Raw genomic sequence first — 115,343 nt, forward strand, 5'->3', positions numbered from 1 at the left:
CTGCTGACCACGAGCGTGGATGCCGGCTGGCGGCTTGCCTGTCATGACGCCGCCGGGCAGTTGCGTGATAGCTGGGACGGGCGCGACACCCATCGGCGCTTTACCTACGATGAACTGATGCGACCAGTGAATGTGTTCGAACACGAGCCGCCGCTGTGCGTGGAGCGTTTTACCTACGCGGGTGCCGACGAAGAAGACGCCCACCACAACCGCTGCGGGCAACTGCTTCGCCACGATGATCAGGCGGGCAGTCTGTGGCATGACGCATTTGCCCTCACCGGGCAGCCGCTGAGCGAAGCCCGGCGATTCTGCACTGCACTGACGCAGCCCCATTGGCCCGCATCTGAAGCTGATCTTGAAGACGCGGTTTACACCACACGCTGGCGTCACGATGCTTTGGGCACGGTCATCGAGCAAATCGATGCCCTTGGGCATGTGCAACGTTTTGAATTTGATGTGGCCGGGCAACCTTTTGCGTCCTGGCTGGACGACGTTGCCCTGCTCAAAAGCACGACCTACAACGTCTTTGGTCAGGTAGAAATTGAGCTGGCAGGCAACGGCGTCACTACCACGGCCTATTACTCGGCTCGGGACGGTCTGCTGTCCAACCTCAAGGCCAAAAGGTCAGACGGCAAGACGCTACAGGACCTGAACTACCAGTACGATCCGGTAGGCAACATCACCCGCATCGAAGACCTTGCCCAGTCAGTGCAATGGTTTGCCGGGCAGCGTATTCAGGCAGTCAGTACCTTCACCTATGACACGCTCTATCAACTGATCAGCGCCACCGGTCGCGAAAACGCCAGCCAAACCATCGGCCCGGGTCTGCCGGGGCTAGAGATCTTCGGCCCGGTAGATGACAGCCGTTGGCGCACTTACAGCCAGACCTACAGCTACGACAGTGGCGGCAACCTGACCCGGCTCAAGCACGCTGCCGGAGCTGGCAACAGCTGTACCCGCGAAATGGTCGTCGACGCACGCAGCAACCGCAGCCTGTTCAAGGACGGTTCGCCGATAGATTTTGCCAAGGCGTTTGATGCCAACGGCAATCAACAGGCTCTGGCACCGGGCCAACTTATGCAGTGGGACAGCCGCAACCAGTTGCAGCACGTAACGCAGGTGCAGCGCGAAGATCCCGATGGTCAGGACGACGATACGGAAACCTACATTTATGACGGCGGCGGCCAGCGCGTGCGTAAAGTGCGCCGCGCCAAAACCCTTGGCGGTGAACACATCAGCGAAGTGCGCTACTTGCCGGGGCTGGAGATCCGCAGCCGAACGACAGGCGAGCAATTGCACGTGGTGCTTGCCCAAGCGGGGCGTAATGCCGTGCGTTTGTTGAACCGTGATAATGGCCAGCATCAACACCGTTACAGCGTGAACGACCATTTGGGCAGCAGCACGCTGGAGCTGGATCAAAATGGCGAGTTGCTGAGTCAGGAAAGTTACTATCCCTACGGCGGTACGGCTTGGTGGGCGGCCAAAAATGCACTGGAAGCCCGCTACAAAGTGATTCGTTTTTCGGGTAAAGAACGGGATGCAACCGGGTTGTATTACTACGGGTTTAGATATTACGCGCCGTGGTTGCAGCGCTGGATTAATCCGGATCCGGCGGGGGATGTGGATGGATTGAACCACTATCGGTTTGTAGCAAACTCCCCAATACGTCTGACCGATAATGATGGACGAAACTTTGAAGACGCCATTGTCAAAACGCCTTATAGAAGAAAAGAATCTTCAGGACGCTTTTTAATTAGAACTTTGGGAGCACTCAACACTTCTCTAGCAGCAGAAGTTGCTTTTTCTGACGAGATCAACTTAACCGAAGTTCACCCTTTGGACATGTCGGAGTATGTTAATCGCTTTGATGCATTAAGCATGGATGAAAAAGCGGCCATTCGGGGATGGAGCAGTATTGGCGACGCATTTGAATACCATGATTTCATGGATAGCGATGATTACCCGGACGCTATAAGCTACGAACTCAATCAACATCTTGCCGAAAACAAGCCTCTGGATAATAAATTCCGAAAAGCCTATGTAAACTTACAGTCGAGCATTAGCAAACTCACCATTGACAAAGCGGTTCTACTGCGCACGGATGAATACGCACATAGCGATGATATACCGTGGGGCAAGACTATCAACAAAGGTGACATTGTCTCTAATCAAGCATTATTGATGGCGGTTTCGGAAAGTAATTCCTATGCTCAAACCTTGACGGACAGCCCAGAAAAAGAAACGACTACAACACTTGCGCATTATTTGATTAAGAACGCAGAGGCTGCCCCTCTTGTCTATGGAATAGCGTCTCCTGTACTTGAAGAGTATGAGCGACTAATAGCACCACACACCTATTTTGAGGTGGAAGATATAGCCTACGCAGAAAAAATCGACACACAGGGAAACGTAAATAACTCATTTATGAAAAGAATCGGCGTTGTGCTAAAACAACTAAAAAATTATAGCGGCCCGGCCAAAAACATACATACAGGTCGATAGCTTGACGTTTGTTCGATAAGTCATTCGTCTTGTCTATACACAGGATTGATTAAGGTGTTGACCTGATCGAAAGGCAGAGCGAACCTAAGCCTCGCCAAACAAGGCCGAAAACCGCGGGCAACCGGGGCGCATATCGCCTCATCCCACGCCTGCGACACTGCGTGATCACTTGGGATTGAAGCGTCCGGCCAACCGGGATGCAGGGTCTCTACCTTCTCAACACGAGACTTTTCGATGACTTATACCGCAGCCGAAAACCGCTATGAATCCATTCCTTATCGCCGCGTAGGCCGCAGCGGGCTGGTGCTGCCAGCCCTGTCCCTGGGGCTGTGGCACAACTTTGGCGACAGCACGCCCATCGACACCCAGCGCGCCTTGCTGCGCACCGCTTTCGACTTGGGCATCAACCACTTTGACCTCGCCAACAACTATGGCCCGCCGTATGGCAGTGCCGAGATCAATTTTGGCCGTTTGCTGCGCGAAGACTTCAAGCACTACCGCGATGAGTTGATCATCTCCAGCAAAGCAGGCTGGGACATGTGGCCCGGCCCTTACGGCCAGGGCGGCGGCTCACGCAAGTACGTGCTCGCCAGCCTTGACCAGAGCCTGCAGCGCCTGGGCCTGGACTACGTCGATATTTTCTACTCGCACCGCTTCGATCCGGACACCCCGCTGGAAGAAACCGCCAGCGCCCTGGCCACCGCGGTACAACAAGGCAAGGCGCTGTACATCGGGATTTCGTCGTACTCCGGGGTCAAAACCCGTGAAATCGCGGCGCTGCTCAAAGAGTGGAAAGTACCGCTGCTGATCCACCAACCGGCGTACAACCTGTTGAATCGCTGGGTGGAAAAGGACCTGCTGGACACCACCGAAGAACTCGGCACCGGGGTGATTGCTTTCACTCCGCTGGCGCAGGGTTTGTTGACGGACAAATACCTCAATGGCATTCCGGCTGATGCGCGGGTCAATCGCCCGGGTGGTGGTTCGTTGCAGAGCAAGCACTTGTCTGAAAGCAACATTGCCCATGTACGCGCGCTCAACGAGATCGCCAAACGCCGTGGTCAGAGCCTGGCCCAACTGGCACTGGCCTGGACCCTGCGTGACCCGCGCGTGACCTCGGCACTGATTGGCGCAAGCCGCCCTGAGCAAATTGTCGAAAACGTCGGTGCGTTGCAGAACCTGGCGTTCAGCGCAGAAGAACTGGCCGAAATCGACCGCTTTGCCCAGGAAGGCGGGATCAACCTATGGGAAAAACCGTCAACGGCTGAATAACCCACTCTTTTGACGGTGGGAGCGGGCTTGCTCGCGATACAGACAACGCGGTGTCATTGACGTCCGCGTGCGCCCTATCGCGAGCAAGCCCGCTCCCACCAAAAGAGTGAAGCCGTTACAACCCGCGTTCAGCCAACCGCGCAGCCAACGCCTTGGCCTGCAAGGCCACATCGGTCACGGCGGTACTTTCCCACCATTCGCCACGCAACGGCGGCCCCATGGCAAACAGGCGTTTCGCCGGTTCCGACTGTGCGTTGAGCACAGCCCCTGACGGATCAGCGGCGATACCCAGGCCCAGGTTGCCTGCACGAATCAAACCCCGCTCCAACAACTGACGCGGCAAGGCTTTATCGACCCGACGCCAGTCGTATTCAATGCCGGTGGAATTGATCAGGCCATCCCCTTCAACCACCCTCACCTGCGCCTGCCCACGATAGCGCAGGTGAACCCGTGGACGCCCGTCAGCGCTGACCTCCACGCCCTGCAGTGACGCGGCATTGATGGTCAAGCGCCCTTCCCCCAACAGTTGCTCCAACAAGGCATTACCCTGCGGCGGGGAACGGTGGTGATGGCTTTCCCACCACGGCCGCACATGGCGCACAAACTGGCGGCGCTGAACATCACTGGCCTGGCTCCACAACCGACCGATATGCACGCGCACGGTGTCCAGCGGTGCCTGCCAGTCAATGCCCGCCGCCTCGGCCAGCTCACACTGGCGACGCAACGCTCGGAGCAATTGCAACGGGCTGCGAATCTGCGGGTCCCGGGTCAAAAAGTCTTCCCAGGCCGGTGGCTGACGCCGTACGTGCGGCAACAGGCCGTGCCGTGAAAATACCTCGATGGAGCCTCGATGCCCGGCCCGATTCAACGACTCAAGCGCATCGACCATGGTCAGCCCGGAGCCAATGATCAGCACCCGTGCATCCACCGGCAAACCGCGCAATGCCTGAACATCCCAAGGGTCCAGCGCGGCCGCGTTCAGGCCGCTGGACTGGCGCTGCGCCGTACGCGCGGCCGGGAACATGCCGGTGGCCAACACGGCCACCGCCGCCTGCAACTGACGACCGTCCTTAAGGGTCACCTGAACCCGATTTTGCTCGGTTTGCAGGTCGATGGCTTCGTCACGCACATGGGTCAGGCTTGAGCCTTGCGCCGAACCGGTGGCCAATGCTTCGGCCAGCCGCTGCTGGGCATACTGGCCAAACAGCCCGCGTGGCGGGAACAGGTGCTCGACCGGCACGTCCTGCACCGCCGACTCAGGCCAGCCACCACTTGCAATATGCGCTTTGAGCCAACGCGTCAGATCGTCGGCATCGTCCGGGTCAATGCTCATGCGCGCCGCATTGCCGTTCAGGGTGTGCCCAAGTTCTGTGGCACTGTAAGCCTCGCCCCGCCCCAGTTCGACCCGCGGCTCGACCAGCACGATATTCCGGGCACCCGGCAAACGCAGCAATTGCATGGCCAGCAAGGTGCCGCTCAGGCCACCGCCAACAATCAACACATCGGCCTCGCGGATGGCAGGCGTTGCCTGTCCGCCTTGTGGCTCACTCATGGGTATTCTCTCTTTTGAAAACAGCTCATCACGCACGTTCTTTTTCACGCGCCCGGTTCAGTTCGCCGAGGTTACGGTAGCCGGCACCGGGGTGCCAATCCGCCAGTTTCGGGCCCTCGCCAAACAGTTTCTCGCGCAATGTACCCGGCGCATATTCCTTTTTGTACACCCCGCGCTTTTGCAACTCAGGTACCAGCAACTCCACCGCGTCGATAAAGGTTTCGTGGGTCACGGCATAAGCCAGGTTGAACCCGTCGACGTCGGTCTCGGCCACCCACTCTTCAAGCAGGTCGGCCACGGTTTCCGGGCCGCCGACAAACAACGGGCCAAAACCACCGATACCCACCCAGTCGGCCAGCGCATTTGGCGTCCAGATGGTGTTCGGGTCGGCAGTCGAGAAGGTTTCCACTGCCGATTGAATGGCGTTGGTGTGCACGTGCTTGAGCGGCTCGTCAGGCTTGAACTGGCTGAAGTCGATACCGGTCCAGCCTGAAATCAAGGCCATCGCCCCTTCGTAGCTGACGTAGCTTTTGTACTCTTCGAACTTGGCTTTGGCCTTGGCGTCGGTCTCACCGACGATCACCGTTTGCAGGTTGAAAATCAGGATTTTCGACGGGTCACGGCCCGCCTCGGCAGCACGACGGCGAATATCAGCCACGGTCTTTTTCAACAAGGCCTTGGACGGCGATGCCACAAACACGCACTCGGCATGTTCAGCGGCAAACTGCTTGCCACGGCTGGAGGCTCCGGCCTGGTACAACACCGGCGTACGCTGCGGCGATGGCTCACAGAGGTGAATGCCGGGCACCTGGAAGTGCTCGCCGACATGCTGGATCTCATGAATCTTGCTCGGATCACTGAACACCCGGCGCTCACGGTCACGCAGGATCGCGCCGTCTTCCCAGCTGCCCTCCCAGAGTTTGTAGCAAACTTCCAGGTATTCCTCGGCGAAGTCGTAGCGCGAGTCGTGGGCTGTCTGGGTTTTCTGCCCGAGATTCTTGGCGCCGCTTTCCAGGTATGAGGTCACGATGTTCCAGCCGGCACGGCCCTTGGTCAGGTGATCAAGCGTGGACAGACGACGGGCGAACGGGTACGGATGCTCAAACGACAACGACGCAGTCAGGCCAAACCCCAAATGCTCAGTGACCATCGCCATGGGTGGAATCAGTTGCAGCGGGTCATTGACCGGCACTTGCGCCGCCTGACGAATCGCCGCCTCGCCGTTGCCGCGATAAACATCGTAAATACCCAGCACGTCGGCGATAAACAAGCCGTCAAACTTGCCGCGCTCGAGGATTTTTGCCAGATCGGTCCAGTATTCCAGGTCCTTGTATTGCCACGAACGATCACGCGGGTGCGCCCACAGGCCGGGCGACTGGTGGCCCACACAGTTCATGTCGAAAGCGTTGAGACGAATTTCACGGGACATCTGTTTACTCCTGAAGCTGAGGCGGTATGACGCCGTTCAAACGGTAGTTACCAATAATCCGGGCCTGCCAGCGCAAGGGTTCGCGGCCTTCCAGAGAAGGCGACGGTGAACGGCTGCCAGTGAGTTCTTGCTGCACGTTGCCCACCGCCTGCAACGCTTCGGCGCTGGCGAGCACGGCTTCGGCCGTCGCCACCAGGGTCTCGGCAGCCGGGCCAACAAAGTGTTGCGCACGCAGATATAGGGCTTCGGCCACGTCGAGGCGAATATTCAGGTCGCCAAACTTGCCGATGATGTACGGGTCGTCCACGGCCTTGCTTAAGCCGCTGAGCGCCCACGGTTGGGCCTGTTCGCGAACGAATGTGAGGGTCTGCTCCAGGCCTTGTCGGGCCAGACGCAGGTCTTCGGCCGCTGCTGCAAGCTGGTTGGGCAAAGCGATTGCCGGGCTGTTCATGGTGGTGAGTCCTCTATCAGTTCCAGGCATGGCGTGGAGGCAGGATGCCGTTGAGCAGACGATTGCCGATCAGGTGGTATTTCCAGCGCGCCGGGTCATGCAGGGTGTGAGTTCGGGCGTTGCGCCAAAAGCGGTCGAGGTTGTGTTTGCCGAGCACCGAGCGCGTACCGGCCAGCTCGAACAGCTTGCTGCTGGCGAGCAAGGCGATCTCGGCTGAAAGCACTTTGGCCTGAGCCACAATCACCGAGGCTTCAGCCACGCTCTCTTCGCTGGGCGAGCGCAACGCGTGATCAATGGCCCGCCCGGCCTTGGCCAGAATCGCGTCGGTGCCGTGCAGACGCCATTGCAAATCGCCAATGGCGGCAATCGTGTAAGGGTCTTGCCAGCCGTGATCCAGCTGGCTGTCGACCCACGGGCGGGACAACCGCGCATGAATCAGCGCCTGTTCAAAGGCGCCATGGGCAATGCCGGTGTCCACTGCCGCCTGAATGATTTGCGAGATCGGACCGTCTGCCGTGGGCTCTTCAAAGGCTTTGTACGCCGGGATCACGGCACTCAATGGCACGCGCACGCCTGCCAGTACCGCACCACCACTGGCGGTGGTGCGTTGGCCGAAACCGTCCCAACTGTCAATGATGGTCAGCCCCGGATTGTCGCGCTCGACGAAGGCGATAAAGGGACGATTCTGTTCATCCACGCCCACCGCCGGGACGATATGGGCGAACAGTGCGCCAGTGCAGTAAAACTTCTCACCGTCGACCACGGCATGCTCGTCTTCAAAGCGGATTCGGGTCTGAAAGGCGCCGACATTCTTACTCTTGGATTCAGAAAACGCGTTGCCGAAACGCCAGCCCTCCAGGGCTTTGCCGTAGTAGTAACGCTTTTGCTCTTCGCTGCCGGTGTGCAGCAGGATATCCAGCACGCCCAAGTGGTTTTGCGGGATTTGCCCCAATGATGAGTCGGCAGCCGAAATGATCTTGATCACCTCAGCAACGGTGACATACGACACCCCGGCCCCACCGTAGGCCTTGGGCACCGTAATGCCCCACAGGCCACTGGCGGCAAACAGATCCAGCTCGGCCACCGGCAAACGCCGGTCACGGTCACGCACCGAGGCTTCTTCAGCAAAACGCACCGCCAGGGCTTTGGCGATCTCGATGGCCTCGGCATCAGAGGCGATCACATGGGCCTTGGCAGGGGGTGATACAGAAATGCTCATGGGCAGACTCCAATCCAGTGGAAAACACTGAAGTCCCCATTGCACAGGTCGTGCCGTTTTTAAATATCGTTATAAATCAGATAGTTATTAAATTTAACGTTGAACAGATAACAACAACTCACGTGCAATCTGTCCACTTGCTGTTGGCTAAGCAACAGTTGCCATAGCAACACATACCTGTAGGAGCGAGCTTGCCTCGCGATCTTTTGATCTTAAAAAAAAGATCGCAAGGCAAGCCCGGAGCGGTGCTGTTGGATTGGCGTACAACGTGTTAATCCACTGTTGCAACGCCAACAGTTGAGCTGACAAAAAAGCACCAAACGCCCGAATTATCGGCTTGCGATTTAACGGCACAGACTGTGCAACGGACATGCCAGTGACCTTTATTTATGCAGGAGCATTGTTATGAGTCAAAACCCTTTGTCCGTCGGCACCGACTACGAAACGCTGGCCAATCGTTTTCGCCCACTGTTCCGGCAAATCGCCGCCGGGACGGTGGAGCGCGAGCAGGCACGCGACCTGCCTTTTGAGCCAATCCGCTGGCTGAAAGAAGCCGGTTTTGGCGCCGTTCGGGTGCCCGTGGAGTTCGGCGGCGCGGGGGCTTCAATCAGCCAGTTGTTCCAGTTGCTGATTGAACTGGCTGAGGCCGACTCGAACATTGTGCAATCGCTGCGTGGCCATTTTGCCTTTGTCGAAGACCGCCTCAATGCTCCGCCAAGCCCGGCGCGGGATGCCTGGTTTGCGCGTTTTGTAGCGGGGGATCTGGTGGGTAACGGCTGGACCGAAATCGGCGCGGTTAAAATCGGCGAGGTCATCACCAAAGTGCGCCCGGCAGGCGAGAATTTTGTGCTCAACGGCGCCAAGTATTACAGCACCGGCAGCATTTTTGCCGACTGGGTGGACGTCTACGCGCAGCGCTCGGACAACGGCGCCGATGTGATTGCCATCGTCGACGCCCGTCACTCAGGCGTCAGCCACAGCGATGACTGGGACGGCTTTGGCCAGCGCACCACCGGCAGCGGCACGTCGCTGTATGTCGAGGTACCGCTGAGCGCCGAGCAGGTGATCCCGTTCGAAACCCGCTTCAAATACCAGACCGCGTTTTATCAGTTGGTCTTGCTGGCAGTACTGGCCGGGATTGGTCGTGCCGTGGAGCGCGATGTGGCCCATGAAGTGCGCACCCGCAAGCGCGTGTTCAGCCAGGGCTCTGCCGATACCACGCACGGCGACCCGCAAATACAGCAGGTGGTGGGGCAAATCTCGGCACAGATCTACGCCGCCGAAGCGGCCACCCTGCGCTCGGCCGAACCGCTGCAGCGCGCTTACCTTGCGCGTTTTGCCAACGATGCCGAAGCCGAACGCCAGGCCAATATCGACGCCGAAATTGAAACGTCCAAGGCTCAGGTCGTGGTCTCGGAACTGGTACTGCGGGCAACCACCGACCTGTTCAATGCACTAGGTGCCTCGGGGGTCAGCATCAACAAATCGCTGGACCGTCACTGGCGTAATGCCCGCACCGCCGCTTCGCATAACCCGTGGATCTTCAAGGCGCGGATCATCGGCGACTGGGTGGTCAACGGCATCGAACCCAAATACGTCTGGCAGATCGGCAACAGCGTAAAAAGCTAAAAGACGTAGTCGCTGACGAGGCACGAGGCTGCGATGCGGGCCGCAGGACCGCCTTCAGAGGGGTCGCTTCGCAACCCAACGCAGCCTCGTTTCTCGGCAGCGACTACAGGTTTTGCAAGGTTCAAACGTGGGTCAAATACCAGCGCCAGTCCTGCTCACCCACTTCAGCGTTGAACAGCCGGTACTCCTGCCACTTGATCGCCAGGTAGACCTTGATAAACCCCTCCCCCAACGCTTCCCGTGCCCAGCTTGAGCGCTCCAGTGCCAACAGCGCAGTGAGCCAGTCGGTGGGCAGAAAGTCAGTCGCCTGCTCATAGCCATTACCTACAATCGGCGCCCCCGGATCGATCTGCTGACGAATGCCGAGATGGATCCCTGCCAGCAACGCAGCCGCCGCCAGATACGGGTTGGCGTCGGCGCCGCAGATGCGATGTTCGATGTGCCGACTCTGCGCAGGGCCACCGGGTACGCGAAATGACACGGTGCGGTTGTTCACCCCCCAACTCTTGGCCAATGGCGCATAACTGCTGGCCTGAAAGCGCCGGTACGAGTTGGCATGAGGGCAAAAGATCGCCAGCGAGTCCGTCAGGGTGTGCATCATCCCGCCGATGGAGTGACGCAGCAGCGGCGTACCGTGCGGGTCATCACTGGCATAGAGGTTATGCCCCTGTTCATCGGCCAGACTCACGTGCAGGTGCAAACCGCTGCCCGCCTGATCGCTGAACGGCTTGGCCATAAAACAAGCCTGTAGCCCGTGCTTGTTGGCCACCCCTTTGACCAATCGTTTGTAGCGCACGCCTTCATCGATGGCCTGCAGTGCGTCGAAACGATGCTCAAGGGTGAGCTCGACCTGACCGGGCGCGTACTCGGAAATCGCCGTACGCACCGGCAAGCCTTGCGCTTCGCAGGCGGCATACAGGTCGTCCAGAAACGGCTGTAGCTGCTCCAGCTCGTAAATCCCGTACACCTGCGGCGCCTGCGGGCGCACGCCATTGGCTTGCAATGCAGGTTGCGGGCGGCCATTGGCGTCACGTTGGCGGTCGAGCAAATAAAATTCCAGCTCAACCGCCATCACCGGGTGGTAACCGTCGGCCTTGAGCCGGTCAATGGTCTGCGCAAGCACATGCCGGGGATCAGCCGGGGCCGCTGGCAAGCCCTGTTCGGGGTGCATGCTCACCTGCAACTGGCCGGTCGGCGTGGTGCGCCAGGGTTGCACGGTCAGGCTGCCGGGCAACGGGTATGTCCAGCAATCTGCGTCGGCCACGTCCCAGACCAGCCCGGTGCCTTCAACGTCTTCACCCAGAAGGGTCAACGCCAGAATCGAACTGGGCAGCGGTCGCCCGTTGTCGTAAATGGCCAGCAGCTCATCGCGGTGCAACAACTTGCCACGCGGCACGCCGTTGGCGTCGATCAGGAACAGCTCGATGCTGCGCACTTGCGGGTTCGCAGCCAAAAAGGCTTCAGCTTCTTTTCTATCGGCAAACTGCATATCAAACCTCCGGAGTGGCGACGCGGGCACCCGGCAGCGCCAGCAAGGTGCTAAGCGCCTGATCCAGTTCGCCAATTAAACGTGCGACATCCGCCGCGCTGGTGGACGGACAGCACAGGGTCATGTTGTGGAACGGCGTGATGAGGATCCCGCGGTTGATCAGGTACAGGTGAAGGGCCATTTGCAGGCTGTCATGAAACGCCGCCTCGGCTTGCGCGCCGGTTTTGGGGGGCGTGGCACAGAACTGGAACTCGCAGCGTGCGCCCAACTCCGTCACCGACCAGTGCAGGCCGTGCTGTTTAAACACGCCCCGCAGCCCTTGGGCCAGGTCGGCTGCCAACGGCAAGATGTGCCGGTAGGCCTGTTCGGTCATGACCTCCTGCAAATTGGCGCGCATGCAATGCATGGCCAGGGCATTGGCTGACAGGGTCGTGCCCATGCCGCTGTGGCCATGCCCGGTGCTTTGCTCAGCGTTTTGTTGTTGCACGGCCTGCATCCCCGTCGCGACTTCTTGGGTAAACCCGAATACCGCGCAGGGCACGCCCCCTGCAATCGGTTTGCCGACCACAAAAAAGTCCGGCTGCAAGTCCCACAGGCGGGTACAACCGCCCATGCCGGTGGAGATGGTGTGGGTTTCATCGATGATCAGCAGGCTGCCATAGCGGCGCGTCAGTTCACGGCACTTTTGCATAAAGCCGTCAGTGGGCAGGACCATGCCGATATTGGTCATCGCCGGTTCGCACAACAGCGCGCAAACATCGCCCTGCGCCAGCGCCGCCTCAAGGGCGTCGACGTCATTGAACGGGATCGAGCGGCTGAACTGGGTCAGGTCGTAGGCCTGGCCGACCAGCCCGGAACGATGCACCGTAGCGCCCTCGCGATGACGCACCATCACGTCATCCACGGTGCCGTGGTAGCAGCCGTCGAACACCAGCAGTGTCTTGCGTTGGGTGATGGCCCTCGCCCAGCGCACCACGTAGCGGTTGGCATCGGTGGCCGTCGCAGTCACCTGCCAATACGGCAAGCCAAAGCGCTCGGCTAGCAATTCGCCGCAGACCACCGCATCTTCGCCGGGGAGCATGGTGGTAAGGCCTCTGTTGGCTTGCTCGACCATGGCGCGGGCAATCGGCTCGGGGGAATGCCCGAACATGCTGCCGGTATCGCCCAGGCAAAAATCGACGTATTCATGACCGTCCACATCGGTGAAACGTGCGCCTTTGGCCTGCTGCACAAACAGCGGCGTGGGCATTGACCAGTCACTCATCCAGTGCATGGGCACGCCGTTATACAGGTTGGCCCGGGCCCGCTCTGCCAGCGCAATCGACTTGGGGTTGTTCTGGATAAAACGCTCGCGTTCGGCCGCTGCGAACGCTTCAACTGCTGCTTCGCTAATTCCACTGATCGACATGCTTAAGTCCTTTTTGCTGCGTGTTGTTGTTAGTTGCCAGCCGAGAGGCCGCAATCGATGGCCAGATCGGCGCCGGTGATCGAGCGCGCACCGGGCTGGCTCAAGAAAAACGCCAGTTCGGCTATTTCCTGCGCCTGAATAAAACGCGCACGCGCGCCCTGCGGGTACTTGTCCAGCAAGGCCCGGTAATAGCCTTGTGTATCGCCCTGGCCGTATTGATCGGCCTGAAACCTGAGCATCGGGGTCTCGATATCGCCGGGGGAAATCGCGTTGCAACGCACGCCAAAGGGCGCCAAGTCCAGCGCCAGAGTTTTGCTCAGCAACGTCACCCCGCCTTTACTGGCGCAATACGCGGCGGCGTTTTTATTGCCTTGGCGACCGGCATCGCTGGAAATATTCACGATGCTGCCTTCAGATTCTTTTAAATACGGGATGGCCGCAGCGCACATAAAAAAAGTGCCCTTGAGGTTCACATCCAGCACCAGATCAAAGTCTTCTTCGCTGCATTCCTCTACCGGGCCTTCACGCCAGACACCGGCGGCGTTGATCAGCACATCCAGACGCCCCATGGCCGCCACCGCAGCGGCAACCACCGCTTTACACGCTGCGGGGCGGCGAATATCGGCTTGGCAGTCAACCTCTAAAGCCGTGAGATCGGTGGCGAAGACCTTGCAGCCCTGCTTCCTAAAATGCTCAACCAGCGCCCGCCCGACGCCGCCTGCGGCACCGGTCACCAGCACTGAAATGGTGGACTCAGACATTCAGGGCGCCTTGTTTTCGATCAGACAATTACCGCCATCCACCACCAGCACTTCGCCGGTGATATAGCTGGCCTCGGATGACGCCAAAAACGCCACGGCGCTGGCCACTTCTCGCGGGTCGCCTGCACGGCCTATGGGCACGTAGCGTGCGGCTTCTGCTTCTTCGGGCGTGCTGGAGCCGGTGGCGATCCAGCCGGGGGCCACCGCATTGACGGTAATGCCGTGGCTGGCCACTTCCAGGGCCAGCCCCATGTTCATTCCGAGCATGCCGGCCTTGGCCGCGCTGTAAGCCGACTCGCCAGGGTTGCTGCCACGCGTGCCGGTGGTCGAGCTGATATTGACGATGCGCCCGTAGCCACGGGCTTTCATCCCCGGCAACACGGCGCGGGTGAGCAAAAAAGCGCTGGTCAGGTTACGCGCCAGCGACAGGTTCCAGGTGTACAAATCCATGCTCGCCAGTTCACTGAACGGTTCCGGGCTGCCTTGCATGGCCATGCCGGCGTTGTTCACCAGAATATCGATGCGCCCCCAGAGGCTTTCGGCCCATTGCCCCAGCTCACGCACCTGAGTTTCATCGGTCAGATCTGCGACCCGGCCGTGGGCGTCAAAGCCTTCTGCGCGCAGCTCTGCGACCCGCTCAGCAATGCGCGCGCTGCTGGCAGTAATGATCAGCTTGACCCCGGCCGCCCCCAGCCTGCGGGCAATGGCCATGCCGATACCCCGTTCGCTACCGGCGCCACTGACGAGCGCGACGCGCCCCTGATCATTCGCGTTGAACATGCTGCGCTCCACCTGCGGTTGTGATGGGACTGGAATTTAGGTTCATAAAGCTGATAAAAAAAGACGATTATCATCAACAAAACTGACAACCCATGGCCTTCACCAGCGAAACACTCAAGGTATTCCTTGCCGTCGTCGACAGCGGTTCGTTTTCTGCGGCAGCGCGTAAGCTCGGGCGCGTGCCCTCGGCGGTGAGCATGGCGGTGTCACAACTGGAGGCCGAACTGGACCTGCTGCTGTTCGACCGTTCGACCCGAAAAGCCATCCCCACACCCGCTGCCAGAGCATTGGAGCCGCAGGCCAGGCAGGTCGCCAGCCAATTGAACTTGCTCGATGCCCACGCATTGCAACTGCATCAAGGGCTGGAGCAACGCTTTATCGTGGCCATGGCCCCGGAGCTGCAAACCGGGGTCTGGAGTCGCCCGCTGGCGACGCTGGCCAAAGAATTTCCCACCCTGGAAATCGAGATCCGCTCGGCTTCGCAGTCCCAGGCCATCCGTATGCTGCACGAGGGCACGGTGCAACTGGCGCTGGTTTTTGAGCGTCCGGGTATTGATGAGCGCGAAACCTTTCTCGAGGCCGGCAGCCAGTTGCTGGTGGCCGTGGTGTCGCCAGACCACCCGGCGGGTGGCGAGCAGAAAAGCCCGCTGCGTGAAGAAGAGCTGGTCAACACCCGGCAGATTATCGTCGCCACCGACGAGCCCACCGGCTCCGACCCGCGGGTGGTGCTGTCACGCCGCGTGTGGCTGAGCGACAGCTACCTGGCGACCCTTGATCTGGTACAAGCCGGGGTTGGCTGGGCGTGGTTACCGCGACCGTTGGTGCAACCCTTGATTGCAACCGGAGCCCTGACCGAGGTGGTGTTTGACAACATGGCCAGCCAGATGCGCTTGTGGGTCGACATCGTCTGGGTCAAAAACCGCCCGCTGGGATTAGGCGCCAGCCGCTACCTGGCGCTGATGCGCGAGATGGTCAACAGCGAACCGCGCCGCTCGTAGCTCTGTAACACCTTCACCTATAGGAGCGAGCTGGCTCGCGATCTTTTGATCTAAGAGGCCCCGCTAAACCACGCTGGCCGAACGCAGGTGATGGTTTTACGGCTGAACGCAGCCGTTCGCAGCCTTCGTGCCTCGTCAGCGACTACAGTGGCCTGTTTGCTGCGCGGCAGCACGGTGTTGTAGACGAGCCCCTTAAGTGCCTCGTTCGAAAATCGCGCCTTCGATGCCCAGCACTTCGCGGGTATCGGCATAGATGCCCACGCCCTTCTCCCAGACTTTTTTGATCGCGCCATCCGCGCAGCGAATGCGATAGCTCAATTCAAACGGTTCGCAACGCGTCAGGGCGTATTGCACTTCGCGCCAGACGTAATCAGCGTCTTGCTCCAGGATCAAGCTGTTGTAGGTGAACTCATGGTTGTCCACCAGACGCTCTGGCGGGTAGCCGGTCACGCGCAAGCACCCGGCGCTGACAAATTCCATGGTCCAGTCGCGGTTGTTGCGCCCGCGATAGATCAACCCCGGCATGCTGTCGAGCAAGCTGGCACTGCTGCGCTGGCTGGCTTGCAGGGCAATCTCGCGGCGTTTGTGTGCGGTGACGTCGCCTGCCACCAGATAGAACCCGCCAGGCCCACGCTTGAGGCTCACCTCCAGCCAGCGCAATTCGCCTGAGGGATGAACAAAGCGCAAGCGCTGACTGAACGTGGTGGCCGGGCGCCGTTGCAACTCCAGAAGGGCCTGACGCCATAACGAGCGGTCTTCACGGTGTACGTAGTCGATCAGGTTGCGCTGCGCCGACGGCTGGTCCATCAACTCGACCCAGGCCCGGTTGAAATGAACGATTTGCCCGTTGTCGCGCAGCTCCAGCAGCGCCGCCGCAAAACCATCCATCAGCGTCCACGACGGCACCTGCGGCTGTGTTTCTCGTCGTTCCATCATTTAATGACGCTCCTCGGACCGGTTCGATGCACCGTTATGCACCCACGCCGCCAGTTCGAGGCGTGAGTGCAGGCTGAGCTTTTGCAGCAGGTTCTTCACGTAGATCTTCACCGTGCCGTCGCTGATCCCGAGTTTGCGGCCGATCTGTTTATTGCTCATGCCCGCCGCAATCAGCGCCAGAGTCTGGCCTTCGCGCTCGGTCAGGTGACTTGTGTCCAACGGATCGCACGCACTCACCGCCTCGTTTTGATCGGCAAGCAAAGCAATCAAGGTGGAATCCAGAACAATCGCGCCCTTGTTGCAATTGCGCATGTAGGCCAGCAAGGCATCGGGTTCGGTTTCCTTGAGCACATAACCGCTGGCGCCCAAGCGCAAGGCACTGAGCAACTCGCTACGGTCCATGGACGCAGTCAGCACCACGATCTGGCACTCGAGGCGCAACTGGCGCAGTTCGTCGAGCACTTGCAAGCCGCTCAGGCCGGGCATGTGCAAATCCAGCAGGACTTGCTGCGGCGCCAGACTGACGGCCAGGTTGATGCCCTCGCGCCCACTGGCAGCCTGCCCGACCACTTCGAAGTCGTCACTGGCACTGAACAGCTGCGCCAGGCCCTTGCGAAACAGCGGATGATCATCGATCAGCAATAAGGTGGTGCTCTGCATCGAAACTCCCCTCTGGCACGTCTGGATGGCCGACCAGCGCAAGGTGCACACGCACCCCGTGCGGGCGGTTGGCGTCGATGCTCAAACGTGCGCCAATGCTGGCCGCCCGCTCACGAATGATCGCCAGACCAAAATGGTTTTCTTCACCGGATGCAGGGCTCAGGCCGATGCCGTCGTCTTCGACTGACACCGATACCTCGCCGCCCTGGCTTTGCCGCAGTTCAATGCGCACATGCCGCGCGTGCGAGTGGCGCACTGCATTGGCCAGCGCCTCGCGGATGATCTGCAGCACCTGCAATTCGGTTTCCGCGCTCAAGGCGTTGTCGGCCAGCCGGTTATCCAGCTCGAAGACGATGATGCAACGCCGGGAAAACTCTGCCACCGAGTCTGCCAGGGCCTGGCGCAACGAGCGCCCGTCCATGGTCAGGCGGGCGCTGGTAATCAGTTCACGCACCTGGCGCTGTAACTGGCTCAAACCGCTGCGCAGTTCCTGGAGTACCGCGCCCGCCTGCTCAGGCGTGTTGATCTGCGCGTGCAGCACCCGCGCCTGAAACGACAGATAACCCAACTGCTGGGCCACGGAGTCGTGCAGCTCGCGGGCCAGGGCCGCGTGCTGCGAGGTGGCCTGCTTGCGCTGTTGCTCACGGCTGTAGCCGCGCACGCGCAGGGTGACGCTGAGCCCCTGGGCAACTTCGTTCAACAACTGGCGCCAACTGCCATCGGCCGCCCGCGGGGTGTCCAGCAACAGCCAGCCCGACGGCACATCGGCGGCGGCAGCCGTGGCACACAACAACCGCTGCACGCCACGCCGCCGACACGGGACGCAGGCATGCGCGGTGTCAGTTGCCGGGTGATCGAGCAAGGGGCAACCGGCCACTGCCGGGCAACGCTTGAGCACACCGCAGTGCGCAGTCTGCGGCCCCTCCTCGGCGAGCATCAGATCAAGCCTGGCCATCGGTAGCAGTGCTTCAAAACGGTCCAAAAAATCGCTCACGGCACTGTCCACGTGCAACTGACTCAAGGGCAGTTCGATCAGCAGCTTGCGCACGCTGCTTGCCTGTTCAGGGCGGACACGCCCCAACCAGAGCGGCCACCATCGCGATCGTGTTTGCACTCTCGTTAACTCCCTGTGAACCCACGCAAACACGAGCAACTTCCGTGCCCCGGAGGCCCGCCACGCTTGGCTTATCTCCAAAGAGGTAGCCCTTTGGCCAGATTGAGAAGATTTTCCCCTTAGGAAACTATCTTCCCCAACAGGAAACACAAAACGCCACTTTCGCCCTGTTACTCGGGGTGGATCAGCCAGGACAGCCCACATGACGGATAGCCTCAATGCCGCCCTCGAGCAACGCCACAGCCTGCCGCGCTATCAGGCGGCGCCCCTTGGCGCCAATGCCCGCCAGCACCTCGTGGTCATGCAAAGCACTGCAGCCAGTGCGCCCTTTGTCTGCGAGCTGGAGCCGGCTCAGGTGTTGAACGCCGAGCACCCGGACTTTGCCCGACGCCTGCAACAGCTTCTGGGCAGCGCCACGGTGGGCAGCCACCTCTACGTGATGGGCGACGAGGCGTTTATGTGGCGCATCCACGGTCTGGCCCGCGACGCCGGGCTCGAAGAACAGGAAATCGACCTCAGCCATACCCTCAGCGGCCCGCGCCAGGTGTATTGCGTGCATTGCGGCCTGCTCCAGGCCGCCTCGCCCACCGCGCAACTGGCGTGCCTGGGCTGTGACGTCGAGCTGGAAGTGCGCGAGCATTTTTCCCGGCGGCTGGGCGCCTACATCGGCGTGTGCCGCAACCCGGACCAGCCGTATGCAGGAGCGCACTCATGAGTCGCCCGCTCCAGGTACAGGTCAGCGCCACGCGGATGCTCACTCAAGCCGTGCGCGAGTTCACCTTCACGCCATGCTCGGGCCACTTGCCCGCGTTCTCCCCCGGCAGCCATGTGCAAGTCCATTTACCGTTGGCCACAGGCACGTTGCGCAATGCCTATTCGCTGACCAGCGATCCGGCCGACAACCGCCACTACCGGATTGCCGTGCGCCTGCAAGAACACTCACGCGGCGGCTCGCGTTTTCTGCACCGCGAGGTGCAGGTGGGCGACACCCTGCAACTGTCGGCCCCGGCCAACCTGTTTGCTCTGCACTCGACCGCCAGCCTGCACATATTGATTGCCGGAGGCATCGGCATCACCCCGTTCATGGCCTACATCGCGGCCCTGGAGCAGCGCCAGGCAAACTTCGAATTGCACTACGTGTATCGCCAGGGCCAGAGCGATGCCTATGTCGATGAGTTGCAACAGCGCCTTGGCACGCGCCTGCACACCTATCCCCAACGGCCCGACCTGAACCGCATCCTGCGCGAGCGACCGCTGGGCAGCCACGTTTACAGCTGCGGCCCGCAACCCTTGCTCGATGCCGTTCGCCAACAGGCTAACGCCCTCGGCTGGCCCGCACAGCGGGTGCACTGGGAGGCCTTCAGTGCAGCGCAGCCCGGCCAGCCGTTTGACCTGAACCTGCTGCGCAGCGCCCGGCAACTGCGGGTCGGCGCCGAGCAAAGCCTGCTCGAAGCCCTGGAAGCTGCCGGGCTCAACGTGCCCAACCTGTGCCGTGGCGGTGTGTGCGGCCAATGCAAGGTGCGCCACAGCGGTGGCGTCATCGAGCACCGCGACAGTTTTCTGAGTCCCGCCGAGCAAGCCGAATTCTTAATGCCCTGCGTCTCGCGCGGCCACCCTTGCGTCTCGCTGGATCTCTAGGAGGAGTCGACCATGATCACCCCATCAAGCCCCGTGCTCAGCTACCGCGACGACTTCAGCTTTCGCAATAGCCCGGCCGCCATTCGCCGCTTTCCTTTCCCGTTCACCGAAGACAGCTACCTGTACTCGGTGAACATCGAACCCGCCACCTCCCGTGACCCTGGTTCGATTTATCACTGCGCGTTCGACATCGACGAACACTACCGCTCGGAGATGGCCGAACGCGCCCAGGTGCTGGACAAAGACCCGCGCCGCTATCTGGTCCTGCCGCACATGCAGGTGGCCGCCTGGGATGCCCTGCAACTGCTGATGGAAAGCCTTGCTGGCGATTACCCGCAGTGGTTCGTGCTCAATCGCGACGGCGAGCGCTGGCACTGGCGCAACCTGTTGCTGGACATTGATCAGCACTTTGTTTTCGGTGACGCCAGCAGCTTGCCGTGCGAACCGCTGGAGTTTATCGGGCGCCAGGTGCAAGGCGACTTCGCCCTGCTCGATCAACGCGACAACGACTTGTTTATGGACGCCGGCATCGTCACCAGCCCGGCCGACTGGTCGCTGGCCTTTGACGCTGGCATGAGCTTCAAACAGTGGCATTCGCCGGTGCCGATGGCCCATCAAATGGGCATTTTCGAACGGGCCCTGAAATACCTGCTCAACCTGCAAACAGGCCAGCCGGTAAGGCGCCTGAACTGGACGCTGACGATCAAGCCGCGCCTGGATTCATCACCCGAGACCTTTCACGAATGGGGCGCCGACCGCGGCCGCATCACCGCTGACAACGTCGGCCAGGAGGTGCACCTGCGCGTCGAGCTGCAAGTGATGCTGCGCCTTCCGCGCAGCAACGCGGTGATGTTCAGCATTCGCACCTACCTGATCAGCCTGCAAGAACTGGTGACCCAGCCCGGCTGGGGTTGCCGCCTGCACCGGGTGCTGCGCGACCTGCCCGAGCCGATTGCTGACTACAAGGGCATGACCCGCTACCGCCAGACCCTGGTCGAGTGGCTGGCGCAATTCGATCCGCAGAGTTGACCTCTGCCTCCTGACCCCTTCCTCCAGACAAGGATTTTCACATGGCACATTCATGGCGTATTTCTGCACTGGCCGAGCGTCACCGCGCACTCGGCTCCCACCTCGAAGACTGGAACGGCATGGGCACTGCCTGGACCTATGCCAGCCCGCTGGCCGATCACCATGAGGCGATCCGCACCCGCGCAGGCTTGATGGACGTCTCGGGGCTGAAAAAAGTCCACTACGTCGGCCCGCATGCCGAGAGCCTGCTGCAATGGGCGACCACCCGCGACATCGCCAAGCTCTACCCCGGCAAGTCGGTGTACGCCTCGATGCTCGACGAAGAAGGCAAGTTCGTCGATGACTGCATCGTTTACCGCACCGGGCCCAACGCGTTCATGGTGGTGCACGGCGCAGGGACCGGCTACGAAATGCTCGTGCGTTCGGCGCAAGGTCGGCAAGTGGCGGTGCTGTTCGATGACGACCTGCACGACCTGTCGTTGCAAGGGCCGCTGGCGGTAGATTTTCTGGCGGAATACGTGCCGGGCATTCGCCAGCTGCCGTACTTCCACCACCTGCAAACCCGCCTGTTTGACCGCCCGGTGATGATTTCCCGGACCGGCTACACCGGCGAGCGCGGCTACGAGATCTTCTGCAAGGCCGCCGACGCACCGGCCATCTGGGACGCGATAGTCAAGCACGGCGCGGGCATGGGCATCATCCCGTGTGCCTTTACCGCGCTGGACTGGCTGCGGGTCGAAAGCGCACTGATGTTCTTCCCGTATGACAACTCGCAGATGTACCCCTTCGCCGACCAAAAGGCCGGGGACACGCTGTGGGAGATGGGCCTGGACTTCACCGTCTCCCCTGACAAACGCGAGTTTCGCGGCGCCGAAGAGCACTTTCGTTTACGCGGCAAAGAGCGCTTCAAGATCGCTGGCGTGCTGCTCGACGGCGAACGCCCCGCCGAGGCGGGCGACACCCTGTGGCAAGGCGACAAACAGGTCGGGGTCATCACCTGCGCCATGTACTCGCGCCTGAGCAAACGCTCGATGGCGATAGCCCGCCTGAGCGTCGACTGCGCTACCCCCGGCACGCCGTTGCAGGTGCGCGGCAGCCTCAATGCCAGCGCCGCCAGCCACGCCCTGCCCTTCGACGACCCGCAAAAAACCAAGCGCACGGCCAAAGGCTGATCCGCACATTTTTTTACCCTCGGAGCCTTTGATGAACACTTCGACCGAACATTACATCCTCAAGATCAACTGCCCGGCGACCTCCGGCATCGTTGCTGCGATCAGCGACTGCCTGGCCCGCCAGCAGTGCTACATCAGTGAACTGGCGCAGTTTGACGACGAGTTCACCGGGCAGTTTTTCATGCGTGCGGTGTTCCGTTTCAACAACGGCGTCACCGGTGACATAGACGCCTTGCGTGCCGGGCTGGGCGCTCTGGCCGGTGGTTTTGACATGCAGTGGCAACTGTTCTGCTCCAGTCAGCCCACCCGCGTGTTGCTGATGGTGAGCAAGTTCGACCATTGCCTGACCGACCTGCTGTACCGCCACCGCAAGGGCGAACTGGACATGCAGATCACCGCCGTAGTGTCCAACCACCTGGACCTGCGGGCCATGGCCGAACGCGAAGGCATTCGCTTCATTTACCTGCCGATCAGCAAAGACAACAAGGCCCGCCAGGAAGCCGAGCTGATGCGCATTGTCGACGAGACCGGAACTGACCTGGTGGTGCTCGCCCGCTACATGCAGATCCTGTCTGACACCTTGTGCCAGCAACTGTCAGGCCGGGCGATCAACATTCATCACTCGTTCCTCCCCGGTTTCAAAGGCGCCAAGCCCTATCACCAGGCGTACGACCGTGGCGTCAAGCTGATCGGCGCCACTGCCCACTACGTGACCAGCGACCTCGACGAAGGGCCGATCATCGAGCAGGAAATCCAGCGCGTTGATCACACCCACCTGCCCGACTCGCTGGTCGCTATCGGCCGCGACACCGAAACCGTGGCCCTTTCCAAAGCGCTGAAGTACCACCTGGAACACCGGGTGTTCATCAACCAGGACAAGACAGTGATCTTTCGCTGATTCCCCCTTTTACCCGAGGCACGATCATGACCTTACGCGTGGCAATCATCGGTGCCGGCCCTTGCGGCATGGCGCAACTTCGAGCCTTCCAGTCGGCCCGTGACAAGGGCGCCGAGATCCCCGAGCTGGTGTGTTACGAGAAGCAAAACGATTGGGGCGGCATGTGGAACTACACCTGGCGCACCGGCCTGGATGAAAACGGCGAGCCGGTGCACGGCAGCATGTACCGCTACCTGTGGTCGAACGGGCCGAAAGAGTGCCTGGAGTTCGCCGACTACACCTTCGAAGAGCATTTTGGTCGCCCCATCGCCTCGTACCCGCCCCGTGAAGTGCTGTGGGACTACATCAAGGGCCGGGTCGAAAAAGCCGGAGTGCGCGACTACATCCGCTTCAACAATGCGGTGCGCCAAGTGACTTTCGATGAGGCCAGCCAGCGCTTTACCGTGCAGGCCCACGACTACAACAGCGACACATTGACCAGCGAGCAGTTCGACTACGTGATCAACGCCTGCGGGCACTTTTCTACGCCCAAGGTCCCGTACTTCGAAGGCTTCGAGCAATTCGCCGGCCGCATCCTGCACGCCCATGATTTTCGCGAAGCGCTGGAGTTCAAGGGCAAGGACCTGCTGATTGTCGGCAGCAGCTACTCGGCCGAGGACATCGGTTCGCAATGCTACAAATACGGGGCACGGAGCATCACCAGTTGCTACCGCACCGCGCCCATGGGCTATGCCTGGCCGGACAACTGGGAAGAAAAACCGCAGCTGCAACGCCTGGAAAACAACCGCGCCTGGTTTGCCGATGGCAGCAGCAAGCACATCGATGCGGTGATTCTGTGCACCGGCTACAAGCATCATTTCCCGTTCCTGCCCGACGAATTGAGCCTCAAGACCGACAACCGCTTGTGGCCGATGAACCTCTACAAGGGCGTGTTCTGGGAACCCAACCCGCGCCTGATCTACCTCGGCATGCAAGATCAGTGGTACTCGTTCAACATGTTCGACGCCCAGGCCTGGTACGCCCGCGACGTGATTTTGGGGCGCATCCAGTTGCCCGACCACGCCCAGCGGACCGCCGACAGCCAGCAATGGCAGGCCCGTGAACAAACCCTGGAAACCAACCAGCAGATGTTCGAATTCCAGGGCGCGTATATCCAGGAGTTGGTTGATGCCACCGACTACCCGAGCTTCGACATCGCGGCGGTCAATCAAACCTTCCTGCACTGGAAGCATGACAAAGCCGAAAACATCATGGGTTATCGCGACAAGTCGTACCGCTCGCTGATGACCGGCACCCAATCGCCGCCTCACCACACGCCGTGGCTGCATGCGCTGGACGACTCCATGGCGGCGTATCTGGGCGAGCCGCCCACCACCATCAAGTCGGTCGGCTGACCCGGGAGCCTGTTAATGAATGCACCACGCATTTCCCGGCCCAACGAGCCCGGGTTGTTTGCCCGGGCGCCCAATCTGGAGCGCTACCGGGTGGTGGCGGGCGGCCTGACCCTGATCGCCTTGCAACCCGGTGACAGCCTGCAAGTGATCGACCTTGAAGGCCAGCAGCCGTGTGAGCTGCTGGCGCTCAATGCGCAAGGTGCCAGCGCGTTAAGCGATTGGGGGCTGAGCGCATCGGCCGCCAACACTTACCTGCGCACCCGACTGAGCCAGCCCACGCTGCAAGCCCGACGGATCACTCAAGCCCTGGGCAAACGCGCCATTGAGGCTAACAACCTGCCGCACCCGGCATTGCTCTGGGGCACCGACAGCCCGGCCGGACACCAGCAGCAGTGGGTTGCCGAGGCAGAACGGCTGGTGCTCATCGCCGCCCCCGCCGAACCCACCGCGGTTGACCGCCAGTACCGCCCCAGCGAACTGCGGGTGTTGGTGACCCGGGCCAATCCCTCGGCCCTGCTGCTGCCCGCGCTGCCCGAGCCGTTGGCTGAACTGGTCGACGAATTCACCCTGCGCCCCGGCACGGCGCACAGCTATACCGTCGCCAAGGGCCAGTACGTGCAGGTACTGGATGTGGCTGGCCGGCAATGCTCTGACTTTGTCGCGCTGGACCACAGGGCGCTGGATCGCGGCCTGGAGCTGGACCTCGACCAGACCGTGACCCGCACCCTGAACGGCAGCGCTTACCCGCTACCGGGCCTGTTTTCGAAGTTTTTCGACCGCCAGATGCAACCGATGCTCGAAGTGGTGCAAGACACCGTTGGCCGCCACGACTCCTTCGCCCTGGCCTGCGCGGCACGCTACTACGAAACCCATGGCTATTTTGGGCACGACAACTGCAGCGACAACCTGAGCCGGGTACTCGCCGCGCATGGCGTACAACCCCGCGCCGGTTGGCCGGCGATCAATTTCTTCTTTAACACCGGGATCGATGCCCACCAGCACCTGACCCTCGACGAGCCCTGGTCACGCCCCGGCGATTACGTGCTGCTGCGGGCCATGACCGACCTGGTGTGTGGCAGCACGTCGTGCCCGGACGACATCGACCCGGCAAACGGCTGGAACCCGACGGACATTCATGTCCGCATCTACAGCGAAAAGGAGCGTTTTTCCATCGCCATGAGCACTCGAGCAACGGCGGATGCCGACCCGATCCTGACCCGCGAAAGCGCATTCCACGGGCGTACCCGCGCCCTCACCAGCAGTTTTGTCGACTACCGCAACTGGTGGCTGCCACTGCGCTACGACGGCTACGGCGCCATCGAGGAATACCTCGGCTGCCGCGAGCGGGTGGCGGTGATGGACCTCACCGCCCTGCGCAAATTCGAAATCCTCGGGCCGGACGCCGAAGCCTTGTTGCAGTACTGCCTGACCCGCGACGTGCGGCGCCTGGCAATCGGCCAGGTGGTGTATTCAGCCATGTGCCACGAACACGGCGGCATGCTCGACGACGGCACTTTGCTGCGGCTGGGCCAGGACAATTTTCGCTGGATCTGCGGCGAGGACTACGCCGGGGTCTGGTTGCGTGAACAAGCACTAAAACTGGGCATGAAAGTCTGGATCAAGTCCGCCAGCGAGCAGATTCACAACCTCGCCGTACAAGGTCCGCGCAGCCGCGAGCTGCTGCAACAGATGGTCTGGACCCCGCCCGGCCAGCCAAGCATTGAAACCCTGGGCTGGTTCCGCTTTCTGGTGGGCCGCCTGGACGGTTACGACGGCTGCCCGCTGATGATTTCACGCACCGGCTACACCGGCGAACTGGGCTTTGAGGTCTGGTGCCAGCCCGAAGATTCCGAGCGCGTCTGGGACCGGATCTGGGCGCTGGGCCAACCCTTGGGCATCGTCCCGTTGGGCCTGGAAGCACTGGACATGCTGCGCATCGAAGCCGGTCTGATTTTTGCCGGGTATGAATTCAGCGATCAGACCGATCCGTTTGAAGCCGGGATCGGTTTTTCAGTGCCGCTTAAAAGCAAAACCGATGACTTTATCGGCCGCGACGCCCTGCTGCGCCGCAGCGCCCACCCCGCGCACAAGCTGGTGGGCCTGCACCTGAGCGGCAACGAAGGCGCACACCACGGCGACCCGGTCTACCGTGGCCGGGCCCAGGTCGGGGTGGTCACCAGCGCCTGCCGCTCACCGCTGCTGGGCAGCAACATTGCTTTGTGCCGGGTGGATGTGGCGTGCAGCGAAGCCGGTACTGAGCTGGAAGTTGGAAAAGTCGATGGCCTGCAGAAGCGCATCAGCGCCACGGTCAGCGCAGCGATCTTCTATGACCCGGACAAGAGCCGGGTCCGTAGCTGATCGACGAACGTCACCCACTTTGCCTGCCCCACTACCACGCAATACAGACATGGGATCAAGAAGATGGAAGCGACTACGTTCGAGGCCGTACCGCAGTCCGCCCGTTCAGTGGGCAGCCTGCAGCGAAAAATCGATTGGCGAGGGGCGTTTTGGGTCGCCAGCGGCGTGCCGGCGCTGGTGCTGTTCACCATCGGCGCCATTGCCGCAACAGTGGGCAAACCGGCCTGGATTGTGTGGATCGTGTCGATCCTGTTCGGGTTTATCCAGGCCTTCACTTACGCCGAAATTGCCGGGCTGTTCCCGCATAAATCCGGCGGCGCTTCGGTGTATGGCGCCGTGGCCTGGGTGCGCTACAGCAAGCTGATTGCCCCGGTGTCGGTGTGGTGCAACTGGCTGGCCTGGTCGCCGGTGCTGTCCATCGGCTCGGGGCTGGCCGCAGGTTACATCCTGACGGCGCTGTTTCCGGCCGATTCGCTGATCAACACCTGGCAACTGACCCTGCTCGATCTGGGCTGGGTCAAAAGCGGGCTGTCGTTGCGCATCAACGCCACCTTCGCCATCGGCCTGCTGATTCTGCTGACGGTGTTTGCCGTGCAGCACGGCGGCATTCTGCGCTCGGCACGCCTGACCCTGGTGCTGGGCATGACTTCGCTGATTCCGCTGCTGCTGGTCGGCGTGGTTCCGCTGTTTACCGGCGACACCCTGCAGGCCAATTTCTTCCCGCTCTACCCGCTGGCCCACGATGCGGCCGGGCAAGTGGTCGACGGCAGCTGGAACATGTCTGGCTGGACCCTGATGGCGGGCGGGCTGTTCATGGCCGCCTGGTCGACCTACGGTTTCGAAACGGCGGTGTGCTACACCCGCGAATTCAAGGACCCGAAACGCGACACCTTCAAGGCGATTTTTTACGCGGGCGTGCTGTGTATCTTCGTCTTCACCCTGGTCCCGCTGGCGTTTCAGGGCAGCCTCGGGCTGGGCCAACTGGTGACACCGGCGGTACTTGATGCCAGCGGTGCGGTGGTTACCCCGGCGGTCTACAGCGGTCTGTTGTCCCCTGCCATCTACAGCGGCATGGGCGTCGGCCAAGTGATGGCCGACAGCATCGGTGGCGGCAAGCTGGTGGCCAACATCGTGCTGATCATGCTGGTGCTCGCCACTTTGCTGGCGATCATGACCTCCATGTCAGGCTCGTCGCGCACCCTGTACCAGGCGTCGGTAGACGGCTGGCTGCCCAAATACCTGGGCCGCACCAATGAACATGGGGCGCCGACAGCGGCCATGTGGACCGACCTGGGTTTCAACCTGCTGCTGTTGTTGATGTCGGACTACGTGTTCGTGCTGGCGGCGTCCAACGTCAGCTACATCATCTTTAACTTCCTCAACCTCAATGCCGGCTGGATCCACCGCATGGACCGCCCGGACTGGGCCCGCCCGTACAAGGCGCCCACCCTGCTGCTGGCCGCCGGTGGCGTGCTGAGTTTCGTCAACCTGGCCTGCATGGGCCTGGGCGCCGACATTTGGGGCGCGGGCACACTGCTGACCGGGCTGCTGCTGGCGCTGCTGATCCTGCCGGTGTTTTGCTTCCGCCATTACCTGCAGGACAAAGGGCGCTTCCCCGAAGCCATGCTCAACGACCTCTATATCGAGGCCGACTCGGGTCAAAAACGCGCGGGCTGGTTGCCCTACGCCACGTTGATCGCGGGTGTGCTCGTGGTCTATGGCTGCCATCAACTGGCGGTGATCTGACGTTTACGGCTGGAGCATCAGGGCACGTCCCTGATGCTCCAGCCCTTTTTAAACCTCAAGACAACGGTGATTCGATTGACCCCTTCAGCCCAGACACACGCCCGCATCATCGACGGCAAAGCCCTGTCGGCGCAGGTTCTCGACGAGGTTCGCGAAGACGTCCGCGCCCTCGCCGCACAACAGATTTACCCGGCACTGGCGGTCCTGCTGATCGGCCAGGACCCCGCCAGCGAAGTCTACGTGCGCAACAAGTTGCTGCGCGCCAAAGACGTCGGCATCCGCTCGCTGGAGCACCGCCTGCCCGACAACGTCAGCCAGCAGCAGGTGCTGCAACTGATCCAGCGCCTCAACGCCGACCCGGGCGTGAACGGCATTCTGGTGCAACTGCCGTTACCTGCGCACATCAATGAACAAGCGGTGATCCAGGCCATTGCGCCGATCAAGGACGTAGACGGGTTTCATCGTGAAAACGTTGGCGGGCTGGTGCAAGGCGACGAGGTCCTCACACCCTGCACGCCCAGCGGTTGCATGCGCCTGCTGCACGAAACCCTCGGTGACCTGAGCGGCCTGCATGCCGTGGTGGTGGGTCGCTCCAATATTGTCGGAAAGCCCATGGCGACCTTGCTGTTGCAGGCCAATTGCAGCGTCAGTGTGGTGCATTCGCGCAGCGTCGATGCTGCGGCGCTGTGCCGTCTGGCGGATATCGTGGTCGCGGCCGTGGGCAGGCCGCAGATGATCGATGCCCGCTGGCTCAAGCCGGGCGCTGTGGTGATTGATGTCGGCATCAACCGCATCGACACCAGCAACGGGCCCCGACTGGTGGGCGACGTGGATTTTGAGAGCGCGAGTCGCGTGGCCAGCGCCATCACCCCGGTTCCGGGCGGTGTGGGGCCGATGACCATTGCCTATCTACTGAAAAACACCCTGATCGCCAGTGAACTGCAACGCTCAGAGCGCCCGATCAGCTACCCGGCTGTCGGCTAAAACACCCATTTGTAGTCGCTGCCGAAGGCTGCGATCGGCGACACAGTCGTCGTAAATCAGCCAACGCGCTCATCCAGACAGATTCGGGGGCACAGGTTTCGCGATCGCTGCGCAATCGATCGCAGCCTCGCGGTGCTCGTCAGCGACTACAACCCCGTGGGAGCCGCCTCTTATCACCCCAGTCGTTTAAATAAAGGGGTTGGTGGCGAAAAGGAGTACCCTGCCGTCCGGCTTTTATTTTCCGCCCCAGGACCCTCTATGTTTCCCAACGCTGAACGCTATAACCACTCCACTGAATACGCCAACAAGCTGGTGGACCGCATCGGCCAGACCCCGGCCTGGATTGCCCAGCGCATCGGTGTCACTGAAAAACGCATGCGCTACATTCTCGCCGGTTCGCGCACGATCAAAGGCGATACCACCGAGATCCTGATGAGTTACGCCGAGCAGTTTTGTCTGGAAAGTCTGGCCGCTGAAGCCAAAGCCGCAAAAGACCGTGCTCGCTCCAAAGCCGCGACGCCCGCCAGCGACGCTTAAAACAACCCCATTTGCCCGCCCACCAGCGCGCTGAAGTCATCGTCGACAAACACCAGAATCGCATCGGCCACGGGCTGCAACTGCCGGGTCAGGTAGTGATCGTAGTCGACCTCGGCGGTGCGGTTCTCCAGCGGCTGCGGCCCCGCCACAGTAATGACGTAGCTGATATAGCCGCCATTCTGGTATTGCCGGGGTCGGCCTTGCTGGTCGTTGTATTCGTCTGCCAGCCGCGCCGCGCGCACGTGCGGCGGGACGTTGCGCTCGTAGTCGCTCAACGGCCGGCGCAAGCGTTTGCGGTAGATCAGCCATTCGTCATGCTGGCCCGCCAGGGTGCGCTGCACAAAATCGCGCACGTAATCCTGGTACGGCTGGCGGTTGAAGATGCGCAGGTACAACGCCTGCTGAAACTGTTGCGCCAGCGGCGACCAGTCGCTGCGCACGGCTTCAAGGCCCTTGTAGACCATTTCTGCCTGCCCGTCAGGGCGCATCACCAGCCCGGCATAGCGCTTTTTACTGCCCTCTTCGGCCCCGCGAATGGTCGGCATCAAGAATCGGCGGTAGTGCGTTTCGAATTGCAGTTCCAGCGCGCTGACCAGCCCGTACTCATCGCGGACATGGGCTTGCCACCATTGGTTGACGTGCTGCACCAGTTCACGGCCGATGCGTGCGGCATCGGCTTCGCTGTGCTCGCTGCGCAGCCAGACAAAGGTCGAATCGGTGTCACCGTAGATCACGCTGTAACCCTGCGCTTCGATCAGGGCGCGGGTCTTGAGCATGATTTCATGGCCACGCAGGGTGATTGACGAGGCCAGCCGGGTGTCGAAAAAGCGGCAGCCACTGGAGCCCAGTACCCCATAAAACGAGTTCATGATGATTTTCAGCGCTTGTGACAGCGGTGCGTTTTTCTCGCGCTTGGCCACTTCCCGGCCATTGGCTATCTGCTCGATGATCGCGGGCAAACAATGCCGGGTACGGGAGAAACGCGCGCCACGAAAGCCCGGAACCGAGTGTTCATCGTCAGGCTCTCGCAGCCCTTCGATCAGTCCCAGCGGGTCGATCAAGAACGTGCGGATGATCGATGGATACAGGCTCTTGTAGTCCAGTACCAGCACCGACTCATACAAACCGGGCTGCGACTCCATGACAAAGCCGCCGGGGCTGGCCTGCGGCGGGTTATCGCCGAGGTTCGGGGCAACGTAGCCCTGGCGATGCATCAGCGGCATGTACAAGTGGTAGAACGCCGCCACCGAACCGCCGCTGCGGTCAGCTTCCAGCCCGGTGACCGAGGCACGCTCCAGCAAAAATGTCAGCAGCTCGGTCTTGTGGAAGATGCGCGTCACCAGCTCGCAGTCCTTGAGGTTGTAGCGCGCCAGTGCGGGCTTGTCCTCGGCAAACATGCGGTTGATTTCGTCCATGCGCTGGTAGGGGGTGCTGATGTCCTTGCCTTCACCCAACAAGGTTTGCGCGACGTTTTCCAGGCTGAACGAGGTGAACGACCATGTCGCCGAACGCAGCGATTCGATACCGTCGATGATCAAGCGCCCCGCCGCGCTGGCGAAGTAATGATTGTTGCGCGAGCCGTGCTCACGCCACTGCATTTCGCTGCCCCCACGCCCCAACAGCAACGGGATACCCAGGCGTCGGGCATGTTCGTGCAAGATGCGCATATCGAACTGCACCACGTTCCAGCCAATGATCGCGTCAGGGTCGTGCAGCGCCATCCAGTGGTTCAGGCGCAGCAACAGGTCGCCACGGGTGGCGCAAAACTCGAGGTCGAAATCCACCGGGGTGTCGGCGTCCGTCGCCTTGCCCAGCATGTACACCTGGCGCTGACCACAACCTTCGAGGGCAATCGAATACAGGTCGCCCTGGGCGCTGGTTTCAATGTCCAGCGAGACCAGTTTTAAACGCGGTCGGTAGTCCGGGTGCGGTTTCATCCGCGTATCCAGCAGCGGGCCATCCGTTTGGGGCTGGCCGCTAAAACTCACCGGGGCGGTGATAAAACGCTCCATCAAAAAGCGTTCAGGTGGCCGAATATCGGCCTCGAACACCTCAACCCCGGCGCGGCGCAGGCGCTGGGCGATGTCGATCAATTGCCCATGCTGCTGGCTGTAAAGGCCCAGCACCGGCCGCGAGTGGAAGTCGCGCAGGGCCAGCTCACGCAACTCAATATTGCGCTCATCCTGCACCAGCGCTTCGACCTGGCCACGTTGCGCCTGCGGCATAAACGCGACAGACGTCTGCACCGGCAGGCGCACGTGCTGCGGCCCGTCATCGGTGGCCAGCCAGAACTCCACTTCAACCCCTGACGGCGTATCGCGCCAATGCCGGGTCAGTACAAAGCCATGTCTCAGCACAACAAGGTGCGCCTTACAAACACGTGGCAACCATGGCCAAACGGCGCAACGCAGCGCTGTCGTTTGGCTGCTTGGCGTAATAGCTCAAGGCGGTGCCGGTGCCCTGCGGCTGCAGGTCGACAAACGATTCGGCGCCACGGGTATAGACCGTCAAACGACCGGATTTGTCTTTGTCGATATAGGCACTGGCATCCACCCCGAACACACCCTCGTCTTCCCAGGTGAACTTGATGCACTCGGCCACCTTCGGCGTCTCTTTGTCAGAGATCAGGGCCCGCGTGGGGGCCTGGTTGCGGGCTTCATTCATCGCCGGTGAGACACACCCCGCCAGCAAGGCCAGGCCTACAGCGCCAATCAGCATTCGCATTGAATATCCCCTCAAAAAAAGTCGCCCACGATAGCACGCGGGTACAACGGATTCATTGACTGACAGCCACACCACAACACATACGATGACTTGATAGCACTTTTTAAAACTGTGCGTTTCTCAACGGACTTACGCTGACGTAAAAATGGCGGCCCGCTTATAGAAATCACCGTTTCCGGGGATTTTTATAACTGATTGGTTTGATTGAGGCATTGCGAGGTGAAAACTCAAGTCATATGATGTCTGTCAACTTGATTCGCCCAGCCCTGACTCTAATTCTAATAAGGACCATGCCATGACTGCCGAACACCCTCATCACGCCAGCAAAACGCCCGTGGTCACCAGCCTCCAGGTCATTCCGGTGGCTGGCCACGACAGCATGTTGCTTAACCTCAGCGGTGCCCACGGGCCTTTCTTTACCCGCAACATCGTGATCCTCAAGGACAGCAGTGGCAATGTCGGCGTGGGTGAGGTGCCGGGCGGTGAACGCATCCGGGAAACCCTGGAGGACGCCCGCAGCCTGGTGGTCGGCCAGGCCATCGGCAACTACCAGCGGGTGCTCAACAGCATGCGCAGCACCTTCGCTGCCCGTGATGCCGGTGGCCGTGGCCTGCAAACCTTTGACCTGCGCATCACCATTCACGCCGTGACGGCCATGGAGTCTGCCCTGCTCGATCTGCTTGGCCAGTTCCTTGAGGTGCCGGTGGCGGCCTTGCTCGGCGAAGGCCAGCAGCGGGATGCAGTGAAGATGCTCGGCTACCTGTTTTACATCGGCGACCGCCAGCAAACCGATCTGGGATACCGCACTGAAGACAGCGCCGATGACTGGTTCCGCCTGCGCAATGAACACGCCATGACCCCCGAAGCCGTGGTGCGACTGGCTGAAGCCGCGCAGGCCAAATATGGCTTTAACGACTTCAAGCTCAAGGGTGGCGTGCTGCGCGGCGCTGAAGAAATCGAAGCCGTAACCGCCCTGGCCGAACGCTTCCCCAACGCGCGTATCACCCTTGACCCCAACGGCGCGTGGTCGCTCAAGGAGGCCATCGCCTTGTGCCGCGACCAGCATAAAGTGCTGGCATACGCCGAAGACCCGTGTGGCGCCGAAAACGGCTATTCCGGGCGCGAAGTGATGGCCGAGTTCCGCCGCGCCACCGGCCTGCCGACCGCCACCAACATGATCGCCACCGACTGGCGCGAAATGGGCCATGCGATCCAGTTGCAATCGGTCGACATCCCGCTGGCCGACCCGCATTTCTGGACCATGCAAGGCTCGGTGCGGGTCGCGCAAATGTGCCACGAATGGGGCCTGACCTGGGGCTCGCACTCCAACAACCACTTTGATATTTCACTGGCCATGTTCACCCAGGTCGCTGCTGCCGCGCCCGGCGAAATCACCGCTATTGATACCCACTGGATCTGGCAGGACGGCCAGCACCTGACCCGCGACCCGCTGCAAATCATTGACGGGGAGATTCAGGTGCCGGCCAGACCCGGCCTGGGCGTGGACATCGACATGGACGCCGTCGCCAAGGCCCACGAGCTGTACAAAGGCATGGGCCTCGGCGCACGGGACGACAGCATCGCCATGCAATACATGATTCCCGGCTGGAAATTCGATAACAAAAAACCGTGTCTGGTGCGCTGAGCCGCGCTGCCCGCACGCCTAATGAGTAAGGATTGAACACATGTCGACAGTTACAGGCCACAACTTTATCGCCGGTCGCCGCAGCGCCGCAGGCACCACCCTCCTTCAAAGCCTTGATGCGACCACGGGCGAAGCCCTGCCCTATCACTTTTATCAAGCCACCGCCGAAGAAGTCGACCTCGCCGCCCAGGCCGCCGATGAAGCCTTTGCGAGCTTCCGCCAACTGAGCCCCGAGCGCCGCGCCGAGTTCCTCGACGCCGTCGCCGATGAAATCGACCAGTTGGGTGACGATTTTGTCGCGCTGGTCTGCCGTGAAACTGCGCTGCCGGCCGGGCGCATTCAAGGGGAGCGTGGACGCACCAGCGGGCAGATGCGCCTGTTTGCCAAGGTTTTGCGGCGTGGTGACTTTTTAGGCGCACGCATTGATTTGCCGCTGCCGGATCGCAAGCCGCTGCCCCGCGTAGACCTGCGCCAATACCGGATTGGTGTAGGGCCGATTGCGGTGTTCGGCGCGAGCAACTTTCCGCTGGCGTTTTCAACGGCAGGTGGCGATACCGCCGCGGCCTTTGCCGCAGGCTGCCCGGTAGTGTTCAAGGCCCACAGCGGGCACATGGCGACGGCAGATCAGGTCGGCGGCGCGATTATCCGCGCCGCCGAAAAAACCGGCATGCCCAAAGGCGTGTTCAACATGATTTTTGGCGCAGGCGTCGGCGAGCCGCTGGTCAAGCACCCGGCTATCCAGGCCGTGGGCTTTACCGGATCGCTGCATGGCGGCAATGCCCTGAGCAAAATGGCCGCCGAGCGCGAGCAGCCGATCCCGGTGTTTGCCGAGATGTCGAGCATCAACCCGGTCATCCTCCTGCCTCAAGCCCTGGCAGCACGCGCGGCCAGCATCGCCAAAGACCTGGCCGCATCGGTGACCTTGGGCGGCGGCCAGTTCTGCACCAATCCGGGCTTGGTCATCGGCGTGCGCTCGCCTGAGTTCACCGGGTTTGTGCAACAACTGACCCAATACATGAGCGAACAGGCGCCGCACACCTTGCTCAATGCCGGGGGCCTGCGCAATTACGCCAAGGGCATCGAGCAGTTGCTCAACCACGCGGGCATCAGCCATCTGGCGGGGCACGCACAGAGCGGCACGCAAGCGCAGCCACAACTGTTCAAGGCCGATGTCAGCCTGCTGCTGAACAAGGACCCGCTGCTGCAAGAAGAAGTGTTTGGCCCGGCGACCTTGATCATCGAAGTGGCTGATGACGCGCAGCTAAAAGCTGCCTTGCTAGCCTTGCGCGGGCAACTGACTGCCACCCTGATTGGCGAACCGGGCGACCTGCAACACTATCAGTGGCTGGTACCGATCCTTGAACAAAAGGTCGGGCGTATTCTGGTCAACGGCTACCCGACCGGCGTCGAAGTGTGCGATGCCATGGTCCACGGCGGCCCTTACCCGGCCACTTCGGATGCTCGCGGTACGTCGGTGGGTTCGCTGGCGATTGATCGCTTCCTGCGCCCGGTGTGCTACCAGAACTACCCCGACGCCCTGCTTCCCGCAGCGTTGCAAAACAGCAACCCGCTGGGCTTGCAGCGCTTGGTCAATGGCGAGTGGAGTGCGCGAGTGATCGATTAAAAGATCGTCACTCTGTAGGAGCGAGCTTGCCTCGCGATCTTTTGATCTTTCAAAGATCGCGAGGCAAGCTCGCTCCTACAGTTTTGATGTACATGCCAAATTTCAGGCAAAAAAAAGCCCAAGTAGCTGATGGAAACTTGGGGCTTAAAAATGCATAAACCGTGGTAGGTGAACGCAGGGCGATAATACCCCAGTGTTACGACAGGTAACAAGAAATTTTGCGCGATTTTTCTACGGACGGTACTGACCCAAATCAATAAACGCTACTCGAACCCGAACAATGCCCGTGGCGCCTCGACCAGCAGTGCATGCCTGACCTCGGCCGAGCACTCCAGTGCGTCCAGCTGTTGGACCACCGAGGTGTAGCTGACACGCTCTTCGTGTTGCGTATGCGGCCAGTCGCTGCCCCACACCAACCGCTCTGGACCCAGGCTTTGCTGCAACAGGCACAACGCCGCCCTGGCGAAATCGAGGTTCTGCTGCTCAGTCCCGGCCAGTCGATAAATGCCCGAGACTTTCATCCACACCTGCCCGCCCTGCCCCAGCTCAAGCATCTGGCGAAAGCCCGGCTGTTCTAGCCCCAAACGCGCATCCGGGCGACCGAAGTGATCGATGACCACCTTGATCCCGAATGGCTTGAGTTGCCGGAGCAAACCCGGCAGGTCTTCAACCTGACGGTGCAGTTCGATGTGCCAGCCTAACGCCGCGATATTCCCCAGGAATGCCTTCCAGACCGGCTGGTTAAAATCAGGCAATGCACAGCCCATCAAGTTCAAGCGTGCGCCCACCACGCCCTGGCCAGCCAGTTCACGCATCTGCGCCCGTTCAGTGCCGGGGTCCAGCACCACAACCCCGCGCAACTGTTGCGGTGCTTGCTTGAGCGCCGCCAGCAGGTAGCGGTTGTCAGTGCCGAGAAAACTCGGCTGCACCAGCACGCCATGACTAAAGCCATTGGTCTGCAATTGGCTCTGGTACTGCGCCAGAGTGGCGTCGTAGCCCGGGGTATAGCGCCGTGCGGCCGCCAGACTCAGTTCGCGACTGAACACATGAGCGTGGGAGTCAATGCCGCTAATCGGCGTAAAGCGGGTATCAGGCATGTCGTTCATCTATCAAAAGTAATGGGTATCAGGCACGTGCGGTGTCGTTGCTGCTACCACTGGCCGGTTGCGCCTGGATGGGCGCTTCAAGGTTGCGGCCACGGGTTTCCGGCAGGCACAGGGCGGCAATCACTGCCACGCCATAGGCAATCCCGGCGTCGATACCAATCGCCGAGCCCAGGGACATGGATTCACTCATGTGACCGACCAAAAACGGGAACACCGCCGACAACACGCGCCCGAAGTTGTAGCAAAAGCCGACACCGGCGCCGCGCACATCCGCCGGGTACAGTTCGTTGAACAGCGCCCCGAGGCTGGCCGGAATCCCCGCCGCGAAAAAGCCCAGCGGAAAGCCGAGGAACAGCATTTGCGTATTGCTCAGGGGCAGGAATACATAGCACTGCACGGTGATCACGCAGCACAGGGCAAACAGGATGATATTTTTACGTCGCCCGATGCGGTCGATCAAAAAGCCGCTGACCACGCAGCCGCACCAGAAAGCGGCAATGATCACCGCCAGATAACCGCCCGAGTTCAACACCGACAGGTTGCGTTCGGTTTTCAGGAAGGTCGGCAGCCAGGTCATGACCGCGTGGTAACCGCCGTGGGCACCGAGGCCCAACAGCCCGCCAAACAAGGTCACGCGCAGCAGTTCAGGGCGGAAAATACCCGACAGCGATTTGAAGAAGCTTGGCGGGATAGCGTTTTCTTTTTGCAGACGCTGAAAGCTGTCGGGTTCTTGCACATTGCGCCGCACCCAGATGATCAGCAGCGACGGCAGCAACCCGACCAGGAACATTACCCGCCAGGCCATGTCTTGCGGCACCAGCGAATAGATCAGCGTAAACACCCCGACGGCCAGCCCCCAGCCGACGGCCCAGGCGCTTTGCACGGTGCCCATGACCTTGCCGCGATAGTTCGGGTTAATGGTTTCGGCCATCAGCACCGCGCCCGCGGCCCACTCGCCGCCGATCCCAAAGCCTTGCAGCGCCTTGACGATCAACAGTTGGTTGAAGTCGGTGACAAAAGCCGAGAGAAAGGTGAAGAACGAAAACCACAGGATCATCCACTGCAACGTGCGCACTCGCCCGTAGCGGTCGGACAACGTGCCGCCGACCCAGCCGCCGATGGCCGAAGTCACCAGGGTCACGCCGCTGATCAGGCCGGCGTCGCCCTTGGTCAAGGCGAAAGCGGCAATCAGTGCCGGAATCGCCAGACCAAACATTTGTACTTCCAAAGCGTCGAGCGACCAGCCACCGAAGCAGGCCCAGAACGTTTTGCGTTCCCGTGAAGTGATCTGACGATACCAACTGAACATGTTTTTTATCCTTATAAGTCAAACGCAAGGCGGCCGAATGCGGACCGTACCGCCGTCAGGCCAGTCAAAAGCAATACACAAAAAAGCCCCCGGTCCGCAGGCAGCGGGCCGAAGGCTTGGGGTTAGCGGATGTCCACGCTGTAACGGAAGTGCTCGGCATGCCCGCGCGAGCGCCGCCATTCCAGCGGCGTACCGGCGTAATCACGGGCCAGGCGCTCAATCACCACCACCGGGCTGTTGACCGGCACTTGCAGCAAGCGTGCATACACGTCATTGACCGATTCAGCGGTCAGGGTCTCTTCCGCACGGGCGACGACCTGAGCGCAGACATCTTCATAGATCGGATAGAGCAACGGCCCCTGCTGGCTCAAGTCGAGCTGCAGCAAGGGCGCAAACAGTGCGTGAGGCAGCCAGATTTCTTCGGCCAGCACCGGCTGCTCATCCAGCAAACGCACGCGCATGATACGAATGACCTGAGCATCGGCGGGCAAGCCCAAGGCGTGTGCCACGGCCGAAGGCGCGGCGACCGGTTCTACTGAAAGGATGCGACTCTGCGGCACCTGGCGCTCGCCGGCAGCGGTTTGAAAACGGAAAAAACGAAACAGCGACGACTGAAACTGTGGCCGCCGAATAAACGTCCCACGACCTTGCTGGCGCTCCAGAATGCCCTCGCTGACCAGCGCATCAATGGCTTTGCGCACGGTACCGGTTGAGAGCAGGTATTGCGCCGACAGCGCGGCTTCAGTCGGGATCGCCTCCCCCGGACGCCAGCGATTTTGCGCGATCTGCTCCGCCAAATGATCACGCAAGCGTTGGTACTGCGGCAGGCGGGTATCACCGGATAGAGAATTCATTGACCTTATTCACCTTGTTATCTAGTCATATATATGAATATTGGTGGCGAGTATTTCCCCGGACGGGTTGGCTGTCAAGCACCGAATAGCGGCGGGCGCTGTCAGGCACCCGCACGTTTGAAATAGGGCTTATTCGAACACGGGCCGGAAGAAGCTGCGCTCGTAGCTGAGGATGCAACGGTTGTCTTCGGCCAGCTTGAACGCGGCGATGCATTCGGCATCGGTCTTGGAGCGCTCACGGTAGTCTTCGTAAGCGGTCAGGCTGGGGAAGGTAAACATGGCCAGGGCGATATTGTTGGCCCCTTCCGAAGGCAGGAAATAACCGTGATGGGTGCCGCCGAATTTCTCCACCAGCGGGATCCAGATGCGTGCATACGCTTCGAATTCTGCCAGCTGGTAGGGGTCGATCACATAACGCAGGTAACACGTAACCATTTCATCGTTCCTTTGAAGGGTAGAGTCTATTCAGCACGCCCATCGTGATAACCACCGCAGGGATCATCAGCAGCACGGGGTTGAAGGGTATCGGGATAAACAGCGTGATCAGCCATGTGGTAAAAAAGCCTGCGGCGACCAGACCAAAAAGCCAGGTCGGGATCCGCTTTCCGAAGCGTTCACACGCCTGATTGAAGCGCTTAAACCATTGCATCTAAACAACATCCTTGTGAATCGGCCCGCAGAATACGACAAAAACTGACGCTATCTATATTGATCAATCACATAACACTGTGGGAGCGGGCTTGCTCGCGATGGCAACACCTCGGCTATGCGGGTACACCGCATCAATCCAATCGCGAGCAAGCCCGCTCCCACCCTGCCTCTATTTGTGAATGGAGACAATCGTCGCTTTGCTGCCTTCCATGCGGAAGCTGAACGCCACGTTGTCACCCACCGCCAGCCCGGCCAATTGCGCATCGGTCACGGCAAAGCCCATGGTCATGGGCGGCCATTGCAAAGCCGGGACCGGGCCGTGGGCCAGGGTCACGGTGTGCCTGGCCGGATCAATCGCCTTGATCACGCCTTCGGCACTGGCAGCCGGTGCTTGCTGGTGAGCCTGCATGCCGTCCATTGGCATGCCCGACATGTCTTCTGCATGGGCCGCAATACTGAACGCGGCAACAAGGCTGGCTACGACTACGAGAGGGAATTTCATAGGGGGGTTCCTTGAGAAGGTTGGGTTTCAACAGGTAAATGGCGACGGCGCATCACGCGGTACGCCGCCGGGATAACAAACAGGGAAAGCAACGGCGCGGTGAGCATGCCGCCGACCATGGGCGCCGCGATGCGGCTCATGATTTCACTGCCGGTGCCGCCGCCCAGCAAGATCGGCAACAGACCGGCAATGATCACGGCCACGGTCATCGCCTTGGGCCGCACACGTTGCACGGCGCCTTCGCGAATGGCGGCAACCAGCCCTGGCTCGCTGCCCTCGCCCGCCTGCTGACGCTCGGCCCAGGCGTTCTTCAGGTACAGCAGCATGATCACGCCGAACTCGGCAGACACCCCGGCCAGGGCGATAAACCCGACTCCGGTGGCCACCGACAAGTTGAAGCCCAGCAGGTACAAAAACCACACGCCCCCCGTGAGGGCAAAGGGCAAGGTCGCCATGATCAGCAGGGCTTCGTCGAAACGGCTGAAGGTCAGGTACAGCAGCACAAAGATGATCAGCAAGGTCGCAGGCACGACCAGCTTGAGCCGTGCGTTGGCCCGCTCAAGGTATTCAAACTGCCCCGAGTAATTCACGCTCATGCCCGGCTGCAAGTGCACCTGCTCGCTGATGGCCTGGCGCAAATCCCTCACCACCGATGCCAAATCGCGGTCGCGCACGTCGATATACACCCAGCCCGAAGGCCGCGCGTTTTCACTTTTGAGCATCGGCGGGCCCTCGCTGATGCGCACAGTGGCCACGGTGCCGAGGGTGATCTGGCTGCCCTGCGGGGTGTAGATCGGCAACTGTTGCAGAGCACTCAGAGAGTCCCGCCAGGCACGCGGGTACCTTACGTTGATGGGGAATCGCGCCCGCCCTTCGATGGTTTCACCAACGTTTTCACCGCCAATGGCCCCGGCCACAATCGCCTGTACATCGGCAATGTTGAGCCCGTAACGGGCCGCTGCCCCACGGTCGATATCGACGTCAATGTAACGCCCGCCCGTGAGCCGTTCAGCCAGCGCCGAGCTGACTCCCGGCACGCCCTTGGCCACGCGTTCTATGGCTTGGGCAACGCTGTCGATTGCGGCCAGATCACCGCCGTTGACCTTGACCCCGATCGGGCTCTTGATGCCGGTGGCGAGCATGTCGAGGCGGTTGCGGATCGGCGGCACCCACAGGTTGGTCAGCCCCGGCACCCGCACCACACGGTCCAGTTCCTCCACCAGCTTTTTCGGGGTCATACCGGGACGCCATTGCTCGCGGGGCTTGAACGCGATGGTGGTTTCAAACATCTCCAGCGGCGCCGGGTCGGTGGCGCTTTCGGCGCGACCGGCCTTGCCCGACACGTGGGCAACCTCCGGCACGGTCTTGATCAACCGGTCGGTGAGTTGCAGAAGTTGCGCGGCCTTTTGCGCCGACAACCCTGGCAGCGCTGAGGGCATGTACAGCAAATCCCCTTCATCCAGCGGCGGCAGAAACTCCCCGCCCAGCCGCGACATCGGCCACAAGGCGCTGACGAACACCAGCAAGGCAACCGCCAGAGTGGTTTTCGGACGGCGCAATACCGCGTCCAGCGCCGGTTGATACAGCCGGATCAAACCACGGTTGAGCGGGTTCTTTTTTTCGTCGGGGATGGGCCCGCGAATCCAGTAGCCCATCAGCACCGGCACCAAGGTCACCGACAACCCGGCAGCCGCGGCCATCGACCAGGTTTTGGTGAACGCCAGCGGGCCGAAAAGCCGCCCTTCCTGCGCCTCCAGGGTGAACACCGGGATAAACGACAAGGTGATGATCAGCAGGCAAAAGAACAACGCCGGCCCGACTTCCGTGGCGGCCTGGGTGATCACCTGCCAGTGCCGGGCCCCCTTCAGTTCTTCACCGGGATGCGCGTGGTGCCAGGCTTCGATTTTTTTATGGGCGTTCTCGATCATCACCACCGCCGCATCGACCATGGCGCCGATGGCAATCGCGATACCGCCCAGCGACATGATGTTGGCGTTGATTCCCTGGTAGCGCATCACAATAAAGGCCATCAACACCCCCACCGGCAGCGAGATGATCGCCACCAGCGAGGAGCGCAGATGCCACAGAAAGACCCCGCACACCAGCGCCACCACCAGGAACTCTTCCAGCAGTTTGTGGCTGAGGTTGTCCACCGCCCTATCAATCAATTGGCTGCGGTCGTAGGTGGTGACGATCTCGACACCCGCGGGCAGGCTGGCTTTCAGCTCCTCGAGCTTTTGCTTGACCGCAGCAATGGTCTGGCGAGCGTTTTTGCCGCTGCGCAGAATCACCACGCCGCCCACGGCCTCGCCTTGACCGTCGAGTTCTGAAATGCCCCGGCGCAATTCCGGCCCCAGTTGAATGTTTGCTACGTCCCCCAGCGTGACCGGTACCGCACCGACGCCAAGCTTGAGCGGGATTGCCCTGAAGTCCTCCAGGGTCTTGAGGTAGCCCGACGCCCGCACCATAAATTCGCTTTCGGCCATGGTCAGCACCGAGCCGCCGGTCTCCTGATTGGCCTTGCCGATGGCCTCAGTGACTTCAGCCTGAGTAATGCCCAGCGCGGCCATTTTCAGGGGATCGAGTTGCACCTGATACTGCTTGACCATCCCGCCCACAGTCGCCACTTCCGCCACATTGGGCAGGGTTTTGAGTTCGAACTTGAGAAACCAGTCCTGCAGGGCGCGCAATTGTGCGAGGTCATGCTTGCCACTGCTGTCCACCAGCGAGTACTGATAAATCCAGCCCACCCCCGTGGCATCCGGACCCAGCGCCGGTTTGGCGCTGGCGGGCAAGCGGCCTTGAATCTGGCTCAGGTACTCCAGCACCCGCGAGCGCGCCCAATACAGGTCGGTGCCGTCTTCAAACAACACATAGACAAAGCTGTCGCCGAAAAACGAATAGCCACGCACGGCCTTGGCGCCGGGCACCGAGAGCATGGTGGTGGTCAACGGGTAAGTAACCTGGTTTTCGACAATCTGCGGGGCTTGCCCAGGGTACGGCGTGCGGATAATCACCTGCACATCGGACAAATCCGGCAGGGCATCAATCGGCGTGTTTTGCACCGACCAGATGCCCCACGCCGTCACAAACAACGTCGCCAGCAACACCAGCATCCGGTTGCCGACAGACCAGCGAATCAGCGCGGCAATCATGGCTGGCTCCCGGTTGGCAGGTTTGGCGCCAGCGGCGTGACGTCCAGCCCCTTGAGGCTGGCCTCGGAGTCAAGCAGGAACTGGCCTGAACTCACTACCTGCTGGCCTTCTTGCAGCCCTTGCAGGATGGCGGTCTGGCCATCGTTTTCAGACCCGGTACGCACCTCAACCGGGCGGTAATGCCCGCCCTCCTCAGCCAGCATGACCAAGGCTTGATGGCCGGTGCGAATCACCGCTTCGCCGGGCACCCACAACACATGCTGATCGATGCCCTGCTCAAGGCTGACCTGCGCGGTCAACCCCGGTCGCAGCCGTGCACCGGGGTTCGCCAGCTCGACCCGCACCTGCAACGTGCGGCTGTCGGCGTTGGTTTGCGGCAGGATCGCGCTGACCGTGCCCTTGAACACTTCCCCGGCAAAGGCCGGTAAACGTGCCTCGACGGTTTGCCCCGGCGCAACGGCTGCGGCTTGCGCCTCGGGCACCGCCACGGTCAGCCAGACGCTGCCCAGGCCATTGACCTGGGCCAGGGTTTCACCTAGTGCCAAGGTCATGCCCTGACGCACATTCAACGTCTGCAACACGCCGCCCACCGGGCTGGTGACGGTCAACACCGGCTGCACCTTGCCACTGCGCTCGACCTGCGCAATCAGTGCTGGCGGCATGCCCGTGAGGCGCAGACGCTGACGCGCCGCCGCCAGCAGCGCGGAATCACCCACGCGCTTGAGCGCCAGAAACTCTTCCTGCGCCGCCGCCCATTCCGGCACCAAAACATCCGCCAGCGCAGCTTCGGGTTTGAGCACATCACCGGGCGCAAGATTGTAGACACGCTCGACAAAGCCCGGCGTGCGCGCCTGAATCACGGCCACATCACGCTCATTGAAGCCCAGCACCCCGGACGCCATGACACGGGTCGCCAACATGCCGCGACCGACCGTGGCCAGGCGCACACCGAGATTTTCGGTCTGCCCCGGATCAACCCGCAGCGTTTGCGCGTCGGCTTTATCGTCGGCGTACTGCGCCACCAATTGCATGTCCATAAAAGGCGACTTGCCCGGTTTATCGAACTTTTGCTGCGGGAACATCGGGTCATACCAGTACAGCGCCTTGGGCGCGCTGGCTGCCATTGACGGCGCCATGCCGGTGTCACGGGGTTGCCCTGCCCACCAGCCTGCTGCCACGCCCAACGCCAGCGCAGCGACTACCAGCCCGGTTACTTTGGTTTTATTAAATGTCATGTGCGCCTTCCCCATAAGCGAAATACAGACGGGCATTGACCGCTGCGCGCTGCTCTTCAACGTCCACCTGTTTGAGGCGGGCCTGGATCAACTCGCGACGTGCCGTGACCAGCGCATTCAGATCACCTTTGCCTGCGCGGTAACTGGCCATGCTCAACGCGACCTTCTCTTGGGCCAGCGGAATCAGGCTGTCCTGACCGCGTTGCACGGCGCGGTTAAGGCGCTGAAAATCGGCCAGGTCATCGTCCAGTTGCCGGGTATGCTCGCGGGTCATGTCTTCGCGCTCGGCATCCAGCTGGTCGAGGTCGGCTTGCCGGGCGGCAATCACCGGGTTTTGTCGGCGACCGGGAAATATCGGTAAATCCCAGGAAAACTGCACGCTGACCATGTCACCGAATTGCTGCCCCCGGTGCTGGTAGTCGAGTTCCCAACTCCAGTCCGAATGCTTCTGGGCCTCGGCTTCATGCAGCTTGGCTTGCGCCTCGCGGGTCATGGGTTCAAAGGCGGCGAGCTGCGGATGGTGCTGCACGTTATGGGTGTACATCCCGCCTTCGACCGGCCATTCGGGCAAGCGCCCCAGCGGCGTATCGTTGCCCGCCGGGCCAATCCAGCGCTTGAGTGCGGCATGGGCCTGGGCACGCTGTTGCTGCAACTCATCCTGCTGCTCAGCCAACACTGCAGCTTCCTGTTTGGGGGTGACGGCATCAGAGGGTTGCGCGCGGCCGCCCGCAATCGCCGCACGCACGGCATCGGTAAACAGGCGGTTTTCAGAGTAGAAATCCTTAAACAGCGCGTCTTTTCGCTCCACTGAATAACTGTTGATCCACGCCAGCGCGGTGGCCTGACGCACATTCAGCCGCGCCACCCGGCGCTGGGCAATGGCGGTGTCCACGGCGGCATCGGCCACTTCAATGCGCGCCTTGCGCTTCTCGCTATTGGGCATGTCCTGACGGATGCCGACCATTTGCATGGTCATGAAGTCGCGGTCCAGGCTGCCGCGATCGGGGCCGCCCACCGGGAAGTTCTGCACCCCCAGCACCAGTTTCGGGTCCGGTAATTCGCCCGCCGGGATTGCGGCACTGCTGGCCGCTTGCACGCTGGCATTTTGGGCCGCCAGCGCAGGCGCCGTATTGTCGGCCAGGCGCAGCGCTTCATCGAGGGTCAGACCACCCGCGAAACTCGGCCACGCCAGCACACTTGCCACCAGGCCGACGCATACGCGCAAGCCCGTGCCAAAGCACATGGGTTTCATGTTTTAGATTCCTGTGAAGATCCCGTGCACGCTGCAAACACAGCGCACAACTGTGCCTCGCGCTAATGCGCAAGACGGTTCAAAGAGGGACAGGAATCAAACCCGTGGCGGGCGCCACACCCCGGACGGGGCTGAGGTGGGTACAGCATCGCTGAACAGTGCCAGCGTGAGCGGATTGGGCAAGGAAAGTGCGGGCTTGATGACCGAAATTTGTAACATCGTCCCGGTTTTGCATTCCTGGCCGGGTTTGCACGACTTGCCATGTTCGGACGGCGCCTTGCTGTCGTCGCAGCAGTCCATGCCCATGTCGTTCATCATCTTCATGCCCAGCACTTGCATGGGGCACGGGTCTGCCGGTGCCTGCACACCCGCCATCCCACTCAAGGGAAGCGCGAGGCTCAGGACAAAAATAAGGCAAAGCCGCAGATAGCGTTTCATGGGGCGCGAGTTTAATCGTTAAAAATGACGGTTACAATTAGCCGACTCGCGCTATCAGAGCGTGCTGGAATTAAGCGCAGATTATGTTCAGCGTTTTATTAGGTAGACGCGATCCGCTTAATAATTACGGATAAATATCGATTAACGAAAACGGTTTCGCTAAGCTGCACACAGTCCACATCCACCCTTAACCTTCGGCGGTGAGCGCATGATCGAAGTTACTGAAGTTTCCATTGCCCAACTGCGTGAAGCGCTCGATTCGGGCCAGACCACCGCGGTTGAGCTGGTCAAGTCGTACCTTGCACGCATCGAGGCCTATGACGGCCCGCAAACGCCGACCGCGCTGAACGCGGTGGTGGTGCGCAACCCCGAAGCCCTTAAAGAAGCCGAAGCGTCGGACGCCCGTCGCGCCAAGGGTGAAACCCTCGGCCCGTTGGACGGGATCCCCTACACCGCCAAGGACAGTTACCTGGTCAAGGGCCTGACAGCCGCCTCCGGCAGCCCGGCCTTTAAAGACCTGATCGCTTATCGCGATGCGTTCACCATTGAGCGTTTGCGCGCCGCCGGGGCCATTTGCCTGGGCAAAACCAACATGCCGCCCATGGCCAACGGCGGCATGCAACGCGGCGTGTATGGCCGCGCCGAAAGCCCGTACAACGCTGACTACCTGACTGCGCCCTTCGCCTCCGGCTCGTCCAATGGTGCTGGCACGGCCACCGCTGCGAGTTTCTCGGCGTTTGGGCTGGCCGAAGAAACCTGGTCCAGCGGGCGCGGTCCGGCGTCCAACAACGGCCTGTGCGCGTACACGCCATCTCGCGGAGTGATTTCAGTGCGCGGTAACTGGCCGCTGACGCCAACCATGGACGTGGTCGTGCCCTATGCCAGGACCATGGCCGACCTGCTACAGGTGCTCGACGTGGTGGTTGCCGAAGACCCGGACACCCGTGGCGACCTGTGGCGCATGCAGCCCTGGGTGCCGCTGCCGAGCGTTGAATCCGTGCGCCCGGCGTCGTACCTGGATTTGGCCGCCAGCGCTGAATCCCTGGCCGGCAAGCGCTTTGGCGTGCCGCGCATGTACATCAATGCCGACCCGCTGGCCGGCACCGCAGAAAACCCCGGCATCGGCGGCCCGACCGGGCAGCGCATCATCACCCGTGCTGCGGTCATCGACCTGTGGCAAGCCGCGCGCCAGGCCCTTGAGGCCAAGGGCGCCGAAGTGATCGAGGTCGACTTCCCGCTGGTGTCCAATTGCGAAGGCGACCGTCCGGGCGCGCCAACCGTGTTCACCCGCGGGCTGGTGTCCAAGGAGTTCATGCACGACGAATTGTGGGAGCTGTCAGCCTGGGCCTTCGATGACTTCCTGCGGGCCAACGGCGACCCGAAACTCAACCGCCTGGCCGACGTGGATGGCCCGCAGATTTTCCCGCACGACCCGGGCACCCTGCCCAACCGCGAAGATGAACTGGCAGCGGGCATGGATGAGTACGTGCGCATGGCCCAACGCGGGATTACCCCGTGGGACCAGATCGCGAGCTTGCCGGACGGCCTGCGTGGCCTGGAACAGACCCGCAAGATCGACCTTGAACAATGGATGGACGACTTGGGCCTGGATGCCGTGCTGTTCCCGACTGTCGCCGATGTAGGCCCGGCCGACGCCGATGTTAATCCGGCATCGGCCGACATTGCCTGGAGCAACGGCGTGTGGGTGGCCAACGGCAACCTGGCGATCCGTCATTTGGGCGTGCCGACCGTCACCGTGCCGATGGGTGTGATGGCAGACATCGGCATGCCGGTGGGCCTGACCTTTGCCGGGCGCGCTTACGACGATTCGGCCTTGCTGAGCATTGCTTCGGCGTTTGAAGCATTGGGCAGCAAACGCCAGATCCCACCCCGCACCCCGCCGCTGAATACCGCTCTGTAGGCTTGAGTTTGCTCGCGATCTGTTGTCAAAGATCGCGAGCACGATCACTACAGGATGCTAATGCTTCAGTGGTTATAAGCCCGCTCGTTATGCTCAGCCAGATCCAGCCCCAGCTCTTCCACGGCATCGTCGGCACGTAAACCCATCACGCGGTCGATGATTTTCAGAATCACCCAGCTGACGGCAAAGCAATACACCGTGGTCAGCAATACGCCCTTGATCTGCGCCATGACTTGCGCGCCCATGCTCACACCGTCCACCAGACCGCCCAACGACGGCACACAGAACACCCCGGTCAGCACTGCACCGATCATCCCGCCAATGCCATGCAGGCCGAATACGTCCAGGCTGTCGTCATAACCGATACGGCGCTTGAGCACGGTGACGCTCAGGTAGCAGAACACCCCGCACAACAAGCCGATGGCCAGCGCACCGCCGACGCCGACATAAGCACACGCCGGGGTAATGCCCACCAACCCGGCCAGCGCACCACAGGCCAAGCCTTGAGCACTGGGTTTGCCGACCTTGAACCACTCGGTGAACATCCAGCCCAGAATGCCTGCACATGCGCCCAACTGGGTGTTGAGCATCACCATGCCGGACAACCCGCTCAAGCCGCCGCCCGAACCGATATTGAAGCCAAACCAGCCGACCCACAGCATCGCCGCACCGGCCATGGTCAGGCTCAGGTTGTGCGCGGGCATCGGGGTGTTCTGGTAGCCCTTGCGCTTGCCCAGAATCAGGCAAGCGGCCAAGGCGGCAACCCCGGCATTGATGTGCACCGCCGTACCACCGGCATAATCCAGCACGCCCCAGTTATGCATTAATGCACCGGGCCCGCCCCAGACCATGTGCGCCACCGGTGCGTACACCAGGGTGAACCACACCGCCATGAACAGCAGCGCCGCCGAGAACTTCATGCGCTCGGCAAAGGCACCGGCGATCAGTGCCGGAGTGATGATGGCGAAGGTCATCTGAAAGGTCACGTACACCCCTTCCGGGATGTCACCCACCAGGCTGTCGGCGTTAATGCCTTTCAAAAAGGCTTGCCCCAGGCCACCAACAAAACTGTTGAAGGTCACCTGCCCCTCCACCATGCCCGTGGTATCCACCACCATGCTGTAGCCATAGATCACCCACAGTACGCCCACCACCCCGGCAATCCCGAAGCACTGGGTAAACAGTGAAAGCATGTTCTTGGCCCGCACCAGGCCGCCATAAAACAGCGCCAGACCGGGCAGGCACATAAACAACACGAGCGCGGCAGCGGTGATCATCCAGGCGGTGCTGCCGGTGTTCAAGACGGGGGCATCGGCGGCCTGAGCCAGCGGTGCCAACAGCATGGCTGTGCACACCATCAAAAATGATTTGCCGAGAGGGCGATTGACCATGTTCAAAGCTCCTGCAAAAGAACGTTCGAAATTGTAGGAGCGAGCTTGTCTCGCGATCTTTTAAAAGATCAAAAGATCGCCAGACAAGCTCGCTCCTACGAGGTGGGGTCTATCAGTAGCCGGAGCCCGGTACCCAACTGGTGCCCGCCAGCGGCACGCGGGCCATGGCGGCCGACTCTACGGTCAGGGCGACCAGGTCTTCGGGGTCAAGGTTGTGCAGGTGCGATTTGCCGCACGCCCGGGCCATGGTCTGGGCTTCCAGCACCATCACCCGCAGGTAGTTGGCCAAGCGCCGACCGCCTTCGACCGGGTCCAGACGCTTGGACAGTTCCGGGTCTTGGGTGGTGATCCCGGCGGGGTCGCGGCCGTTCTGCCAGTCGTCGTAGTAACCCGCTGCCGAACCGATTTTCTTCAGCTCAGCGTCCAGCCGCGGATGATTGTCACCCAGGGCGATCAAGGCTGCCGTGCCAATGGCCACAGCGTCTGCCCCCAGGGCCATGGCCTTGGCCACGTCGGCACCATTGCGGATGCCGCCCGAGACAATCAACTGCACTTTGCGGTGCATGCCCATCTCTTGCAGCGCCTGAACCGCTTGCGGGATGGCCGACAAAATCGGGATGCCGACGTGTTCGATAAACACTTCCTGAGTGGCCGCCGTGCCGCCTTGCATGCCGTCAAGCACGATCACGTCGGCCCCGGCTTTGACTGCCAGTTTGACGTCGTAGTACGGACGGCTGGCGCCGATTTTTACGTAGATGGGTTTTTCCCAGTCGGTGATTTCCCGCAGTTCGGCAATTTTGATCGCCAGGTCGTCCGGGCCGGTCCAGTCCGGGTGACGACAGGCGCTGCGCTGATCGACGCCAATCGGCAAGGTGCGCATCCCGGCCACCCGCTCAGTGACTTTCATCCCCAGCAGCATGCCGCCACCGCCCGGTTTGGCGCCCTGCCCGAGGACGATTTCAATCGCGTCGGCCTTGCGCAAATCGTCCGGGTTCATGCCGTAGCGAGACGGCAAATACTGATACACCAGATGCTGCGACTGGCCACGCTCTTCCGGGGTCATGCCGCCGTCGCCGGTGGTGGTACTGGTCCCGGCGATGGTCGCGCCTCGGCCCAGGGCTTCCTTGGCATTGGCGGATAAAGCACCGAAACTCATCCCGGCGATGGTAACCGGAATTTTCAGGTGAATCGGCTTCTTCGCGAAGCGGTTGCCGAGGATCACATCGGTGCCGCACTTCTCGCGATAGCCTTCCAGCGGGTAGCGCGAGACGCTGGCGCCGAGCAGCAACAAGTCATCAAAATGCGGCAGTTTGCGTTTGGTGCCACCGCCACGAATATCGTAGATACCGGTTTCGGCCGCGCGCTGGATCTCCTGAATGGTCAGGCGATCGAAGGTGGCCGATTCGCGCAGTACCGGCGTGGTGGGCGTTGGGTTAGTGGAATCGCTCATGGGGTTCTCCTCGCGCGGATCAGTACGCGGACGCGTTATCGACTTTGAAGTTGTACAGCTGACGGGCCGAGCCATAGCGCTTGAATTCGGCGGCTTTGTGCGCAAAACCGGCTACATCGAGCAGCCCTTGCAGCTCTTGCAAATGTTCGGCGCGCATCTCTTTTTCAACACAGTCCGACCCCAGCGACTCGACGCTGCCGCGCACATAGATGTGGGTTTCGTACAGCGAGTCGCCCAGTGCATCACCGGCATCGCCGCACACCACCAGACGCCCGGCCTGGCCCATAAAACAGCTCATGTGGCCAATGCTGCCGCCGACCACAATGTCGATGCCTTTCATGGAGATCCCGCAGCGCGCCCCGGCATCGCCCTCAATCACCAGCAAGCCGCCATGGGCAGTGGCCCCGGCCGCCTGCGAGGCGCTGCCTTTGACCCGCACCACGCCCGACATCATGTTCTCGGCGCAGCCCACGCCGACGTTGCCGTGAACGGTAATCGTCGCCTGCTGGTTCATGCCCGCGCAGTAGTAACCGGCGTGGCCTTCAATATCGATGGACACAGCCTGGTTCACGCCCACCGCGAGGTTGTGCTTGCCATTGGAGTGGGTCACCCGCCATTCAGCGTCGATAACGTTATGAACCTGGTTGTGCAGCGCCTGATTGAGTTCGCGCACGCTGGCAGTGGAAAGATCGATGGTTTTCATGTGTGCGCTCCTTAAGCTGACTCGCGTTCCCAGATGTACAACGTGGCCGGTGCCGGTTCCCAGATCCGTGCGTGTTCAATGCCCGGCAGGCTCGACAGCGCCTGATACTCAGAAGCCATGGCCACGTAATCGTCGGTTTCAGCCAAAATCGCCGGTTTGCAGGCAATCGGGTCGCGGATCACCGCAAAACCGTTACGGGTGCCGATGGCGAAGGTGTAGAAGCCGTCGAGGTCTTCCAGCGCGTGGTCCAGCGCTTCTTTCAGCGAGTCGCCCTGTTGCAGGCGCCAGGTCAGGTAACCGGCCGCGACTTCGGTGTCGTTGTCGGTTTCGAAATGAATCCCTTCGCGCTTGAGCTCCTGACGCAGGCGGAAGTGATTGGACAGCGAGCCGTTGTGCACCAGGCACAAGTCGGCGCCGGTCGAAAACGGGTGGCTGCCTTCCATGGTCACCGCACTTTCAGTGGCCATGCGGGTGTGGCCGATGATGTGGCTGCCCTGCATGCCGGCCAGGCCGAAGCGCCGGGAAATGTCCTCAGGCAAGCCCATGCCCTTAAGGATCTCGATGCTCTGCCCGGCGCTCATGATGCGCACCGTCGGCGCCAGCTCAGCCAGTACGGCACGCACTGATGCCTCATCGGCATTGACCTTGAGCACCGCAGCGCTGGCGTTCTGGAACCAGTCCAGCGAGCAGCCCAGGCGCCCTTCCAGCGCGCCCATCAGGTTGTTCCAGTCAAAGCTTTCAGTGGTTGCCTGCAACGTCAATTTGACCCAGCCTGCCGCCACTTCGTCGCCGTAGATAGCAAAGCCGGCACTGTCCGGGCCGCGATCCGTCATGGCCTGCAACATGGGTTCAAACAACGTGCCGAGCCGGGCTTCCAGCTGCGGGTTTTTCAGATACAGACCTACGATTCCACACATAAGAGCAGTCCTCAGGTTGTTCGGGAGCGGCTGTGCCGCCAGACATAATCAGAAGAATTCTGTATAACGCTTGATTTCCCAGTCGGAGACGTGGCGGCTGTACTCCACCCACTCCATGCGTTTGAGCTTGATAAACTCGCCAACGATTTGCGGGCCGAGCACCTCGGCAAACAGCGGGTCGGCTTGCAACGCGTCACAGGCTTCCTTGAGCGATTGCGGCAAGGTCTTGATGCCCCGGGCGGCGATTTCTTCGAGGCTCAGGCTGTAGAGGTTTTCGTTGCAGACGTGGTCGATTTCCAGTTGACGATCGATGCCGTCGAGCCCGGCCGCGATGATCGCTGCGCTGACCAGATACGGGTTGCACCCGGCATCTGGCAGGCGAAACTCCAGACGCCCGTAAGGCACGCGGACCATGGCCGAACGGTTGTTGGCGCCGAAGGCGATAAAGGCCGGTGCCCAGGTGGCGCCGGACAAGGACTGCCCCACCACCAGGCGCTTGTAAGAGTTGACGGTCGGCGCAGCGAAGGCACACAGGGCCGGGCCGTGGGCGAGCAGACCGGCAGCAAAGTGATAAGCCATTTTCGACAGGCCCATGCCGCTGGGATCACTGGCGTCATGGAACAGGTTTTTGTTCTCGGCACTGCTGATCGACAGGTGAAAGTGCATGCCGTTGCCCGCCCGCTTGGGGTCCGGCTTGGGCATGAATGAGCAAATCATGCCCAGGTCATTGGCGATTTCACCGGCCGCCATGCGAAAGAACGTGAAGCGGTCGGCGGAGGTCAGTGCATCGCTGTAGGTGTAATTGATCTCGAATTGGCCGTTGGCGTCTTCGTGGTCAATTTGGTAGACCTCAAAGTCCACCGCTTGCAGGGCTTCGGTGAGTTTTTCCAGAAACTCTCTTGAGCGCGACAGGCCTTTGTAGTCGTAGCAAGGCTTGTCGAGGTTGTCGCTGGGGTCGACCAGTTGCAGCGTGCCCTGCTCGTCACGGCGCATCAGGTTGAACTCCGGCTCCAGCCCGGTGTTGAGGGTCCAGCCCTTGTCCGCCAGGCGCTGCACTTGTTGCTGCAATACATAACGGCTGTCGTAAGGGTGCGGCTTGCCATCAACATGCCCCACGCACACCACTCGCCCGTAACCTGGCTGCCAGGGCACCGGGGTCAGGGTCGACAAATCGCCACGGGCCATAAAATCCGCGCCGTGGGGCTCCATGCCCATGCCACTAATGGCAAAACCGGCGAACCCGGCGCCCTCTTCGGCGACGGTCTTGAGGCCACAAATCGGCACCGACTTGGTTTTCGCCGCACCGTGAATATCGACAAACTGCGCAAGCACGTACTTGATCCCGTGCTTATCGATGATGCGCTGGGTTTCTGCTGGCAGCATTACTCGTCACTCCTGGCGAAAGGCAAAACAGTGAGGGTTGGCCTTAACTGTCTTTTTATTCCTAAAAAGAAAGTTAGTTTCCCAATAGGAATGCAAAGCCCTTGCCAGAGTTGTCAGCGCTGCGTCAAAACGCCTCCAGTGGCGTTTTCGTGCTGTCTATATGGGAAAATTCTTTTCCCGGTGGGAATATGGCCAATGATCCGCTAGCCTGTAACCAGCTTTTTGCACTTTCTCAGTGCGAAACTATTGTTACTGAACGGAAAGTGTGCAGGACTGAATGACGATGCCAACCGAACCCGCTCCACGGCTCAAGCTTGAGCAATACTTGGGCATGCAGATAAAGCGCCAACGCCAGGCTCAGGATTTGAAGTTGTCCGACGTGGCCAAAATTGCCGATATCAGCCAGGGCATGTTGAGCAAAATCGAAAACGCCCAGGTCTCTACCAGCCTCGATACCTTGAGCCGTCTGTGCGACGTGCTCGGCTTGCCGATGTCCAAGCTGTTCAGTGAATACGATCAGCAGGACGGCAGCGCGCTGCTGGTCAAGGCCGATCAAGGCATGGAGGTGGTGCGCCGGGGCACCGAGAAAGGCCACACCTATCACTTGCTCAACCACACGCGCGGCCCGAAGAAGAGTTTTGAGGCGTACATGGTGAGCATGGACGACGCCAGCGAAGAGTTCCCGACCTTCGCCCATCCGGGCACCGAGTTTTTGCATTTGCTGGAAGGCGAATTGATTTATCGCCACGGCAACCAGTTGTACCGCATGCAGGCGGGCGACAGCCTGACCTTCGAAGGCGACATCCCCCACGGGCCAGAACAGCTTGTGCAAGTACCGATTCGTTTGTTGTCGATCATGAACTACGGCAACGACAAGGAATAAGCCATACCCTCTTTGGCTGCCGCCCCGTCTTCGATACCGCATTGTCGCGCAGCAAAAAGGCCACCGAATATCTTCAGCATCCCCCAATCGGTTCCCTCTCCTTCGGGAGAGGGCTAGGGTGAGGGGCTCTTAGATCAAGATCAAAAGATCGCGAGGCAAGCTCGCTCCTACAGATTGCATCTTTCCTCCCCGCATAAAATTCCTGTCAGTTAAAAAACTTTCTTAAAACCTCTGGACGCGGCGCGGGCATTCCCCTATAAAGCCAACATTCAGGAATATTTTATTCCCGTCAAGAAAGTACGTTCCGCCTCGAGAACGGCTGTGCTGATGTCTTTTTTCGCCCTGCGATGAGCTGCCACTACCTTCCCGAGGATGTGTCATGCAACACGAAAAAAACCATTTCATCATCAAGGTCACGTGTCCGGCGGTGTCTGGCATCGTTGCTGCCGTGACCACGTTTCTGGCGGACAACGGTTGCTACATCGGGGAGATGGCGCAATTCGACGATGAGTTCAGCGGGCGCTTTTTCATGCGGGCCGTGTTTCGCTTCAACGATGAGCAGGCCGCTGACCTTCAGCAGATCAAAGACGGGTTCAGTGACGTTGCCGCCGCCTTCGACATGACTTGGGAACTCCACGACACCCGCCAGCCGATGCGTGTGTTGCTGATGGTGAGCAAGTACGACCATTGCCTGGGTGACTTGCTGTACCGCTACCACAAGGGCGAGGTCGACATGACCATCACCGCCATTGTGTCCAACCACCTCGACCTGCGGCCCATGGCTGAGCGCGAGGGTATCCGCTTCATTTACCTGCCCGTCAACAAAGACACCAAGGCCCGGCAAGAAGCCGAACTGATGAAAATCGTCGACGACACAGGCACCGAGCTGGTGGTGTTGGCGCGTTACATGCAGATCCTCTCCGACGACCTGTGCCAACAGCTGTCAGGCCGGGCGATCAATATCCACCATTCGTTCCTGCCCGGATTCAAGGGCGCCAAGCCGTATCACCAGGCCTGGCAACGCGGGGTAAAGCTGATCGGTGCCACCGCGCATTACGTGACCAGCGACCTGGACGAGGGGCCGATCATTGAGCAGCAAGTGCAACGGGTCGATCACGCCCATTTGCCCGAAGATCTGGTGGCAATCGGGCGCGACACCGAAACCGTGGCGCTGTCCAGGGCGGTCAAATACCACCTTGAACATCGGGTATTTCTCAACCAGGACAGAACGGTGATTTTCCGGTGAATACGCCCCTTTTGATTGACGGTAAAGCCGCCGCCACACGCGTGTTGCAGCAAGTGCGCGAAGATGTGGCCAGCCTCTACGAACAGGCCATTGAGCCCACCCTGGCGGTGATTCTGGTGGGCAACGACCCGGCCAGTCAGGTGTATGTGCGCAACAAGGTCCTGCGCGCCGAAGAGGTCGGTATTCGTTCGCTGGAACATCGCCTGCCGAGCGACACCACAACTGAGCACTTGCTGCAATTGATCGATCATTTGAATGCCGACCGTTCGGTTCACGGTGTGTTGCTGCAACTGCCCCTGCCCGCGCATATCGACGAACTGCGCGCCCTGCAGGCCATCAACCCGGACAAGGACGTCGACGGTTTCCACAGTGACAACGTCGGCGGGCTGAGCCAGGGCCGTGCGGTGCTGGCACCCTGCACACCCAGCGGCTGCCTGTATTTGCTCAAGCAGGCTTGCGTTGATTTGCGCGGCAAGCATGCGGTGGTGATTGGCCGCTCGAACATCGTCGGTAAACCCATGGCCGCCCTGCTACTGCAAGCCGACTGTTCGGTGACCGTGCTCCACTCTCGCAGCCAGGACCCACAGGCGCTGTGCCGCCAGGCCGACATTGTGATCGCCGCCGTGGGCCGCCCGCGCCTGATCGACGCCGGATGGCTCAAGCCCGGCGCCGTGGTGATTGATGTCGGCATCAACCGCATCGATGACAACGGTCGCAGCCGCCTGGTCGGCGATGTGGATTTCGACAGCGCACTGAACCGCGTCGCGGCCATCACCCCGGTGCCCGGCGGTGTCGGCCCGATGACCATCGCTTTTCTGATGAAAAACACCGTGACCGCCGCCCTTAACCAATCTCAGGCGCAACGCAGCCTGTCGGAGGCCGTATGCCCTTCAATCTCTTGAAATACGGGCTGAGTTCGGAGTACCCGGTAGAGGTCGACTTACCGCCGCCCAAGGCGCTCAAACCGAGCTATGACGTGGTCATCATTGGCGCGGGCGGGCATGGCCTGGCCACCGCTTACTACCTGTCCAAATACCACGGCATCAGCAATATCGCGGTACTCGAAAAGGCCTATCTGGGGGGCGGCAATACGGCGCGCAACACGGCGGTCATTCGCTCCAACTACCTGACCAGCGAAGGCGTGAAGCTTTACGCCGAGTCAGTGCGGATGTTCCAGTCGCTGTCCAACGAATTCGACTTCAACATTATGTATTCGGAGCGCGGCCAACTGACGCTGGCCCACACCGATGCCACCGTGCGTTCGTTCCGCCAGCGGGCCGAGGTCAACAAGCACTTTGGCGGGCGCAGCGAGATGATCGACCGCCAGCAGATCCGCGAACTGGTGCCCACCCTCAACCTTGATCCCGGCCACCTGCCGGTGCTCGCCGGGCTGTGGCACATCGACGGCGCCACCGCCCGCCACGATGCCGTGGCCTGGGGTTATGCCAAGCAGGCGGCCAAACGCGGGGTGGAGATTCATCAACTGACCGAGGTTCAGGACCTGGTGATCGAGAACGGCGCGATCACTGCCGTCAAAACCAATCGCGGGACGATCCGCTGCGGTTGCGCCGTGCAGGCCATTGCCGGGCATAGCTCGCTACTGATGGCCAAAGCCGGGATCCGCTCGCCGATTCAGACCTTCCCGTTGCAAGCCATGGTCACACAACCTTTCAAGCCGTTTCTCGACCCGCTGGTAAGTTCGTCGGCACTGCACTGTTACGTGCAGCAAACCAGCCGTGGCGAAGTGGTGTTCGGCGGCGGCTCCGACCCCTACCCGCTGTACAACACCCGCTCGACCCTGGACTTGAAAGAAAGCCTGCTGGCCCACGCCATTGAGATGTTCCCTTTTTTGGCCAACGCCAAACTGATGCGCCAGTGGGCCGGGAGCACCGACATGACCCCCGACTACAGCCCGATCATGGGCTTGTCGCCGGTGAAAAATTACTACCTCGACGCCGGTTGGGGGACGTGGGGTTTCAAGGCCACGCCCATCTGCGGCAAGACCATGGCCGAGCTGGTTGCCAGCGGCGGCAAGGTGCCCGAGCTGATCAAACCGTTCGCCCTCGAACGTTTTTCAACCTTCCAGCAAGTCAACGAAATGGGCGCCACGGCGGCCAGCCACTGACCCGGAGCACGCAATGAAAATCATGATGTGCCCGCTCAACGGGCCGCGCAATATCAGTGAGTTCACCTACGGCGGCGAGTTCAAGGTCATGCCAGACCCGACCACCTGCAGCGATGGCGAATGGGCCGACTACGTGTTCAACAGCGAAAACCTCGCCGGGGTGGTGCGCGAATGGTGGATGCACACGCCGTCCAGCTACTGGTTTATCGCCGAGCGCCACACCGTCAGCGATGAAGTACTGCGCACCTTCGACCCCAAAGAGCTGTTTACCCGCCGTGTCGAGTTCAGCACCGCCGCCAAGGAGATTGCAGGATGAACCGCCTCCCCGCCCCGATGGGCCTGCTGATCGACCGTCATCAGCCGCTGGACTTCACCTTCGATGGCGAGCGCTACCAGGGCCTGCAAGGTGACAGCATTGCCAGTGCGCTGCTGGCCAACGGCCGGTTTCTGCTGTCGCGTTCGTTCAAATACCATCGCCCCCGTGGCCCGCTGACCATGGCCGGGCAAGACGCCAACAGCCTGGTGCAACTGCCCAAAGAACCCAACGTGCTGGCCGACACCTGCCCGCTGACGCCGGGTTTGCAGGTCAGTGCGCAAAACGTCAACGGCAGCCTGGACCACGACCGCGACGCCTGGCTCGGCAAGTTTTCCAAATTCATGCCGGTGGGGTTCTACTACCGCTCGTTCTACAAGCCCAAGGGCATGTGGAAGCTCTGGGAGCCGATGATTCGCAAAAAAGCCGGGCTGGGTGTGCTCGACCTGAATTTCACCCCCGAGTACTACGACAAGGCGTATTTATTCACGGATCTGGCGGTGATCGGCGCCGGGCCTGCCGGTTTGCAAGCCGCGTTGACGGCCGCCAATGCCGGGGCCAAGGTGCTGCTGATCGAGCAGCAAGCGGTACTCGGTGGTTCACTGACCTATGCCCGCTTCGACATTGAAGGCATCCAGGCCAACGCTGTGCGCCATTCGCTGCTGGCGCAAGTGGTGCAGCACGCCAATATTAAAGTGCTCACCGAGGCGACCTGTAACGCCTGGTTCACCGACAACTACCTGCCGGTGATTCAGGGCAAACGCCTGTACAAGGTGCGGGCCAGCCAATGCCTGGTGTGCAGCGGCTCGTTCGATCAGCCGGTGATCTTTCGCAACAACGACCTGCCGGGGGTGATGCTGAGCAGTGCCGCCCAACGTTTGATGAAGCTTTATGCGGTCAAGCCCGGCCAACGGGCCGTGGTACTGACCGGCAATGACGACGGGTATCTGGCCGCGATGGATTTGCATGAGCAAGGCGTGGAGGTTGCATCGCTGATCGACCTGCGGGCCGCGCCGGGTAATCCGGCACTGCGTGAAGCCTTGCTGCAACGCAAGATTCCGTGCCTGAACAACAGCACCGTGTATGAAGCCCTGCACGAAAAAGGCATGCGCCACGTGACCGGGGTCGAGGTGCGCACCATCCTTGCTCAGGGCCGCGTGGCCGACAGCGGCAAACGTCTGGAGTGCGATCTGTTGTGCATGTCGGCAGGCTATATGCCGGTCTATCAACTGCTGTGCCAGGCAGGCGGCAAACTGGCCTATGACGACCAACGTGCCGAGTTCACCCTCAGCGGGCTGCCGCAAAACTTGCAGGTTGCCGGGTCCGTCAATGGCCGCCACTCACTGGACAACGTACTCGCCGACGGCACCCGTGCCGGGGCCGCTGCAGCACGGGCACTCGGCCTGAGCGCAGATGCGGCCCCTGAACGGTGGCGGGCAGAAGCGCCAGTCAACTTCAGCTGGCCGATTTTCCCGCACCCCAAAGGCAAAGACTTCGTCGACTTTGACGAAGACCTGCAAGTGGCCGACATCGTCAACGCCACACGCATCGGCTATCGCGACGTGCAACTGGTCAAACGCTACTCCACCGTGGGCATGGGCCCGTCCCAAGGCCGCCACTCGGCACTGCCCACCGCACGCCTGGTGGCGTGGGCGACGCAACGCAACATCAGCGAGACCGGGGTCACCACCGCGCGGCCGCCGTTTGTGGCAGAAAAACTGGCCCATGTGGCCGGTCGCGCGTTTGACCCGTATCGCCAAACACCCATGCACATCCGCCATGTGCAGGCAGGCGCAAAAATGATGCCGGCCGGTATCTGGCAACGCCCGGCCTACTATGGCGCGGCCAAAGACCGCGAAGCCTGCATGCAGGCCGAAGCCCTGCACGTGCGCAACAAGGTCGGCATCATTGACGTGTCGACCCTGGGCGGCCTCGATGTGCGCGGCCCGGATGCGGCGGAGCTGTTGAACCGCCTGTACACCTTTGCCTTCATCAAGCAGCCCGTGGGCCGCTCGCGCTATGCGCTGATGACCAACGAGCACGGGGTGGTGATTGATGATGGCGTGTGCGCACGCTTTGCCGAGCAGCACTTTTACGTCACCGCCACCACCAGCGGCGTAGACCGCATTTACCAGCAGATGCTGAAGTGGAACGCGCAATGGCGTCTGGACGTCGACATCAACAACGTGACCGCCGCCATTTGCGCGGTCAACGTGGCCGGGCCGGACTCACGCAAAGTCCTCGAACTGCTCTGTTCTGACCTCGATTTAAGTGCCAGTGCCTTCCCGTATCTGGGCGTGCGCCAAGGCACGGTAGCCGGGATTGCAGCGCGCTTGCTGCGGGTCGGTTTTGTCGGCGAGCTGGGGTATGAGATCCACGTTCCGGCCCGTCACGGGCTGGCGCTCTGGGATGCCCTGATCAGCGCCGGCAAAGCATTTGATATTCGACCGTTTGGCGTTGAAACCCAGCGCTTGCTGCGCCTTGAGAAAGGCCACGTAATCATCAGCCAGGACACCGACGGCATGACCCACCCGGCAGAAATCGACATGGGCTGGGCGGTGAGTCGCAACAAACCCTTCTTCGTCGGGCGGCGCTCGGTGGACATCCTCGAGGCCCAACCGCTCAAGCGCAAACTGGTGGGCTTCAGCTTGCCCAAAGACAGCGCGCAACCGCTTGAAGGGCATTTGGTGCTTAACGGCCCGGACATCAGCGGCAGCGTCACCTCCTGTGAATACTCCGCCAGCCTGGGCAAGATCATTGGCCTGGCCTACGCGGGCATCAACCAGAGCACGCCGGGACAACGCATCCCGATCCGTGTTGAAGGGGGTATGACCGTTCAGGCCGAGGTTGTCGCCCTGCCCTTCTTTGACCCTGAAAACCAGCGCCAGGAGCTTTGACCCATGACCAGCCTGAGACAACAGCAAGTGCCCTTGATTGGCTGTGCCCTGAGCGACTTGACCGACCTGCCCCGGGTCGGCTTTCGCGGGGCTGACAGCGCCGACTACCTGCGCGGCCGCGGCTTCGAACTGCCGACCGCCCCCAACCGCGCCATCACCCAACCTGACGGCAGCCTGGTGGTACGGCTTTCACAGACTGAATACCTGCTGATCGCCAGCCACCTGCAAGACGAACGCATTGCCGACGAAGAAGCACGCTGGGAGATGGACCATCAAGCCAACTACCTGCTGCCGCGCCAGGACAGCCACGGCTGTTTCCAGCTCAGTGGCGAGCACCTGAGCGCGATCATGGCCAAGCTCTGCGGCGTCGACCTGAGTGCCGAAGCTTTCGGGTTTGGCGCCGTGGCGCAAACCTCGGCGGCGCGTATCAACGTCATCGTCATCAACTCGGGCAGTGCGCAGCAGCCGGCTTTGCACATTTTGTTTGACCGTCCCTCGAAAGCCTATTTCCACGAAGCGCTGGTGGATGCGATGCAGGAGTTTATTGGGGGGTAAAAAGGCCTGTAGGAGCTGCCGAAGGCTGCGATCTTTTGATGAATAACGTCAAAAGATCGCGAGGCAAGCTCGCTCCTACAGGTGGGTGACGCTTATCAATGCAGCGAAGCCGCTTCCAGAATCAGGTCCGCGCCGCGCTCTGCCACGGCCATGACCGCGCCCTGGATGTTGCCGGAGACCATTGACGGAATCACCGAGGCGTCGACCACGCGCAACCCCGTCATGCCCCGTACCCGCAGGGACGAGTCGACCACGGCGTCAGCATCTTCGCCCATGCGGCAGGTGGCGATGGGGTGATAGATGGTCTGGCCGTTACGTTGGGCAAATTCAAGCCATTGTTCATCGGTTTGCACGTCAATGCCCGGGCCGGTTTCCAGCTCGACAAAGGCTTGCATGGCTGGCCGCTGCATGATCCGTCGGGCGATTTTCATGCCCTCGATCAGGCTTTGGCGGTCTTCTTCGACGCTCAAGAAGTTCGGCCGAATGGCCGGCATGACTTGCGGGTCGGCTGACTGGATATGGATGCTGCCCTTGGACTTTGGCCGTAACTGGCTAACTCCGATGGTCATGCCCGGGTGCTTGTCGAGAATCCGCTCGGCCGCGTTGGCGTAGCTGGCGTGCACCACAAAGTACTGCACGTCCGGGGTTGGCATCTGCGCCTGGCTTTTGACAAACCCGTGCACCAGCCCGGTACCCAGGGTCAGAATCCCGGTGCGCTGGGTGAAGTACTCGAACACCGCCATGCCCAAGCGCCAGCCACGGGCCATTTGGTTGAGGGTGATCGCGTTTTTGAGCTTCCAGTTCAGGCGGGTGGCAAAGTGGTCGATGTAGTTTTCACCGACCCCGTCCAGCCGGTGCTTGACTGCAATGCCGACTTTTTCGAGGACATCCGGACGACCGATCCCGGACAACTCAAGGATCTGAGGCGACTGGATCGCCCCGGCACAGAGGATCACGTCTTGCAACGCGTTGACGGTGATTTCCCGGCCATTCTGGCGGTAAGTGATGCCCGTGCAGCGATTGCCCTTGAGCTCCAGGCGCAACACATGGGCATGGGTTTCAATGGTCAGGTTGGGCCTGCGCCGGGCCGGGTTGAGGTAACCGTCAACCACGCTCCAGCGCCGCCCTTGGTGCTGAACCACCTGGTAGTAGCCGAAACCGGTCTGCTGATCATTGTTGTAGTCGCTGTTGAATGGCTGATTGTCTTGCTTGGCCGCGAGCATGAACGCGTCGGCAATGGGATAGCGCTCAGACACCTGGCTGAGGTGCATAGGGCCGTCATGACCGCGGCGATGATCGCCCAGCGGATAGTTTTCAATCTTTTTGAAGTACGGCTTGAGGGTGGTGAAGTTCCAGCCCTTGGCGCCAGCGGCCTCCCAGGCGTCGTAATCACCCGGCTGACCGCGCACGTAGATCATGCCGTTGATCAGGGTCGAGCCACCCAGGCCTTTGCCGCGTGGCACGGCAATTTCGCGGCCCTGGGTGTTCTCTTCGGCCTGGGTCTTGAAACGCCAGTTATAGCGTTTGTCGACCAGCAGTTTGCTGAAGCCTGCCGGAATCGGAATCCAGAAACCCTTGGGTTCACCACCGGCTTCCAGCACCAGGACACGGTACTTGCCGGAGGCAGTCAAACGGTTGGCGAGAATGCAGCCTGCGGTGCCGCCGCCGACGATGATGTAATCAAACGCACTCATGACAGGACTCTTTCTTGCTCGACGACATTGCCGCTGCCATCAACTCAATCTGGCAGAGCAGCATAGGCAGGCCTTCGTGGATCCGGCAGCCAACTTTTTGCGCCGCCGCCAATAATGGGGTGATGACTGGTTTCATGATGATCTCGGCAACCACTTGATCGGCCGTGAGCAGCGTGACGTCACACGGCAGCGGGTCGCCCTCCTTGAGCCCCAGTGACGTGCCGTTGACCACCAGGTCGTAGCCTGAAGGGTCGGAGGTTCCGATTGTGACTTGCAGATCAGGAAACGCCCGGGTGAGACGGTCAACCAGCGACGTGGCTTTCTCGCGACTGCGGTTGGCGATGGTCAGCCAACCAATCCCGGAGGCAGCCAGGGCAAAAGCGATGGCATTGGCAGCCCCGCCTGCGCCCGCCAGGTACACCGCGCGGCCTTCAAGTTCGATACCCGCCTGCCGCAAGCCGCTGACAAAGCCTTCGCCATCGAGAATTTCACCGTGCAATTTGCCGTCGCAGGTACGGGTCACGACGTTCACCGCACCCACCAGGCGCGCGGCCTCGGAAACGCTGTCGCACAGATCAACAATGGCGGTTTTGTGCGGCACCGTGACGATAAAACCGTCAAGGCTCTTGATACCGCGCAAGCCGTTGACCACCCGCTCAAGGTCGGACGGCGACACATGAAACGGCACCAGCACCTGGTCCAGCCCCATCGAGGAAAACAGCCGGTTCATGGCTTGCGGGGTCTGCACGTGGTGGATTGGGTCGGCAAGGATGGCGAAGACCCGTGTGGTGCCGCTGATTTGAGTGATGTCAGTCATTGCTTCAGGCCAGGGTGTAGGCGGTTTTTACGCCTGTATAGAATTCACGGGCATAGCTGCCCTGCTCTCGTGTGCCGTAACTGGAGGCCTTTCGGCCGCCAAACGGGGCGTGATAGTCGACGCCTGCGGTGGCCACATTGACCATCACCATGCCCGCGCCGGAACGCTGCTTGAAGTCAGCGGCGTATTTCAGCGAGGTGGTGCAGATACCCGAGGACAAACCGAAATCGGTGTCGTTGGCCAACGCAACGGCCTGCTCGTAATCCTTGACCCGGATCACGCTGGCCACCGGACCAAAGACTTCTTCGCGGTTGATGCGCATGTCGTTGGTGGTCTCGGTAATCAGCGCCGGGGACAAGTAAAAGCCCGGGGTTGCGCGTTCCAGCCGTTCGCCGCCAAAGACCAGATTGCCGCCCTCGCGGCGCGCAATGTCGATGTACTCGCAGTCCTGCTTGAGTTGCGCCTGGGACACTACCGGGCCCATGTCGCAGCCGTCGGCCAGCGCATGGTCGACCCGCAGCCCGGCGAGCCGTTGCTTTACGGCCTCGACAAAGCGGTCGTGGATGCCGTCTTGCACGATCAAGCGGCTGGAAGCGGTACAGCGCTGGCCGGTCGAGAAATACGAACCGGACACCGCGACTTCCACCGCTTGCTGTAAATCGGCGTCATCCAGAATCACCAGCGGGTTTTTACCGCCCATTTCCAGTTGCACCTTGGCGCCCCGTTCCATGCAGGCCAGGCCCACCTGACGGCCGGTGAAGGTTGAGCCGGTAAAGGTCACAGCGCGCACTTTGCGCGAATGGGCCAAGACGTCACCCACTTTTGAGCCCGGCCCCATGACCAGGTTAAACACCCCGGCCGGCAGCGCCCCGGCCCGCACAATGATTTCGGCCAGCGCCCAGGCACTGCCCGGCACCAGATCTGCGGGTTTAAAGACCACGGTGTTGCCGAACGCCAGCGCGGGGGCGATCTTCCAGGCAGGGATCGCGATGGGGAAGTTCCACGGCGTGATGATCCCGATCACCCCTTCAGGCTCGCGGCGTACATCGACCTCGACGCCAGGGCGAATGGAAGGCAAACGCTCACCTGACATTCGCAAGGCTTCACCGGCGAAAAACTTGAACACGCGCCCGGCCCGCACCACTTCCCCGACGCCTTCGGCGAGGGTTTTGCCCTCTTCACGGGCGAGCAAACGCCCGAGTTCTTCACGACGTGCGAGGACCTCGCTGCCGATACGGTCCAGCGCGTCACTGCGTTGTTCTGCGGTAAATTTTGCCCATGCGGCCTGCGCATCAAACGCCGCTTCAACCGCCGCTTGCGCCTGCGTGGCATCAGCCCGCGCATACTCGCCGATTACATCGTTGGTGTCTGACGGATTGATGTTTACGTTCACATCAACGCCGGTAACCCACTCTCCGCCTATATAGTTTTTATTCACGCGTAGTGCTCCAGCGAGGGAATAAACACGTTCCAGGTTCACTATGGGTGCGCTGCCTTGAAGGCAGCCGAACGCCTTGACCATGACGCAGGGCGCCAGCTTTTAGGGGGCGAAATACCCTGGAAAATGCAGTCAATCGCTATTAAGAAGGTGATGGCAAAAACATACGCTTAAGCCCGGACAGCGTCTATGAATTGGCTATGACGGGGGTTCATACCCGCTGTGCCAGGACGGCACAGGGCTATTGGTTTGCTGCCACCGTCTTCGACGCCGCGCTGTCGCGCAACAAACAGGCCAGCGAATATCAGCATCCCCCAATCGGTTCCCTCTCCTTCGGGAGAGGGCTAGGGTGAGGGGGCTCTTAGATCAAGATCAAAAGATCGCGAGGCAAGCTCGCTCCTACAAAAGCCTGTTTACGGTTAACCCGGATACCGGGTTTCCATAACCACGGACAAGGCGTCCGGGCGCCAAAACTCCTGGTCAAACTCAACCGGTTGGCCGGCTTCACCAAAGTTCAAGCGTTCAAGGTATAAGCTGCTGGAACCGACACTGAGTTGCAGCAGCTCGGCCTGATGCTCGTCCACGGTGCCGGTGTGCATGGCCAGTTCGCAGCGCGACTGGACACGGCCAAAACGCTCTCTCAGCACCGTGGTCAGGGAGGTATTGAGGTCGGCATCGAGTAAGCCTGGGCACCAGTTGGCGACCAGTGCGTTGAATTCCAGGAGCACCGGGCGCCGATCCACCCAGCGCCGCCGTTGCAGATAAAACACCGGCTCGTCAGCCGATGCCAAGCCCATCCGCCGTGCCAGCCAACTGCCCGCCGGGCGCAGTTCGGCGTGCAGGCATTCGGTTAATGGCGTACGCCCTTGGGCGGCAACGTAGTCCATAAAGCCGGTGATGCGCGTCGGGTCGTAGCGAATACGTTGGGGGCTGACGAACCAGCCCCGGCGGTTTTCCCGGTATACCACCCCTTCGGCTTCGAGTTGCTGCAACGCTTGGCGCAATGTCACGCGGGTGCAGCCAAAACGCTCGGCCATCTCACGTTCGGACGGAAATTTGTGGTCGGCGCAGGGCGTCCCGCTGGCGACGTCAGCGGCAATTTCGTCACGAATACGCAAGTAATGAGGGGACACGGGATCAAATGGCATTGGCACATCCACGGGCTTGGGTCTGCGCTTCCTGGCTCAGCAGGTCACGCTTCCAGCTACGGTAGCCATAGAACGCCAGCAGCACAAACCCGGCGTAAAGGCCTGCCGTCAGTTGCAGGTCTTTGCTCAAGTACATGCCCACGTAGACAACGTCCAGGGCTATCCACAACGCCCAACTGGCCACGTATTTACGTGCCGCCCAGACGCTGGCGACCAGACTGAATGCTGTCAGTGATGCGTCCAGCCACGGCACAGCGGCATCGGTAAAACTGGACATCAGGCCGCCCAGCAACACGGTGCCGATGACTCCGGCAATCGCGCCCAGTACGGCATCGCGCAATGGCAGTCGCGCCACGTGCACTTTGCCGTGATCCAGCCCGCCCTGGCTCCAGCGCCACCAACCGTACCCCTGCAGAAAGGCAAAGATGATTTGCAGCAAGGTGTCGGAATAGAGCTTGGCGTCGAAAAAAATCCACGCATACAACAGCACGGCAACGACACTGACCGGCCAGCACCAGCGGATGCGCTGGGTGGTCAGCCAGACCCCGAGGACATTGATCAGCACGGCGACGATTTCCAGATTTGACATTCTTGCGCCCTCAATAAAGTGGTGCAGCACCCAGGGGTGCTGCCCGAATCAGAAGTTCACCGTGGCGGACAAACGCGCGGTTCGCGGCGCACCCTGGAATACGTAGTCGTCGCCCATGTAGGCACCCACGTCACGCCAGTAGCGTTTGTCGAACAGGTTGTCGACCGTCAGGCGAAACACCGTGTCGTAGCCTTCGATGCGGGTGCTGTAGCGGCTGCCGACATCGAACACGGTGTAACCGGCGGCTTTGACGCTGCCCTGCTGATTGGCATATTTGCTGGCGCTGTATTGCCCGCCGCCCAGCAAGGCCAACCCCGGCACCCCCGGAATGCTGTAGTCAGCGTGAAGGCTGGCGCGCAGGTTCGGGACGTTGATGGCTTGATGCCCATCATAGGCGTCGGTGCCGCTGTCGCTGACCCGGGCGCGGATGGCGGCAACGCTGGCGGCGATTTGCAGGTTAGTGCTCACGTGGCCATTGGCAGACAACTCGATCCCGGTGTTTTTCTGCTTGCCCTGCTGCACGAAGGTGAAGGTGCCGTCGCCGTTGGGCTTGTTGTACTGGTAGTCCTGGCTGATCTGGAACAGCGCGGCAGTCAGGCTCAGGTTTTGCCAGTCGTGCTTGACCCCCAGTTCGATTTGACGCGAGGTGGTGGGCGCGAGGATTTCACTGGCATTGGTGCTGAACCAGGCCGCCTGGCCGCCCAGTGACAAGCCCTTGCTGTAGCTGAGGTACACCGAAGTATCCAGCCATGGCTTGTAGATCAAAGCCGCTTGCGGCAAAAACTCCGAGCGTTGGGTATGCCGGTTGGTCGACCCGTCGCTGTCATAGGCTTTTTCGTCGAGGCGAATCTGCCGCCCGCCGAGCACGGTTTGCCATTGCTCGTTGAAACTGATGCGGTCGGTCACGAACACGCCGTATTGGCGGCTGTCGAGATGGCGGTAAGTGTGGCCCGGGGTGCCGTCATAAGGTTCCAGCGTTTCAGGGGTGGTGCCAATCGTGCCCGAACCGATCATCTGGTTGAACTCAGGGCGGCTGTCGAGCACCCGACGGAATGCGCTGCTGCCCACCGTCAGTTCATGCTTGAGTGAACCGGTGTCGAACTGGCCGCTGAGTGCCAGCTGGGCTTCATCATTGCGCCGCGTGTCATCGGGGTTGCGGTAGTCATAAATGTCGTAGTTGCCTTCGGGGCTGAAGGTGTTCGGCACGGCAGCCCCGGCGCAACTGGCCGAGCCATAGCAGCCCCAGGCAAAGGTGCTGTAGTCATCAATCACCACCCGGCTGCGCGAGGCGCTGAAGCTGGCTTTCCAGTTCTCGTTGAAGCGGTACTCGTACAAACCGTCCATGTTCAACGAGTTGATGGTCACCGGTTTCGACCAGCTTTGATAAGCCAGCAGATCGTGAGGGTTGACGTGATGGGGCAGCTCAGTGCCGCCCAGCAACTGATAGCCCGGCACCGAACGCTGTTGACGGCGCTGGTACTCGGCATTCAGTTGCAACGTGCTGTTGGGGTCGATGTTCCAGTCCAGCGCCAGCGAGGCAAAATCGCGCTTGCCGTCGGCATGGTCGACATAGGAATGAATGTCTTCATGGGCCAGGTTGGTGCGGATACCCACCTGCTGCTCGCTGCCGAACCAGCCACCCAAATCAGTGGCCAGATAACTGCCGCCCTGATCGGTGGTCGATACCGTCACCGAGCGCACATTTTCCGGGCGCTTGGTCACGTAGTTGACCAAGCCGCCAGGCTCGGACACGCCACTTTGCAGGCCCGCCAGGCCTTTGAGCACTTCGACCTGTTGCTTGTTTTCCAGGCCGACGTTCTGCTCGCCGGTGATGGTGCGGCCATTGATCTTGTAGCTGCTGGCCGAATTCAGGGAGAAGCCGCGCACCTCAAAGTTTTCGTAGTAACCAATCGGCGCATAGCTTTCGCCCACGGAGGCGTCATTGCGCAGCACTTCGCTGAGCAGGCGCGCTTGCTGATCCTTGATCTGCTGATCGGTGATCACGCTGATTGCTGCGGGCGTGTCGAGCAGAGGCGCTGAGTCAAAGCCGCCGACCGAGGCGGAGGTGGCCTGATAACCGCTGTCGTGCTCGCCGACTACGGTCACGGCGTCCAATTGAACGCTATTGGATGAAGCCGCCAGGCTGTCGGCCCATGCCCCAGCGGGCAGCAAGGTGGTGCCCACGCCACAGGCCATCAACATGCCGGCGCGTAACAGATTTGGCGAAAACCGAGGGAGGGATAACTCGGCAGTTCGATACAACATGACCATGAAAGCTCCTTAACGGGCACCGCCGTCACCGGCGCTATTTGCCAGGCACGGTGCCGCAAACGCGCCAGAACTGCAAAGCCCCGGTACTACTTGGATTGATTGGCCAGTGCCCGAAGGCCCTTGGACGTCAGGCCGGAGCTGCTCCGGTGGTCATTGGCAAGCGCGGGTCGGCGGCCCATTCCTGGAGGGAACCGTCGTAGATATAGACGTCGGAGCGACCGACTAATGTAAGGGCCAGGGCCTGCGCGGCAGCAGAAATACCGCCCCCGCAGTACACCACCACGGGTGCCGTGGCCTGCAACAGCGGCGCCAGCACCTCACGCAGCGCCTGGGGTTCGAGGTAGCGACCGTGTTCATCGAACACACTGCGGGCTGGCACATTGAGGCTGCCCGGAATATGCCCGCGACGGGCATAACGGGTCACGGCACTGCCCTCGAACAAACCGGCAGACAAGGCACAGACCAGGGTCGCGGAGCGCTCCCCGGCGAGTACGGCCTCAACGCCTGCACGGTCGATCCACAAACCTTCGACAAAGGCTGGCAGCCACTGGCTTGGCTGCGCCGCCTGCGCCCCGCTCTGCTCAGGCAAACCAGCGCGCTGCCAGGCCCTGAAACCGCCGTCCAGCACCTGGCTGTGCAGGCCGACACTGCGCAGCATCCACCACAGCCGCGCCGCCCAGAATCCGTCATTGCGGTCGTAGATCACCACCCTTCGTTGCGGGCTGATGCCCAGTTGCGTCAAGCCGTCCGCCAACTGCGCAATGTCCGGCAAGGCAAAACTGAACGACGCTTGCTGATTTGCCAGAGCGCCGTACAGGTCGGCATGCAACGCCCCCGGAATGTGCGCTTGCAGCCAGCCGTAACGGCCGCTGCGCACCTGATAGTCACCATCAAAACGCGGTGCAGGCAGTTCAACCGTGGCATCGATGATCAACAGATCCGGGTCGTTCAACGCCGCGTGCAGGGCCTGCGGGCTGATCAACGGGCTGTTCGCGACAAGGCTCATGGTTGCTCACCCTCTTCAGCGCGAGCGGCCAAATCGTGCAGATGGGCCAGCAGGCGTTGACCTTCTGCGCCGTTAAACCAGCGCGTGTGGCCGATCAAGTAAGCCTCGTAAGCCACCGTGGCATTGGCCTCGGAACCGACGATGCCCTGGTAATAGGCGACTTCTGACAACGCAAAGTCGGTGTGCACCAACGGCAGCAAGGCCGCCAGGGTCAGCAAGTCCTGGGCCGACAAAGGCCGCACACTGCTGTAGCCCTGCAAAATGGCGTCGACCGACTCCAGCGAGGCAGCAGCGCGGCCGCCGATGTCCAGATCCAGCCAGGGAATGCTGTTGCGCTCCACAGCCGTGGCCAGATCGAACAAGGCAAAGGTCTGATCCGCCAAACCAAAATCCAGCACGCTACTGACCTGGCTGTCTGGCTGCGTGGTGTCCCAGAGCAAATTGGAGGCATGCCAGTCGTTGTGGGTCCACAAGGGCTGTTGCGTGGCGAGTAACGGATACAACTGCTGATGAAACGGCAGATGCAGGCTTTGCAGGTCAGCACGCCAATCGCGCTGGCTCAAGTACGCCGCCAGTGCCGGATCATTCACGCAGGCCGCTTCAATGGCGGCAATCGGGTCGGGCTGGCTGAACAGACGGAAGTTGGCCAACAGCACCGGCGCCTGACGCGGCGGCGCAGTAAACCCGCTGGCAGCGTCATGCAAACGGGCCAGGCTCTGCCCGGCTGCCCAGGCATGTTGATACGCCTGAAACGGCGTCCACGACAGCGCCTCACGGTAGAGGTCTTGCCCGGCAGCGATCTGATGCACTTCATACGTCCACTCGCCAAGGGCAATGGCCGTGTCGCCCTCAGCACTGCTCAGCACCTGGGCCACCGGCGCGCCGTTGCCACGCAGATGGGCCATAAAGCGATGCTCTTCGCGCAACCACTCCGGCTCACGCACCGAGCGGTGATGACGTTTGACAAACAACGGCTGCTCACTGGTGGTGATCAGGCAGGCCGCCGAGAAAGGACGCGGGCTGTGCCAGTTGACCTCATGCAGACCGCCGACCGCCGGGTAGTGACTGAGCAACTGCTCAATCGCCGCATCGCCAATCGCGGGCCAGTCGGCTTGTACCGGTTCCAGTCCCACGCCATGAGCACTGCTGCGCGCGTCTGCCATCAGACCGTCTCCGGCAGGTAGGCATTGGTGGTTGCACCACGCCAGGCATCCGCGTCGTTCAGCACCTGATGCTCATGCAGCCACTGAGCATAAGGTTGCAGCAGGCTTTCACGCTGCTCGCCCCAACGGCCCTGGTGCAGCCAGGTCGGGGCGATGTGCTGCAAAGACTGCGCGAGCAGTTCACGGGGAAAATACGGCGTGGCGAGTTCGTAAGCCTGCAACACGCTCAGCGGGTCTTGCGCGGCGGCCAGATAACCGCGAGCGGTGACGGCCAGGAAGGCGCGGGTCAATTCAGGGTCAGCAGCCAGGGTGTCTTCGTGGGCGCCGAGCAAATAGCTGTGATACGCCGGGGCACCGATGTCATCCACCGGCCACACCACGCGACGCTCTTCGCCAACCGGGCTGGCCATCAACGCTTCCCATGCCCAGTAACCGCCAAAACTGGCATCGGCGGCACCGGCGGCCAACTCTTCGGGGCGCAGTTCGCGCACGCCGCTGTCGACGATGATGACCGCATCCGGATCGCCGCCATCGGCTGCCACCAGGTGACGCACCATGGCCAGACCGCGCGGGGTCGGGTTCAACGCCAGGCGGCGCCCGGCCAGATCACGGGGCCGGGTAATGCCCGAATCGGTAAGGGTTTGAATCGACTCCAGGCCGCGATGGTTGATCGCCGCAATGCCGCGCAGTGGCTGGCCCAAAGCGCGACGAACCAACAAGCGGTTGCTGGGGAACAGACCGAAGTGCACGGCTTTGCCAAGCAAGTGATCCAGCGTGTCGCCACGCCATGGGTCATGCACCACCAGTTCGACGTCCAGACCGGCGTCGCTGTACCAGCCCTTTTCCCGGGCCAGATAAAGCCCGGCCGAGTTCGGCCAGGGGTGGAAATATTCGAGCATTACGCGTACGCCAATCATTACCGCGCTCCTGCCCTGCCACTCAACGGTGAAGGGCGCTGTTTTTTGAGTAGGCGATTTATAAAGGTGAAATCTGGTCTATACCAATATCGTTTTTTGCTATGGATATAGCTGTTTTGGTTTTGCTGGTGCCATGTACCCCGGTGCGTAGTAGGGGCCGCCCCGTCTACGACGCCGTGCTGTCGCGCAGCAAACAGGACACTGTAGTCGCTGACGAGGTACGAAGGCTGCGATCGGCTGCGTGCAGCCGTAAAACCATCCACCTCCGGATTCTTGGGTACATATCCATTGCTGCGGCAACGGCTACTTAGGGTTCCGCCCTTACGGCGCGTCACTTTGAAAGCGCAAAGTAACCAAACGCTTTTTGCCCCAACCCCTCGGTGCCTCGCTGAGGCTCGGCATGCCCTCACCACAGGCCTTGCTCCGTGGGCCCGCCGCGATCGGCCATCCATGGCCGTGTCGCGGCTAGCGTGGTTTAACGGGGCCTCTTAGATCAAGATCAAAAGCCAGATCAAGATCAAAAGATCGCGAGGCAAGCTCGCTCCTACGGGGGTTAGTTTATAAAGATGCTCGACCCGGCAGCGGTGACTCGCGCAGCAGGTCTATAACGATGCGCACCCGAGCGGTCATCGCCGGGGACGCTGGCCATACCGCATGAATCGGCAAACCCGGTGCCTGATACGCTTGCAACAACGGCACCAAGGCGCCCGTCTTGATCTGTGCATCGACCAACCAACCGGGCAACTGTGCCACTCCGTGGCCGTCGAGAGCCGCACCTGCAACGGCTTCCATATCCCCCAGACGCAATCGCGCAGGCAGTTGCAACAGGCTCGTGCGGCCCGGCAATCCGCTAAAATGCCAGCCCTCGACACGCCCGTTGCGCAGCGTTCCGATGCAGGCATGGCTGGCCAGATCTGCGGGAGATTGCGGCTGGCCATGCGCCTGCAAATAGGCCGGTGACGCACATACCACCAGGCTTTGGCTGCCTATAGGTCTGGCCGCCAAGGTGGTGCTGTCTTCCAGCGTACCAATGCGAACCGCCAGGTCGTAACCCTCTTCGGCAAAGTCCACCGCACGGCTGGAGAAGACCACTTCAAGTTCAAGTGCCGGGTACTGCGCTGCCAATTTCAAGAGCAACGGCGCAATCCAGTAGCGCCCCAGCAAGACCGGAACAGCCACGCGCAATCGCCCGGAAGGCACGCGACGACGCTCACTTAAAGAGGACTGCGCGCGCTGTAATTCCTCCAGCGCCAGCACGCAGCTGTCATAAAACGCCAGCCCCTCATCCGTCAGCGACAGGCTGCGGGTGGTGCGGTGCAGCAATCGCGCGTCCAGCCGTTGTTCAAGCCGCGACACCGCTTTGCCAATGCCCGAAGGTGTCTGCGCCAATTGGCGGGCAGCGCCACTGAAACTGCCGGTTTGCACAGCCGCGACGAACGCTTGAATACCGGTCAATCCTTCTACTGAAACCATGGATGAGGCCTTTTCTATTTGAGACTTTTAGTCCTGAGAGCTTGGTATTTATAGCTGAACTGCGGATTAAACCTCACAGTTAAAATACACAAACTTCTTTTGCACGAGTCTTGTCTGCCATGTCTTCTGCTATCAAAACCCACAGCCGCTGGCTCGCGTTGGGGGGCATTTCCATTGCCAGCTTTCTGGGCTGCATCGACTTCACCATCGTCAACACCGCGATACCGGCGATTCAAACCGAGTTGAATGCGAGCATCGATCAAAGCCAATGGGTGGTGACGATGTTTGTCATGGCGCTCTGTTCATTCATGGTCGCAGCCGGGCGGCTGGCGGACCTGTATGGCCGCCGTGGCGCGCTGTATACCGGCATGCTGGTATTTGCTCTGGCGTCATTGGGTGCTGGCTTGTCGACTTCAATCGGCATGCTGATTGCCTGGCGCTTTGTGCAAGGGCAGGCCTGCGCCGTGCTCTACACCACCTCGGCCAACCTGGTGGCCGAAGCGTTCGCGCCCCGGCAGCGCGGCATGGCCTTGGGGCTTCTGTTTGCCGCCAATGGCCTGGGGCTGGCAGCGGGTCCGGTTGCCGGCGGGTTACTGGTGGCGGCATGGGGCTGGCGCTCGGTGTTTTTACTCAATGTGCCCTTGATTGTGCTCGCCTTTGCGCTGTGTCTGGGGCAGTTACAAGCCTCACGCCCACCTGCAACGACGCAAAAGCTCGACATCCCCGGCTTGCTCCTGCTCATGCTGGGCATCCCCGGCCTGCTGCTGTTGATCAGCCATGCCGGTGAATGGGGCTGGGGGTCTGTTCAGACGCTGCTGCTGGCGGGGGGAACGGCTGTGCTGCTGGGCCTGTTTATTCGCATCGAGCTAAGGGCTGAACAACCGTTGGTAAACCTCGGGATTTTTACTAACCGGCGCTTTATAGCGGCCAGTATTGCGACGTTTTGCCTGGCGTTTTTTTACTGCGCGGCGTTTTTTCTCATGCCGTTGTATCTGGGTTTAATCCGCGGGCAGGACAGCGCGGGCATTGGCTGGATGCTCCTGCCGACTACCTTGGTGATGGCTGCAGTATCCCCGCTCGCCGGACGACTGGTTGATCGCTACACCACCACGCCAGTGTTGATTGCGGGGCTGCTGTTTCTGGCGCTGTCGGCGCTGATTCAGTCGCGTTTTACCCTGAACAGTGATCTGTCCACGGTGTTGCTGGCATTTGCCTGTATGGGCATCGGTTGGGGATGCATGCTCGGCCCTTCGACCATGGCGGCCTTGTCTTCGGTGCCAGAACAACTGGGCGCAGTCGCGATGGGCACGTCATGGACCTTGCATAACCTGGGCGGCGCGCTGGGCGTGACGATTGCTACGGCGCTTTATACCTCGGTGACATCGTCCGCGGGCGTGTGGACACAGGTGGTTTTTTTATCGGGTTTTCAGGCCGCGATGGGCTTGCTGGTCGGTGTTTCACTAGCAGGAGGGCTGGCAGTGCTGGCATTGAGCCGTCGACCAGGCATGACTGCGCCAGCGCAGACGTGGTCTGGTGAGTAGAACACTCACTCCAGCTGCTGCTTGATCGCCTGCAAAACGATGCGTGACAAGCGCTCGACAGCCAAGGATCTTTCCGCCTGCTGATAGCGCAAGGTCAAGGCGATGCTCGGCAGTTCTGGCAGTCCGAGGTGCTGCTCATCGAGCACGCAGGTGCCGGCCTGCATGCCCAGGCGGGTTCTGATGGTGTAGCCCAGACCTGCCTGGGTGGCGGCTGCCAGGCCGGGCAAGCTGGAGCTGGTGAACGCCACGCGCCAGTCGATGCCTTGACGGCTCAATGCCTCGGTGCCCGCCGTGTGAAACGGGCAAGGGGTGTCAAACATGATCAGCGGCAGGGGCTCCGCTGCATGGGCTCTCCAGGCGAGCGACTGCTGTTCGGAGCCGATCCAGCGCATGGGTAAACGGGCGATGGTTTCACTGCGCCGGGCGCCCTCGCCCCACACCACTGCCATGTCCAGCGCACCGGACTCCAGGCGGCTGAGCAAATCGGCATTGCGGGCAATTTGCGCCTCGACCCGGACCTGCGGATGGGCACGGGTAAATTGCCCCAGCACCGAGGGCAGAAAACCGCTCAAATCTTCTTGCAGGCCGAATCGCACCCAACCTTGCAGGGACGCCTCTGAAACCGCAAACAGCGCTTCGTCATTCAGGCTCAGCAAGCGCCGCGCATAGTCCAGCAATTGCTCGCCCGCCTGAGTCAACTCAAGCCCCCTGCCCGCCTTGCGCAGCAACGGCGCCCCCACCTGAGCCTCGAGCTTTTTCATCTGGGCGCTGATGGCCGATGTCGAGCGCGCCAGCTTGTCCGCCGCTGCCGCAAAGCTGCCGGACTCAACCCCGCAAACGAAGCTGCGCAGTACATCAATGTCGAAACTGACTGGCCGCATAATTATCCTGTTTTTCGGGATTATTTTAAAAATTAATTGATTTTGCGCACGATCATGGCATGGGACGCTGGCCGCTCACAAGTCACCCAACGGGAGAGCGTCAATGCCACTCAATCAACAACATCGCTGGAAAGTACTGGCTGCGGGAGTTGGCGCGAACGTTAGTTTTTCCTGCGTGGTCGGCGGTGTACCGGCCACGGCGGTGTATCTGCGCAGCAGCTATCAGTTGTCGAACAGTGAGCTGGGGCTGGCACTGGGTATTCTCGGGCTCGGCATTGCCGTGAGTGAAATTCCCTGGGGTTTGCTGACCGACCGCTGGGGCGACCGGCCTGTGCTGCTGACAGGCTTGTTGAGCGCTGCGCTGTCTTTACTCATGCTCGCGGCTTTTGCCGGGCATGCCCCCACCGCGCTGGGGTTATGTCTTGGGCTGTTCGCTACCGGCGTGCTGGGCAGCAGCGTCAACGGCGCCAGTGGCCGGGCGATCATGCTGTGGTTTCAGGAGCGCGAACGCGGGCTGGCCATGAGCATTCGGCAAACCGCCGTGCCCAGCGGCTACGCATTGGGCGCAATCGTTTTGCCCTGGCTCGCCCACACCTATGGGTTCAGCGCGGTGTTTGCTGCTGCCGCGGCGTTGTGCCTGCTGTGCAGTGGCCTGGTCTGGCGCTGGATTCATGAACCAGAAATCGCCCAGGCCAAGCCTGCGCTCAAGCGTGTCAGCCCGCTGCGTGATCTGAACGTATGGCGCGCCGTGCTCGCCATCAGCCTGCTCTGCGCACCGCAATTCACTCTGGTGACCTATGCCGTGGTGTTCTTCCACGATGGCGTCGGCCTGAGCGTGGCGACGGCTTCGTTGGTGCTGGCGGTGATCCAGGCGGGGGCCATTGTCGGCCGTTTGTGGAGCGGCCACTGGACCGATCAACGCAATAACCGCCCGACCTTTCTAAAAGCCTGCGCCTTGTTCAGCGCAGCAGCGTTCCTGGGGCTGAGCATCGCCAGCGGCGTACTGCCAATGCCTTCCGCATTGGCCAGCGTTGTGCTGCCCGTCGTGCTGATCGTTGCCGGTACGCTGGTGTCGATCTGGCACGGTGTGGCCTACGCCGAACTGGCCACCCTTGCCGGGGCCCAACGCTCAGGCACGGCCATCGCCATGGGCAACAGCGGCGCCTTCCTCGGATTGTTCCTCGCGCCTCTCGTCGCGTCTACCGCCGTGAGCCAGTGGGGATGGGGAGCGCTCTGGGCACTCTGCGCAGTGTGCGCGCTGGTGGCGGCCTTGTTATTTACCGTGCAAAACCGGTAGCACCACCTTCACTTCGAGCCCGCCGTCAGGGCGATTGCAGAGGGTTAGTGTGCCGCCCTGCCCCAACACAATCGCTCTGGCGGCTGACAAGCCCAAGCCCACACCGCCGGTGTTTTTATTGCGCGAGCCTTCAAGGCGAAAGAACGGTGCGAACACCTGTTCCTGGCTCTCCGGTGCAATCCCCGGGCCTCGGTCAAGTACCAGCAAGGTCACCTGCTGGTCGTCTGCGCTCAGCTCAATCGTCGGTTCTTGAGCGTATTTGACGGCGTTGTCCAGCAGGTTGCCCACCACCCGCTTGATGCCCATGGGCCGACCAAAAAAGACCAGATGCTGCGGGCTGCTGATTGCGATGTCGATGGACTGATCGCGATAGTCGTCCGTCAGGGTTCGCAGCAGTTCTGCCAGATCAAATGAAGTGGCCTGCTCAAGGCGGGCGTCGTCGCGGAAGAACTCCAGGCTGGCATTGATCATGGCCTGCATCTCGTCGACGTCGCGAAACAGCCGCTGCTGTTGCTCGGGGTCTTCAATGAACTCGCCGCGCAGACGCATGCGCGTCAGCGGCGTGCGCAAGTCATGGGAAATGGCCGCCAGCATTTGCGTACGGTCGTTGATGAAATGCTGCAATTGCCCCTGCATGGCATTGAACGCAACGATCACCTGGCGGATTTCTATGGGCCCGACCGGCTCAATCGGCGGAGCGCCAAAGTCCGCACCGAAACGCCGGGCACCTTCGGCAAAATGGCGCAACGGTTTGGCCAGATGACGCGTCGCAATCAGCGCGACCAGCACGGTAGAGATCAGCACCAGGACGATCAGGATCAAGTTGCGCTGCCACTCCCCCAACCCCCAACTGCGCGCAGCAGCGCTGAACATCAACCAGGAGCCATCTGACAACTGCACGACCAAGGCGTAATAGCCGTGTCCCTGCGGCCAATCGTCGGGGTGATAAACCTCCAGTTGCTGGTCAGGTTTGTCCAACAGTTGCCTGCCCTCGGGGGTGACGGTTCGACGCAAATCATCATGGACCGCCGGCAAGTTCATTTCTTGATGCGTGGCGTGCCAACTGACGGTGGACTTGGTGTTACTCGCCGTGGCTGCCAGATGCGCACGCAACCCAGGGGGTGCGGCTTCGATCATATGGGTGGTTAACGCGGTACGTTCGAGCAAGCCTATTTCGCTCAAAGGCGGGTAAGCCCAAACACCGGCCAGTTGGGTAAACAGGGCATTGAAAGCCAGCGCAGTGAGCATGGCGGCAAGCGTGGTCAGGGCGATCCAGCGTGTGAGGGTGTCGTGCGAGCGCAGGCTCCAGCCTGAAAACCAGCGCTTCACTTGCGAACCACGCCGAGCGTGAACAGGTAACCGACGTTGCGTACCGTACGAATCATCTCTACCCCGTTGCTGTCGAACTCCAGCTTGCGCCGCAGGCGGCTGACCTGAACGTCGATGCTGCGATCAAACGCTTCATGGGCAGGGCCACGGGCCAGGTCCAGCAACACTTCACGGGTCAGAATGCGCTGCGGGTGCTCCAGAAAAACCAGCAGCAAATCAAACTCGCCGGCCGACAGCGGGATCATTACCTGCTGCGGAGAGCGTAACTCGCGGCGTGTGAGGTCCAGTTGCCAATTGGCAAACACAAGGATTGGCCGCGGCACTTCGCCGGTCACCGGCTGGCTGTCGGCCGCCCGGCGCAGCACCGCACGCACCCGGGCCAGAAGCTCACGGGCGTCAAAAGGTTTGCTCAGGTAATCGTCGGCCCCCATTTCCAGGCCAACCACCCGGTCACTCAACTCGCCCATGGCGGTCAGCATGATAACGGGCGTGGAATACTGCTGGCGCAGGCGTTGGCACAGGGCCAGACCGTTTTCTCCGGGCAGCATCAAGTCAAGAATGATCAAGTCGGGTGACTGGATCGCCACGGCCGCCCACAGCGCCGCGCCATCGATAGCGACCTGCACCGAATAGCCGTGCTGCTCAAAGAATTTTTTCAGTAGCGCAAGGACCTCAAGGTCATCGTCTACGATCAACAGACTGCTCACCGGCGCATCACTTAAGTTCTGTAAGAATTCATATCTAAAACTATTCAGCGCGCCCCGTCATATATTTCAACTTGGCAACAAAGCAGACATACACGCGCAAAACGCGGGTGCGAGCATCAGCCTCCCGCGATTGAGAAGGTGTGCCATGTCTGCTGATAATTCACCCATGCTGCTGGAGCAACGCCTGGTAAAAAGTGACACCGCCAGCCTGCAATGCAGTGAAACCAGCCTGTGCCTGTCGGATGATCGGGATGAAATCGTGCTCACTCGCTACATTGAGCATTACAGCCTCGACGACGTGCACTGGGTTGAGCGCACTCATCGGGTGCCGGTGAGCGCGCTGCTCAAATGGATGATGTCGCAGGGTGAAGCGCTGACCGTAAGGCAGGGTCAGGACGGGGGCTAGCCCTCGTCTGGCGGCGCCGAGCGGGATTTCAGGTCGATAGCCTCTGGCCAGTGCACTTTGGGCGCGAGGCGGCGGGCGAGGTTGAAACGTATTTTTTCGTTGTTCCAGTCGCGGGGCGGACGCGGGAACAAGGGCAGCGCTTGCGGGCCTTGCTGCATAAAGAGCTGGGCCATGGCCCAGTACATTTCACCTTGTTGCAGCTCATGGGCGAAATGAAAGCGATCAATCACCTTGCGGGTGCCGGGCTCCAGAACGGCCAGAGTGACCGTCTCGATCAGGCCGCCACTCCCCATTGCGCCATAAATGCTGCAGGCCTCGGCGTGCAGATTGTCCCAGTCATACACTTCAGCGCGTGCCCCCCAGGCACTGCGGCTGAAGGGCTTGAGGCCGTTGTGACGGAAGCGGTAGACATAGACCTTGCGTCGGGCGCGGTTGAAACGGATGGGTTCGTCGCATGGGGCTGAAGTGTCCATTCTCCAGACGTAGATACCCGACCATAGAGCGACAGCAAAAGCTATTAATAAGAGGATGCTTGGAACTAGAGGCGGTGTGCTTTCAAGTTTGAATATGTCTGAGATCAAAAAGATTGGTGCGATGGTTGAGAGTAAGAAAAAAAAAGGAGCAATACATACACCAACTCCACGCATCCTCATCGTGGCGCGCGCCAACTCAAGGTACACATCATCAACATGATTGGGTGGATTAGTGAGTACTGGCGGGTAAGGCTCTATGGATGGAGGCTCGTTTGGCCCCGGTAAATCACGCTTCCAGCCCGGGGCCGGTTTATCGAGTAGAGGTGTTTTAAATAGCATAAGTACGTTCCAGTTCTCAGTGAGCAGGCAGCCACAGGGCGAACGAAATATGAGGGTTAGCCGTGCATCGACGGCGCCGAGCGTGACTCCAGGTCGATAGCCTCTGGCCAGTGCACTTTGGGCGCGAGGCGGCGGGCGAGGTTGAAGCGTATTTTTTCGTTGTTCCAGTCACGGGGCGGACGCGGGAACAAGGGCAGCGCTTGCGGGCCTTGCTGCATAAAGAGCTGGGCCATGGCCCAGTACATTTCACCTTGTTGCAGCTCATGGGCGAAATGAAAGCGATCAATCACCTTGCGGGTGCCGGGCTCCAGAACGGCCAAAGTGACCGTCTCAATTAGGCCTCCGCTCCCCATGGCGCCATAAATGCTGCAGGCCTCGGCGTGCAGATTGTCCCAGTCATACACTTCAGCGCGTGCCACCCAGGCGCTGCGGCTGAAGGGCTTGAGGCCGTTGTGACGGAAGCGGTAGACATAGACCTTGCGTCGGGCGCGGTTGAAACGGATGGGTTCGTCGCGTGGGGCTTCAGTGTCCATTCTCCAGATGTAGACTCCGAAGGATGAGCCTGTAATAAACAGAACGGAACCGAAAAAACTCAGCATCAAGGGAGGTGAATACTGCACTGTTACAACAAAAATAATTAACCCAGCGGGAAAAATCATTGATAACAGAAATATAAAAAGTGCTAACCAAACACCAATCCCACGCATCCTCATCGTGGCGCGCGCCAACTCAAGGTACACATCATCAACATGATTGGGAGGATTAGTGAGTACTGGCGGGTAAGGTTCTTTGGATGGAGGCTCGTTTGGGCCCGGTAAATCTCGCTTCCAGCCCGGGGCCGGTTTATCGAGTAAAGGTGTTTTAAATAACATGTGTTCTTTCCGGTTCAGGTAAGTGCCATTTACCTCTTCGATCTTTCGAGGAGGCTGCCAGCAGTAAATGGTCAAGTTCAGTGTTAATGGCTTTCAGCAAGGTTTGCCGTAGGACAGATACGAAATAAGCGGACTAACAGCAGACAGGCCATGTGGTTTACTGGTGATCCATTAAGGTGAGTTCCGCATAGGCATCGAGAATGTCGCGATTTGGCCAGTAGGTCAGGGACAAAGTGGCCGCTTCGATGTTGTGCCGACGGCTATCGGGCAGCAGCTCAATCGCGCCTTTGATATCTTTTACTTGCAGCGTGCGGGCATCGGCGGACGTAACTGTCCGAATATTCAGGGTGGGTGTGGTGCTGTTGGCCTGGTAATCCGGTTTTTTTGGCAGTTTGGGTGCGGCCAGTGCTGTTTGACGCTTGCTCGCCGGCGTCGCCAGTTCGGGCGGGTTCAAATTGCCTTGCGCCACGACTTCACCGCCCAAGTGCTGATCGGCCGCACCATCGCCGTGGCGATGGACCGTAAGTGACCAGCGATATGCCGAACGCTCGGCATCGAAGAGCGGCAGGACCAGGCGATATTCCAGTTGTCGCCTGAGGATTGCCAAGCTCTTGCCCATGTTGCCGGGTGAGTCGGTTTCGACGAGTCGCAAGCTGAAGTTGACGCCCGCCTGAATACCCATGGTCGCGGCGTTGAGTTCGGCAATGGCCAAGGCGGCATGTTCAGGTTTGCTCCAATGAATGGGCGGTGTTTCATTTTGAAAACCGAAGTAGCAGCGGCGGGCCCAGCGCTCGAGAGGTGTTGATTCCTCCCCTTCGGCCCATTTAAACAATGCGTAACCTGCTAGGCCGAAGAGTAATGCCATGCCGAGCGGCCCTAGCAGCATGGTTGCACCTGTCGACGCGGCCAAAATGCCAGCTGCGACCCCTATACCTGAAGCTGCGGCAGAGAAGAAATACCCTGTTGATGCCGCAGTGTCCCCCCCACTCAAAGTGCGTTTGTAAGCAAACCCCGCTTGAGTCGCATCATAAAGACCCGACACAGCACTGATACTGCCCCCAACCCTTATAACAATGTTGCCAGCGTGTGCCGTTGCTTTGGCGACTGCGGATGCCCGGGCAGATAATCCGCCGATCTTTTGCGCCTGCTCCGCACCTTTTTCCAGTGCAATACCCACAATCTCAACCCCGCCACCCAACACCCCCAAACTACTCCCGTACAGCGCCAACCTGGCCTCATCGGATTTATCCCCAATGGCCTTTTCCGCTTCTTCAATGTTCTTCTTCAATGAGTCGCTGGCAAAGTAGAGGCCGCCAATGGCCATCAGCAGTTCGCTGCTGGTGGCGACACCGCGCAGCCCGGTAAAGCCGGTGCGCACCCAGTGCGCCGCTTGTTGGGTTGATACTTTGAGGCCTTGCAGCAGCTTGCGCGTTTGCGGGTCGAGGGTGCCCAAACCGACGGTGACGTTCACCAGCAAGGCGTGTGCGCTTCGGCCCAGATGATCCACGCCCAGGTTGGCCTGGCGCATCAGGCTGTCTTGCAGTTCGGTGACTTTGCCTTCGACCCAAACGCTGATGGTCACGGCATGGTCAGCTATTTTAGGGTGCAACACCGCCAGGCTGAGCAGGCCGTTCTGGATGATCGGGCGTACCTGTTTGCGCGCTTGGCGGGCCTCATGGTCGATCTCGCCCAGCTTGTCTTTTGCGCTTTCCCAGGTGCGGTCGATGGCATCAGCGGCTTTTTGTTGCAGGCTGCGCAGGTATTCGGATTGCAGGGCGTAGTACTGACCCAGAGTCATCGTCACTTTGAGCTGGGTCAGATGCACGCCGTTATAGAGCAGTTGCACGGCACTGTTAAGACGCGACACAACGCGCGCCACAGCCGGGCTGAGTACCGGTTGCAAGCGGGCACCCGCGCTGTTGAGAGCACCCAGAAGTTGCGCCATGGCCAGTTGCAGATGAGGGCGAACAGAGTGTTTGAACTCGTCGCTGCCGATGAGCGCGACAATCGTGGAATAGAGCTTCTCAGTGTCGTTCCACTCACTCTCATCTGTCTCAGCGTCGAAGCTGGGCAGCAGGTCAGCCAGCAGTTTTTTGTCACGGACTAACAGGGCGCGATAGACCGGGCTTTGCGGGTTTTTAAGCCAATCGCTCCACAGTGATGCCGTGGGGCCGGTGTCTGCAGGAGGGCTCTGGGTGTGTGAGCCCTTGTCTTGCGGGGGCGGCGCCTCGCTGATGCCGCCCTCCAGGCAGCGTGCCATGGTTTGACAGTAGGCCAGCCCTGACGGGCGATTGGCCCCGTCGTAGTCATGTTGCTCGATTCGTACAAACTGCTGTGAGCGGCAGGCGGCAACGTAGGCGTGTGCGCTCTGATCGATATAGCGCTGGTAGTTCGCCAACGCCTCTTCATAAAGTCGCTGAAACAGCGCGCGGGCTTGTTCGTCGTAACGCTCTTCCAGCGCCTCATCGGCGCTCAGGGCTCTTTGCCGTACGAGTCGTTCGCGTTGCACCTCGGGGCTGGAAAAGTCCGGTGGTCCATCGCCACTGACAGGATCAATCGCTGGCGGTGTCTGATTGTCAGCGGTTTCACGGTTTACGACGCGGATAGCCAGCAACAGCTGAGAGGTCTGGTACTTGTAGGCCCGCTCTGGCTCGCTCATCCACTGCTGTCGGGTCTCGATCCAGCCGTTACGCAGGCCGTTGTATTCCTGCACCAGACCGATGGTGTCATCCAGCACAAAGGCCAGTACGCCTTGCTGGAGTTTATGGGTCGCGATGGCGCTAATCACAAAGCCCTTCAGCGCGCCCACACGATGGGCCCGGCTGCAAAACCCATGCACGCTATTGAAATACGGCGCGTGCGCTTGTTGTGAGTGCTCGTAAAAGCGCCAGTCTTTTACCGGAGGGTTAAGTGTTAGGACTGCGGATGAGGCTTCGGTTTTATGCGCTTGGTACTCGTAGACCTGCTTGTCCACCTGCAGGTTTTCAGTGTTCATGGCCAGGCCGACGCTGGCCGGATTGTCGCGGGCGCTGGCGAGGTCGAGCTTTTGAAAGCGCTCTGGGGCGCGACCGGCTTTGTAACCGTCCAGCACGCTGGCGGGCCAAGGATCACTGGCAAAAGCCAGCCAGGCGGTGGTGTGTTTGTCGGTGTCAATGTTGAGGAACGATGCCGGGCCATCGTGATGGGCGCTGACGCATGCATCGGACAGAGAAGCCTCGTTGGCGGGCGCTGGCTCGTAGGGGTTGAACTGGCGCAAATAGCCGTCCGGCGTCACCTGATAAGCCTGCCAGATCGAACGATCCAGCAGCACGTAGAGGTAGCCCGCACGCAAGGTGCGCAACCCCATGCGCGTATCAGTTTGTACGGTATCGGGTCGGGTTTGTTCATCCCGTGAGCGCGGCACGAGGGCGTGGCGCAACGGCAGAATGGGCAGGCCCTTACGTTGACAGGCCCTGCAACGGTCCGTTGAAACGGCCGTTTCGCTGATGGCGATGTTGAGTTGTGTACCCACAGTCATGGACAAGCTCCGGCATAGAATAAATCCTCCACAGCCTGCCTCCAGGCGCTGTCGTTGAAGAGAGCAAACAAGGTGCTGAGCGGTCGCTGTTCTTGGACAGCCTGCTTGATCACGCTGCGAACGCCGGCATGCTCATGCAGACGCGGGTGCAGCATCAGGTGGAACAAGGCCAGTGTCAGGAGGTCGGGTTGTTGTGCGAGCCCCAGCGTGCGGGCTTGGCGGATTTGCATGTAAGCCTTTGCAGCGGCTAGCGGCGGGAGTGCTGTAGGGCCGTTCCAGCGATCAGGTGCATAGGTGAGTGGCACTTGCAGCGCCCGCCGCCAACTGCTCAGCAGTGCAGACACCATGGGCACATCCTGCTGTATGGCGTAAGCGCGCTCGTCGGGAGCAGAACCCTGATCGGGGATGCCTGTCAGCATACCGCTGTCGCCGCTGCTAGTGGGCAGCAGCCAGTGTCGAACTGGCCACCACGGCCCCGGTTCATTACGACGGTAAGTGGCGACGAGCAACTCCAGGCGAAGGGGTTCATGCACCGGGAAATACGTGCGTGTCTGCCCCTGCGTCAGTTGGCCCAGAGCGATGACGTGGGCGCTGACGGTCTGTGCATTGGCGCCACTGCTGAGCCAGCCACACACATAGCGTTTGTGGCGGAAAAAATCATCTTTTGCGCGCAGAGCCGAGAGTGCCAACAGCTGTTGTGAGGGCGACCTGCCCGGCTCGGCCAGAGTCACGAGCACGGGGCAAGCTAATGGCGTATGCATCAAATCGGGACGCAGCAGGGGCGTAATGGCTTCCCGGCCGAGGGTTTGATGCAACGCCTCAATGTGCAACGGGTCGTCCGAGGCGCAGTCGGCCGACAGATCGAGCAGCAAGTACAGCGTGTCGTCGGGCGCATGGTGTTGTGCGACGAATGCCTGAACAGTGGCCGGGGTCATCGGTTTTTCTCCACGCAGGTCTGGCCTGTATCGGGCAGCAACGTCAGCGCCAGGGCATTACCTTCACCCGCTGCTTTGGCCGTCACCGGGCCCTGCAAGGTGATTGCAACGCCATTGAGATGGATGCCCTGTGCATCCAGCGTGATACTGCCGCCGGGCCCCTGGAACACCACGCGTTCACTGGCCTGCAGTTGATAGACCGTGGTGGCTTGATGCATGCCTTGGCCTGCGGTCAAACGATGCTGGCCTTTGATCGTGCTTTGGCTGTGGCCACCGACTTCGCTTTGGTGATTGGCGGTGGTGGAGTCGTAGCGATCATTGCCGACCTGCTGCCAAAGGTCTTTGCCGATGCTGACCTCATGGTTACGCCCGATGGACAGCGAGCGGTCTCGTCCGATCTCATTGGACTGGTCATGTGCAATACAGAGGTGTTCGTCATTGCCAACTTCCTCCTTCCTGTCATTGCCCACAAACGTCGTGTTGTCATGCTTGATGTAAACGTTCTTGTCCCGCTCGGCATGGATGTAAACCTCTTGCTGGCCCACCTCATCCTCAAAGCGCAGTTCGTTAAACCCCGTGCCTTTGTGGGTGCGGCTTTTGATGGTCATGCGGGTTTTGTGTTTGGGCAGTTCGTAGGGCGGCAGGTTGGCCTGGCGGTAGGCTCTGCCGGTGGCGATGGGTTGGTCGGGGTCGCCGTCGAGGTAGCTGATGATCAGTTCCTGGCCGATGCGCGGCACGGCCATGGCGCCCCATAAGGTGCCAGCCCAACCTTGGGTGACGCGGATCCAGCAGGAGCTGTGGTCGTTTTCCTGGCTGTCGCGGTCCCACGGGAAGCTGACTTTGACCCGGCCCCATTCGTCGCAGTAGATCTCTTCCCCCGGCGGGCCGACCACGGTGGCGGTGTGCGGGCCGTCGATGCAGGGTTTGGGCTGCAACGGGGCTTTCCACTCGGCGTCCCAGCGGATGGCGCTGGCCTTTAAATGGTAGGTGGTGCTGTAGTCGCTACCGCCGGCTTCTTCTTGCAGGCTGCTGTGTTGTTTGCCGGTATGTTCAAGGGCGATGCTGCGCCAGCGGTCGTTGAAATCGGGGCGCGGGTGTTCGCTCAGGTCGAAGGCCAGACCGGGTTGCAGGCGGGCGTCGTCGCCTTCGAGTTCGGCCATGCGCGCGTCGCTGCGCAAGGCGTTAAGGCGGGTCTTGGTAAAAGGTTTACCCGCCGCATCGCGCTTGTAGCGGCCGGGGTAGTCGTAGCGCTCGTAGTCCTTGTGCTGGTTTTTCAGGGCCAGGCCGCCATCGGCGGTGTGTTGCTGGTTGTAGCGCGGATGGGTGAAGGTGTAATCGCGCTGGACTTGCCGAGAAGTGCGCACCTGCTCGGTGTAGCTGAAGCGGTGCAAGGCAGGCTCTGACGAATCGCCGCCGCCCATGGGCTGATATAGCACCGGGCAGTCTTTGTGGGTGCCGATGGTGCCAAGGCCACCGACGCGATCGGTGAGGATCAAGGTATGGCCGTCGGTGCGGTGTTCGAAGGTGTAGAGCAGGCCTTCCTCAGCGGCGAGGCGGGCAATAAAGTCGAGGTCGGTTTCACCCGCCTGCACGCAGTATTCGCGGGTCTGGTGATCGAAACAGATCTGTTTTTCGAGGTCGGTGATGCGTTGGCCCTTGAGCACCAGAGTGATGATCTCGGGCACGGTTTTGTACTGAAACATCCGCCAGTTGGAACGCAGGCCCGCGCGGGCCAAGGTCGGCTCGATCACCGCGTGGTAGCGGGTACGGCGAAAACCGGTGTCGCCCTGACGGAACAGACTGACCAGACCATGGACATAGCGCACCGGCGTTTCGCCGCGCCACACCGTGAACAGCGCGCCCAAATCAAGGACACGATTAAAGTCCACCGCCGGGTCGTGGCTGACCAGGTCCAGGGTTAATTTGAAGGGTTGCGACAAGCCTTCTTCGAGCTTGAACTCGACCACCTCAAAGGCATCGCCTTGCAGGGGCTCGAAAGTAAAACGCAGATCGCTTTGACGGGGCATGGGCGCTCCTGAGGCGGCAAGCACCCTACCCCGGATTTTTTACCGGTAGAAGGCAACTGGCACGGCGTGGATCTAGACCAAGGGAGGGAGGATTTTGACGGGCGCTAGCCTTGCTCTTGCCTGCCGAGCACAGGCAAGTGAACAGGACGTACTTTTGGAGTGGTGCCGGAGCATTGTTTCGACATTAGGGATGTCCTTTTTCCTATTCAGAATAAGGAACATTTAACCCTGTAAAGACCCAAGCTGTACTGTAGGCACGATAGCTTTATGGCGTGGGAATAGTCCTAGGAAAAGCCGCCCCGCCTAAGACGTCGCGCTGTCGCGCAGCACACAGGGCCACCGAATATCTTCAGCATCCCCCAATCGGGCGCTTCTACTTCGGGAGAGGCGTGGTGAGGACTTTTAGATCAAAAGCCAGATCAAAAGATCGCGAGCAAGCTCGCTCCTACAGGTAATGCTGTTCACTTATGAGATGCGTACGAATAACTGTAGGAGCGAGCTTGTCTCGCGAGCTTTTAAAAGGTCAAAAGATCGCGAGACAAGCTCGCTCCTACAGGGGCTTTAGAATCAATCCCATACTTTTTAGGGTGCGGTCTAGATAGAAATGGTCAATTTGGGCAGGATGCGCGGGTCATCTGCGAGCTCAGCGCATAAACGAAAAAACCCGCCTTTCGGCGGGTTTTTCGGACGATTCAGAAGCGCTGGAAGCGGCTCTGAATCTTTATCTGGCTCCACGACCTGGACTCGAACCAGGGACCCAATGATTAACAGTCATTTGCTCTACCAACTGAGCTATCGCGGAATGAGGGCTATCTTACTGATATCTAAAAAGAAGTCAACGCTTTGGCTGACTTCTCTCCAAAAATTTTTAGATGACCTTCACAATGGCGTCGGTCACGCCTTCGATGTTGCGCTGGTTCAGGGTTGCAACGCAGATCCGGCCAGTGTCGAGCGCGTAGATGCCGAACTCGGTGCGCAGGCGCCCTACTTGTTCAGCGGTCAGGCCGGAGTACGAGAACATGCCGCGCTGACGCGCAACAAAGCTGAAATCGTGGCCTGGTGCTTTTTTCGCAAGCAGTTCAACCATCTGACGGCGCATGCCGCTGATGCGCTCGCGCATTTCAGCCAGTTCGGCTTCCCACTTGGCACGCAGGTCCGGGCTGTTGAGAACGGCCGCGACAATGCTTGCACCGTGAGTCGGCGGGTTGGAGTAGTTGGTGCGGATCACACGCTTGACCTGGGACAGAACGCGAGCGCTCTCGTCTTTGGATTGGGTGACGATCGACAGTGCACCTACACGCTCGCCGTAGATCGAGAACGATTTGGAGAACGAGCTGGACACGAAGAAGCTCAGGCCCGAGTCAGCAAACAGACGCACGGCAGCGGCGTCTTCGGCGATGCCATCGCCAAAGCCCTGGTAAGCCATGTCCAGGAACGGAATCAGGCCCTTGGCTTTGACAACTTCCAGTACGTTCTGCCAGTCAGCCGGGGTCAGGTCAACGCCGGTCGGGTTGTGGCAGCAGGCGTGCAGCACAACGATCGAGCCGGCAGGCAGGGCGTTGAGGTCTTCGAGCATGCCAGCGCGGTTCACGTCATGGCTGGCGGCGTCGTAGTAACGGTAGTTCTGTACCGGGAAACCCGCGGCTTCGAACAGTGCGCGGTGGTTTTCCCAGCTTGGATCGCTGATGGCGACCACAGCGTCTGGCTGCAGTTGCTTGAGGAAGTCAGCACCGATTTTCAGCGCGCCCGTGCCACCAACCGATTGCGTGGTAATCACACGGCCAGCAGCCAACAGTGCCGAGTCAGCACCGAACAGCAGCTTTTGTACTGCCTGGTCGTAGGCTTGAATGCCATCGATCGGCAAGTAGCCGCGCGAAGCGTGCTCTGCTGCCCGGATCGTTTCGGCTTCGATAACGGCACGCAAGAGTGGAATTCGTCCCTCTTCGTTGCAGTAAACACCGACCCCCAAATTCACTTTGTCGGTACGAGTATCGGCATTGAATGCTTCGTTGAGGCCCAGGATAGGATCGCGTGGTGCCATTTCGACAGCGGAGAACAGGCTCATTATTACGGCGGCTCTGAATGGATGATGGAGGGGGTGACAACGCTCCAGCCGATTGCACTAGAGCGGTGCACAAACGGGGAGCAAGTATAAAGCTGATCAGGATTGGGGCAACAGGCGAAACCCGGTTTTGGCCAAGTATTTGAGTTTATTTTTGGCCCACTGGTCTAATTGCAATATTTGCCCAAACCGGCGTGCCAGCCTCACGCCTTGAAACAGTCAGTCACGATCTCCATATTTACACGTATCCTGTTTGCGCTGCGGCATGCGTCGTGTGCAGTCTTTCTCGCTTTGGCCGGGATTATCCCGACTCAAGGAAGCGAAACCAGAGGTCCTTTATGTCCGATTTTCAGCTCGTTACCCGCTTTCAGCCCGCCGGCGACCAGCCCGTGGCCATTCGCCAGATGATCGAAGGCATTGAGGCCGGTCTGTCGCACCAGACCCTGCTCGGGGTAACCGGTTCGGGCAAGACGTTCAGCATTGCCAACGTGATTGCCCATGTCAATCGACCGACGCTGGTACTGGCGCCGAACAAAACCCTGGCCGCGCAGTTGTACGGCGAGTTCAAGTCGTTCTTCCCGAACAATGCGGTGGAATACTTCGTCTCGTACTACGACTACTACCAGCCGGAAGCGTACGTCCCCTCCTCCGATACCTTTATCGAGAAAGACGCGTCGATCAACGACCACATCGAACAGATGCGACTGTCGGCGACCAAGGCGTTGCTGGAGCGCAAGGACGCGATCATTGTGACCACGGTGTCGTGCATTTATGGTTTGGGCAGTCCGGAAACCTATCTGAAGATGGTGCTGCACATCGACCGTGGCGACAAACTCGACCAGCGCGAGCTGTTGCGCCGTCTGGCCGACCTGCAATACACCCGCAATGACATGGATTTTGCCCGCGCCACCTTCCGGGTGCGCGGCGATGTGATTGATATCTACCCGGCCGAATCGGACCTTGAAGCGATTCGCATCGAACTGTTTGATGACGAAGTCGAAAGCATCAGCGCCTTTGACCCGCTGACCGGCGAAGTGATCCGCAAAATGCCGCGCTTCACCTTCTATCCGAAAAGCCACTATGTGACCCCGCGCGAAACCTTGCTCGATGCCGTGGAAGGGATCAAGGCAGAACTCAAGGAACGCCTCGACTACCTGCGCACCCACGACAAACTGGTTGAGGCGCAGCGTCTGGAACAGCGCACCCGCTTCGATCTGGAAATGATCATGGAGCTGGGTTATTGCAACGGCATCGAAAACTACTCGCGCTACCTCTCGGGGCGTGAGTCGGGTGCACCGCCACCAACGCTGTTTGATTACCTGCCTGCTGACGCACTGCTGGTGATCGACGAATCCCACGTCAGCGTGCCGCAAGTCGGGGCCATGTATAAAGGCGACCGCTCGCGTAAAGAAACCCTGGTGGAGTACGGTTTCCGTCTGCCTTCGGCGCTGGACAACCGGCCGATGCGCTTTGACGAGTGGGAGCGCATCAGCCCGCAAACGATCTTCGTCTCGGCGACCCCGGGCAATTACGAAGCCGAGCACGCGGGCCAGGTGATTGAGCAGGTAGTACGGCCAACCGGTCTGGTCGACCCGCAAATCGAGATTCGCCCGGCGCTGACCCAGGTCGACGATCTGCTCTCCGAAATCAACAAGCGTGTGGCGATTGAAGAACGCGTGCTGGTGACCACGCTGACCAAGCGCATGTCCGAAGACTTGACCGACTACCTGGCCGATCACGGCGTGCGCGTGCGTTACCTGCACTCGGACATCGATACCGTGGAGCGGGTCGAGATCATTCGCGATTTGCGCCTGGGCGTGTTTGATGTGCTGGTGGGCATCAACTTGCTGCGTGAAGGCCTGGACATGCCCGAAGTGTCGCTGGTGGCGATTCTGGACGCCGACAAAGAAGGCTTCCTGCGCTCCGAACGCTCCTTGATCCAGACCATTGGCCGCGCCGCTCGTAACCTCAATGGCCAGGCGATTCTGTACGCCGACCGCATCACCGGGTCGATGGAACGGGCCATTGGTGAAACCGAACGCCGTCGCGAAAAACAGATCGCGTTCAACGCAGCCAACGGCATCACCCCTAAAGGCGTGTTCAAAGACGTCGCCGATATTATGGAAGGCGCGGTGGTACCGGGTTCGCGCAGCAAGAAGCGCAAAGGCATGGCCAAGGCCGCCGAAGAAAACGCCAAGTACGAAAACGAATTGCGCTCGCCGAGCGAGATCAGCAAACGCATTCGCCAACTGGAAGAAAAAATGTACGCCTTGGCCCGCGACCTGGAATTCGAAGCCGCAGCACAAATGCGCGACGAAATCGGCAAACTCCGGGAGCGGTTGTTGCAGGTTTAATTTTTAAACCACACACATAACTGTAGGAGCGAGCTTGTCTCGCGATCTTTTGATTATTTAAAAGATCGCGAGGCAAACTCGCTCCTACAGGTCAATAATGATTTGCATTTCCAAAAACACATATAAAAACAGCCGCACTCCAAAGATTCAACACCCGCTTTATTAATCTGAAAGTCCCCTCCCTGACTAACAATCAAAACTTGCTGTTAGTTGTATTTTGGCTATAAACAACTTTCAAAGTATTAACACCGGATGTTAATCAGTTTGCCAGGGTGGGCACTATGTCTATGGATCGTCGCTCCTTTCTTGTATCGCTGGCCTTGATACCGCCTGCCTTGTATTGGTCGAGTGCGCTGCTGGCCGCAGGGTCGGCTTCAGATGCGTTTCGCGAGGTGAGCCGGATCATTACCGGCGCCGATAACCTGACCCCCAGTGCCGCCGCACGGATCGAGGCCTTGCTGACTGAGCGCCACACAGGCTTTGCCGCACACCTCGCCGCATTGCACAAAACCCTGGCCGCAAGCACCAGCCGCGAAGCGGGTCTGTCGGCCCTCAGCGGTACGGATCTGGACACGGCATTGATCATCGCCAAACCTTGGTATTTGGGCTATGTCGGCACCCCTTCAGGGCGAATTCTTGAAGATGACGCCGCCTTCGCCACGTTTCTTGAAATGCAGGCGTATGCCAAGACCGGCGGCATTATCCCTGCTCAGAGCTACCCACCCGGCCCGGCAGGCTGGTGGCGAGACACGCCACGCGGGGTCGACGCTTCCGATTTGCCGGAAGGCGCCACCACCTGGGCTTATCAGCCATTGAAGCATTACACCATCGCTGCCCCTGACCCGGCCTGGCACGCCTATGCCGAAGGCCGGTTCGACTCAATCGAAGCTGCCCGCGCGGCACTGGGCCAGGAGGCAAGGAAATGAGCGATTACGATGCTGACGTGATTGTCGTGGGCTCAGGTTCACTGGGCTCCATGGTGGCGTTGGAGCTGGCCCGCGCCGGGAAAAAAGTCATCGTGCTGGAAGCCGGACCTGAAACCACAGACTGGAAAGTCACCGACAACTTTCGTAATTCGGCGCGGCAGAACAATTTCAACGCGCTGTTCCCGGATGTGCCCTACGCCCCTAACAGCTTCAGCCCCGGTTATATCAGCCCGCACCTTGAAGGGATCGAGGTGTTCCCCGGCACCCTGCGTTCAGTGGGCGGCACCTCACGGCACTGGACGGCGGCCACCTGGCGCCTGCTCCCCGAAGACATGACCTTGAAGTCCAGCTTCGGCCTCGCCGTGGACTGGCCCATCACCTATGCCGAGCTTGAGCCGTTCTATTGCGACGCCGAATACGAAATCGGGGTCAACGGCATCGCCGATTACGACGAGTCCGGCCAAGGGTTGGGGTATACCTACCCGCCCCGCTCCCGGCCTTTTCCACTGCCGCCCGAAGCCAAGCCCTACGCCATTCAGCGCTTGCAGCAACAAATTGCAACCAAGGGTTATCGCATCGACGTCGCCCCTTCGTCACGCATCAGCAAACCCTATGACGGCCGCCCCGCGTGTATTGGCAACAACATGTGCAACTGGAACTGCCCGATCGGCGCCAAGCACTCGGGGTATCACGTCGTTGAAAAGATCCGCAAGTTGGGCGTCGACCTGCGCAGCAACGCCATCGTGCACAAGATCGAAACCGGCTCGGACGGCCAGGTGACCGCCCTCCACTACCTGACGCCTAACCGTGCCGCCACGCGGCTCACGGCCAAAGTTTATGTGCTGGCCGGCCATGGCTTTGAAACCCCCAAGCTGATGCTGATGAACAACCTCGGGGCGCGTTCGGGCATGGTCGGACGCAACCTGATGGTTCACCCCACCATCGACATGACCCTGCTCTCGTCGGAGCCGTTGTGGGCCGGACGCGGGCAGAACATTCACGGCGCGATCATGCAGCGGCGCAATCAGCCAGACCGCACGCGTATTCCTTCGACGCGCTATGACTTGCTGAACAACCCGCCCACTGTCGGCATTGCCGAAACCGCCCTGTCGGAGCGTAAGATCGGCGCCGCGCTGGATGACGAAATCCACGATCGTTCAGCCCGTATTTTCACCTTTGAAGCCCTGACCGAAGATTTGCCGGACAAGGCCAACGGGATATCCCTGAACCCCGGCTTCAAGGATTCGCTCGGCTTACCGGGATTGCGCCTGGACTACCGGATCTCGGACTACACCAACGCCAACCTGCCCCGGCTGATGGACGACTTTGCCAACTTCCTGCAAGCCACCAACGGTACGCGGATCAGTGCACCCACAAAATGGATTTGCCAGCAGCACATCATGGGCACGGTGCGTATGGGCACCCGGGCCGAGGATGCTGTTGTGGACCGGGATCTGCGCTGTTTTGATCACCAGAACCTGTTTCTGGTGACCACTGGAGTCATGCCCACGGCGGGCGGTGTGAACCCCACCCTGACCGGGATGGCGCTGGCCATCCGTGCTGGCAAACATATCGCCAAGGAGGTGTGACATGCGTAAAGCCTTGATAGCCGTCACCCTCGCCCTCGGCACACAGTGGGCCAGTGCTCAGTCAAACGATGCCAGCACGGTTGAGCGTGGCAAATACATCGCCACGGCAGCCGATTGCGCGGGCTGCCATGGCGAAAACCTGGCGGGCGGCGCTGCAATTGCCAGTCCCCTGGGGCCTATTTATGCCTCCAACATCACCCCGGACACACATACAGGCATCGGCAACTGGAGCGAAGAACAGTTGCGCGACGCCCTGCGCAAAGGCCGCGCCCCCGGCAAAGGCTGGCTGTATCCGGCAATGCCGTACACGTCCTACACCGGCATCAGCGATGCCGATGTGTCAGCGCTCTACGCCTATTTGCAGAGCGTGCCTGCGGTCAACCATGAAGTGCGCGCAACCGACTTGGGCTTTCCGTTCATACGGCCGGCCATGATTGCCTGGAACGCGCTGTACCTAAAGGAAGGGCACGCGGCAGGCGAGAAACCTGCGCAAGGTGAGTCGGCAGAACGCGGGCGCTATCTGGTCGAGGCCCTCGGGCATTGCAGCGCGTGTCACACACCACGCGGGGTACTCATGGCGGAGTTGCCGGAGCAGCATCTGGCCGGCGCGTTTGTCGGCGGCTGGCAAGCCCCCAACCTCACTAACGACCCGTCCGGGCTGGGTAGCTGGAGCGATGAGGAACTCAAACAGTTTCTGCAAAAAGGCCATAACCCGGTGGCGGTCGCAGGCGGTGATATGGGCCTGGCTGTGAGTCGTAGCCTGAGCCATCTGGGCGACAGCGACATTGCCGACATCATTGCCTACTTGCGCCAGGTGCCACCGGTCATTACCCAAGCATTGCCTGCTGCGCCCTCACGCCCGGCCCGCGTCGACCCTGACACGGTCGAGGGACCGATTACCGGCTGGCGTAACCTGGCCAACAACGCCACCACCGATGGTGCAGTGTTGTATCAATCGGCGTGTGCCAGTTGTCACGGGGTCGACGGCACTGGCACCGCAGGGCCGGACTTAGGCGGGTTACGCGACTTGCGCTCGGCCCATCCCAATAACCTGGTGCAAGTCATCGCCGGGGGCATCAACCTCGAAATGGATGGCAGGCACATCCTCATGCCCGGTTTCCGTGACCAAATGAACAACGAGCAAATCGCCGCACTGGCCCGCTATGTGCGTTCGACATTTGGGCAAGTGCCAGGCTCCGGGCCGGATGAACAGGAGGTGGCCAGTATTCTGTCGGATAAAACACCGGTGAGCTGGCTGATCAACTACGCCCCGGCGCTGGCCTGGGGTTCGATTGTCGTGCTGGTGCTGCTGGTGGGTTGGGTGTTCGCGCGGCGTAAAGTCTAGGCCCCCGTGGGAGCGGGCTTGCTCGCGATGCAAACGACTGGGTCTGTCTGTTACACCTCGTCGATCCAATCGCGAGCAAGCCCGCTCCCACAGCGTGATGGCGTTCGCGGTGTCGCGAGGTTGGCTACAACTGTGTAAGGATGTTGCTTTGTTTTTGCCGCTTGTCCTTCAAGGAAGACCATGACCTCCATGCCTAAAGCGCCTCCGGTACCGGGGCGTCTCGAACAACTCTCGACGCGAATTGCCTTTTTTATTGCCGGCTTCGGCATCGCTGCCTGGGCACCACTGGTGCCTTACGCCAAAGCACGGGCCGGGTTGGATGACGCGACGCTGGGGCTGTTGCTGCTGTCGCTGGGCGTCGGTTCGATTCTGGCAATGCCGATAGCCGGGGTGCTGGCCACCCGCTTTGGTTGCCGCCGGGTGCTGACCGCCGGGACCCTGCTGATCTGCCTGAGTCTGCCGTTGCTGGCGACAGTCAGTTCCATCCCGTTACTGATTGCCACGCTGTTTGTCTTTGGCGCTGGGCTGGGCACCGTCGACTCCACCGTCAACCTGCAGGCAGTGATTGTCGAACGCGCCAGCGGGCGCAACATGATGTCCGGCTTTCATGGTTTGTTCAGTGTCGGCGGGATCGTCGGCGCTGCCGGGGTCAGCGGCCTGCTGGCCGTCGGTCTGACGCCTTTGTGGGCCATGGCCGTGGTCATCGTGCTGATCCTCGCAGCGCTGTTCAAGGCCGCTCCGCACCTGTTGCCCTATGGCAGCGAGAGCAGCGGCCCGGCGTTTGCCATTCCCCATGGCGTAGTGCTGTTTATCGGCCTGCTGTGCTTTACCGTGTTTTTGGCTGAAGGCGCGATGCTCGACTGGAGCGCGGTGTTCCTGACCTCTGAAAAACACATCAACGAGGTGTATGCCGGGCTCGGTTATGCCGCGTTTGCCCTGACCATGACGGCAGGCCGTTTGCTCGGCGATACCATCGTCAGCCGCCTGGGCGCACGTCGGGTCATTGTTCTGGGCGGGCTATGTGCTGCCGCCGGGTTGGCGTTGGCGACAGCGGCGCCGGACTGGGAAGTGTCGCTGTTGGGCTACGCGCTGGTGGGTGCCGGCTGCTCGAATATCGTGCCGGTGCTGTACACCGCGGTGGGCAAGCAAACGGTGATGCCTGAGAGCATCGCCGTGCCGGCCATTACTACGCTGGGTTATGCGGGGATTTTGGTAGGGCCTGCGGCCATTGGCTTTATCGCCCATGTCAGCAGCTTGAACATCGCCTTCGGCCTGATCGCCGTGATGCTGGTAGGCGTGGCCATCAGCGGGCGCATCTTGAAAGTCTGACCCCCACGTACTTGTAGGAGCGAGCTTGCTCGCGATCTTTTGATCGTTCAAAAAATCGCAAGCAAGCCGTGCTGCTTTAGAACCCTACGCTGGCCTGCACGAAGAACGTGCGCGGCTCACCCACGTAGATACCCGAGTTGTTGTCGCTGGAACGGGTGTAGTACTCGTGGTTGAACAGGTTTTTGATGCCCGCGCCCACTTTCAGGTTCGATGCTTCAGGGCCAAAGTCGTAACCGACACGGGTGCTCCAGGTGGCGTAACCCGGAATATCGCCGTACTGGCCGTCCGGCGTCGGGTCGGTGATGTAAACCCCACCAGTGCCCGGTGCATGCTGTTGCGACTGGGCAAACATGTCGAGGTTGTAGCTCCAGCGGTTGACCACGTAGCGGGCGCCCAAGTTGAGCACTTGGCGCGAGTACAACGGCAGGTCACGGCCTTTGAAGTTGGCGATGTCACCCTCGGAGGTGGCTTTGGTGTAGGTGAAACCGGCGTTCACCGACAGGCCGTCAAGGGCCGGGTTAAGCGTCGACATGTCGTAATGAACCGACGTCTCGATACCCTGGTGCTTGGTCGCGCCTAGGTTGGTCCAGCCCACGTCGTTGCTCACGTATTGCAGTTCATCAGCAAAGTCGATGTAGAACAGCGTAACTTCGCCGCCCCACACGCCATTGTCATAACGGGTACCGATTTCATAGGTCTTGGCCTTTTCAGGCTTCAGGCCCGCGGCGGTCTGGTCGCCCTGGCCGCCCTGACCCAACTGGAAGTACTGCAAGCTGCCAAACGAGGTTTCGTAGTTGGCGAACAGTTTCCAGGCATCGGAAAGGTGGTACATCACGCTCAAGGCCGGCAACGCTTCGTTGCTGTCGATGCTGCGGTTTTTTTCCGGGACCGGCACGCCTTTGTTGTCCAGCACCGAGTGGTCCTGCCAGTTGGTGCTGATGCGCTCGAAGCGAATGCCCGGGGTAATGGTCCACTTGCCGACATCGATCTTGTCATCGATGTAGAACGAGTTGGCTTCGGTCCCGCCGGTACGGTCCTGATAAATATGGCCGTCAGCCCCTGGACGGGCCACAGGCACGTTATTGACCAGTTGCAGTTGGCTGGCTTCTTCCTGCATGGCTTCTTTCAGGTAGCGATAGCCAATGCCCACTTCCTGGGTAACCTCACCCAGGGTGAAGACGTGCGACACCCGTGGCTCGATGCCGAAGGTGTGGTAGCTACGCGGGTATGACGCCAGGGTTTGCAGGTTGCGCGCAGCAATGTTGCTGCCACGGAAGCTGTCGGTGTAGTAGGTCAGGACTTCAAACTGGGTCTGGTCATCAATCTGCCGCAGGTATTTGAAGGACACGTCCTTACGGCGCCCGGTGAAGTTGTCCCAGTCGCGCACGGACTGGTACGGGTCGGCATCAAACTGCTTCTGCGTCAGGCCGCCGGGCATGTCGGCGGTGGCGTCGTAGTAGTGGAAGTTAAGGCTGAAATCGTCCTGATCGGTCGGCGCCCAATGGGTTTTCAGCAACACGTCGTCGATGTCGTTGTTGTTATTGCTCGCCCGGTAGCCATCACCTTTGACACCGGAATAGAGCAATGCAGCACCAATGCCGTTATCGGCCGTGCCGCCCAGAAAGGCCGATTCCAGGTGCTTCCAGCCGCCACGCTCGGAGGTTTCCAGAGTGGTACCGACTTCGCCCTGGAAGGTTTCCGGGATGGCGCGGGTCACAAAGTTGATCACGCCGCCCACGTTCTGTGGTCCGTAGCGCACCGAACCGGCACCGCGTACCACGTCAATGCTGTCGAGGTTGCCCGAGGAAATCGGCGCCATCGACAGTTGCGGCTGGCCGTACGGGGCAAACGCTGCCGGTACGCCGTCAATCAATACGGTCGAACGGGGCGACAGACGCGAGGTCAAGCCACGCACGCCGACGTTCAAGGAGATATCGCTGCCGCCGGTGCCGTTGGATTCCTGTACCTGCACACCGGGAATGGTCTTGAGCACGTCGCCGACGGTCATTGCGCCCTGCTCGACCATCGCCTCGCGGCGCACCACTGTCCGCGCGCCGGGGTGGTTCTGCACCACTTGGGCGTTGGCATCACCCAGCCAGTTACCCACCACTTTCACGTCTACCGGCCCCAGCTCCAGCGGGCCGGAAGCGTCGGAGGCGCTCACGGTGGCCGCCGGGGTCAGAGTCACGGCGTCGCCATCAAGCTGGTAGTTCAAGCCACTGCCTTGCAGCAGTTCACGCAGCGCTTGCTCGGGTGACAGGGTGCCGTTGACCGCAGGCGCCTGCTTGCCGGCCACCAGTTGCGGACTGAAAAACACCTGCAACGAAGTTTGCTGCGCCAACTGGCTCAACGCGGCACCCAACGGCTGGGCCTGGATATGGATGGCGCTGGCAACGGCTTCGCCGGCAAACGCAGCGGGCATCGCCGCACTGACCGCGAGGGCCAGCGCCAGTGGCAACAAGCGCGATCGTGCGCTGGACGATGGAGCTTTCAAAGATGATTTAAGCGAGGAAAACCGCACACAAGGATGGTTGTTTTTCACGTCGAGTCTTGCCCAGTTGATCGCATTTGATTGCGCTTGTTAATGCAAACCAGTTGCAGTTGATCAAGAAGACGAAGAACTCGAAAAAAACCTGAATCCGATCTGAAATTATTTTGCCGAGATGATTTCCTGGCTGCCATCGTCACGGGTTTTGATCGCCACCGGCAGGATGCGCGGCAAGGCGCTGAGCAAGGCGTCGGTGTCGTTGGTCTTGAACACGCTGGTCAGACGCAACTGCCCCAGCGCTGGCGTACTGACGTGCAGCGGCGTGTCCCGATAGCGCGACACTTCGGCGGCAACCTCAGCCAGGCTGGCGTTATTGAACACCAGTTGCCCTTTGCGCCAGGCCGTCAGTGCTTCGGTATTCACTGGTTGTACGGCCGCCACCTGCCCTTGGGCATTGACCACCGTGCCCAGTCCCGCCGTCAGGTTAACCCGCGATCCGGGTTCGTTACCCTGCACCCGCACAGTGCCCGACTCCACGGCGACTTGCGCCTGGCCGTCCTCGTGGCGCACATCAAAACGGGTGCCGGTGACGGTCACCTGGCCAGGGCCTGCGAGCACTACAAAAGGCCGATCCGTGTCGTGAGCCACGTTGAACATCGCCTCGCCCTGCTTGAGCACCACCGTGCGTTGCTGGCGTTCAAAACTGACCAACAACTGGCTGCGGCTGTTTAGCTCGATGGCCGAGCCATCCGGCAAGGTCACAGTGCGGCGCTCGCCTGCCGTGGTGGCAAAGCTGCCCTGGTAATTGCCCAGAGACTGCAACTGCGTCCACACCAATGCGCCGCCCGCCATTGCCAGCACGCTGGCCGCCAGACCAAAACCCAGTACAGAACGGCGCTTGATCGGCTTGACCGGCACCTCGCAGAGGGCCTGCAGGCGCTCCTTGGGCAGCAAATCTGCTGCCGACCAGAGGTTGACCAGCCATTGGTATTCCGTTTCATGGCTCGGATGGCGGGCACGCCAGGCCTCGAATTCTGCCTGATCCCCGGCATTCAAGGCCTGCGCCTGCACACGGGCAAACCAGGTTGCGGCAGCGTCACGCACACTGGCGATGTCGTGGGTACCGTCACGCGTATCCATCATTGAGCCTCCACCCGTTCACGCAGATGTCGCAGGGTGCGGATCATATATTTTTCCACCATGTTCTTGGACAGTCCCAGGCGCTCGGCGATCTCGGCTTGAGTCAGGCCTTCGATCTTCTGCCAGACAAACACCTTCCTGCAGTTCAGCGGGAGCTCTTGCAGGGCTTTTTCAACAGACTCAGCCAACTGGATAGCACGCATGTACTGCTCCGGGTCGCCCGTCTCGGACGAACTTGGGGGAACGGCTGCCTGCTCCTTGGCGTCACGTAACTCTTCACGGCGAAAACCATCGACAGCGATATTACGCGCCATTTGATGCAAATAGGCACGCGGCTGCTCGACGGCCTCCGAAGTGGATTCGAGCACGCGTACAAAAGTGTCATGGGCCAAGTATTGCGCCTGCTGGCGATTACGCAAGCGACGCGTCCAGGTACCGATCAACTCTTCGTAATGTTCAAAAAAGCCCGCTCGGCGGGGCACTTTGTGAGTCATCGCACTGGACTGAATAGGTGGGGCGTGAATAGTAATGCTTCCTATTAATCCCAGCAATCATTGCGCTGACGGAAGGTTTCTGCATCACACCTCTGCCAACGCGCGCAAACGCCGCTCGACCTGATGGCCACGGGCAAAGCCGAACCAGCGGGCCGTGAGCACGCCGACCAGGCCCATCACCCCACAGAACAGCACGCACACCCACGGGCTCCACGGCATCAGGGCAATCAGCAACAACGGCGTGATACTGGCCCAAAGCGCGTAAGCGATGTTGTAGGTAAAAGAAATGCCCGACACGCGAATCTCAGCAGGGAACAAGCCAACCATGACTGACGGCACCACGCCAACGATCCCGCAGGTCAAACCGGCCAACGCGTAAGCCAGCCCCGGCAAGCCCCATTGCCCGACCAGGCTGGCGTAGAGCACGCCAATCCCCAGCGGCAATAGCACGCTGTACAGCACGATGCTGCGCCAGACGCCGATACGGTCGACGATCAGGCCTGCCAGCACACAGCCAATGTTCAAAAACACGATGCCCACGCTGCTCAAGGCAAAGGTGTGGCTGGAGGTCATGCCGAACTGCTGTTGCATCACGGTGGGGGTAATGACGACAAACACCACCACGGCGCTGGTCAGTACACAGGTCAGCAACGCGGCGGGCAGCAATGACGGGCGAAAATCCCGCAATACTGTGCGCAAAGGTAGCTCTACCCTGCCCTCACGGCGCTCGCGCAAGGCCAGAAACACCGGGGTTTCGCTCAGCCAGCGACGCAGCCACACACCGATCACGCCAAACACGCCGCCCAGCAAAAACGGAAAGCGCCAGGCGTAATCAAGGATTTCGGCCGGGGTAAACAGTTGCGCCAGCAAGGTCGCCGTCAGGGCGCCGATCAAATAACCGAAGGTCAGACCGGCCTGTAAAAAGCCCAAGGCATAGCCGCGACGCCCGGCAGGCGCGTGCTCGGCAACAAACACCCAGGCACTGGGCACCTCACCGCCGACTGCGGCGCCCTGGAAAATCCGCAGCGCCAGCAGCAAGAGCGGCGCGAAATAGCCAATATCTGCATACGTCGGCATGATCCCGATCAGCAGACACGGCAGGGCCATCATCAGGATGCTCAGGCTGAACACCCGTTTGCGCCCCAGATGATCGGCAAAATGCGCCATCAAGATTCCACCCAACGGGCGGGCCAGATAGCCGGTCACAAAAATCCCGAAACTTTGCAGCAAGCGCAGCCATTCCGGCATATCGGGCGGGAAAAACAGCTGGCTGAGGGTCAGGGCGAAGAACACAAAAATGATGAAATCATAGATTTCCAGCGCCCCACCCAGGGCCGCCAGCCCCAGAGTTCTATAGTCGGAGCGCGAAAAACGCGTCGTGACAGCTTGAGTATCGGCAGACATAAATACGCTCAAAGTGAACTGGACACGCCTATGCTGGCGCTTGATTCGAGGGCCGAGCATAACAAATCCCTGCGCAGCCACGCAGATACGAACGCTGCAACTCGTCTTGCTCAATGTTGTAGGAGCTGCCGAGGCACGATGGCTGCGATCTTTTAAGATCAAAAGATCGCGAGCAAGCTCGCTCCTACAACGTGGAGGGGTAGTAAAAAGACCCTATCGCGAGACAAGCTCGTACTTCGGATTCGGGATGCGCCTCAAATCCTTGGCCCGAGCCTGTCTCGCGATAGGGTCTAGATTTTTTAACCTTGCCAGCCTCCGCCCAGCGCGCCATACAGGTCGACCAGCGACAGTGAAACTTGGGCGGTGCTGTCGACCAGCGCCGCCTGGTTGGCCAGCAGTGCGTTTTGCACGGTCAGCACGTTAAGAAAGTCCACCGTGCCTTGGGTGTACTGTTGGTGAACGCTGTCCAGTGCCCGCTGGTTGTGTGCGACAGCCTGCAGCAGGCTGTCTCGGCGGCGCTGGTTGGCCTGGTACGCCACCAGCGCGTCGTCCACTTCGTGCCAGGCACGCAGCACGGTTTTCTGAAAGCCAATACCGGCTTCTTGCTGGCGGCCTTCCTGTAGTTGCAGCGCGCCTTTCAGGCGTCCACCCTCGAACAAGGGCACGCTCACCCCCGGGCCAAAGGCAAAGCTGCGCGAGCCCCAACTGCCCAGGTCCGACAGTTGCAACGCCTGAAACCCCATATTCCCGGACAAGGTAATGCGCGGGTAAAAGTCCGCCTCGGCGACGCCAATGGCGGCCGTGGCTGCATGCAGTTGGGCCTGCGCGCGGCGAATGTCCGGACGTCGTTCTGCCAGTTCGCTGGGCAAGCCGATCGGTACGGTCGCGGCATAGGACGGTACGTTGGCAGGCGTGCTCAATTGCGCCTGCAAGGCTCTCGGTTCACGCGCCAGCAACAGGCTCAGGGCGTTGATCAATTGCGCGCTGTGCTGTTGCAAGGGTGCCAGACGCGCCTGGATTTCTGCGACTTGGGCGGCCGCTTCAGAGACTTCCAGATCCGTCGCCACGCCTTCCTTGAGTTGCAACCGGGTCAGTTCCAGGCTGCGTTGGGCGATGTGCAGGTTCTGCTCGACCACCGCCAGCCCTTGCTGGGTGCTGCGCAGTTCAATGTAATCCTGGGCGGTCTGCACGATCACCAGCAGTTGCACGGCATGGCGGTCTTCTTCAGCCATTTGCACCGATGCATCTGCCACCTCCACCGAGCGCTTCACGCGGCCCCACAAATCGGCTTCCCAACTGATGCCGAGCCCGCCGTTCCACAGGTTAAACGCTTGCTTGCCCGCTTTACCCGACGGGTCGTTCAGGCCGCGCTGGCTGTTGCGACTGCGGCTGTAGCCCGCCGAACCGTCTACCGCCGGCAGCGTGTCGGCGGCGACCTGACGACGCATGGCCCGGCTTTGCTCAAGACGGCTGGCGGCCATTTGCAAGTCGAAGTTGCGCGTCTGGGCTTCACGTACCAACGCCGATAGCTGCGCGTCGCCAAAACTGTCCCACCAACGCATGTCCACCGGCGACTCAACCGTCCCGCTGTGCCCAGATTGGCTTGGCGTGTTCGCCCAATGCGCGGCCAACGGTGTCTCGGGCGTCCTGAAATCAGGGCCCATCACACAACCGCCAAGGCTCAGCAGGCTGTAACAGGTGACGGCGCAGGTCATTATTTTGCTGTTCATCGTGCGCTGACCTGCTGCCCGGAGGTGCTTGCGGTGTCGACAGATGCATCCACCGACATACCCAGACGCAGTTGCTGGATCAACGGCTGGTCTGAGTCCAAGGTGATTTTGACCGGAATGCGCTGAACCACCTTGGTGAAGTTGCCGGTGGCGTTATCCGGCGCGATGGCCGAGAACGTCACCCCCGTGGCCGGGGCAATACTGTCGACGGTGCCGTGCAGTTGCTCGCCGGGGAAGGTATCAACCGTGACCATCACCCGCTGCCCCGGGCTCATGTGCGTCAGTTGATGCTCAAGAAAGTTCGCCACCACGTAGGCCTTGGCCACCGGCACCACGGCGAGCAAGGTGTCGCCAGATTTGACGTAAGCACCTTTGCGCACGCTGCGGCGCCCGACCACGCCGTCAAACGGCGCCACCAACTGGGTGTACGACAACTCCAGTTCTGCCCGTGCCTGCAACGCTTGTGCATGCTGCACTGAGGCCTCAGCGGCAGTGTGTTGCGCGGCCAGCACTCTTGTTTGCTGGCGGGCGGCTTCCAGTGCCGCGCGGTGTTGCGCCAATTGTGCTCGGGCTGTCTGTGAACGGTTCTTCGCCTGCTGCGAGTTTTGCAGAGTGCCTGCACCCTGCCCGGCCAAGTGCTCATAGCGTTGTAATTCGTGCTCGGCGAACTCCACCTGGGCGAGGTCGGCATCGACCGTGGCCTTGGCCTCTTCGATCAGCGAACGCTGGCGCTCAAGCATCGCCTGAGCATTCATCTGCTGGGCCTGGGCTGTAGCCACCATGGCCTGGGCGGCCATCACGCTGGCTTGGTAATCCTGCGCATCGATGCGCGCCAGCAACTGCCCGGCTTTGACCGGCTGGTTATCTTCCACCAGCACTTCATCAATAAACCCCGCGACTTTCGGCGCGATCAAGGTGAAGTCGGCACTCACATAAGCATCATTGGTACTTTGCTCCGGGCCGTTGGCAAACACCACGCGCCACAACCCGTACAGCACCGCCAGCGCCATTACCCCTGCACCCGCCATCAGCAAAGGCTTGCGCCCGTTTGTTGTACTCATTTAACTGCTCCCGCCACTGTGCCCGGCGGATAAATCCGCGTCGGGCCAAAAGGAATAATGACAACCAATAAAATCGCGACACCGGCCATGCACAGGTACAAATCCGACGAGGTCAGCACCATCGCCTGCTGGTGCACCCGGTGCGCCAGATCGACACCAGCAGACACCAGCGGCGAGTTGCCCAGGCGATCGACCAGGCTCATCGAGTGGAAGTGCTCACGATTGATTGTCAGCACTTGCAACACGCTGCCCGCCGCCACCGCCGAGAAGCCTTTAACCGTGTTGAACCAGGCCGAAGCGAATGGTCCGTCAGCCGGATTGAGGCCACCCGTGGCCAGCATCAGCAAAGGGATCACCGCCATCGGCTGAGCGATGATTTGAATCGCCTGCAAGGCGTAAAAGTTCTCGCGGCTCCACACCGAGGTCACCTGCGAACCCAGTGCACAGGCCAACGCCAGCAAGCCCAGACCGATGGCCAGTACCCAGCGGCAATCAACCCGGCGCAGGTTGCACAGGGCGACCACCAGCGGCAGCGCAATCAATTGCGGCAAGGCCACCATCAGCATCACCGGCGCGGTTTCCAGCGGGCGATAGCCCTGAATCTCCGCCAGGTAGCTGGACGGGATCTTGATCACCGCCAACAGCACAAACAACACCCCGGCCAGGGTCAGCAAAGCGCTGGAGAGGTTGCGGTTCTTCAGTAACTGCAATTTGAAGAACGGCAGCGGGTGCGACCATTCATTGATGAAAAACAGCACCAGCAAAGCCAGCCCGCCGACGATAAAGATCCGGATCATTTCGGACTCGAACCAGTTCAGCCGCTGGCCAAGCTCAAGGCCCAGCACCAGCATGATCAAACCGGGCAAGCCGAGCATCAGCCCGCGCCAGTCAAACTGCTTGAAACGCTCCAGGCGCAGCGGGTCTTGTGGCAAACCCCAGGCCACACAAGCCATGGCCAGCAGGCTGAGGGGAATGACTTGCCAGAACGCCCACTGCCAACCGGCGTATTCCACCCACCAGGCCGACAACGGCGTACCAAAGCTGGGGCCAAAGGTGGCGGTCAGCGCATAACTGCCCAGCCCGTACAAGCGGATGTTCGGCGGCAAAAAACGCAACGCCACCGACATCAACATGGGCGGCAACGCGCCCCCGGCAAACCCTTGCAAGGTCCGCAGCAACATCAACACAGAAACGTTGGGGGCGAAGGGGCACAAGATGCCCAGCAGCAAAAACGCGCCGATCGCACACAAGGTGAAGCGGCGCAGCGAGAACGTCGCCGCACACCACGGCGCGAAGGCCATGGCACTGATCGACGTGGCCGAATACACCGCCAGCAACCAGGTGCTTTCGTCATAACCGATGCCCATGGCGCCGCGTATGTCCGGCATCGCCACTTTGGTCACGTTCTCGTTAAAACCCGAGACCAACACCGCTAGCAGTACCCCCACCAACCCGGTAAAAATCCGCAGGCCAAACGCGGCACTGGCCGGTGGCGCTGCAACGGGCGGCGCGACGCTGACCGAGCCTGCGGCCAGCGAGGTCACCGCCAGGCTCCCGGCGCCCAATCACGCCCACACTTAAAACGCCAATACATGGCTAACTCCGTCTTCTAACTAGATGACAAAAAGTTTAACCAAGCGGCAATGCTATAAAAATTGATAAATAGCTAACTGTGGAGTGCGCCAGACGCAATCCACAATCAGACAGTAGCGTTATCGCAGAAGGTTTTGAGGGTGCGACGCAACCAGCGATGGGCGTGGTCATTGTCCAGACGCGGATGCCAGGCCTGGCTGATTTCGACAGGCTGCAGGGTGATGGGCAACTCAAACTGGCGCAGCTTCAAGCCCATGGGTTCAAGGGTTTTAACTAGCATCTTCGGCATGAGCGGCAAAATCAGGTCGGAAGCTGCGAGGGCAAAGATCGCGGAATAAAAAGTCGGCGTGGTAAAGGACACGCGCCGTTCAAGGCCCATCTCGGCCAGCATCGAATCGATCGGCCCACGAGGAACACCTCGGCGGGACACGCTGATGTGGTCAAACTGGACAAAGCGTTGCACGGTGAGCGGCTGGTCAAAAATGGGGTGACCTTCGCGGGCCAGCCCCACAAACGGACAGGTAAACAGGCGCTGGACCTTGATGTCCGCAGAAAATTTGTTCGTGGCGCAGATGGTCAAATCGATGCGCCCCTCGTTCAGCGCCTGATCGTCGGTAAATCCTTCGGGCACAACCCGCAAGGTCGCCTTGGGCATTTCCTGGGCCATGCGCTGGCGCAACGCTTCGCCGTACACACCGAAAAACACATCGTTGGAGCGAATGCTGAACGTGCGCTCCAGCGTGCGCAAATCGCTGTCCTGGCTTTGGGTGAACACCCCGTGCGCCAGCTCCACCACGCCGCGTACCTGCTCGCGCAACTCCAGCGCTCTGGGGGTTGGCACCAGCCCGCGCCCGGAACGCACCAGAATCGGGTCATTTAACACTTCGCGGATACGCGTCAGGGTGCGGCTCATGGCCGGAGCACTGAGGTTCATGCGTCGGGCAGCGCCCGCCACAGAGCCCTCTTCGAGCAAGATATTGAGGGCAACCAGCAGATTCAAGTCAGGTATTTGCATGGCCGCAAGGTTAGCGTTTAAGGCCCGCAGAGGCCAGATGCATCAAACAGCATCGCCCATTAGAGAAGGCAAACGGCGCACCATTATTGCGCAGAAGGTAAAACTGTATCCCAGCTCCTTAGCTAGCTAACTAAACCCCGGACAGGTAAATTGCCCGCCGTCAGGTTGATGCCTGACGCTCTCTTTGGTTGAGAATCTTGGCCATTACCGGATCCCCATGAGGGTAATGGCCCTTTTTTCTCGCTGCTTGACGCCCTCGTCTTGTCTGTGACGACACAGCTGTAGGAGCGAGCTTGCCTCGCGATCTCTTGACCTTGATCTGGCCAACAGCTGCTGCGTACCCATCATCAGGTCTATGATGCTCACTCGTTTAACCCACTGACAGGAACCCTGGCATGAATCTCAATCTGCGTGGAAAACTTGTGGTCATTACCGGCGGCAGCAAGGGCATCGGCCTGGCCTGCGCTCGCGCATTCGGCCAGGAACAGGCTCGTGTGGTGATCGTGTCGCGAACCCTTGAGAACATCGAAGCTGCGCTCAAAACCCTGGAGCAGGACGGGATCAAGGCAAGCGGTTTTGCCGCCCACCTGTCGGTCTACGAAAATGCAGTGCAGGTGATCGCCGATATCGAAGCGCAGCATGGCCCTGTCGACATCCTGATCAACAGCGCCGGAGCGGCCAAACGCTATGACCCGCAAGACCTCGACGGCCAGGCGCTGCGCGCGGGCATGGAGGACAAATACTATCCGGTGATCAATAGCCAGCAAGCCGTACTGGTGGGCATGCGCGCCCGCGGTCAGGGCGTAATCGTCAATATCATCGGTTCGGGCGGCAAGGTGCCGACCAGCACTCACCTGTCCGGCGGGGCCGCCAACGCCGCATTAATGCTGGCCACCGTCGGCGCCGCCGAACACTACGCGGCGCAGGGCATCCGGATCAATGCGATCAACCCCGGCTATACCCTCACCGGCCGGGTCGAACAATCGGTGGCCGTGGAAGCCAAGCGCTTGAATATTTCCCCCGAAGAAGCGTTGGCGCGTGGCGTGGCCAGCGTGCCGCTGGGGCGTTACGGGAAACCTGAGGAAGTGGCCGACGCGGCGCTGTTTCTCGCCAGCGACCGGGCCAGTTACATCGTCGGCGCGATCCTGCCGGTGAACGGCGGGCGCAATCCGGTTATCTGAACCTCTGCACCAAACGCAATGCGGCCTGCTGGCAGGCCGCATTCATTCGCCGCGGTTACTTGGTTTTGGCGACCCATGAATTGAAGCGCTGTTCCAGTTCTTCGCCATGGTTGACCCAGAACTCGTTATTGATCGGCATGGCCTGGGACAGGTTATCCGGCGCGGTATTGAGCCGTGCTGCCAGGGCCGGGTCCAACAATGCTGCGGTGTTCAGGTTGACCGAGCCGTAGCCCAACTCTTTGGTATGGATCTTCTGGTTTTCCGGCTTGAGGGTGAAGGCAATAAAGTCTTCAGCCACGTCCTTGTTTTTGCTGCCAGTCGGGATCGCCCACGAGTCGATGGCGTAGATGCTGCCATTCCAGACCACCTTGAGGTTGGCCCCGGATTGTTGAGCGGCGAATACCCGGCCATTAAAGGCAGTGGTCATGACCACGTCACCGCTGGCCAGAAACTGCATCGGTTGCGCACCGGCTTCCCACCACTGGATATCGGACTTGATCTCATCGAGCTTGCGGAATGCGCGATCGACGCCTTCCTTGGTCGACAGCTGTTTATAGATGTCGGCGTACGGTACGCCGTCGGCCATCAACGCTACTTCAAGCGAGTACTTGGCGCCTTTGCGCAGGCTGCGCTTGCCAGGAAATTTGCGGGTGTCCCAAAAATCGGCCCAGCCGGTCGGCGCGCTGCTGACTTTGTCACCGTTGTAGGCCATGGCCATCGACCACACCAGCACACCGGCGCCGCACTCTGACAGCGTGCCGGGCACGTAGTCCGCCGGGTTGCCCAGCTTGCTCTGATCGAGGGGTTCAAACAGGCCTTCTTCGCAACCGCGAATCAGCTCCGGCGCTTCGACCTGCACGACGTCCCAGTTAACGCTCTTGGTGTCGACCATGGCCTTGATCCGGCCCATCTCGCCGTTGTACTCACCCGCGATCACTTTGTTGCCACTGGCGTTGGCGAAGGGTTTGTAGAACGCGTCGGTCTGCACGTCCTTGCTGGCACCACCAAACGAAATCACGGTAATTTCGTTAGCCATCGCATTGGCCGAAATAGCCGCGATAAGCAAGGCTCCGATTGCTGTCTTTTTCATATCTACCTCTAGGATTAATTGTTATGGCAGAGTTGAATCACGCTTGGCAGCGCTCACTGAGCGAGCGCCCAGCTTCGCACATCTGGCTCTGGGGCCAGTCGAGTGTTGAGTCAGGCCGGTGACGACCTGACCGCTGCTGTCCCTCAGCTTTGGTAATCTCCTTGATCTTTGGAAATCAAACGCAGCACAGACGACCAGGCCAGTTGATGCAGGTTGTGCTCGATCTCGTCATCGGACTGTTGAGCGGTCAGCTCACACACGGCCTCGGAGGGGAACCGCAACGTCGCCCCGCCCGCCTGCGCTTGAACCTGGGCCTGACACGCGCGCTCCAGGAAGTAAATCTGATTGAACGCCTCGGCAATCGAGCGGCCGGTGGCGAGCAAACCGTGGTTACGCAAAATCATCACCATGTGCGGGCCGAGGTCGCGCACCAGGCGTTGGCGCTCATCCGGGTTTAGAGCAATACCCTCGTAATCGTGGTAACCCAGACGCCGGTAGAACTTCAGCGCGTGCTGGCTGATCGGCAACAAGCCGTCTTCTTGCGCGGACACCGCGATGCCCGCCGAGGTGTGGGTATGCACGATGCAACTGATGTCATGGCGCGCAGCATGAATCGCTGAATGGATGTTGAAACCCGCACGGTTGATGCTGTCAGGGCCGTGATGGGCATCGACGGTATTGCCGTCGTAGTCGATCTTGACCAGATCGGACGCGCGCATTTCATGGAACAAAACCCCGTAGCGGTTGATCAGAAAGTGCCCTTCCTCACCCGGCACCCGAGCCGAAATGTGCGTGTCGATCAGATCGGTCATTCGAAAATGTGCCACCAGCCGGTACAGTGCTGCCAGGTCGCAACGGGTTTTCCACTCGTCATCGGAAATCAGGCTGCGGTCGAATTGAAAAGGCGTGTCGTGCATCGCGGGTCCTTGTTCGATTGAGGTGGCAATGGCATAAGCTTGCCCCCGCACGCCACCGGCGACCATGCACAGAAATCCTGCTGCCGGCGCATTACTGTTATGGTCTTTTTACCGGTACACACACCGCAGCCCTTCGAGCCTGGACGGATGTTTATGATGTTTTTGGATCCCGACTCCGAGGAGTCACTGGTCAACCAGATCGTTTCGGGGATCAGCCTGGCGATCAAAGAACACCGGCTGAAATCCGGCAGCAAACTGCCTTCGATCCGCAAATTCGCGCAGACCCACAAGGTTAGCCACTTTACTGCTGTCGAAGCCTACGACCGCCTGGTGGCGCTCGGTCACCTGACGCCGGTGCGCAACGCCGGTTTCTATGTGCGCAGCAGCCCCGGCAACCCGCGCCCCGACCCTGTACCGGAGCCCCACGAGGAAGACACTGAGTTCGACTTTGACGCGCACTTGCTGCTGCAAAAAGTCTTCCAGCCCATGGGCATGGAATTACGCCCGGGCATTGGCCTGCTGCCCGAGCAGTGGACAGACCACGACGGCCTGCAACGCGGGCTGCGCACTTTGGCCCGCAACGAGCCCGGCAGTTTTTCCGGTTACGGGCAGGCCAAAGGTTCACCGCGGCTGCGCGCTAAACTTGCCGAAAAATTGGCAGACACGCGAATCGCCGCCCACCCTGAGCAAATCATGCTGACCAGCGGCGGCAGCCATGCGCTGGACCTGGTCACACGTTATCTGGTGCAGCGCGGTGACAGTGTGCTGGTCGACGAACCGGGCTATCACAACCTGTTCCTCAACTTGCGTTTGCAAGGGGCCAAACTGCTGGGTGTGCCGCGCACCCTCGATGGCTTCGACCTTGAGGTGCTTGAAGCGCTGATTATCCAGCATCGGCCCAAGGTGTTTTTCACCAACACTCGCCTGCACTGCCCGACCGGCACCAGCCTGTCGCTGGCGGTGGCACACCGGGTGCTGCAACTGGCTGAAAAGTACGACTTCCTGATTGTCGAAAATGACATTTACGCCGACCTCGACACCACCGGCCAGCAAGCGCTGGCGGGCATGGATCAGCTGTCGCGGGTGATCTACATCGGCAGTTTTTCGAAAACCATTGCCCCGGCATTGCGGGTCGGGTTTGTAGCGGCGCACCAGGAACTGATCGACGAATTGGTGCCGCTCAAGCTGGTCAGCGGCCTTACCACCTCGGAGCTGACCGAGGAGCTGGCCCTGACGGTGTTGCTTCAGGGCCGCCACCGCAAACACGTCAAACAGTTACAGAGCAATCTCGCCGACGCCCACGAAACCGTCGCGCGGTTACTGGAAGGCGTGGGCATGGAGCTGTTCGTCAAACCCCATGCCGGGATGTTTCTGTGGGCCCGTCATCCCTTGATCGAAGACTCCACCGCACTGGCAACCAAAGCCCGCGACGAAAAAATCCTGCTGGCCCCCGGTCAGTTATTCATGCCCAACGCGCAGATCGTTCCGTGGATGCGATTCAATGTGGCGCATTCCCTGGATGAGCGCATTTACCGGCTGTTGGAGCGGGAGATAGAGCGCCTCTAAGATCAAAAGATCGCGAGGCAAGCTCGCTCCTACAGATTGTGGCGCACGCAAAACCTGTATAAACATCCCAACAAAAGATCGCAGCCTGCGGCCCCTCCTTCAAACACAAAATAAGTGATTGATTCTAAAGGCTCTGTAGGAGCGAGCTTGTCTCGCGATCTTTTGATCTTGATCTAAGAGCCCCCTCACCCTAGCCCTCTCCCGAAGGAGAGGGAACCGATTGGGGGATGCTGAAGATATTCGGTGGCCTGTTTGCTGCGCGACAGCGCGGCGTCGTAGACGGGGCGGTAACTCCTACAAGGTATTCGGGGTTTTTTGTCCTACAAAAAACGTTCTGACGATTGTGTGAATTGTCTATCGACTCTAGAGTCTGGGTTGCCCTGCTGGCGTTTACGTAAACGTTATGTTCTGCACGGCCTAAAAAGGATGCCTGGCCACGCCCGTGTTCAGGCGCGCTATAACAAAAAGGGCTTCTCATGACTCATTCATCTTCGCCTCACCCCGAGCGCATTGATCAGCATCTGGATTCGGCTTATCGCAGAACGGCATGGCGTGTCATGCCGCTGCTGATGGTGTGTTTTCTGGTCGCGTACCTGGACCGGGTCAACGTCGGCTTTGCCAAGTTGCAGATGCTCGATGACCTTAAATTCAGTGAAGCGGTGTACGGCCTGGGCGCCGGGATTTTCTTCATCGGTTACCTGATGTTTGAAGTCCCGAGCAACATCGCCCTGCACCGTTACGGCGCGCGCCGCTGGATCGCACGGATCATGGTCACCTGGGGGTTGCTCTCGGCGGCAATGATGTTTGTGCAAACACCGTGGAGCTTTTACACCCTGCGTTTTTTGATCGGTGTGGCTGAAGCCGGGTTCTTCCCGGGGATTATTTTTTACCTCACCACCTGGTTCCCAGGCCATCGCCGGGGCGTAATGGTGGCGTTGTTTATCTCGGCCTTGCCGATTTCCAACATGCTGGGCTCACTGATTT

General features: G+C 60.5%; 92 protein-coding genes and 1 tRNA gene (1 of these 93 running past the window's edge). 35 read left to right on the top strand and 58 right to left on the bottom strand.

Going from position 1 to position 115,343, the window contains the following annotated elements; all coding sequences use genetic code 11:
• The coding region (locus TU84_RS11010) for an RHS repeat domain-containing protein (protein WP_162207685.1) at positions 1-2,502 on the top strand (2,502 nt) is incomplete at its 5' end.
• Between the two features lie 234 nt (positions 2,503-2,736).
• Positions 2,737-3,774 carry an L-glyceraldehyde 3-phosphate reductase gene (mgrA, locus tag TU84_RS11015; protein WP_048369108.1) on the top strand — a complete coding sequence of 346 codons (1,038 nt, stop codon included), beginning with the start codon at positions 2,737-2,739 and terminating at the stop codon, positions 3,772-3,774.
• Between the two features lie 115 nt (positions 3,775-3,889).
• Here mgrA and TU84_RS11020 read toward each other — a convergent pair whose 3' ends face one another.
• From TU84_RS11020 to TU84_RS11035, 4 genes are read right to left on the bottom strand one after another with little or no spacing between them, the layout of a single operon-like run.
• Entirely contained in the window at positions 3,890-5,326 is a 1,437-nt protein-coding gene (locus TU84_RS11020) for an FAD/NAD(P)-binding protein (protein WP_048369109.1), read from the bottom strand.
• 28 nt (positions 5,327-5,354) lie between these two features.
• The gene (locus TU84_RS11025) at positions 5,355-6,755 is read right to left on the bottom strand and encodes an LLM class flavin-dependent oxidoreductase (protein WP_048369110.1); all 1,401 of its coding nucleotides are present in this window, start codon (positions 6,753-6,755) and stop codon (positions 5,355-5,357) included.
• A 4-nt stretch (positions 6,756-6,759) separates the two neighbouring features.
• Entirely contained in the window at positions 6,760-7,206 is a 447-nt protein-coding gene (locus tag TU84_RS11030; RefSeq protein WP_048369111.1) for an acyl-CoA dehydrogenase, read from the bottom strand.
• A 16-nt stretch (positions 7,207-7,222) separates the two neighbouring features.
• Positions 7,223-8,425 carry an SfnB family sulfur acquisition oxidoreductase gene (locus tag TU84_RS11035; RefSeq protein ID WP_048369112.1) on the bottom strand — a complete coding sequence of 401 codons (1,203 nt, stop codon included), beginning with the start codon at positions 8,423-8,425 and terminating at the stop codon, positions 7,223-7,225.
• A 405-nt stretch (positions 8,426-8,830) separates the two neighbouring features.
• On the opposite strand from TU84_RS11035, the gene TU84_RS11040 reads away from it, so the two are divergent.
• On the top strand, positions 8,831-10,054 hold the full coding sequence (locus TU84_RS11040; protein ID WP_048369113.1) for an acyl-CoA dehydrogenase family protein: 1,224 nt from the start codon (positions 8,831-8,833) through the stop codon (positions 10,052-10,054).
• Positions 10,055-10,175: 121 nt separating this feature from the next.
• Here TU84_RS11040 and TU84_RS11045 read toward each other — a convergent pair whose 3' ends face one another.
• From TU84_RS11045 to TU84_RS11060, 4 genes are read right to left on the bottom strand one after another with little or no spacing between them, the layout of a single operon-like run.
• On the bottom strand, positions 10,176-11,543 hold the full coding sequence (locus TU84_RS11045) for a glutamine synthetase family protein (RefSeq protein ID WP_048369114.1): 1,368 nt from the start codon (positions 11,541-11,543) through the stop codon (positions 10,176-10,178).
• Between the two features lies 1 nt (position 11,544).
• Entirely contained in the window at positions 11,545-12,951 is a 1,407-nt protein-coding gene (locus TU84_RS11050) for an aspartate aminotransferase family protein (RefSeq protein WP_048369116.1), read from the bottom strand.
• A 29-nt stretch (positions 12,952-12,980) separates the two neighbouring features.
• Entirely contained in the window at positions 12,981-13,712 is a 732-nt protein-coding gene (locus tag TU84_RS11055; RefSeq protein ID WP_048369117.1) for an SDR family NAD(P)-dependent oxidoreductase, read from the bottom strand.
• Entirely contained in the window at positions 13,713-14,492 is a 780-nt protein-coding gene (locus tag TU84_RS11060) for an SDR family NAD(P)-dependent oxidoreductase (RefSeq protein WP_048369118.1), read from the bottom strand.
• A 92-nt stretch (positions 14,493-14,584) separates the two neighbouring features.
• Here TU84_RS11060 and TU84_RS11065 point away from each other — a divergent pair, with 92 nt between their 5' ends.
• Complete coding sequence (locus tag TU84_RS11065; protein WP_048369119.1) at positions 14,585-15,490, top strand: LysR family transcriptional regulator; 906 nt, start codon at positions 14,585-14,587, stop codon at positions 15,488-15,490.
• Positions 15,491-15,682: 192 nt separating this feature from the next.
• Here the strand turns inward: TU84_RS11065 and TU84_RS11070 are convergent, their stop codons facing one another.
• The 3 genes from TU84_RS11070 to TU84_RS11080 are packed head-to-tail and all read right to left on the bottom strand — an operon-like array spanning position 15,683 to position 18,134.
• A complete protein-coding gene (locus TU84_RS11070) occupies positions 15,683-16,426 on the bottom strand; it encodes a PAS domain-containing protein (RefSeq protein WP_048369120.1) in 744 nt (247 codons plus the stop codon).
• A complete protein-coding gene (locus tag TU84_RS11075; RefSeq protein ID WP_048369121.1) occupies positions 16,427-17,086 on the bottom strand; it encodes a response regulator in 660 nt (219 codons plus the stop codon).
• A complete protein-coding gene (locus tag TU84_RS11080; RefSeq protein WP_048369122.1) occupies positions 17,055-18,134 on the bottom strand; it encodes an ATP-binding protein in 1,080 nt (359 codons plus the stop codon). Before TU84_RS11080 ends, TU84_RS11075 begins: the two co-directional genes overlap by 32 nt.
• Before the next feature lie 268 nt (positions 18,135-18,402).
• On the opposite strand from TU84_RS11080, the gene TU84_RS11085 reads away from it, so the two are divergent.
• From TU84_RS11085 to TU84_RS11130, 10 genes are all read left to right on the top strand, one after another.
• Positions 18,403-18,915 (top strand): dimethylamine monooxygenase subunit DmmA family protein, encoded by a 513-nt coding sequence (locus tag TU84_RS11085; RefSeq protein WP_048369124.1) that lies wholly within the window; start codon positions 18,403-18,405, stop codon positions 18,913-18,915.
• Positions 18,912-19,838, top strand: a complete 927-nt coding sequence (locus TU84_RS11090; protein ID WP_048369125.1) for a PDR/VanB family oxidoreductase — start codon at positions 18,912-18,914, stop codon at positions 19,836-19,838. Before TU84_RS11085 ends, TU84_RS11090 begins: the two co-directional genes overlap by 4 nt.
• A 12-nt stretch (positions 19,839-19,850) precedes the next feature.
• Positions 19,851-20,867 carry a heme-dependent oxidative N-demethylase family protein gene (locus TU84_RS11095; RefSeq protein WP_048369126.1) on the top strand — a complete coding sequence of 339 codons (1,017 nt, stop codon included), beginning with the start codon at positions 19,851-19,853 and terminating at the stop codon, positions 20,865-20,867.
• Between the two features lie 41 nt (positions 20,868-20,908).
• On the top strand, positions 20,909-22,039 hold the full coding sequence (locus TU84_RS11100) for an aminomethyltransferase family protein (protein WP_048369127.1): 1,131 nt from the start codon (positions 20,909-20,911) through the stop codon (positions 22,037-22,039).
• 31 nt (positions 22,040-22,070) lie between these two features.
• The gene (gene purU, locus TU84_RS11105) at positions 22,071-22,937 is read left to right on the top strand and encodes a formyltetrahydrofolate deformylase (RefSeq protein WP_048369128.1); all 867 of its coding nucleotides are present in this window, start codon (positions 22,071-22,073) and stop codon (positions 22,935-22,937) included.
• Between the two features lie 26 nt (positions 22,938-22,963).
• The gene (locus TU84_RS11110; protein ID WP_048369130.1) at positions 22,964-24,331 is read left to right on the top strand and encodes an NAD(P)-binding domain-containing protein; all 1,368 of its coding nucleotides are present in this window, start codon (positions 22,964-22,966) and stop codon (positions 24,329-24,331) included.
• 15 nt (positions 24,332-24,346) lie between these two features.
• The gene (locus TU84_RS11115; protein WP_048369131.1) at positions 24,347-26,689 is read left to right on the top strand and encodes a DUF1989 domain-containing protein; all 2,343 of its coding nucleotides are present in this window, start codon (positions 24,347-24,349) and stop codon (positions 26,687-26,689) included.
• Positions 26,690-26,752: 63 nt separating this feature from the next.
• Positions 26,753-28,435, top strand: coding sequence for an APC family permease (locus TU84_RS11120; RefSeq protein WP_048369132.1), 1,683 nt, complete (start codon positions 26,753-26,755; stop codon positions 28,433-28,435).
• A 33-nt stretch (positions 28,436-28,468) separates the two neighbouring features.
• A complete protein-coding gene (gene folD / locus TU84_RS11125) occupies positions 28,469-29,419 on the top strand; it encodes a bifunctional methylenetetrahydrofolate dehydrogenase/methenyltetrahydrofolate cyclohydrolase FolD (protein WP_048369133.1) in 951 nt (316 codons plus the stop codon).
• 258 nt (positions 29,420-29,677) lie between these two features.
• On the top strand, positions 29,678-29,956 hold the full coding sequence (locus TU84_RS11130) for a hypothetical protein (protein ID WP_048369134.1): 279 nt from the start codon (positions 29,678-29,680) through the stop codon (positions 29,954-29,956).
• Here TU84_RS11130 and TU84_RS11135 read toward each other — a convergent pair.
• A complete protein-coding gene (locus TU84_RS11135) occupies positions 29,953-32,313 on the bottom strand; it encodes a DNA polymerase II (protein ID WP_371929002.1) in 2,361 nt (786 codons plus the stop codon). The two genes, TU84_RS11130 and TU84_RS11135, sit on opposite strands and share 4 nt — an antisense overlap.
• Before the next feature lie 13 nt (positions 32,314-32,326).
• Entirely contained in the window at positions 32,327-32,680 is a 354-nt protein-coding gene (locus TU84_RS11140; protein ID WP_048369136.1) for a hypothetical protein, read from the bottom strand.
• Positions 32,681-32,975: 295 nt separating this feature from the next.
• Here TU84_RS11140 and gudD point away from each other — a divergent pair, with 295 nt between their 5' ends.
• Positions 32,976-34,325 carry a glucarate dehydratase gene (gudD, locus tag TU84_RS11145; RefSeq protein WP_048369137.1) on the top strand — a complete coding sequence of 450 codons (1,350 nt, stop codon included), beginning with the start codon at positions 32,976-32,978 and terminating at the stop codon, positions 34,323-34,325.
• A gap of 40 nt (positions 34,326-34,365) precedes the next feature.
• The gene (locus TU84_RS11150; RefSeq protein WP_048369138.1) at positions 34,366-35,949 is read left to right on the top strand and encodes an aldehyde dehydrogenase (NADP(+)); all 1,584 of its coding nucleotides are present in this window, start codon (positions 34,366-34,368) and stop codon (positions 35,947-35,949) included.
• 263 nt (positions 35,950-36,212) lie between these two features.
• On the opposite strand, the gene TU84_RS11155 is transcribed toward TU84_RS11150, so the two are convergent.
• The 10 genes from TU84_RS11155 to TU84_RS11200 all read right to left on the bottom strand — a co-directional run bounded on the left by TU84_RS11155 (position 36,213) and on the right by TU84_RS11200 (position 46,451).
• A complete protein-coding gene (locus TU84_RS11155) occupies positions 36,213-37,046 on the bottom strand; it encodes an amidohydrolase family protein (protein ID WP_048369140.1) in 834 nt (277 codons plus the stop codon).
• 28 nt (positions 37,047-37,074) lie between these two features.
• The gene (locus tag TU84_RS11160) at positions 37,075-38,364 is read right to left on the bottom strand and encodes an MFS transporter (protein ID WP_048369141.1); all 1,290 of its coding nucleotides are present in this window, start codon (positions 38,362-38,364) and stop codon (positions 37,075-37,077) included.
• A gap of 122 nt (positions 38,365-38,486) precedes the next feature.
• Positions 38,487-39,218, bottom strand: a complete 732-nt coding sequence (locus TU84_RS11165) for a GntR family transcriptional regulator (protein WP_048369142.1) — start codon at positions 39,216-39,218, stop codon at positions 38,487-38,489.
• 129 nt (positions 39,219-39,347) lie between these two features.
• A complete protein-coding gene (locus tag TU84_RS11170; RefSeq protein ID WP_048369143.1) occupies positions 39,348-39,653 on the bottom strand; it encodes an NIPSNAP family protein in 306 nt (101 codons plus the stop codon).
• 1 nt (position 39,654) lies between these two features.
• A complete protein-coding gene (locus tag TU84_RS11175) occupies positions 39,655-39,867 on the bottom strand; it encodes a hypothetical protein (protein ID WP_048369144.1) in 213 nt (70 codons plus the stop codon).
• Positions 39,868-40,038: 171 nt separating this feature from the next.
• Positions 40,039-40,371: a copper-binding protein gene (locus TU84_RS11180; protein WP_048369145.1), complete on the bottom strand. Its 333-nt coding sequence runs from the start codon at positions 40,369-40,371 to the stop codon at positions 40,039-40,041.
• The gene (locus TU84_RS11185) at positions 40,368-43,526 is read right to left on the bottom strand and encodes an efflux RND transporter permease subunit (protein WP_048369146.1); all 3,159 of its coding nucleotides are present in this window, start codon (positions 43,524-43,526) and stop codon (positions 40,368-40,370) included. Before TU84_RS11185 ends, TU84_RS11180 begins: the two co-directional genes overlap by 4 nt.
• A complete protein-coding gene (locus tag TU84_RS11190; protein ID WP_053225213.1) occupies positions 43,523-44,761 on the bottom strand; it encodes an efflux RND transporter periplasmic adaptor subunit in 1,239 nt (412 codons plus the stop codon). The genes TU84_RS11185 and TU84_RS11190 overlap by 4 nt, the downstream gene beginning before the upstream one ends.
• Entirely contained in the window at positions 44,751-46,013 is a 1,263-nt protein-coding gene (locus tag TU84_RS11195) for a TolC family protein (protein WP_048369147.1), read from the bottom strand. Before TU84_RS11195 ends, TU84_RS11190 begins: the two co-directional genes overlap by 11 nt.
• 96 nt (positions 46,014-46,109) lie before the next feature.
• Entirely contained in the window at positions 46,110-46,451 is a 342-nt protein-coding gene (locus TU84_RS11200) for a hypothetical protein (protein WP_048369148.1), read from the bottom strand.
• A gap of 208 nt (positions 46,452-46,659) precedes the next feature.
• Between TU84_RS11200 and TU84_RS11205 the strand changes: the two genes are divergently transcribed.
• Positions 46,660-48,372: an amidase gene (locus TU84_RS11205; protein ID WP_048369149.1), complete on the top strand. Its 1,713-nt coding sequence runs from the start codon at positions 46,660-46,662 to the stop codon at positions 48,370-48,372.
• 65 nt (positions 48,373-48,437) lie between these two features.
• Here TU84_RS11205 and TU84_RS11210 read toward each other — a convergent pair whose 3' ends face one another.
• The 5 genes from TU84_RS11210 to glnT all read right to left on the bottom strand — a co-directional run bounded on the left by TU84_RS11210 (position 48,438) and on the right by glnT (position 54,216).
• Entirely contained in the window at positions 48,438-49,763 is a 1,326-nt protein-coding gene (locus TU84_RS11210; RefSeq protein ID WP_048369150.1) for an ammonium transporter, read from the bottom strand.
• 112 nt (positions 49,764-49,875) lie between these two features.
• The gene (locus tag TU84_RS11215) at positions 49,876-51,213 is read right to left on the bottom strand and encodes an FMN-binding glutamate synthase family protein (RefSeq protein WP_048369151.1); all 1,338 of its coding nucleotides are present in this window, start codon (positions 51,211-51,213) and stop codon (positions 49,876-49,878) included.
• A gap of 19 nt (positions 51,214-51,232) precedes the next feature.
• A complete protein-coding gene (locus tag TU84_RS11220; protein WP_048369152.1) occupies positions 51,233-51,916 on the bottom strand; it encodes a GltB/FmdC/FwdC-like GXGXG domain-containing protein in 684 nt (227 codons plus the stop codon).
• Positions 51,917-51,927: 11 nt separating this feature from the next.
• Positions 51,928-52,833 carry a class II glutamine amidotransferase gene (locus TU84_RS11225; protein ID WP_048369153.1) on the bottom strand — a complete coding sequence of 302 codons (906 nt, stop codon included), beginning with the start codon at positions 52,831-52,833 and terminating at the stop codon, positions 51,928-51,930.
• 48 nt (positions 52,834-52,881) lie between these two features.
• Positions 52,882-54,216 (bottom strand): type III glutamate--ammonia ligase, encoded by a 1,335-nt coding sequence (glnT, locus tag TU84_RS11230; protein WP_048369154.1) that lies wholly within the window; start codon positions 54,214-54,216, stop codon positions 52,882-52,884.
• 277 nt (positions 54,217-54,493) lie between these two features.
• Between glnT and TU84_RS11235 the strand changes: the two genes are divergently transcribed.
• From TU84_RS11235 to TU84_RS11265, 7 genes are all read left to right on the top strand, one after another.
• Positions 54,494-55,099 (top strand): helix-turn-helix domain-containing protein, encoded by a 606-nt coding sequence (locus TU84_RS11235; protein WP_088500255.1) that lies wholly within the window; start codon positions 54,494-54,496, stop codon positions 55,097-55,099.
• Between the two features lie 379 nt (positions 55,100-55,478).
• A complete protein-coding gene (purU, locus tag TU84_RS11240; protein ID WP_048369156.1) occupies positions 55,479-56,345 on the top strand; it encodes a formyltetrahydrofolate deformylase in 867 nt (288 codons plus the stop codon).
• On the top strand, positions 56,342-57,247 hold the full coding sequence (folD, locus tag TU84_RS11245) for a bifunctional methylenetetrahydrofolate dehydrogenase/methenyltetrahydrofolate cyclohydrolase FolD (protein WP_048369157.1): 906 nt from the start codon (positions 56,342-56,344) through the stop codon (positions 57,245-57,247). Before purU (TU84_RS11240) ends, folD (TU84_RS11245) begins: the two co-directional genes overlap by 4 nt.
• The gene (locus TU84_RS11250) at positions 57,229-58,470 is read left to right on the top strand and encodes an FAD-dependent oxidoreductase (RefSeq protein WP_048369158.1); all 1,242 of its coding nucleotides are present in this window, start codon (positions 57,229-57,231) and stop codon (positions 58,468-58,470) included. The genes folD (TU84_RS11245) and TU84_RS11250 overlap by 19 nt, the downstream gene beginning before the upstream one ends.
• A 13-nt stretch (positions 58,471-58,483) precedes the next feature.
• Positions 58,484-58,786, top strand: coding sequence for a sarcosine oxidase subunit delta (locus TU84_RS11255; protein ID WP_048369159.1), 303 nt, complete (start codon positions 58,484-58,486; stop codon positions 58,784-58,786).
• Entirely contained in the window at positions 58,783-61,680 is a 2,898-nt protein-coding gene (locus TU84_RS11260; RefSeq protein ID WP_048369161.1) for a 2Fe-2S iron-sulfur cluster-binding protein, read from the top strand. The genes TU84_RS11255 and TU84_RS11260 overlap by 4 nt, the downstream gene beginning before the upstream one ends.
• 3 nt (positions 61,681-61,683) lie before the next feature.
• Positions 61,684-62,235, top strand: a complete 552-nt coding sequence (locus TU84_RS11265) for a sarcosine oxidase subunit gamma (RefSeq protein WP_048369162.1) — start codon at positions 61,684-61,686, stop codon at positions 62,233-62,235.
• Between the two features lie 95 nt (positions 62,236-62,330).
• Here TU84_RS11265 and TU84_RS11270 read toward each other — a convergent pair whose 3' ends face one another.
• From TU84_RS11270 to TU84_RS11315, 10 genes are all read right to left on the bottom strand, one after another.
• A complete protein-coding gene (locus TU84_RS11270) occupies positions 62,331-63,929 on the bottom strand; it encodes a GMC family oxidoreductase (RefSeq protein WP_048369163.1) in 1,599 nt (532 codons plus the stop codon).
• Positions 63,916-64,746, bottom strand: a complete 831-nt coding sequence (locus TU84_RS11275; protein WP_048369164.1) for a shikimate dehydrogenase family protein — start codon at positions 64,744-64,746, stop codon at positions 63,916-63,918. The genes TU84_RS11270 and TU84_RS11275 overlap by 14 nt, the downstream gene beginning before the upstream one ends.
• Positions 64,747-64,750: 4 nt before the next feature.
• A complete protein-coding gene (locus TU84_RS11280; RefSeq protein ID WP_048369165.1) occupies positions 64,751-66,184 on the bottom strand; it encodes an aldehyde dehydrogenase family protein in 1,434 nt (477 codons plus the stop codon).
• 419 nt (positions 66,185-66,603) lie between these two features.
• Entirely contained in the window at positions 66,604-67,332 is a 729-nt protein-coding gene (locus TU84_RS11285; protein WP_048369166.1) for a UTRA domain-containing protein, read from the bottom strand.
• The gene (gene pnuC / locus TU84_RS11290) at positions 67,322-67,921 is read right to left on the bottom strand and encodes a nicotinamide riboside transporter PnuC (RefSeq protein ID WP_048369167.1); all 600 of its coding nucleotides are present in this window, start codon (positions 67,919-67,921) and stop codon (positions 67,322-67,324) included. Before pnuC ends, TU84_RS11285 begins: the two co-directional genes overlap by 11 nt.
• A gap of 48 nt (positions 67,922-67,969) precedes the next feature.
• Positions 67,970-70,192 (bottom strand): TonB-dependent siderophore receptor, encoded by a 2,223-nt coding sequence (locus TU84_RS11295; protein ID WP_048369168.1) that lies wholly within the window; start codon positions 70,190-70,192, stop codon positions 67,970-67,972.
• Positions 70,193-70,319: 127 nt separating this feature from the next.
• Positions 70,320-71,198, bottom strand: a complete 879-nt coding sequence (locus TU84_RS11300; protein WP_048369169.1) for a sulfurtransferase — start codon at positions 71,196-71,198, stop codon at positions 70,320-70,322.
• The gene (locus TU84_RS11305; protein WP_048369170.1) at positions 71,195-72,361 is read right to left on the bottom strand and encodes a phosphotransferase enzyme family protein; all 1,167 of its coding nucleotides are present in this window, start codon (positions 72,359-72,361) and stop codon (positions 71,195-71,197) included. The genes TU84_RS11300 and TU84_RS11305 overlap by 4 nt, the downstream gene beginning before the upstream one ends.
• Positions 72,361-73,278, bottom strand: coding sequence for an ABC transporter substrate-binding protein (locus TU84_RS11310; RefSeq protein WP_048369171.1), 918 nt, complete (start codon positions 73,276-73,278; stop codon positions 72,361-72,363). Before TU84_RS11310 ends, TU84_RS11305 begins: the two co-directional genes overlap by 1 nt.
• Before the next feature lie 558 nt (positions 73,279-73,836).
• Positions 73,837-74,751 carry a LysR family transcriptional regulator gene (locus TU84_RS11315; protein ID WP_048369172.1) on the bottom strand — a complete coding sequence of 305 codons (915 nt, stop codon included), beginning with the start codon at positions 74,749-74,751 and terminating at the stop codon, positions 73,837-73,839.
• Between the two features lie 119 nt (positions 74,752-74,870).
• Between TU84_RS11315 and TU84_RS11320 the strand changes: the two genes are divergently transcribed.
• Positions 74,871-76,292, top strand: a complete 1,422-nt coding sequence (locus TU84_RS11320; RefSeq protein WP_048369173.1) for an MFS transporter — start codon at positions 74,871-74,873, stop codon at positions 76,290-76,292.
• Between the two features lie 5 nt (positions 76,293-76,297).
• Here the strand turns inward: TU84_RS11320 and TU84_RS11325 are convergent, their stop codons facing one another.
• On the bottom strand, positions 76,298-77,173 hold the full coding sequence (locus TU84_RS11325; RefSeq protein ID WP_048369174.1) for a LysR substrate-binding domain-containing protein: 876 nt from the start codon (positions 77,171-77,173) through the stop codon (positions 76,298-76,300).
• Positions 77,174-77,276: 103 nt separating this feature from the next.
• On the opposite strand from TU84_RS11325, the gene TU84_RS11330 reads away from it, so the two are divergent.
• Complete coding sequence (locus tag TU84_RS11330) at positions 77,277-78,470, top strand: MFS transporter (RefSeq protein ID WP_048369175.1); 1,194 nt, start codon at positions 77,277-77,279, stop codon at positions 78,468-78,470.
• Here TU84_RS11330 and TU84_RS11335 read toward each other — a convergent pair.
• Both TU84_RS11335 and TU84_RS11340 read right to left on the bottom strand, forming a co-directional pair.
• A complete protein-coding gene (locus tag TU84_RS11335) occupies positions 78,447-79,718 on the bottom strand; it encodes a sensor histidine kinase (RefSeq protein WP_082148708.1) in 1,272 nt (423 codons plus the stop codon). The two genes, TU84_RS11330 and TU84_RS11335, sit on opposite strands and share 24 nt — an antisense overlap.
• Positions 79,719-79,795: 77 nt before the next feature.
• Positions 79,796-80,506: a response regulator gene (locus tag TU84_RS11340; protein WP_048369177.1), complete on the bottom strand. Its 711-nt coding sequence runs from the start codon at positions 80,504-80,506 to the stop codon at positions 79,796-79,798.
• A 145-nt stretch (positions 80,507-80,651) separates the two neighbouring features.
• Between TU84_RS11340 and TU84_RS11345 the strand changes: the two genes are divergently transcribed.
• The gene (locus TU84_RS11345; RefSeq protein WP_048369178.1) at positions 80,652-80,912 is read left to right on the top strand and encodes a hypothetical protein; all 261 of its coding nucleotides are present in this window, start codon (positions 80,652-80,654) and stop codon (positions 80,910-80,912) included.
• On the opposite strand, the gene TU84_RS26660 is transcribed toward TU84_RS11345, so the two are convergent.
• The 7 genes from TU84_RS26660 to TU84_RS11380 form a co-directional block, all read right to left on the bottom strand.
• A complete protein-coding gene (locus TU84_RS26660; RefSeq protein ID WP_338152547.1) occupies positions 80,909-81,724 on the bottom strand; it encodes a DUF6708 domain-containing protein in 816 nt (271 codons plus the stop codon). The genes TU84_RS11345 and TU84_RS26660 overlap by 4 nt on opposite strands.
• A 56-nt stretch (positions 81,725-81,780) precedes the next feature.
• Positions 81,781-82,596, bottom strand: coding sequence for a DUF6708 domain-containing protein (locus tag TU84_RS26665; protein WP_338152548.1), 816 nt, complete (start codon positions 82,594-82,596; stop codon positions 81,781-81,783).
• A 157-nt stretch (positions 82,597-82,753) separates the two neighbouring features.
• A complete protein-coding gene (locus tag TU84_RS11360; protein ID WP_048369181.1) occupies positions 82,754-86,113 on the bottom strand; it encodes a T6SS effector BTH_I2691 family protein in 3,360 nt (1,119 codons plus the stop codon).
• On the bottom strand, positions 86,110-87,048 hold the full coding sequence (locus TU84_RS11365; RefSeq protein WP_053225214.1) for a hypothetical protein: 939 nt from the start codon (positions 87,046-87,048) through the stop codon (positions 86,110-86,112). The genes TU84_RS11360 and TU84_RS11365 overlap by 4 nt, the downstream gene beginning before the upstream one ends.
• Complete coding sequence (locus TU84_RS11370; protein ID WP_048369182.1) at positions 87,045-89,075, bottom strand: type VI secretion system Vgr family protein; 2,031 nt, start codon at positions 89,073-89,075, stop codon at positions 87,045-87,047. Before TU84_RS11370 ends, TU84_RS11365 begins: the two co-directional genes overlap by 4 nt.
• Before the next feature lie 726 nt (positions 89,076-89,801).
• Positions 89,802-89,877 (bottom strand) — tRNA-Asn (locus TU84_RS11375).
• Positions 89,878-89,943: 66 nt separating this feature from the next.
• Positions 89,944-91,140 carry an amino acid aminotransferase gene (locus tag TU84_RS11380; protein WP_048369183.1) on the bottom strand — a complete coding sequence of 399 codons (1,197 nt, stop codon included), beginning with the start codon at positions 91,138-91,140 and terminating at the stop codon, positions 89,944-89,946.
• 335 nt (positions 91,141-91,475) lie between these two features.
• Here TU84_RS11380 and uvrB point away from each other — a divergent pair, with 335 nt between their 5' ends.
• From uvrB to TU84_RS11405, 5 genes are all read left to right on the top strand, one after another.
• The gene (gene uvrB / locus TU84_RS11385) at positions 91,476-93,491 is read left to right on the top strand and encodes an excinuclease ABC subunit UvrB (RefSeq protein WP_048369184.1); all 2,016 of its coding nucleotides are present in this window, start codon (positions 91,476-91,478) and stop codon (positions 93,489-93,491) included.
• 281 nt (positions 93,492-93,772) lie between these two features.
• Positions 93,773-94,417, top strand: coding sequence for a sugar dehydrogenase complex small subunit (locus tag TU84_RS25230; protein ID WP_082148689.1), 645 nt, complete (start codon positions 93,773-93,775; stop codon positions 94,415-94,417).
• Entirely contained in the window at positions 94,414-96,006 is a 1,593-nt protein-coding gene (locus TU84_RS11395; protein ID WP_048369185.1) for a GMC family oxidoreductase, read from the top strand. Before TU84_RS25230 ends, TU84_RS11395 begins: the two co-directional genes overlap by 4 nt.
• A 1-nt stretch (position 96,007) precedes the next feature.
• Complete coding sequence (locus tag TU84_RS11400; RefSeq protein WP_082148690.1) at positions 96,008-97,351, top strand: cytochrome c; 1,344 nt, start codon at positions 96,008-96,010, stop codon at positions 97,349-97,351.
• Positions 97,352-97,531: 180 nt separating this feature from the next.
• Positions 97,532-98,680, top strand: coding sequence for an MFS transporter (locus tag TU84_RS11405; RefSeq protein ID WP_048369186.1), 1,149 nt, complete (start codon positions 97,532-97,534; stop codon positions 98,678-98,680).
• A 76-nt stretch (positions 98,681-98,756) separates the two neighbouring features.
• Here the strand turns inward: TU84_RS11405 and TU84_RS11410 are convergent, their stop codons facing one another.
• The 8 genes from TU84_RS11410 to TU84_RS11445 form a co-directional block, all read right to left on the bottom strand.
• Complete coding sequence (locus TU84_RS11410; RefSeq protein ID WP_241486408.1) at positions 98,757-101,102, bottom strand: TonB-dependent siderophore receptor; 2,346 nt, start codon at positions 101,100-101,102, stop codon at positions 98,757-98,759.
• A 228-nt stretch (positions 101,103-101,330) separates the two neighbouring features.
• Complete coding sequence (locus TU84_RS11415; RefSeq protein ID WP_048369188.1) at positions 101,331-102,308, bottom strand: FecR family protein; 978 nt, start codon at positions 102,306-102,308, stop codon at positions 101,331-101,333.
• Complete coding sequence (locus TU84_RS11420; protein WP_048369189.1) at positions 102,308-102,802, bottom strand: sigma-70 family RNA polymerase sigma factor; 495 nt, start codon at positions 102,800-102,802, stop codon at positions 102,308-102,310. The genes TU84_RS11415 and TU84_RS11420 overlap by 1 nt, the downstream gene beginning before the upstream one ends.
• 84 nt (positions 102,803-102,886) lie before the next feature.
• Positions 102,887-104,206, bottom strand: a complete 1,320-nt coding sequence (locus TU84_RS11425) for an MFS transporter (RefSeq protein WP_048369190.1) — start codon at positions 104,204-104,206, stop codon at positions 102,887-102,889.
• Positions 104,207-104,505: 299 nt separating this feature from the next.
• Entirely contained in the window at positions 104,506-105,936 is a 1,431-nt protein-coding gene (locus TU84_RS11430) for an efflux transporter outer membrane subunit (protein WP_048369191.1), read from the bottom strand.
• Entirely contained in the window at positions 105,933-106,997 is a 1,065-nt protein-coding gene (locus TU84_RS11435; RefSeq protein WP_048369192.1) for an HlyD family secretion protein, read from the bottom strand. Before TU84_RS11435 ends, TU84_RS11430 begins: the two co-directional genes overlap by 4 nt.
• Positions 106,994-108,541, bottom strand: coding sequence for an MFS transporter (locus tag TU84_RS11440; RefSeq protein WP_048369193.1), 1,548 nt, complete (start codon positions 108,539-108,541; stop codon positions 106,994-106,996). The genes TU84_RS11435 and TU84_RS11440 overlap by 4 nt, the downstream gene beginning before the upstream one ends.
• A gap of 155 nt (positions 108,542-108,696) precedes the next feature.
• Positions 108,697-109,605, bottom strand: coding sequence for a LysR family transcriptional regulator (locus TU84_RS11445; RefSeq protein ID WP_048369194.1), 909 nt, complete (start codon positions 109,603-109,605; stop codon positions 108,697-108,699).
• 395 nt (positions 109,606-110,000) lie between these two features.
• Here TU84_RS11445 and TU84_RS11450 point away from each other — a divergent pair, with 395 nt between their 5' ends.
• Positions 110,001-110,786, top strand: a complete 786-nt coding sequence (locus TU84_RS11450) for an SDR family NAD(P)-dependent oxidoreductase (protein WP_048369195.1) — start codon at positions 110,001-110,003, stop codon at positions 110,784-110,786.
• Positions 110,787-110,841: 55 nt separating this feature from the next.
• Here the strand turns inward: TU84_RS11450 and TU84_RS11455 are convergent, their stop codons facing one another.
• Positions 110,842-111,876 carry an ABC transporter substrate-binding protein gene (locus TU84_RS11455; RefSeq protein ID WP_048369196.1) on the bottom strand — a complete coding sequence of 345 codons (1,035 nt, stop codon included), beginning with the start codon at positions 111,874-111,876 and terminating at the stop codon, positions 110,842-110,844.
• 143 nt (positions 111,877-112,019) lie between these two features.
• Positions 112,020-112,793 (bottom strand): class II aldolase/adducin family protein, encoded by a 774-nt coding sequence (locus TU84_RS11460; RefSeq protein WP_048369385.1) that lies wholly within the window; start codon positions 112,791-112,793, stop codon positions 112,020-112,022.
• Between the two features lie 153 nt (positions 112,794-112,946).
• Between TU84_RS11460 and TU84_RS11465 the strand changes: the two genes are divergently transcribed.
• Positions 112,947-114,359, top strand: a complete 1,413-nt coding sequence (locus TU84_RS11465) for an aminotransferase-like domain-containing protein (protein WP_048369197.1) — start codon at positions 112,947-112,949, stop codon at positions 114,357-114,359.
• Between the two features lie 476 nt (positions 114,360-114,835).
• A protein-coding gene (locus TU84_RS11470; RefSeq protein ID WP_048369198.1) for an MFS transporter crosses the window boundary here: on the top strand, positions 114,836-115,343 show its 5' end (the start). It continues 836 nt past the right edge of the window; 508 of the gene's 1,344 nt are visible here — the first part of the coding sequence; its start codon is at positions 114,836-114,838; the stop codon falls past the right edge of the window.

The organism is Pseudomonas helleri, from assembly GCF_001043025.1.
GTDB lineage: Bacteria > Pseudomonadota > Gammaproteobacteria > Pseudomonadales > Pseudomonadaceae > Aquipseudomonas > Aquipseudomonas helleri.

Coding starts and splice junctions, on each gene's coding strand:
- mgrA (WP_048369108.1), top strand. CDS start 2,737: ATGACTTATACCGCAGCCGAAAACCGCTATGAATCCATTCCTTATCGC.
- uvrB (WP_048369184.1), top strand. CDS start 91,476: ATGTCCGATTTTCAGCTCGTTACCCGCTTTCAGCCCGCCGGCGACCAG.
- TU84_RS11210 (WP_048369150.1), bottom strand. CDS start 49,763: ATGGTCAATCGCCCTCTCGGCAAATCATTTTTGATGGTGTGCACAGCC.
- TU84_RS11175 (WP_048369144.1), bottom strand. CDS start 39,867: ATGCAATGGTTTAAGCGCTTCAATCAGGCGTGTGAACGCTTCGGAAAG.
- TU84_RS11200 (WP_048369148.1), bottom strand. CDS start 46,451: ATGAAACGCTATCTGCGGCTTTGCCTTATTTTTGTCCTGAGCCTCGCG.
- glnT (WP_048369154.1), bottom strand. CDS start 54,216: ATGCTGCCAGCAGAAACCCAGCGCATCATCGATAAGCACGGGATCAAG.
- TU84_RS11040 (WP_048369113.1), top strand. CDS start 8,831: ATGAGTCAAAACCCTTTGTCCGTCGGCACCGACTACGAAACGCTGGCC.
- TU84_RS11335 (WP_082148708.1), bottom strand. CDS start 79,718: ATGCTCACTGCGCTGGCTTTCAATGCCCTGTTTACCCAACTGGCCGGT.
- TU84_RS11155 (WP_048369140.1), bottom strand. CDS start 37,046: ATGCCTGATACCCGCTTTACGCCGATTAGCGGCATTGACTCCCACGCT.
- gudD (WP_048369137.1), top strand. CDS start 32,976: ATGACTGCCGAACACCCTCATCACGCCAGCAAAACGCCCGTGGTCACC.
- TU84_RS11315 (WP_048369172.1), bottom strand. CDS start 74,751: ATGGTTTCAGTAGAAGGATTGACCGGTATTCAAGCGTTCGTCGCGGCT.
- TU84_RS11150 (WP_048369138.1), top strand. CDS start 34,366: ATGTCGACAGTTACAGGCCACAACTTTATCGCCGGTCGCCGCAGCGCC.
- TU84_RS11320 (WP_048369173.1), top strand. CDS start 74,871: ATGTCTTCTGCTATCAAAACCCACAGCCGCTGGCTCGCGTTGGGGGGC.
- TU84_RS11110 (WP_048369130.1), top strand. CDS start 22,964: ATGACCTTACGCGTGGCAATCATCGGTGCCGGCCCTTGCGGCATGGCG.
- TU84_RS11170 (WP_048369143.1), bottom strand. CDS start 39,653: ATGGTTACGTGTTACCTGCGTTATGTGATCGACCCCTACCAGCTGGCA.
- TU84_RS11415 (WP_048369188.1), bottom strand. CDS start 102,308: ATGGATACGCGTGACGGTACCCACGACATCGCCAGTGTGCGTGACGCT.
- TU84_RS11300 (WP_048369169.1), bottom strand. CDS start 71,198: ATGAGCCTTGTCGCGAACAGCCCGTTGATCAGCCCGCAGGCCCTGCAC.
- TU84_RS11270 (WP_048369163.1), bottom strand. CDS start 63,929: ATGAGTGCGTTTGATTACATCATCGTCGGCGGCGGCACCGCAGGCTGC.
- TU84_RS11025 (WP_048369110.1), bottom strand. CDS start 6,755: ATGTCCCGTGAAATTCGTCTCAACGCTTTCGACATGAACTGTGTGGGC.
- TU84_RS11130 (WP_048369134.1), top strand. CDS start 29,678: ATGTTTCCCAACGCTGAACGCTATAACCACTCCACTGAATACGCCAAC.
- purU (WP_048369156.1), top strand. CDS start 55,479: ATGCAACACGAAAAAAACCATTTCATCATCAAGGTCACGTGTCCGGCG.
- TU84_RS11420 (WP_048369189.1), bottom strand. CDS start 102,802: ATGACTCACAAAGTGCCCCGCCGAGCGGGCTTTTTTGAACATTACGAA.
- TU84_RS11425 (WP_048369190.1), bottom strand. CDS start 104,206: ATGTCTGCCGATACTCAAGCTGTCACGACGCGTTTTTCGCGCTCCGAC.
- TU84_RS11225 (WP_048369153.1), bottom strand. CDS start 52,833: ATGTGTGGAATCGTAGGTCTGTATCTGAAAAACCCGCAGCTGGAAGCC.
- TU84_RS11215 (WP_048369151.1), bottom strand. CDS start 51,213: ATGAGCGATTCCACTAACCCAACGCCCACCACGCCGGTACTGCGCGAA.
- TU84_RS11205 (WP_048369149.1), top strand. CDS start 46,660: ATGATCGAAGTTACTGAAGTTTCCATTGCCCAACTGCGTGAAGCGCTC.
- TU84_RS11050 (WP_048369116.1), bottom strand. CDS start 12,951: ATGTCGATCAGTGGAATTAGCGAAGCAGCAGTTGAAGCGTTCGCAGCG.
- TU84_RS11020 (WP_048369109.1), bottom strand. CDS start 5,326: ATGAGTGAGCCACAAGGCGGACAGGCAACGCCTGCCATCCGCGAGGCC.
- TU84_RS11365 (WP_053225214.1), bottom strand. CDS start 87,048: ATGACCCCGGCCACTGTTCAGGCATTCGTCGCACAACACCATGCGCCC.
- TU84_RS11265 (WP_048369162.1), top strand. CDS start 61,684: ATGACCAGCCTGAGACAACAGCAAGTGCCCTTGATTGGCTGTGCCCTG.
- purU (WP_048369128.1), top strand. CDS start 22,071: ATGAACACTTCGACCGAACATTACATCCTCAAGATCAACTGCCCGGCG.
- TU84_RS11045 (WP_048369114.1), bottom strand. CDS start 11,543: ATGCAGTTTGCCGATAGAAAAGAAGCTGAAGCCTTTTTGGCTGCGAAC.
- TU84_RS11430 (WP_048369191.1), bottom strand. CDS start 105,936: ATGAACAGCAAAATAATGACCTGCGCCGTCACCTGTTACAGCCTGCTG.
- TU84_RS11285 (WP_048369166.1), bottom strand. CDS start 67,332: ATGCCATTTGATCCCGTGTCCCCTCATTACTTGCGTATTCGTGACGAA.
- TU84_RS11410 (WP_241486408.1), bottom strand. CDS start 101,102: ATGCCCGCTGCGTTTGCCGGCGAAGCCGTTGCCAGCGCCATCCATATC.
- TU84_RS11070 (WP_048369120.1), bottom strand. CDS start 16,426: ATGATGGAACGACGAGAAACACAGCCGCAGGTGCCGTCGTGGACGCTG.
- TU84_RS11445 (WP_048369194.1), bottom strand. CDS start 109,605: ATGCAAATACCTGACTTGAATCTGCTGGTTGCCCTCAATATCTTGCTC.
- TU84_RS26660 (WP_338152547.1), bottom strand. CDS start 81,724: ATGCTATTTAAAACACCTCTACTCGATAAACCGGCCCCGGGCTGGAAG.
- TU84_RS11260 (WP_048369161.1), top strand. CDS start 58,783: ATGAACCGCCTCCCCGCCCCGATGGGCCTGCTGATCGACCGTCATCAG.
- TU84_RS11305 (WP_048369170.1), bottom strand. CDS start 72,361: ATGGCAGACGCGCGCAGCAGTGCTCATGGCGTGGGACTGGAACCGGTA.
- TU84_RS11060 (WP_048369118.1), bottom strand. CDS start 14,492: ATGTTCAACGCGAATGATCAGGGGCGCGTCGCGCTCGTCAGTGGCGCC.
- TU84_RS11160 (WP_048369141.1), bottom strand. CDS start 38,364: ATGTTCAGTTGGTATCGTCAGATCACTTCACGGGAACGCAAAACGTTC.
- TU84_RS11120 (WP_048369132.1), top strand. CDS start 26,753: ATGGAAGCGACTACGTTCGAGGCCGTACCGCAGTCCGCCCGTTCAGTG.
- TU84_RS11325 (WP_048369174.1), bottom strand. CDS start 77,173: ATGCGGCCAGTCAGTTTCGACATTGATGTACTGCGCAGCTTCGTTTGC.
- TU84_RS11405 (WP_048369186.1), top strand. CDS start 97,532: ATGACCTCCATGCCTAAAGCGCCTCCGGTACCGGGGCGTCTCGAACAA.
- TU84_RS11055 (WP_048369117.1), bottom strand. CDS start 13,712: ATGTCTGAGTCCACCATTTCAGTGCTGGTGACCGGTGCCGCAGGCGGC.
- TU84_RS11220 (WP_048369152.1), bottom strand. CDS start 51,916: ATGAAAACCATCGATCTTTCCACTGCCAGCGTGCGCGAACTCAATCAG.
- TU84_RS26665 (WP_338152548.1), bottom strand. CDS start 82,596: ATGTTATTTAAAACACCTTTACTCGATAAACCGGCCCCGGGCTGGAAG.
- TU84_RS11030 (WP_048369111.1), bottom strand. CDS start 7,206: ATGAACAGCCCGGCAATCGCTTTGCCCAACCAGCTTGCAGCAGCGGCC.
- TU84_RS11370 (WP_048369182.1), bottom strand. CDS start 89,075: ATGCCCCGTCAAAGCGATCTGCGTTTTACTTTCGAGCCCCTGCAAGGC.
- TU84_RS11085 (WP_048369124.1), top strand. CDS start 18,403: ATGACGGATAGCCTCAATGCCGCCCTCGAGCAACGCCACAGCCTGCCG.
- TU84_RS11295 (WP_048369168.1), bottom strand. CDS start 70,192: ATGGTCATGTTGTATCGAACTGCCGAGTTATCCCTCCCTCGGTTTTCG.
- TU84_RS11275 (WP_048369164.1), bottom strand. CDS start 64,746: ATGACTGACATCACTCAAATCAGCGGCACCACACGGGTCTTCGCCATC.
- TU84_RS11100 (WP_048369127.1), top strand. CDS start 20,909: ATGGCACATTCATGGCGTATTTCTGCACTGGCCGAGCGTCACCGCGCA.
- TU84_RS11395 (WP_048369185.1), top strand. CDS start 94,414: ATGAGCGATTACGATGCTGACGTGATTGTCGTGGGCTCAGGTTCACTG.
- TU84_RS11180 (WP_048369145.1), bottom strand. CDS start 40,371: ATGAAATTCCCTCTCGTAGTCGTAGCCAGCCTTGTTGCCGCGTTCAGT.
- TU84_RS11235 (WP_088500255.1), top strand. CDS start 54,494: ATGACGATGCCAACCGAACCCGCTCCACGGCTCAAGCTTGAGCAATAC.
- TU84_RS11115 (WP_048369131.1), top strand. CDS start 24,347: ATGAATGCACCACGCATTTCCCGGCCCAACGAGCCCGGGTTGTTTGCC.
- folD (WP_048369133.1), top strand. CDS start 28,469: ATGCTCCAGCCCTTTTTAAACCTCAAGACAACGGTGATTCGATTGACC.
- TU84_RS11165 (WP_048369142.1), bottom strand. CDS start 39,218: ATGAATTCTCTATCCGGTGATACCCGCCTGCCGCAGTACCAACGCTTG.
- TU84_RS11075 (WP_048369121.1), bottom strand. CDS start 17,086: ATGCAGAGCACCACCTTATTGCTGATCGATGATCATCCGCTGTTTCGC.
- pnuC (WP_048369167.1), bottom strand. CDS start 67,921: ATGTCAAATCTGGAAATCGTCGCCGTGCTGATCAATGTCCTCGGGGTC.
- TU84_RS11455 (WP_048369196.1), bottom strand. CDS start 111,876: ATGAAAAAGACAGCAATCGGAGCCTTGCTTATCGCGGCTATTTCGGCC.
- TU84_RS11140 (WP_048369136.1), bottom strand. CDS start 32,680: ATGCGAATGCTGATTGGCGCTGTAGGCCTGGCCTTGCTGGCGGGGTGT.
- TU84_RS11460 (WP_048369385.1), bottom strand. CDS start 112,793: ATGCACGACACGCCTTTTCAATTCGACCGCAGCCTGATTTCCGATGAC.
- TU84_RS11380 (WP_048369183.1), bottom strand. CDS start 91,140: ATGAGCCTGTTCTCCGCTGTCGAAATGGCACCACGCGATCCTATCCTG.
- TU84_RS11185 (WP_048369146.1), bottom strand. CDS start 43,526: ATGATTGCCGCGCTGATTCGCTGGTCTGTCGGCAACCGGATGCTGGTG.
- TU84_RS11095 (WP_048369126.1), top strand. CDS start 19,851: ATGATCACCCCATCAAGCCCCGTGCTCAGCTACCGCGACGACTTCAGC.
- TU84_RS11065 (WP_048369119.1), top strand. CDS start 14,585: ATGGCCTTCACCAGCGAAACACTCAAGGTATTCCTTGCCGTCGTCGAC.
- TU84_RS11250 (WP_048369158.1), top strand. CDS start 57,229: ATGCCCTTCAATCTCTTGAAATACGGGCTGAGTTCGGAGTACCCGGTA.
- TU84_RS11195 (WP_048369147.1), bottom strand. CDS start 46,013: ATGAAACCCATGTGCTTTGGCACGGGCTTGCGCGTATGCGTCGGCCTG.
- TU84_RS11400 (WP_082148690.1), top strand. CDS start 96,008: ATGCGTAAAGCCTTGATAGCCGTCACCCTCGCCCTCGGCACACAGTGG.
- TU84_RS11190 (WP_053225213.1), bottom strand. CDS start 44,761: ATGACATTTAATAAAACCAAAGTAACCGGGCTGGTAGTCGCTGCGCTG.
- TU84_RS11090 (WP_048369125.1), top strand. CDS start 18,912: ATGAGTCGCCCGCTCCAGGTACAGGTCAGCGCCACGCGGATGCTCACT.
- TU84_RS11450 (WP_048369195.1), top strand. CDS start 110,001: ATGAATCTCAATCTGCGTGGAAAACTTGTGGTCATTACCGGCGGCAGC.
- TU84_RS25230 (WP_082148689.1), top strand. CDS start 93,773: ATGTCTATGGATCGTCGCTCCTTTCTTGTATCGCTGGCCTTGATACCG.
- TU84_RS11345 (WP_048369178.1), top strand. CDS start 80,652: ATGTCTGCTGATAATTCACCCATGCTGCTGGAGCAACGCCTGGTAAAA.
- TU84_RS11435 (WP_048369192.1), bottom strand. CDS start 106,997: ATGAGTACAACAAACGGGCGCAAGCCTTTGCTGATGGCGGGTGCAGGG.
- TU84_RS11465 (WP_048369197.1), top strand. CDS start 112,947: ATGATGTTTTTGGATCCCGACTCCGAGGAGTCACTGGTCAACCAGATC.
- TU84_RS11035 (WP_048369112.1), bottom strand. CDS start 8,425: ATGAGCATTTCTGTATCACCCCCTGCCAAGGCCCATGTGATCGCCTCT.
- TU84_RS11310 (WP_048369171.1), bottom strand. CDS start 73,278: ATGATTGGCGTACGCGTAATGCTCGAATATTTCCACCCCTGGCCGAAC.
- TU84_RS11330 (WP_048369175.1), top strand. CDS start 77,277: ATGCCACTCAATCAACAACATCGCTGGAAAGTACTGGCTGCGGGAGTT.
- TU84_RS11360 (WP_048369181.1), bottom strand. CDS start 86,113: ATGACTGTGGGTACACAACTCAACATCGCCATCAGCGAAACGGCCGTT.
- TU84_RS11255 (WP_048369159.1), top strand. CDS start 58,484: ATGAAAATCATGATGTGCCCGCTCAACGGGCCGCGCAATATCAGTGAG.